Below are 109,604 nucleotides of genomic sequence, written 5' to 3'. Positions count from 1 at the left end.
GGCGCGGCGGCCGGTTTGGCGGCGGCCGCCGGCGCGGGGGCCGCCGCGGCGGGAGTTGGAGCCGGTGCCGCTGGTTCGGCGGGGCTGGGGTTCAGGGCCTGCTGGTCGAGGATTTTGTAAATCAAATCCTGCTTGCTGAGTCGTTTAAAGTTGCCGACGTTCAGTTGCTCGGCAATTTCTTTGAGGTCGGACAGCAGCCGGTCCTTCAACTCGTTGAGGGTGTGCATAAAGGGGATTGGTGGGAAATATCTGGCGGAATGCGAGAGGGGCTAACTGCCCATGCTGGACCGGAAGGGGTGCCAAAAGCCAACTATGGGACGGGGGCGGCAAGGCCGCAGAAATAACATTCGCAGAAGGCGCGGGCTATTGAACAATAGCAGCGCGGCGCGCAATGAACAAACAGGAAAATGAGGTGCAGAATGGGGCCGCTGGAGAATCAGCAAAGACGGGCCGGAGGCGGGCGCTACGGCCCGCTGACCCAGCCACGGCGGCCGGTTGCTAGCGCAATGTTAGCGCATTACGAACAAACTGCCAAATCGGATGCAGGCAGTTTGGGGATTAAACCACGGCGGGCCGGAAATAAGTTGCACCCCGGCGGCGGCGGTCTGGCAGCCGGCCTGTGGTGCCGGTCGGTTTTACTTACGACCTTTGCCCGGCTTACCCCAACTTGCTCCATGCTGCAACTTTCCGTTCTCCGCGACCAGACCGACCTTGTGCTGGCCGGCCTCGCCAAAAAACGCTACGCCACCGCCGAAGCCGACGTGGCCGCCATCCTCGACCTCGACCAGCGCCGCCGCGCCCTCCAAACCAGCCACGACGCCTCCCAGGCCGAAGCCAACGAGTTGGCCCGCCAAATCGGCGGCCTCATGAAATCGGGCGACAAGGCCGGGGCCGAAACCCTGAAGCTACGCACCGCCGAGCTGAAGCAGCACACCCAGGCCGCCGCCGCCGAGCTGGCCCAGGTGGAGCAGGCCCAGCAGCAGCTGCTCTACAAGCTGCCCAACCTGCCCCACGCCAGCGTGCCCGAAGGCCGCTCGGCCGCCGACAACGAGGTGGTGCGCGAGCACGGCGCCAGGCCCGAGCTGGGGCCCAACGCGCAGCCGCACTGGGACCTGATTAAGAAGTACGACATCATCGACTTCGAACTGGGCAATAAAATCACCGGCGCAGGCTTCCCGGTCTACAAAGGCCAGGGGGCCCGCTTGCAGCGCGCGCTCATCAACTTTTTCCTGGATGAGGCCCGGGCGGCCGGCTACACCGAGATGCAGCCCCCGATTCTGGTGAACGAGGCCAGCGGCTACGGCACCGGCCAGCTGCCCGATAAGGAGGGCCAGATGTACCACGACGCCAAGGATGACTTGTACCTGATTCCGACGGCGGAGGTACCGTTGACGAATATTTACCGCGACGAGATTATTCCGACCGATAAGCTGCCCATTCGCATCGCCGGCCACACGCCCTGCTTCCGCCGCGAGGCCGGCTCGTGGGGGGCCGATGTGCGCGGCCTCAACCGCCTGCACCAGTTCGACAAGGTGGAAATCGTGCAGATTACGGAGCCGGAGCACAGCTACGCCGCCCTCGATACCATGGTGGCCCACATCGAAGGCCTGCTCCAAAAGCTGGGCCTCCCCTACCGCGTGCTGCGCCTCTGCGGCGGCGACATGGGCTTCACCAGCGCCCTGACGTATGACCTTGAAGTGTGGAGCGCCGCCCAGGGCCGCTGGCTCGAAGTAAGCTCGGCTTCGAACTTCGAAACCTACCAGGCCAACCGCCTGAAGTGCCGCTACCGCGCCGAGGGCGGCAAAACCCAGCTGCTGCACACACTCAACGGCTCGGCCCTGGCCCTGCCGCGCATCGTGGCCGCGCTGCTCGAAAACAACCAGACCGCCGACGGCATCGCGCTGCCGGAGGTGCTGCACAGCTACTGCGGCTTCAGCAAGATTGGGTAGGCACCTGCCTGCCTGCCTGCCTGCCTGCCTGCCTGCCGCTGCATCGGAATACCCGGCGGAAAATCCAGCCGGGTATTCCGATGCTTTTGTGTTTTACACCTTTCAGACAACGTGCCGTTACCTTTGGCACAACGCACGGGAAACACCTCGCCAACGCGGTTGCCTATAAACGGCGAACCCCCGGCTGCTGGTAACAACCGAGGGTTCAAGAAGCAGGTGCTGACACACCTAATCTTCTTAATCAGATGGAAAAGGAACGTGCAAAATCGGAGGTTAAGTTCAAGCTTGACTTCCGAATACCCGAAGGGCTGGTAAAATGGCTTCTTTGGTTTCTGGTGGGCGGTGGAGCCTTAACAGCCGCCGAACACTGAATTAAGTAGGGTAAGGGGCTGGGCCGTGAGGTTCGGCCCCTTATTTTTTGCTTAGCAAATATACTGTGCTGGAGTTTGAGTTATTACGCCAGCCATTTTCATGGCTTAGTATTCGGCCATTTCCTCGTGCACGTAGCACCAGAGCCACCGCTCGCCGCGCTCGGCGGAGGCGATGACGGGGTGCTGCGTGGCATGGAAGTGCTTGGTGGCGTGCTTGTTCTTGGACTGGTCGCAGCAGCCGACGTGGCCGCAGTCCTGGCACACGCGCAGGTGCACCCAGGTATCGCCGAGGGCCACACACTCGGGGCAAAGGTGTTGAGAATCGGTTTTGAGGCTGGTGAGGGCTCGGAGGTGCTGGCAGGGTTCGGACATGGAGTGAAGGTAGGGAATTGCCGAAAATAATCGACCAACGGCCCGGGGCCGGGTCGGAAAACTCCTATTGCCGCATTCTCCGGCTGAAACGGCTCAACCGTCGATGCAACGCGGGCAACGGCCGACTCGGGGGCATTGGCGGGAATGAACGAGTGCAAATTTGGGTAGTCAGTCTGCAAACTCATTCATTCTTCACCGTCATTCCAACCCGCCCCGTCATGGAAAGAAAATATTTTCTGAAAAGCCTCTTCGTAGGCGCCGCCTCGGTACCGGCCCTGCTTTCGGCCTGCAGCAAAGACGACAGCGTTTCGCCTGCTTCCAGCAGCTCGGGCACCACCGGTACTACCGGCACTACCGGCACCAGCACCGGCTCGGGCAGCTGCACCGTGGCCCCGACGGAAACCGAAGGCCCATTCCCCACGCACACGCCCTCGGCCTACCTGCGCAGCGACATCACCGATGGCAAAACCGGCTACGCGCTGACCATCAACATCACCGTCACGAACAGCAACGCCAGCTGCGCGGCGCTGGCCGGCGCGTTGGTCGATATCTGGCATTGCGATGCCGAAGGCAACTATTCGGAGTACGGCGGCTCGGGCATGCAGGCCACCAACTACACCAGCGTGCACTTCCTGCGCGGCCGGCAGGTGACCAACGCGGCCGGGCAGGTCACCTTCACCAGCATTTTCCCCGGCTGGTATTCGGGCCGCGCCACGCACATCCACGTCCACGTTTATTCGGCCAGCGGCACGTCGCTGAAAGTCACCCAGATTGCCTTTCCCGAAGGCACGGGCACGGCCGTGGCCGCCGTGAACGGCTACGCCAAAGGCCTGAGCGGCTACACCTCCAACGCCTCCGACAACGTATTCAGCGACGGCGTGGCGCTGGAGCTGGCCACCGTGACGGGCAGCACCACGGCGGGCTTCCAGCTGGCCTGGGCGCTGGCGGTACCGGCGTAAACCAACGGGTTTACGTGTCGAAGACTGCGTTTTGAGCGGACGTTCTAACACTGTTTTTGCCCTTAAAACCCAGCCTTCAACACGCAACATTTCCGCCATGCCCGACCGCATCATCACGCTATGCTACCGCAAAATCATCGACGCCACGGCCACCCGGCCCTGGGACAAGCTGGTGTGGAACGACAGCTACCGGGAGTTTCGGATGCAGGCCCAGAATTTCAACCCCGGCAGCCGCTACCAGTCCTTCGGCGAATTGCTGCACTACGTGCCCACGGCCAACCGCCTGCACTTTCTGGTGAGCGGGGCCGTGACGGGCTACCTCCAGCAGCTCAACGAGCGGGTGCCGGACATTCTGGATAACCTGGGGCGGCATTTTCTGCGGTTCAGGCAGTTTCATTTTGAGCTGATTAACTCCGATATCAACGACCAGCGCAAGCACCAAGTCGCCATCAATTTCTTTTCGGAGCCGCTGGTGTGGCACGCTACCGTGGGGCAGTTTCTGCTCGTGTCGGAAGCCGGGGCCGCACCCGGCCCGGCGGGCGAAACGCTCACGCACCTCGTGCCGCTACAGCCTTTCCTCAGCATTCACGCCATTCAAGCGCCTACGTCCGATGATACCGCAAACGCCGGGTAAAATCTTCCTTGCCGCCGAGCGGGGCCTGACCGAATCGGACCGGTTCCGGCGGTACAGCACGTTTAATTTCGGGCCGTGGGCGCACGCGCACAAAGGGCCGTTTGGCCGGCTCTACGGGCTGAATGAGGAAACCCTGGCCGGCAATCACACCTTGCATTTCACGGTGGCTGAGGCGTCGCACGTCCTCATCATGCCGCTGGCCGGGGCCGTGGAGCTGGGCTGCGCCGGGATGCCGGCAACGACCATCGGGGTTGAGGAAACCTTGCTGCTCACGCTGCCCGCCGGCAGCGTGCTGCAGGTCGGCAACCCGTTTGCGACGGAGCTGGTGGGCTTTCTACACATCTGGCTGCTGGCCGATGCGCCGGTTTCGGCAGTGACGGCACAGCAAGCACCTTTTCGCTTTGCCGATTCACCAAGCGCCTTGATGCCCTTATTTCTGGCTGCGCCGGGCCGGCCGCTGGCGGCAAGCATAGGCCAGTTTGCAGGACGCCGAGAGGCCATTTACCGGCCTTCCAGCCCAGCGGCAAGCGTGTATGCTTTTGTGCTGGCCGGCGCGTTTGAGGTTGAAGGCCGCCTGATGCACGAAAAAGATGGCCTGGCGCTGTGGGATACCGCAGAATTTGAATTGGAAGCGTTGAGCAACGATGCCGTGGTTCTGGTATTGGAACTACTGCCGTCTGCAACCTGAATTCTCAACGATTGGCTGGAATGACTGGCCAGCTCAGGTCCAGCACCTGCTCGCGCATGCACCTGAAATGCCCCTGAGGGCACTTCGCAAAGCCAATTTTGGAGCAGGGCCGGCAGCTCAGCCCCTGCACTTCCAGATTTTGGTGCTCGGTGCGAAACGGGTACATGCCGAACTCCGGCACCGTGTTGCCCCACACGCTGAAAACCGGCTTGCCAAAGGCGGCGGCAATGTGCATCAGCCCGGTATCGTGGCTCACCACAAATTGCGCCTGCCGCACCAGCGAGGCCGACTGATGCAGCGAGTAGCGCCCGCAGCCGTTTTCAATGGGTGAATGGGTGGATGGGTGAATGGGTGAATTGTTTTCGGCCATGGCCTTGATGATGGCCTCGGCGGCCGGGGCATCTTCGGGGCCACCCAGTAGCATGATGGGGCGCGGGGCCAGGCGCCGGCACAGCTCCACCAGCTTCTCCGGCGGCAGGCGCTTGGTGGCGTGCTGTGCGCCAATGGCCACGGCCACGTACCCCTGCCGAAACGGCGCGGGCAGCGTGTCTGGCGCGATTTCCTGATTTTCTGGAATGAAATAATCGAGGCCCCGGCCGTCGTCCTTCACGCCCAGCGGCGCAGCGGCGGCCAGGTAGCGCTGCACAATGTGCACGTCGGGCAGGCGGTTGATTTTGAAGTTGACCAGCAGCCACTTCTGCCAGTTCAGCTTGTCGAAGCTGCTCGATTTCACGCCCAGCCGCAGCTTGATGAGGCGGGTACGCAGGTTGTGGTGCAGGTCAACCACGTAGTCGAACCGCTCGGCTTTCAGCTGCGCCACCAGCTCGCCCAGGCTGCCGGTCAGGCAGTGCACTTTGGCGATGTACGGGTTGGGCTCCAGCAGGCTGCGGTAGGCGGGCTTGGTGGCCATGTGCACCTCCGCGCCCGGCACTTGCTGCGCCAGCGCCCGCAGCACGGGCGTGGTGAGCACAATGTCGCCGATGGAGGAAAAGCGGAGAACGAGGATTTTCACGCTATTCGAACAACGACTTCTTGTATTCCAGCGGCGGCTTGATGTTCGCCTTACGCGCCTCAAAATAGGCCGCCACTTCCTGCACCGTCCTGGCGTTGAAAGTCATTTCCTTCGTCAGATGGCCTTTGCGGCCCATCAGCACGCCATAGCGCATGTCTTCGTAGCCGTTGGTGTGGTGGGCATCGGGGTTGATGCTGAGCATCACGCCCTGGTCCAGGGCGTAGCGCACCCAGCGCCAGTCCAGGTCCAGCCGCCAGGGGTTGGCGTTGATTTCGATGATGACCTGGTGCTTGGCGCAGGCATCGATAACCGCCTTGTAATCGATGGGGTAGCCCTGGCGGCGCAGCAGCAGGCGGCCCGTGGGGTGCCCCAGCATGGTGGTGTAGGGGTTTTCGATGGCGCGGAGCAGGCGCTCGGTAGCCTTACGCTCGTCCATTTTCAGGTTGGAATGGACGCTGGCCACGATGAAGTCGAAGCTGGCGAGCACGTCGCCGGGGTAGTCGAGCGCGCCGTCGCTGAGGATGTCGCTCTCAATGCCTTTGAAAATGCGGAACGGGGCCAGCTCGGCATTCAACTGGTCGATTTCGCGGTGCTGCTGGCGCACGCGCTCCGCGCTCAGGCCGTTGGCGTAGTGAGCGGCCTGGCTGTGGTCGCACAGACCGAGGTACTCGTAGCCGTGGTCGCGCAGCCAGGTGGCCATCTCGCGGATGCTGTGGTTGCCGTCGGACCAGGTGCTGTGGTTGTGCAGCGAGCCGCGCAGGTCGCCGTCTTCGAGCAGGCGGGGCAGCTTTTTCTCGGCAGCGAGAGCTATTTCGCCCCGGCCCTCGCGCAGCTCGGGCACAATGAACTGCAGGCCGGCTTTCTCATAAAGCGCCTCTTCCTGCTGGAACTTCTCGCGCCGCGCCCACTGGCGCAAGGTGAATGGCTGAATGGCTGAATGGGTGGATGGCTGAATGGTTTCGTCCAGGTGCCCGGGCGCGGCCGAATTCAGAAATACTTCGGTGGTGAAATCCTCGGGCGCCACCAGCAGCACTTCCACGTGCACCCCCGACTCGGTAGCCGTGCCGCGCCAGGCAAACGGGCCCGAGCGGCGCGGGTCGGGCGTGAGGCCGGCCAGGCCGTTGAGCAGCTGATGCGCTTTTTCGCGCTTGTCCGTTGCCACCACCAGCCGCACGGTTTCCACGGTTTCGAGGCGGCGGCGGATTTCGCCGGCCACGGCCACCTGCCCGGTGTGCAGGGTTTCGCGCAGGTGCCGGGCAAGGTCGTCGGCCAGGGTTTCGGCCTGCGGGTAGAGCAGCTTGCCCTTGCTCTGGCCGGCAAATTCCATGGCTTCGAGAATGCCTTCCTGGGTCTTTTTGCCGAAGCCCTTGAGCTTGCTCACCTGGTCGCTTTCGGCGGCTTCGCGCAGCTGCCCGGTGGTTTCGATGCCCAGCTCCCGCCACAGGGCGCGGATTTTCTTCGGGCCAATGCCCTTGATGCCCAGCATCTCGACCACGCCGGGCGGCGTGACATCGAGCAGGCGCTGCAGGTCCGAAAACGTGCCGGTATCGAGCAGCTCGGCCACTTTGGCGGCGGCGGTCTTGCTCAGGCCGGTGCGGTCGGGCAGGCCGGCGCGCTCCACCTCTGCCACCGGAAAGCTCAGGGCGTCGAGGGCGTTGGCCGTGCCTTCGATGGCGCGGATTTTAAAGGGGTTTTCGTCGTGCAGCTCCATCAGCTGGGCGGCCAGCTTGAAGGCGCGGGTCAGGGCGCGGTTATCCACGGGGTCAGCATTTTTTTGTGGGCACGAATGTAGCTTACCCGAGTGCTTACGTGGCGGAGGCGCGGCCGGCCGCCCCGCGGCCCCGCCACGTAAGCCCGTTGCGGGCTGCCATATCAGCCATTCATTTTACCCAATTCCGATGTTGAAAATTCCTTGTTTCTGGCGGCCGTTGCCGCTCATGCTTGGGCTGCTGGCGGCCTGCCAGCACCACAAGCCGGCCGTGGTCACGTCCTCGCCGGCCTCGATGAAGCAGCTGGAGGGCACCTGGCTGGAATCGCACGAGGAAAACCACGGCGACACGCTGGTGTACCGGCCCAACACCTATAAGTTTCCTCCGGCGCGGGGGCGCACGGGCTTCGCCATCAAGCCGTTCGGCCGGTTCGAGCAGTTCGACATTGCCCCCACCGACGGCCTCACCGGCCGCGAAGGCACCTGGACGGCCGAGGGCGATACCCGCCTCATCATTCACCTCAACGACGGCCAGACGCCCAACTACACGCTCGAAGTTGTTTCGCTTCGGCAAAAGGTGCTGAAGCTGCGGCGGCAGTAGCCTGCAGCCGGGCGGCTTTTCACCGGGTATTCACGAACTGGCAAGACCTTTGAAATAGCAGGCCCGGCTGCTGGCGGCGGCATTTTCAACCTCTGCCACTCGTCCCCGTAGAACTTCCGCCATCACCAGCACCGTTGTCGCGGTGCGTCACTTTTGCTTTTCCTTCAAACCATGCTTTTCATCCCCACCTCCCGCTTGCTGCGCGCGTTTGCGCTGGCCGGCATCGTTGGCGCCAGCCTTGGCACGGCGCAGGCCCAAAAAACCACCGTCAAAGCCAAAAACGACAAGATTAAGACCAAAACCACTGATGCGGCTGGCACCACGGTGGCCAAAAGCAAAACCGTGATTGCGGCACCGGACGCCCCGCAGCCGGTGACGCTGACTGCTTCGGCCCCGCAAGTTGCGGAGGTGACCACGGCCCTGGCGGCGGCCCCGGCGGCCGAAGGCATCACCGGCTGGATTACCGACCTTGGCGCGGCCCAGGCCCAGGCCAAAGCCACCAACCGGCCCATCCTGGCGGTTTTTTCGGGCTCCGACTGGTGCAAGCCCTGCATTATGTATGAGCAGGAAGTATTTGCCAAGCCCGAGTTTGCCGCGTATGCCAAGGACAAGCTGGTGCTGGCCCACTTCGATTTTCCGCGCCTGAAAAAAAACCAGCCCAGCGCCGCCCAGCTCAAGCTCAACGAGGCCGCCGCCGCCCAGCTCAACCGCGAGGGCGACTTCCCGCTGGCCGTCGTCATCGCCCCCGATGGCAAGGTGCTGGCCAAAACCGGCTACATTGCCGGCGGGCCGGCGGCTTTCGAGGCCTATCTGAAAAAGGTAGTACCCTCACTTTAAACGTCTTTTCATAAAAGTTCTGAACCTGCGTAGGGGTAGGCTGCGGCTGCGGTATCTCTTCGTTGTCGCACTGCTCAATTCGCCCCCATGCCACGCTGTAAACCCGGCCCGCTCCTTACGCTGCTGCTTGCCTTGCTGTGGGGGCGCGCCCGGTGTGCCCGGGCCCAAAGCGCCGGCTTTCAGCGCCATACGTTCACGCGCAGCGCCCACCTCATGGGCTCGCACTTCACCTTCACGGTGGTGGCCGAGAATGACTCGGCCGGGCAGCGGGCCCTGCGGGCCGGCCTGGGCGAGGTGAAGCGCATCGACCGGCTGATGTCGTTCTGGGATTCGACCTCCGAAGTGGTGCGCATCAACCGCATGGCCGGGGTGAAACCGGTGGCCGTGTCAGCCGAAACCTTCGATTTGATAACCCGCACGCTGCGCCTGTCCAGGCTCAGCGACGGGGCCTTCGACATCACCTTCGCCAGCGCCGACAAGCTGTATAAGTTCGACCGGCAGGCCCACGCCGCACTGCCCGATTCGGCGGCCATTCGGGCGTCGGTGCGGCGCATTGGCTGGCAGAAAATCAGGCTCGATGCCGCCGCACACACGGTTTTCCTGCCCGAAAAAGGGATGCGCATCAACCTGGCGGGCATTCTGCAGGGCTACGGCCTGCGCCGGGCCAAGCAGGTGCTCGACCAGCTGGGCATCAAAGGCGGGCTGATGAACGGCTCGGGCGACATCTACTGCTGGGGCCGGCAGGCCGACGGCTCGCTCTGGCGCGTGGCCATCGGCGACCCCGACCACCCCAACAGCGTGGCCGCCTGGGTCGATGTGACGGACATGGCCGTGGTGACGGCCGGCAACTACGAGCAATACTTCACAGTAGGCAAGCAGGTGTATGGCCACATCATCAACCCGCACACTGGCTACCCGTCGGTGGGCCTGCGCTCGGTCACCATTCTCTGCCCCGACGTGGAGCTGGCCGATGGCCTGGATGAAGTTGTTTTCGTAAAAGGCCCGACCGCCGGTCTGGCGTTCATCAACAGCCTGAAAGGCGTGGACTGTACGTTGATAACCGACGACAATAAAACCCTGACCTCAAGGGGCATGACGCTGAACTACTACCACGGCGCAGCCCCGGCCACCCATCCCTGATTTTCCGTATCTGATTCGATTGCTGTGAGAAAAACCCTGCCCTCCGTTCGTTTGCGCCTTGTGCTGGCGCTGGTGCTGCTGCCCCTGGCGGCGGCCCTGCCCGGCTGCGTGTCGGTGAAAGCCTACCAGAAAGTGTACCTCAACGACGAGGACATGAAGCTGGCCAGCAAAACCGTGGAAACGCCCGAAACCAATTTTGAGAGCTACCGCGAAGGGGCCGGCGGGGCCAACGGCGGCAAAGTGGGCGGCGGCTGCGGCTGCAACTAGCCGTGAGCACGACGGGCATCATCAGACCAAAAAAATATTCCTACGTGAAACACCCCCTGCTACTCCTGGCCCTGTGCACCCTGGCGGCTCCGGCGCTGGCCCAGACCGGCACCACCCAAAACCCCAACCGCATCGACGGCTACGGGGCCCCCGTGAGCCCATCGGTGCCGGTGAACCGGGCGGCCGATGAGGCCACCATCGACATCATCGGCGGCTACTACCAGCAGACGGGCAGCCACGGCGCGGTGGAAGGCGGGCGCGGCACCCAGCAGCTGACGGATGTGCCGCCGGCCATCATCGTGAACGTGCCGCTGGATACCGTGAGCCGGCTTTCGGTGAACGTGGGGGCCGATTTTTACTCCTCGGCCTCGACCGACCGGATTGACTTTGCATTGAGCACGCCCTCGGCGCACGACGTGCGCTACCACGGCGATTTTGGCTACAGCCGCGAGCAAAAGGCCAGGGGCACCATCTGGGGCGTGGGCGCGGGCGTGTCGAAGGAATATGACTACCTCTCGTTCAACGTAACCGGCTCTTTCGCCAAAACCTCGCAGGACGGCAACCGCCAGCTCAGCCTCGCCGGCCAAGTGTTCTTCGACCAGGTAACGCTGATTACGCCGCTGGAGCTGCGCACGGGCTACACGGCCGGCAGCACGGCCACGCGCGGCGAAAAGAACTACGGCAGCGATACGCGCCAGACCTACAACTTCACGGCCACTTACTCGCAGGTGCTCACCAAGCGGCTGCAGGCGGCCATTAGCACCGAGCTGGTGTCGCAGAACGGGTTGCTGAGTACGCCGTTTCACCGGGTGTATTTCCGGGATAACCCCGACCCGAACCTGGCCCCGGCCGTGGGCGGCGACTTCTCGGCGCGCTTCCCCACGGCGGCGCGCATCGAGGCGCTGCCCCGCTCGCGCTTCAAGTACCCGGTGAGCCTGCGGCTGAACTACTACGCCACCGACCTGCTCCAGATTCGGGGCTTCTACCGGTTCTACAACGACAATTTCGGCATCACGGCCCACACCCTGGAGCTGGAAGTGCCGGTGAAGGTGACGCCGTTTTTCGTGCTCTACCCCTTCTACCGCTACCATACCCAGACGGCCGCCACGTACTTTGCGCCGTTCGCACAGCACTCCGTGAGCGACACGTACTACACGTCGGACTACGACCTGTCAGCTTTTTCGGCCAATAAAGTGGGCCTTGGGCTGCGCTACTCGCCGGTGTATGGCATCGGGCGCTTCCATGTGCCGGGCAAGAATGCGCAGGGCCTGCCCCGCGTGATGCGCTTCAAGTCGCTGGATTTGCGCTACGCCCACTACCAGCAAACGGGCTCGTCCATTTACGCCGCCCAGGACCGCGCCGACCTCCTTGCCAACATCATCAGCTTCGACCTGGGCTTTGCGCTGTAGCGCCCGGCGCGGATAGCTTTCGAATTTATTTCCTTTGCGGTGTGCAAACCAGCGGCCGGCCGGCATCTATGCCAGTGCCGGCCGTTTGTGTGTCGCCGCATTCGTCCATTCCCTCATTCCCTCCCTGCTTTGAAGCACTGGCTCGTTAAATCTGAACCCGAAGCGTATTCCTGGACCACCTTTGTGCAGGAAGACGGCACCGCCTGGACCGGGGTGCGCAACTACCAGGCCCGCAACAACCTGAACCTCATGCAGCCCGGCGACCTCGTGCTGTTTTACCACAGCGTGAGCGAAAAGGCCGTGGTGGGCATTGCCGAAGTGGCCGCCCCGGCCGCCCCCGATGCCACCGCCGAAGCCGGCTCGCCCTGGGTGGCCGTGCACCTGCGCCCGGTGCAGCCCCTGCCCCGCCCCGTGGCGCTGGCCCAGCTCAAGGCCGATGCCCGGCTGGCCGAGCTGGCGCTGCTGCGGCAGTCGCGGCTGTCGGTGCTGCCGGTGCGGCCCGAGGAGTTTGACGCCATTCTGGCGCTGGGGGCAAATTGAGCAGCCGGCCGCCGATACCAAACGCCGCATTTGGCCGTAACTTTCGTGTGTTGCCTGCTCAGCCGGGCTCGGGTATTTCCAGTTGCTTTTCACAGCGTACGGGCATGAAACTCCGCTACTTTCTACTGCTGACATTGCTGGGCCACCTGGCGGGTGCCCCCGGCCTGCACGCCCAGCGGCGGGGTGCGCCGGCCCCGCCTCCCCCGCCCGGTGCGCCCGTCCAGACGGCCCGCACCGAGCTGCCGCTGGTGCCTTCCGAAAGCGAAGTGCACGTGCAGGCCCTGCCCGCCGATAGCACCGTGGTGCTGCTGATAGGCCGCAACAAGCCCCTGTCCAGCAAGAGCACCTACGTGTTTCAGTGCTACGACCAACTGCTGCACCTGCGGCAGGAGTCGGCGCTGGAAGTGCCCGATGAGTTCGATTTCACCCGCATGTGCGCCGAAGAAAACACGGTGTATGCCCTGTTTTCTTCGCGCAGCACGCCCGGCCGCCTGTGGGTGGCCGCCTACAACGGCCGCCTCGCCCAAACCCGCACCCAGCAGTTCGACACCAAGCTGAGCCGCGAGATTGTGGAGCTGAAAGCCCTCGATGGGCGCCTGTTTGCCACGGTGCTGCTCAACGACCAGCAGCACGTCACGGCCATGCTGCTCGACGTAGCCACCGGCCAGATGCAGTACCTGCCCTCGGTGTACGAGCCGCTGCCCACCCAGCTCACCTTCGTGGCCGACGCTGCCACCCGCCGCGCCGAGTACGTGCTGAGCCAGACCAACGGCCGCAAAAGCCGCCTGCTGCTCAAGCAGCTGACGGAAAAAGGCCAGCTCGTCAGCTCCGAATTCGTGCAGGCCGAGAGCGACCGCAGCCTCATCACGGCCCAGGTGACGCCGCCGCAGGACACCACCGCCCGCCTGCTGATGGGCACCTACTCGCTGCGCGACCCCACCTACGCGCAGGGCCTGTTTGCCACCGACCTGGGCGCTGCCGCCAGCGTCGGAACCAAGGCTCCGCTGCGCTTCTACGACTTCCTGCACCTCAAGCATTTTTTCGATTACCTCAAGCCCAGCCGCCAGGCCCGGCTGCGGCGGCGCACCGAGCGGCGCATTGCCCGCGCCGTGCCGCCGCTGCGCTGGCACTATCGGCTGCTGCTGCACGAACTGCTGCCCCAGCCCGACGGCGGCTATGTGCTGGTGGCCGAAGTGTATTACCCGCACTACCGCTACAACAGCTACGGCACCTACATTGGCCCCAGCAACAGCCTTGGCAACCAATACGGGACTTCCCCCTACGCCAATTCCCGCATCTTCGATGGCTACCAGACCACGCACGCGCTGGTGTGTGGCTTCGACCGCACCGGGGCGCTGCTGTGGGACAATATCTTCGTGGTGGAGAACCTGCGCCGGTCCGAGCTGGAAGAAGGCGTGCGCCTGCGCGCCCTGCCCGATGGCCGCCTCGTGCTGGCCTATCTCGACGAAGATAAGCTGCGCTACAAAGTAATAAACCGCGCCGAAGCCGGCCCCAACGACCAGCAGGTGCCCATCCGGACGGGCGTGGCGGCCAACGGCACCGCCCTCCCCGAGCGCACCGCCGACACTTCGCAGGCCGACCTGCTGCCGTGGTTTGGCAGCCGCTTTGTGGCCACCGGCTACCAGCGCGTGCACGTAGACCACGGCCCCGACCGCGAGGTGTTCTTTCTGAACTCGGTGGTGTTTTAGCGCCTCAGCACGGCAGCCGGATAGGGAGCACCAGGCCGAGGGGCGCCGCGGCATGGCGTTTTGCTTTTCATTTGCGTACTGATTCTTTCACCTCATCTTCCTTGCATGCTCAACAAACTCTGTCTTCCCTTCCTCTTCGTGTTTCTGCTGCTGGTGGGCTGCCGCGCCGGCGGTCCCGGCACCCCGGCCAAAACCGTGGCCTCGTTTTTCTCGAAATATGACGGCCGCGAAGGCTTTAAAACCACCGAATGGTCGGCCGACTTACTGCAGCGCCTGGCCCTGGTGAAAGCCGCCAAGCTCCTCGGCGGCTCCGACCTCACCAACGGCATCACCGGCATTCGTTCGGCCCGGGTCATCAGCTTCACGCCTACCACCGCCTCGGCCAAAGAGCTGGCGGCGCAGGGCTTGCGGGCCGAAGCGGCCGGTATCTTACAAAACAACAAGTACGACCCGCTTTCCACGGCCGGCTTCGGCGGCAGCAACTACGCCATTTCTACGCGGGGCTCGGGCAATAGCGTGTCGGAATTCGCCGGCCTCGGCAGCCTGCCCGATGTGGCCGATTCGTTCGTGCTTGTGTCAGTCCAGGGCAATTTCACCAAATCGCAGGTAGAGGCGCTGGCGAAGTACCTCCCGCAGCTGGTGCAGGCAACGGCTAAATAGCGCCTGGCACCCAGACAAAAACGAACGTCCTGCCGGGCGCAGCCGAAGCAGCTCTACCCACGAAAGTAAATGATTACTTCTGCGGGTAGAGCTGCTTCGGCTGCACCCGGCAGGACGTTCTGATTTTCAGCCAGATAAGCCTAGCGGCCCTTCGCCATCAGGTCCTCAATCGTATCGGCTTGCAGCGGAATATCGGCCATCAGGTCCTCGTTGCCGGTGGCGGTGATGAGGATGTCATTCTCCAGGCGAATGCCCAGGCCCTCTTCGGGGATGTAGATGCCCGGCTCCACGGTGTACACCATGCCGGGCTCGAAGGTGCGGTATTTGTAGCCCACGTCGTGAACGTCGAGGCCCAGGTAGTGGCTGGTGCCGTGCATGAAATATTTCTTGTAGAGCGGCGCGGCGGGGTCCTGGTTTTTCACGTCGGCGGCATTCAGCAGGTCCAGCTTAATGAGCTCCTGCTCCATGCACTCGCCCACCTGCTTGTGGTATTCCTCAATTTCGTTGCCGGCCACGAGGCGGGTTTTGGCGAAGGCCATCACGGCCAGCACCGAGTCGTATACCTGGCGCTGGCGGGTGGTGAACTTGCCATTGACGGGAATCGAGCGCGAGAGGTCGGCCGCGTAATTGGCGTATTCGGCCCCGAAGTCGAGCAGAATCACGTCGCCGTCCTGGCACTGGTTGTCGTTGGTGGTGTAGTGCAGCACGTTGGCATTTTTGCCGCTGGCCACAATGCTGCCGTAGGCCGGCCCGCGGCTGCGGTTGCGCATGAACTCGTGCACGATTTCGGCCTCAATCTCAAACTCCCACACGCCCGGCTTCACAAAGCCCAGCAGCCGCCGAAACGCCTTGCCCGTGATGTCGCAGGCCTGGCGCATCACCCGGATTTCCTCGGGGCTCTTGATGGCGCGCAGCTGGTGCAGCAGGCGGGCGGCGCGGCGGTAGTTGTGCAGCGGGTACTGGCTCTGCAGCATTTTGATGAAGCGGGCATCGCGCGTTTCCACCTCCACCACGGCCCGAATGTGCTCATTCGAGTTCAGGTACACGTTTTCGGCCTCGTTCATCAGCGCGGGCAGCACCGATTTGAAGCTCTCGAGCCACATAATGGTCCGGATGCCGGAGTTCTGGCGCGCCTCGTCCTTGGTCAGCTTGTAGCCTTCCCAGATGAGAATGTGCTCCGACGTTTCCTTCAGAAACAGGATTTCGCGGTGCTGCGGCAGGCGGGCATCCGGAAAAATCACGAGAATGCTTTCCTCCTGGTCCACGCCGCTGAGGTAGAACAGGTCGTTGTTCTGCCGGAAGGCCATGGTGCCGTCGGCATTGGTCGGCATGATGTCGTTCGACTGGAAGATGGCCAGCGAGGCCGGCGGCAGCAGCTCGCGAAAACGGCGGCGGTTTTCTACGAAAAGCTCGGGAGCAAGGGGGGCGTAGCGCATAGAGAAACGAGGTTGGGAATGAGGGGCGCAAGTTAGGCAGCCGGCTGCGGCAAAGCTGTGCAACCCATCGGCCCCAGCCCGTCTGAGCAATAAAAAAAGCCCTTGCCAGCTGCAGGCAAGGGCTTGGTGAGAGCTAGCAGCGCGTAGCCCCTACATTTTGGTGGTTGATTTCACCGTCGTTTTATTGGCTTTGTAGCGCATATCGGGTGTGCCGTCGGCTTTCATCGGGCCGGTGGTTTTGGTGGTTTTGTTCTCCTTATAGCGCATGTCGGCGGTACCATCGGCCTTCACGTGCGTGCTGCTGGAGGTCGACGACGTTTTGGTCATGCCCGAGGGCGTGGTCATGGTGCTCGACTTGCTCATCGTGCCCGCGCTTTTGGTCGTGGTCGATGATTTCGACATGCCCGCTGGGTTTTGCATGGTGCTCGACTTCGTGGTCACTTTCGTGCCTGGCTGGGTCGTTTTGGTAGTCGTGGTTTTCGACGAGCTGCTCATCGTAGCAGCCGGGGCCTGGGCCTGGGAAACCGTGCTGCCCAGCAGGCTCAGGGAAAGGAGGAAACCAAAAATGCGTTTCATAATAAGGATGTAATGAAGGGTGAGAGATGGGCCTCCTACGGGGCTTCGGGCTTCGTAGTTGGCTGGTAATGTAGTAATTTTTCCAGCAGCAGCTCCCGGGTCGGAGCTTATTGCCAGCCCGGATTAAACCTCATCCTACGCGCCGCATCCAACCGCCATCTTTCCTCCACTCATTCCCCTTACTTATCCCATGAAAAAATCCCTGTTTTCGCTCGTAGCCGCCCTCGGCCTGCTCACGGTTTCGCACCTGGCCGCCGCCCAAACGGCCACGCTCGGCATCAACGCCCGCCAGCGCAACGAGCGCGCCCGCATCAACCAGGGCGTGGCCAGCGGCGAGCTCACCCGTACCGAAGCAGCCCGGATGCGCGGCCGCGAAGCCGAAATCCGCCAGGACAAGCGCGCGGCCAAATCCGACGGCGTGGTCACCCGCGACGAGCGCCAGGACATCCGGCAGGACGAGCGCCAGGCCAGCCGCGCCATCTACCGCCAAAAGCACGATGCCCAGGTGCGGCCCCGCGTAGTGCGCTAGCTTGCGCCGCCGCCCAGAAGCCAAAAAGCCCCGCGCCAGTCTAGCGCGGGGCTTTTTTATTCCGAAGAGCCGGTGGCCGGTGGTTAGGCCGTTACCTGGGCTTCGAGTTTTTGGGCGAGCACGTGCTTGGGCACTGCGCCTACTTGTTTGTCAACGATTTGGCCGTTTTTGAAAACCAGCAGCGTGGGAATGCTGCGGATACCGAACTTCATGGAAGTCTGGGGGTTGGCATCCACGTCTACTTTGCCTACCACGACTTTGCCTTCGTACTCGCCGGCCAGCTCTTCTACCACGGGGCCTACCATGCGGCAGGGGCCGCACCATTCGGCCCAGAAGTCAACCAATACGGGCTTGTCGCCGCCGATGATTTCTTCGAAGTTGGCGTCGGTTATTTCAATTGCTTTGTGTCCCATTTCAATTTGGGTTGGGGTTTAAAGAATAGTCTGGCGTATACGGCCAACGGGGTCGCAAGGTAGCAGATTGGATGGAAAACAGCGTGGATACTGGAAAGTTCAGAACGGCGGATTCCGCTCGGTGAAAGGCCGGCGAATAGTGCCTTTTTCTATTCGAAAGCACGAAACCCCATGCTGAGCGCAGCCCAGGTCGGGGGCCTTTTTTTTCCTAAATCAGCGTACAAACCTCCATTTCCAACTCCTTCATCTTTTCGATGAAGGCCTTGGGCTCAATCTGGAAGCGGCGCGAGAACATGTCCACGGCCAGGTGCTCGTGGGGCTCCACAAACTGGATTTCGAGGCGCTTGCCGCCGGGGGCGTGCTCGATGGCTTCTTCCAGCCGGTCGAGCATGGGCGCGGTCACGGTGCGCAGGTCGAGGCGCACGCGCACGCCCTTGCTCATCTTCTCGGCAATGTCGGCCAGCGGCTGAATACTGAGGATGCGCAGGTCCCACTGGTCCTGGGAGTGGCGGCGGAGCTCCTGCTTCAGGCGCACGTACATGGGCGGCACCTGCTCGTTGGGGTAGTTGCGCGGGTTGATGAGGGGCGCGAACTTGGTGTAGTCGTCGCGGAACAGGGCCGGGTTGATGCTCGTCTCGTAATCCTCCAGGGTGAAGGTGCAGAAGGGCTGGCCCATCTTGGTTGTCTTAAATAAAACATTGGTAATGAGGCCGGCCACCGCCATTTCCTTGTTCTTGATTTCGTCCACCTTGTCCAGCCCGCAGGTGCAGTAGGCGTCGAGCTCCAGCTTGTAGCTATCCAGCGGGTGGCCGCTCAGGTAGAAGCCCACCACTTCCTTCTCGCGGCGCAGCTGCTCGGTTTTGCTCCAGGGCTCCATCTCGTGGATTTTGGGCATGGGGGCGGCCACCGCGCCGAACGCGCCCGCGCCAAACAGGCTGTGCTGAGCCGATTCCTTGGCCGCGGCATGCTGCTGGCCCACGCGCATGGCCTTTTCGATGAGGTTCTGGTCGCCGGCCGGGGCGTCGAGGTAGAGGCGGCGGTGCTTGTCGAAGCCGTCGAACGCGCCGGCCTGGGCCAAGCTTTCGAAGGTTTTCTTGTTCACGGTGCGCAGGTTCACGCGCTTGGCGAAGTCGAAGATGTCGGAATACGGGCCGGCTTTTTCGCGCTCCTGCACCATGCTTTCCACGGCGAGTTCGCCCGCGCCCTTCACCGCGCCCATGCCGAAGCGGATGGCGCCTTCCTGGTTCACGTTGAATTTCAGGAGGCTTTCGTTCACGTCGGGGCCGAGCACGGGCACGCCCTGCTTGCGGGCTTCCTCGATGAAGAAGGTCACCTTCTTGATGTCGCCCATGTTGTTGGTGAGCACGGCGGCCATGTACTCGGCCGGGTAGTTGGCCTTCAGATAGCCCGTCTGGTAGGCCACTACCGAGTAGGCGGCCGAGTGCGAACGGTTGAAGCCGTACTCGGCAAACTTCTCCATCACGTCGAAGACTTCGTTGGCCTTCTTCGCCGGGATGTTGTGCAGGTTTTTGGCGCCTTCGATGAACTTCTCACGCTCGAGGGCCATCTTTTTCATGTCCTTCTTACCCATTGCGCGGCGCAGCAGGTCGGCGCCGCCGAGCGAGTAGCCGGCCAGAATCTGGGCCGTCTGCATAATCTGCTCCTGATACACCATGATGCCCTGGCTGTACTCCAGGATGGGTTTCAGCAGCTCGTGCGGGTATTCCACCTCCTCGCGGCCGTGCTTGCGGTTGATGAAGTTCGGGATGAACTGCATCGGGCCCGGGCGGTAGAGGGCGTTCATGGCAATCAGGTCCTCAATATTCGTCGGCTTCAGGTCCTTCAAATACTGGCGCATGCCTTCCGACTCGAACTGGAACGTGCCGATAGTATCGCCGCGCTGGTAGAGCGCGTAGGTCTTCTCATCGTCGAGCGGAATTTCGTCGATGTCGATTTTCACGCCGTGGTTGCGCTCAATCAGGTTCATGGCATCCACGATGACGGTCAGGGTTTTAAGTCCCAGAAAGTCCATCTTCAGCATGCCCGCCGATTCAATCACCTTGCCGTCGAACTGCGTGATGAGCAGGTCCGAGTCCTTCGAGGTCGAAACCGGGATGTACTTCGTGATATCATCCGGCGCGATGATGACGCCGGCCGCGTGGATGCCGGTGTTGCGCACCGAGCCTTCGAGCTGCGTGGCGAGGCGCAGAATCTGGCCCTTCAGGTTTTCGGGCGACTCATCGCGCCGAATCATGTCGAGCTCCTGGTTTTCGGCGAAGGCGCCGGCCAGGGTGGTGCCGGGCTTGTCGGGCACCATCTTGGTGAGGTCGTTGGTGTGCGGCAGAGGCAGCTCCATCGCCCGCGCCACATCCTTGATGGACGATTTGGCGGCCATGGTGCCGAAGGTGATAATCTGGGCCACCTGCGTCTTGCCGTACTTATTCACCACGTAGTCGATGACTTTCTGACGGTTCACGTCGTCAAAGTCAATATCGATATCGGGCATCGACACACGCTCGGGGTTCAGAAAACGCTCGAACAGCAGCGAGTACTTGATGGGGTCGATGTTGGTGATGCCCACGCAATAGGCCACCGCCGAGCCGGCGGCCGAGCCCCGGCCCGGGCCCACCGCCACGCCAATGTTGCGGCCGTGGTTGATGAAGTCCTGGGTGATGAGAAAGTAGCCCGCGAAACCCATCGTCTGAATGATGCGCAGCTCATAATCAAGCCGTTCCTCGATTTCGGGCGTGCGCTCGGAGTAGCGCGGCGGCTTGCTCATCGTCACGACGCCCTTGCCGGCGCTGGGGCCGAACGCGCCCACGTAGGTGAGCTCGCGCAGGAACTCGTCGGCGTTGGCGAAGGGCGCGGGAATGGGGAAGTTGGGCAACAGAATGTCGCGCGCCAGCTTCGGGGGCGTGATTTTGTCGACAATCTCGTTGGTGTTGTCCACGCTCTCGGGCAGGTCGGCGAACAGCTCGTTCATCTGGGCCTGCGTCTTGAAGAAGAACTGGTCGTTGGCGAAGCCGAAGCGGGTATGCGGCTTGGGCTTCTGCAGCTCCTCGTCGATGCGGCGGAGCTGGCGCTGGGCTTTTTCGTCGCGGGCGTGGTCGCGGCGCAGGTTGTCGAGCAGGTCGTACTTCACCTCGCCCTGGTTGGTCATCAGGGTGTAGTAGTTGGTGCGGATGTCGCCGACGGGGATGCTGTGCTCCTCGCCGGTGTTCACGCACAGCAGCAGGTCGTGGGCGGCGTAGTCGGTCTGGTCGACGTAGTGCGAGTCGTTGGTGCAGATGACCTTGACGTTGTACTTGCGCGCAAAGCCCAGCAGCACCTGGTTCACGTCTTCCTGGCTTTTGCCGGTGCCGTCGAAGTCCATCAGGCCGTGGCGCTGGATTTCGATGTAGAAATCCTCACCGAACAAGTCGAGCCACCACTTCAGCTTTTCCTCGGCCTGGGCCTCGGTGCCGAAGAGGATGGTCTGCGGAATCTCGGCCCCGATGCAGCACGAAGTGGCAATCAGCCCCTCGTGGTACTGCAGCAGCAGCTCCTTGTCGATGCGCGGGAATTTGGAGTACACGCCCTCGATGAAGCTCAGCGAACAGAGCTTGGCCAGGTTGTGGTAGCCGGCCTGGTCCTTGGCCAGCAGCAGCTGGTGGAAGCGGTTGTCCTTCTCCCCTTTCTCGCGGCTGAAGGTTTTCTTGTGGCGGTCCTCCACGAGGTAGAACTCGCAGCCCACGATGGGCTTCACGTTATACTTGTTGGCCTCGGCCACGAAGTTGAACGCGCCGAACATGTTGCCGTGGTCGGTGAGGGCCACGGCGGGCATGCCGTCCTTCTGGGCCTTCTTCATCAGCGCGCCGATGCTGGCCTGGCCATCGAGCAGCGAGTATTGGGTGTGGCTGTGCAGGTGCGAGAAAACGGGCATTGGACGCGGGGCTTAATGAGGAATGAGGAATGAAGAATGAGGAATGAAGAATTAGAGGACGCTGCGCGGGCAATTCTTCATTCCTCATTCTTCATTCTTCATTCTTCATTCTCAAAGATACCCCCGGCTGGTGAGGTTCCCCAAACCCAATTTTCCTGCGGCCTGATTTCCTGATGCCTGCGTTTTTCCTTATCTGGCCGGGGCCGATACCCGCAGCACCTCGCCGATTTTCACGGCTCCGTCCGGCTTGTTATTCCACGCTTGCAGGTCGGCCGCCTTCACCTGGTAAAGGCGGGCGATGCTATACAACGTTTCGCCCTTCACCACTGTGTGCTGCGTGACCGCACCGGCTGCGGTGGCCGGAGCCGTGGGCGCTACGGCAGCAGGAGTAGTTGGTTTGGCTGCAGCCGGCGTTCCTTTTTTAGGCACGTACAGCAACGCCGGGTTGATGCGGCCGCTCGGGTGAACGGCTGCCGGGGCGGGAGCCTGCGCGGGGCCTGGGGCCTGGGCGGCTTTGGGTGCCGGGGCAGGCATCGGCGTTGGTGTGGCTTTGGCAGCCGGTGGAGCGGGGGCCGCTTCCGCCTCCGGCATTTTCAGGCTCAGCACCTGCCCTGTGACCAGGCCATACGGCGGCTCCAGGTGGTTGATGGCAATGAGCGTGGCGGGCGGAATGCTGTAGAGCCGGCTGACGGAATACACCGTTTCCTTGGCTTCCACCCGATGAGTAGCGGTGCCGGGAATGGCTCTGGGAGTTACAAACGCGGGTTTGGCGGGGGCGACAGGTGCCACAACCGGTGCGGGAGCCGGTGCTGGTTTGGCAGCTACCGCACTGGGATACGCAGCAACTGGTTCCGGCGCTTTTGTCGGGGCCGGTCTGGGCGCGGGAGCGGGCGCAGGCATTGCCGGCTTGAACACCGCCGCCGGACGACCGGGCGCGGGCGCGGGCGCAATGACTGCAGAATCGACCTCGGCCGGCTCATCGGCCAGGGGTGCGGGCGCCGGCGCAGCGGCGGGCGGCGGCAGGTAAGTGACTTTGGCCGCTGAGGGCCGGGTCGGTGCCGATGCTGGCGTTGGGCGCACGGGCGCGGGTAGCGGAGCCGGCCGAGCCGGGGCGGGCGCAGCGGCCGGCGCGCTGGCCACCGTCGAAGCAGCGGTAGCCAGGGTTTCGCCCCAGCCGTCGGCATCCTCGGTTACAATGCGCTTGCTTTTTGTCTTGCCGTCCTCGCTTTTCACCTTGACTTTCACCTTCACCTGGCCGCTTTCGGTGGCCACGTCGCGCCGCATCGACACGGCATCGTTGGCGGTGCTGACCAGGGCATCGGTTTCCTTCTCGGCGGCAATGGCGGCGGCACTGGGCTGCTCAAGAGCCACGCCTTCGGGCTGGGTGCGGTATTCGATGGCCGTTTCGCGGGGGCGGGTGTGCTGCAGCCACAGCACGCGGCCGGGGCGCAGCTCCTCCACGCGGGCCATGCGGTTTTTGGAATAAACGGCCTTCTGGCGCATGCCGTACTTCTGAGCTACGTCGAAAACTGTTTCACCCGGTTGCAGCACGTGGTATTCCACGGCAGCGGCGTCGCGCTTTTTTTCCAGGTAATACGGCCGGCCCACCACCAGCTTGTCGAAGCCCGTCATCTCGTTGTGGCGCAGGAACTCGCCCAGGCGCTGGTGCGCCCGGCGGGCAAGGTCAACCATTGTTTCGCCGGGCAGGGCAATGAGGGCGCGCAGCTTGTTGATGCGGACCTCCGCCGTGTTGCCGGCCACGGTGGGCGCATTCAGCAGCTCTTTGCTGCTTTGCAGGCGCTGGTTGGCCAGGATGCCGGCCGCCTGCGTCACGTCGCCCACGGGCACAATGAGCGTGTAGGATTTATCGGCCGGCACGGCGGCGGCCAGCAGCCAGTAGTTGTGCTTGGCCAGTGCGGCCGGGTCGGTGTGCAGGGTCAGCGCCTGGGCTTGCAGGGTCTGGCCGGCCGTGGCCGGAAACTCGCGGAGCAGCAGCGCCGGCTTGGGGTTCAGCCCGCAGGCGGGCTCGAAGGCCACTTTCTGGGCCAGAAACATCAGCACGTAGGGCGAGGTCGATTCCGTGATGGCCATCTCGGTGGCGTCGAAATCGGTGGGCAGGGTGTAGGGCTTCACCCCGCCCAGGCCGGTGTAGTAGCTCAGCAGGGCGTTCAGCCAGTTGTGCAGGCTGGTGTTGCTGCGGGTGAGGTAGCGGGCGGCGGCGCGGGTGCTGGCCGCGAGGTGCTGGCGCTCGTCCACGGCATCGTTCACGCTGAGGCCCAGGCCAGTAGCCGTTTCCTGCTTGAGCTGCCAGTAGCCCACGGCCTCGTGGTTGCTGCGCGCATTGCCTTGCAGGGCGCTTTCCTGCAGGGCCAGGTAGCGGAAATCGAGCGGCACGCCTTCTTCCCTGAGCACCCGGTCGATGATGGGAAACGAGGCATCGGCCAAATCAACCCGGGCCTGGAAAGATGGCTGGTGGCGGCACAGGCCGTCGGCTTTTTGCTGCACCAGGCGCTGGGCTTCCTCATTCAGCACCAGGTGAATACCGGCCACGTCCATGGCCGCCGGCACGTCGGGGTGGAATGCGCGGGCGGGTGCCACGGGCTGGGCGGCCAGGGGGCCAGCCAGCCCCATTATTAACAGCAGGAAAGCGGTAGGATTTCGCATAGGCTACGCGGGCTGTCCGGCCCGGAAGCTACAAAGAACCTGATTTTTGCGCAAAAAGCATTCACTTGCCTGTCATCCTGAGCGCAGCGAAGGACCTTCGCTGCGCTCAGGATGACAGGCGGACGCGTTATGTTCCACAACCCAACGTCTTTACTGCGGACCGCCGCCGCCGGGAGGGCCTCCCCCACCCGGGCCGCCGCCATCGGGCCGGCCGAAGCCGCCGCGGCCTTCGCCCCGGCCTTCGCGTCCGCCGCCTTCGCCCGGCTGCGGGGCTATCACGTTGCCGCTGCGGATGTTGTAGGTAAACATCAGCATGAAGTAGCGCTGCAGGATGGTGGTCTGCACGTCCTCGTAGTAGGTGCTGTTCACGTTGCGCGAGATGCTGCGGTTCTGGCCCAGAATATCAAACACATACACCTTCACTTCGCCGCGCTGGCCGGGAAACAGCTTCTTGCCCAGGCTGGCATTCCAGAGGGCATAGGGCTGGTTGTAGCCGGCCGAGAGCCCCGCGTAGTACTGGTGCACCACATCGGTAGAGAAGTTGATGCCGGGCCCGATAATCCAGCCCAGGCGCAGGCGCGACACCTGCGAGAAGTAGTTGGTATTGAGCTTGGTTTGGAGGGTATTGATGACGTAGTTCTGGTTCGAGGTGGTTGAGGCCGTGAAGTCCAGCTCGGGGCTGATGTTGGAGCTGAGCGTGAGGCCGGCCCCGAACGAGGGCGAGCGGGCGTAGTTCAGCTCGCCGTTGATGAGGCCCGGCGACTGGCTGTAGCTGGCGTTGGCGCTCAGGTTCACGTTGGTTTTGATGGCCTTGATGGGCCGGCCGTAGCTCACCAGGCTGCGCACCGAAAACTCCTTGTCGAGGTTGACGGGCTGGGTGAGCTGGGCCCCGGCCGGCAGGCGCACGCTGGGCGCGCCTTCGGGCACCACCGTGGTGTCGCGAATGGCGACCTGGGTGCGGTTCGAAATCGGGTTCGAATTATACGAGCCCGACAGCAGCGCGAAAAAGTTGCTCGACACCTCGGGGTTTGAAGCCGAGTAGCGGATGTTGACCGACTGCTGGAACTCCTGCCGCAGCGTGGGGTTGCCGATGGTGAGCTGCAGGGGGTTGGAGTTGTTCACCACGGCCTGCAACTGGCTCACGCTGGGCGCATTGGTATTGGTGCGGTAGAACAGGCGCAGGTTTTTCTGGCGCGTAAAGCGCACGTTCACGTTGGCATTGGGCAGCACGTTCACGAAGTAGTAGCGCCCAATGCCGGGGCGCGGAAACTGCGCGTCGCTGTACAGCTCCGAATACTGGCCCGACAGCCCGATGCCGGCCTGCACCTTGGGCGTTATGTGCCGATACGTCACCCCGCCCGACTGCGTAAAGTAGTAGTTGTCAAATACGTTGCTCAGCGCATCGTTCCGGATGCGGCTGTTGTCGCCCTGCACGTCGTAGGTGTATTTGTCCGAGTTGTTGGGCGCGTAGTTGATGGTGTAGTTGGCCTGCACCTGGTCTTTGCGCGAGATGGCCTCGGTCACGGCCAGGTTGGCGGTGATGTTGCCGCCGTGCTGCTTCAGGTCGCTGGCCTGGTTGAGGTTGTTCAGGGCCGAGCCCGTATCGACGGTGGTCAGCGTGGTTTCGGCTGTTTTCTGGCTGTAGCTGCCGCCAATGCTCAGGCTGGCCGTGCGGCCCACCTTGCGGAAGCGGTGGCGCAGCAGCAGGTCGCCGCCGGTGTTCAGGCCGCTGTTATTCGCGTTGTACTTGCTGTTGATGCGGCTCTGCTCTTCGCCGCTGCGGCGCGTTATCCCGTCAACCTGGCTGCTGGCGTCGTTGCTCTGCGAGCTGAAGCGCGGCCGGAACAGAATGGAGTTGGCCGAGTCAATCTTCTGCTCCAGGCGCAGGTTGAAGCGGTTGTTCATGTTGAGGCTGTTGCCGTTAGCCGTCTGGCTGTAGGTAGTGTTGGCCTGCGAGGGCAGCACGTAGTAGCGCTGGGTAGAGCTGTTCAGCGCATTGTTGGCGCGGTTGAAGAAGTAGCTGCCCGACAGCTCGGTTTTTTTGTTCCAGCTGTTCGAGTAGTTCAGGCCAACGGCGTTGGTGGTCGTGATGCCGCCGTTCTGGTTCACCAGGAAGTCGCCGGCGTTGCCGCCGTTGCCGCCGCCTCCCCCGCCGCGGTTGCCGCCGCCCCCGCGGCCGCCGCCGCCGGTGTTGGAGTTGCCCACCACGCCCAGCAGGTCTTCGGTGCCGAAGTTCTGCTCGTTCACGTTGTTGCTCTGCGCCAGCACCGACATCCGCTGGTCGCCCTTGAACTTGTTGATGTTGCCGCTGGCCTTGTAGCGCTCCGGTCCCGCGCCGCCCACCACGCGCCCGAAGGTGCCGTTGCGAAACTCAATCTTGGTCACGATGTTGATGGTCTTGGTCGTGTTGCCATCATCGAAGCCCGAGAAGCGGCTCTGCTCGCTGCGCTGGTCAAACACCTCTACCTTGTCCACCATTTCGGCGGGCAGGTTTTTGAGCACGGCGTCGGGGTCGGTGCCGAAGAAGGGCTTGCCGTCTACCAGCACCTGGGCCACGGTTTCGCCCTGGGCCTGCACCTTGCCGTCGGCCCCGCGGCTCACGCCGGGCATCTTCTCGATGAGGTCGCCGCTGGTGGCGTCGGGGTTGGTTTTGAAGGCGCGGGCGTTGTATTGGGTGGTATCGCCTTTCTGCACGCTTTGGGCTGCCTGGCCGGTTACTACCACGCCTTTCAGCTGCACGCCACCGGTTTGCAGGGCCAGCGTGCCCACCTGCACGGGCGCGCCGGCCACCGTCACGGCCTGGCTCGTTTTCTGGTAGCCCACAAACGAGGCATCAAGCACGTAGCGCCCGGCGGCCACGTTGTCGAACTGGAATTTGCCGTCCGTGTCCACGGCCGTGCCGCGCTTTACCGAGTCGGGCAGGTGAATGAGCAACACGTTGGCCCCAATCAGTGCCGACTGGTCCTTGCCGTCCGTCACGCGCCCGCTTACGGTAGTGGGAGCCTGCGCGTGGGCCGCAGTCAGCCCCAGCAGCAGGAAAAAAAGCAGGGTAAAATTTCGCATAGAACGGTGGGGAACTCGAAGAAAGGAAGTTGACGGCATTCGGCCCGGCAAGGTTCGCCGGCAAACAAACGATTGTGCAACCGGGGTTATTTCCTGCGCAGCAGCAGCAGGCCGTCGCGCAACGGGAGAAATACCGGTTCCACCCGCGAGTCCCGGGCCATTTTGTCGTTGAAGGCGCGCACCAGTGGCGTGTCTTTGTCGCCGGTTTTCACTTCGTGCGCGGGCAGCACCTTGTTGCCCCACAGCACGTTGTCGACGACAAGCAGCCCACCGGGCCGCACCTGCTCAATAACGGCTTCAAAGTACGCGTCGTTGTTGCGCTTGTCGGCATCAATAAAGACCAAATCCCACACTTCATCGACCAGCCCCGGCAAAACATCGAGCGCCGAACCAATATATAGGCGTACCTGCTCAGTAAGACCGGCCGCCGCCACGTAGCGCCGAATGCGCGCCTCCTTCTCCGGGTCAACTTCAATGGTATGAATCAGGCCGTTATCCGCCAGTCCTTCGGCCAGGCACAAGGTGGCATACCCGCAGAAGGTGCCGATTTCGAGGATTCGCTGCGGACGCAGGAGGTGGCTCAGCAGGCTCAGCAGCCGGCCCTGGGCGTGGCCGCTGCTCATGCGCGGCATCAGCAGTTGCAGGTGCGTTTCGCGGGTGAGCTGAGCCAGCAAAGGCGGCTCGGGGGCCGTGTGCAGGGCCGCGTAGGTGTCAATGGAGTCGTCGGTCATTCGGGATGTAGCGCGAGCGTTGTGGTTCGCGCCCCGCAAGGCTGTTGCTGCCGGGGGCGCGCTACAAAGTTCGCCCTACCGTGGCCGCAGTCGAAAAACGTACACGTTAAATCCCGACTTTCCTGGCCCGTAAGACGACGCTACCACTTGATATAGCCCCTCGTAGCGGTACACATCCGGGCCACCGTCCTCGGCGGGCACTTTGCGCAGCACCCGCACCGGGCGGCTGGCTTCCACGCTTTTCAGCAGTGCCAGATTGGTACCCGAGGCCACCTGGTCGGTCGATTGCCGGCCGGTTTTGGGGTCGCGCCCGCCGTTGCCAGAGTAGCGGATTTCTTCTTCGCCAAACTCGTCGTCCTCGTACTGGCCCGCCAGCACGATGCTTTCGGCCCCGAGCTGCTGCGTGCCGCACACGCCGGCCCGGCGCGGCCGATGCACGCCACTCAGCGCCAGGTCGATACGATTCCGAAAGGTGTCGCCCGGCCGGTAAGTGCCGACGTGGCCAAAAACCGGCTGGCCCATTATTTCCCTTCGGGCACGTACTGCAGCACGCTCAGGTGCTCTTCGGTCAGCACCTCGTTGGCCATGTCGCGCAGTTCCGTTGCCGAAATCCGTTCGATTTTCCCGAAAATCTCGCTCAGCGGCTCCACGCGGCCCAGGTCCAGCGTGCTTTTGCCGAGCAGCTGCATCATGCCGCCGTTGCTCTCCTCACTCATCGCCAGCTGGCCCATGAGCTGGTGCTTGGCAATGTGCAGCTGATTGGTGGTCAGCTCCTTTTCGCGCAACAGCTTCAATTCCTTTTGCACGAGGCCCACCGTGCGGTTGAGCTGCCGGCCCTCGGTGCCGAAGTAAATGCCGAACAGGCCGGTATCCGTGTAGGGCGAGTAGGTGCTGTCGATGGTATAGACCAGGCCGTATTTCTCCCGCACCGCCAGGTTGAGGCGCGAGTTCATGCCGGGCCCGCCGAGGATGTTGTTCAGCATGAAAAACGGGATGCGGCGCGCGTCGTTCAGCGAGTAGGCCGGGCCGCCCACCAGGCAGTGCGCCTGGGTAATGGGCCGGGTTTCGACCTGGGTTTTGCGCTGGTATGCGCCCACCGGGCGACGCGTGCGCGGGCCCAGCCGGGCGGGCAGCGGCGCCAGAAATTTATCGGCCAGCTTTTTCACGGCCTCAAACGGCAGGTTGCTCACCGAGCTGAATACCAGCCGGTCGGTTCGCATCTGCTCCTGCAGGAAGGCATGAAAATCGGCCGTCTGGAAGCGGCTCACGCTTTCGCGGGTGCCCAGAATGTTCACGCCCAGCGGGTGCTCGCCGAACACGACCGTATCGAAATCATCAATAATGGCATCTTCCGGCGCATCCTGGTACATGCTCATTTCCTCCAGAATCACGCCCCGCTCCTTTTCCACCTCGCGGCCGGGAAACACAGAGTTGAACGTCAAATCGGTCAGCAGCTCAAACGCCCGCTCGAAGTGGGTGCTGAGCAGCGAGGCGTAGAAGCAGATTTTTTCCTTGGTCGTGTAGGCGTTCAGCTCGCCGCCCACGGTTTCGAGGCGGTTCAGGATGTGGAACGACTTGCGCTTCTCGGTGCCCTTGAAGGCCATGTGCTCCCAGAAGTGCGCCAGCCCCTGCTGGTGCGGCGCCTCATCGCGCGAGCCAATGTCGAGCAAAAAGCCGCAATGCGCTATTTTAGTGTGCAGTACCTGCTTGTGTAAGAGGCGGATACCATTGGGATATTCGTGAATGTGATAATCGAGCATAAGTGTACAAAGGTACCGTAGCGCGGACGTTGTAGTCCGCGTCTCAGAACGTTGTTATTTTAAATGGGGCGGGACAGAGGACGCGGGACGCGGACTACAAAGTCCGCGCTACATCAACCGGCAGCGTGGCGAGTAGTTGCCTCACCTCAATGCCGTAAGCGCAGCGAAAGTGCCCCAGCGGGCAGGCACCGTGCCCGTGCAGCCCGCACGGCCGGCAATCGAGGGCCTCTTTGGTTTCGACCACGAACGAAACCGGGGCCAGCGGCCCGAACCCGAACGCGGGCACCGTGCTGCAAAAAACAGCCGTAACGGGTGCGCCCACGGCCGAGCACAGGTGCATGGGGGCCGAGTCGTTCACGTAGTTCATCGCCGCGCCGTGCATGAGGGCGGCCGAGGCCAGCAGGCCGATTTTCCCGGCAATGCTCACCACATTCTCCCGGCCGCTGGCGGCCGCCAGTCGCTCGCAGGCGGCTACATCGGGCGGGCCGCCCAGCAGGTACACCGCCACGTTTTGGGGCAATGCGGCCAGCAGCTCCAGCCACTTGGCTTCCGGATACTGCTTGGTGAACCACACCGACGTGGGCGCCATGCATACATAAGGGCCACGCCCGGCGTAGGCAGCTACCGCCGCTTCATCGGCCGCCGAAGGGTAGAGCCTGGGCGGCAGCAGTGGCGTGGGTACGGCATCGGTGAGCAGGCGCAGGTTGCGCGTTACCTCGTGGGTGCCATCGCCGATGTGGTGCGCCACGCGGCGCGTAAAAAACCGGCTGAGCGGGTTTTTGGCGAAGCCGATACGCTCTTTTGCCTTCGAGAAAGCCGTGAGGAAGCCCGTGCTGGCAAAGCGCTGCAAGGTGACCACCCGGCCATAGCCCGCGGCCCGAATCTGGCCCAGCAAGTCCCACAGGGCAGCGTATTTGCGGTGCTTCTTGTCCCAAATCAGCACCTTGCGCACGTGCGGATGGCCGGCCAGCAGGCCTTCGTTGCCGCGCCGCACCAGCACATCCACGGGCGTGGCGGGCTCGGTCTGGTGCAGGTATTCGAGCAGCGCCGTCATCAGAATTACGTCGCCAATGAAAGCGGTCTGGATGAGCAGCGTGGCGGGCGGGGCGGGAGTTGTGGGCACGGGGCAAAATTACGGCAATACGGGCGGCCCATCAGTAGCCCGGCCGAACCGCCTCACTGCCCGCCTCCAACACAAAAAGACGTTTTACCCGGTCAGAGGAAGCAGCCCATTCGGACAGAAGCTTCTTCTGGCTGAGCAAAACGTCTTTTCCGGTGCCCGCGTAATGGGCCCTCTTCAGCCGGTGCAGCTACGTGAGCTGCGTGGGCCGGTTTACTACTTCTTCCAGTGAAATAAGGGTTTCGGTGCGCTCGATGCCATCGATGGGCTGAATCCGGTCGTGCAGCACGTCGCGCAGGTGCTGGGTGTCGCGGCACACCAAACGGGCAAAAACGCCATAGGCGCCGGTGGTGAAGTGAATACTCACTACCTCCGGAATTTCGCGCAGTTGCGTCACCACACTGGTGTAAACCGAGCTTTTCAGCAGGTAGATGCCTAGGAAGGCACTTACCCCATACCCAAGCTTCTGATAGTCAATGCGCAATGTAGCACCCTGCACGATTCCCAGCTCCTCAAGCCGGGCCATGCGGACGTGTACCGTGCCCCCTGAAACGTTGACCTTGCGGGCAATTTCGGTGTACGGCATTTTCGCATCCTGAATGAGCAGGTTCAGAATGTTCCGGTCGGTGTCATCAAGTTCGTAATTTCTAGCCATTTTTTGCCGAAAGAAGTTAAAGAGAATGTTAAATTAAGGTGCAGAAATTAAATTTATTGTAAATTTTAAGTTAAACGAGGGAATTATTTGCATCGACTAACTTGTCATATTACATTTGTCATAATCCAAGGCAGAAGACCACGGCACTAACGTAGCAGGAACCTAGCGGATGACAACCACCGAACCTTTCGGTCTTGTCGTTCCCTAACTTCTTCATGAAAGGATACTTCCTTTCTCTACGGTCGTGGTTGGATACGGAGGAGAAGAGGGGAAAACGAGGCAGCGCATCTGGGTGGGTGCGCGCCTCACACTGGTAAGAGGCGACCTCTGGGTGGGGGTCGCCTCTTCGTGCTTTCAATCGTTTGGGGAAATCACTCACTACGCTCATTCAGCAACCGGCCAGCAAGTTACCTAGCGCACGGCTACGGGATTGTGTCGATTCTGAAATTGTTTCAATCCAGCCTGTAAAAAAGCATCAAACTGCGCTACATCGGGCTCGTAGGCAATGGGCGGCATCAGGGCGTGGGCACGGTCGGCGGGGGCATCGGGGTCCAGCAGGGCGTAGAGCGGCTGGGCGTTGCCCTGGAAATTACTGAGCTGTAAATCAGCATTCTGCTTGCCCAAGGTTTTTTTCACCTGCTGGTCGCGCTTCGAGGTGTACCACTCATTTTCGGGCAGTTCCGTTTTGTCGTCTACGTAGAGGGCTACTACCACGTAATCGTTGCGCAGCTTTTCCAGCACCTGCGGGTCGGCCCATACAGTGGCTTCCATCTTGCGGCAGTTCACGCAGGCATGGCCGGTGAAATCGACAAAAAGGGGCTTGTGCTGCTGCCGGGCCACGCGCCTGGCCTGCTCCAGGTCGAAGTAGCCGTCGAGGTTGTGGGGCAGTTCGAGGAAATCGCCAAAACGTGGAGTTTCGTGCGCAGCTCCGCCCGGCCTGGTCGTGGCCACGGCGGCGCTATTACCATTTTCAGCGGTTGCTACCGAGAAATCGTGCTTGCTCTGGGGCGGGAGGTAGCCGGCCAGCAGGGGCAGCGGGGCCCCGAACAGGCCCGGCACCAAGTACACCATAAAGCTAAACGACAGCACGGCCATCAGCAGACGGCCGACGCTGAGGTGGTCGAGCGCGGAGTCGTGGCTGAGCCGGTATTTGCCCAACAGGTAGAGGCCCAGCAGGCCGGCCAGCACAATCCAGAGCACGAGGTAGAGGTCGCGGGGCAGAATGTGCCAGTGGTAGGCCAGGTCGGCCATGCTCAGGAACTTGAGGGCCAGGCCCAGCTCCACGAAGCCCATCACCACTTTCACGGTGTTCAGCCAGCCGCCTGAGCGGGGCAGGCTTTTCAGCCAGGCCGGGAAAATGGCAAACAGCGTGAAGGGCAGCGCAAACGCCAGCGAGAAACCCAACATGCCGATTACGGGCGTGAGGCGCTGCCCCTGCGACGCCATGGTGAGCAGGCTGGTGACGATGGGCCCCGTGCAGGAAAACGACACCAGCACCAAGGTCAGGGCCATGAAGAACACGCCACCCCAGCCGCCTTTGTCGGCCTGGGCATCGATTTTATTCACGATGCCGCTGGGCAGCGTGATTTCGAACAACCCCAGAAAGGACAGGCCGAACGTGATGAAAACCGCGAAGAAAATCAGGTTGGGCAGCCAGTGCGTGGCCATGAAATTGAGCGCATCGGGGCCCAGAATGATGCTCACTATCATGCCCAGCACCACGTACACGAAGATGATGGAAAGCCCGTACACCACAGCTTTGAGGATGCCGCGCTGCCGGCTATCGGAGCCGCTGGTGAAGAAGGAAACCGTCATCGGAATCAGCGGAAACACGCAGGGCGTCAGCAGCGCCCCCAGCCCGGCCAGAAACGCGCCGAAGGCAAACAGCCACATATTGCCCTCGGTAGTAGTGGTGGCATTTGTGGCGGCGGCGGCAACAGTAGCACCAGCGGCGCTAGCACCGGCAGCGCTGCTGGCAGCGGTGGCTTCCCCGGGCTCAGCCAAGGTCTGGGCAGGAGCGGCGGCGGTGGCCGGTGAATCGGGGGCGACGGTTGCGGGAGAGACAGCGGTGGCGGCAGGCGGCGCGGCGGCAGCGGGCACGCTGGCAACAGCTTTTTCGGGCGCGCTGGCAGCGGCGGGCGGCACGGCCCCGGTGGCTTTGGCGGGAGCGGCGGCCCCGGCCACGGTGAGCGGACCGAATTTCAGGGTTTCGTTGCCGGGCACGCAGCGGCCGTCCACGTCGGTGCAGGTCTGGTAGTCGGCCTCGCCCGAGATGGTGAGCGGGCCGGGCTGCAATACTTTGATTTTCTGGCGCAGCTCGCCGGTTTTTTCCCAAAAGGCCACGTCGCCATTGAATACGTCGTCATGCTCGTGGTGGGCCTTGATGGACTGCAGCTTGCCCACCAGCGCGTAGGCCGGGCTGGGCTTAAACTTCATGGTGAACACCACCGGCCCCACGTCCTCGCTGAAATCGGAGGAGTAGAGGTGCCACTTGTCGTCGATGCGGGCATTGATAATGAGCTCCACTTCCTCGCCCACTTTGGCCGTGGGCTTGCTGAGGGCGGTGCTCAGGTGCGTGGGCACGAGAATCTGGGCGGCGGCCGAGCCCGCGAGGCCCAGCCACAACATCAGCATATTAAGTATCCGAAAATTCTTCATCACACTATTTAATGACGCATTTAGCAGGGCTTCGCCCGGGTTTCGCTAACAGCCGGAACGCCGTTCTCGTTATGGCTACTCCCATTTTAGCAGCCAACTAGTCGCTGTTATGGGCGGTTCCTTACAAGCACTCAGGCCCACAAAATAAACCCCCTTCGATGATAAACTGGTGAGTTGATTGCACATTCGTACCAACCACGTGCGGCAAACTGCGTACTTTTGGGCAACAATGGCCCCCAGACCGACCGCGTCGCGGGGGCCGCCGACATGGGTTTACAATTACTACTGACCGTTTTACTTGTTCTGGTAAACGGATTTTTCGTGGCCGCCGAATTCTCGCTGATTCGCGTGCGGTTCTCGCAGCTGGAGATAAAAGCCAAAGAGGGCAGCCGCCTGGCCGGCCAGGCGCTGGGTGTGCTGCGCAAGCTCTACGACTACCTCTCGGCTACGCAGCTGGGCGTCACCATTGCCTCGCTGCTGCTGGGTGCGGTGGGCGAAGAGCTATTCACCGAGTTTTTTCTGGGGGTGCTGCCGAAGCTGGGGCTGAGCATTTCGCCGGTCACGGCGCACAGCATTGCCATTGCGCTGGGCCTGATTGTGCTCACGTTCCTGCACGTTTTGTTCGGCGAGCTGTTTCCGAAGGCGCTGGCCATTCAGCGGCCCGAGGCGGTGAGCCTGGCGCTGGTGCTGCCGCTGCGCGGCTTCTACTACATCACCCGGCCCCTGACGTGGTTTCTCTCCAAGGCCAGCAACCTGATGCTGGGCGCGGTGGGCATTCAGAACGTGCACGGCACGGAGGCCCACACCTCGGACGAGCTGCGCCTGCTCATCGACCAGAGCAAGGAAAGCGGTGAGATTCAGGACTCGGAGCACGAGCTGATTGAGAACGTGTTCCAGTTCAACGACCGCATGGTGAAGCAGATTATGGTGCCCCGCACCAAGCTCTCGGCCCTGGACGTGAATGCGCCCGCCGAGCAGATTCTGGACATGGTGTTTGCCGAGGGCTTCTCGCGCATGCCGGTGTACGAGGGCAACATCGACAACATCGTGGGCGTGCTCAACGTGAAGGACCTGCTGCCCATCATCCGGCGCGGCGAAACCGTGGAGCTGGCCCGCATCATGCGCCCGCCCTACTTCGTGCCCGAAACCAAGAAAATCAACCGCCTGCTGCGCCAGTTTCAGCGCAAGCACATTGTGATGGCCATTGTGAGCGACGAGTTTGGCGGCGTGTCGGGCATCGTCACCATCGAGGACATCATGGAGGAGCTGGTGGGCGAAATCCAGGACGAGTACGACAACGAGGTGCCCGTGGTGGAGAAAGTGGCCGAGGACGAATACCGCGTGAACCCCGCCACGCCCATTTCCGACGCCAACGAATACCTGCCCTTCCCCCTGCCCGAGGGCGAGGACTACGAAACCGTGGGCGGCCTGCTCAACGTCATCTACGGCAGCATTCCGGAGGTGGGCGACGTGGCCGTGCTCGACCCCTACGAGTTCCGGGTGCTGCAGCGCTCGCGCCGCGCCGTGGAGCTGGTGCAGCTCCGCGTGACCACGCCCACCGAGCGCGAAGCCCCGCGCGGCGAGCTGAGCGACGAGGTGTAGAAAACCAGCGTTGGCCCTAAACAAGCGTTTCCGCCCGGTTCTGAATCAGAGCCCGGCGGAAACGCTTATTTAGGGCCCATTCCAATTCAGAACCAGGCAGCATGGCCCCTTGCTGTCCTACTTCAGCCAGCTGGCGTAGGTCTGGTAGTTGGCGGCGGTGCGGCGCAGGCCCTCGCGCTGGGCTTCCGTCACGGGCTTGATTTTTTTGGCCGGCACGCCGGCGTAGAGAAAGCCGGGCTCACACACGAAATTCTCCAGCACCACGGCCCCGGCCGCGATGATGCAGCCGGTGCCCACCACGGCGTGGTCCATCACAATGGCCCCCATGCCGATGAGCACGTCGTCCTCGACGGTGCAGCCGTGCACCAGCGCCCGGTGCCCGATGCTGACGCGGCTGCCGATGCTGAGCGGGGCCTTCTGGTAGGTGCAGTGCAGCACGGCCCCGTCCTGGATATTGGTTTCGTCGCCGATGCGGATGCGATGCACGTCGCCGCGAATCACGGCCGTGAACCAGACGGTGCAGCCCCGGCCCAGCACCACGTCGCCGATGATGGTGGCATTATCGGCCACGAAGCAGTCGGCCGGAATTTGCGGAAAAATGCCGTGGACGGGTAATACGAGGGCAGGCATGGCGATACACGGGTTGGTTCGGCCGTAAATATGCGGCTGTTTATTGTTCGACGGTTTTTTATCGACTCATGCTGTTTCAGGAACGTCAGGTTTTCATCCGCCGCTGGTGGCCGCTGCTGCTGGCACCGGTCATGGTGGTGAGTACGATGGTCTGGCTGGTGCCGGCCAAACCCTTCCGCGCCGACTGGGCCGCCCTTGTGGCTGGCGTGGCGGTGGCCCTCGGCATCGCCTTGCTGCTCACGCTTCGCCTCGAAACCCGCCTGGATGACACTGGAGTGCGCTACCGCCTTTTTCCGCTGCAATGGCGCTGGCAGCTCCGCCCCTGGGCCGAAATAGCCGAGGCCTACGTGCGCTCCTACGACCCCTTGGGCGAGTACGGCGGCTGGGGCCTGAAAGGACGACGGGCCAACCGCGCCCTCAATATCTCCGGCGACCAGGGCCTGCAGCTGGTGCTGCGCAACGGCACCCGCCTGCTGCTGGGCACCCAGCGCCCCGCCGACATCACCCGAGCGCTGGCGCAGCTGGCCGTGCCCGGCCTGAGCACCACGCCGCCCGTGGGTTAGGCCCCAATCAGCCGCTTCCAGGTGCCTTTTTCCCAGTTATACTTAAGCGTGCTGGGCAGCGCCTGCCAGAAATACTTGCTGGTTTCGACGGCGAAGCTGGGCTGCATGTAGCAGTTGATGGTGCAGCCCTCGCACTGCGGCAGGCGGCCTTCGAGGGCGGCCAGGCGCTGGGTTTCGGGCGCGTTGTAGAGGTCGAACAGCTGGCCGTCGATGGGGAATTTCTGCTCGCCGAGGTGGTAGCAGGGCAGCACCAGCTCGTTCGAGGGCGAGATGACGAGCGTGGTGCTGGCTGCCCGGCACACCGGCGCGGCTACGTGATTGCCGCCATCGCGCCGCAGCTGGATAAAGGCTTCGTTGAGGTACACACCCTTGCGCCGGCCAAAGGCCGAGAGGTAGTCCAGCTCCTCGGGCGTGAGCTGCTCGCCGGTTTCCACATCGCCGTACTCGAAGGCGGGGTTGAGGATGAGGACGAGGCCGTTGGGTTGGGTAATGTCGCGGTACACGGCCTCCAGGTCCGCCAGGTTTTTGCGGAACACGGTGAAGAGAATGTCCGGCCGCTCCCCTAATTCTTTGGCTACGCGGATGCTTTCGAGCACAAAATCGTAGCAGGCCACGCCTCGGCCCAGGTCGTGCGTGTCGCGGTCGGCCGAGTCGAGGGAGAAGTGCAGCATATCGACTTTGCCGCGCAGCTTTTCGGCGTTTTTGGGGTAGAGCAGGCCGTTGGTGGTGACGGTGGTGATGAAGCCCATTTCCCGCGCCAGCCCCAGAAACTCGGGCAGCTGCCGGTGCAGCAGCGGCTCGCCGCCGGTGAAGTCAATCACCGACACGCCCAGCCGCTTGAGGTCGCGCAGGTTCTGCGTTACGTCCGCCAGCGTGATGTAGGGCGAGGGTTTCTCCCAGATGTCGCAAAACGCGCACTTCGCATTGCAGCGGTACGTGACGTAGTAATTGCAGAGGACGGGGTGCTTGACGAGGCGCATGGCGGTAGCGCGGACTTTTAGTCCGTGCGTGAACTGACTTTCAACCGTGAGCTACCTAGCGCACGTCTGAATAGTTTTCAACTCGCGGACTAAAAGTCCGCGCTGCAAAGCTAATGCGGCAGCTTGCCCCAGGCGGCGGCATCCCACTTATCGGGCGTGGCGGCCAGCGCCTCGGCCGTAGCCGGCCCGAAATGCTCCTGGTAGTAACTGCAAAAGCCCTTCAGCGGGCAGCGGGCGCAGTTGGGCTTCAGGAAAAAGCAAATCTGCTGCCCGTGCCAGTAGTTGTGCTTGTGGAAGTTGAACAGCGTTTCGGCATCGGCCGGCAGCAGGGCCAGCAGCACGGCGTGGGCCTTCTCCACCGACACCTTCGGCCCCAGGAAACCCACCCGCTGCGCCACCCGGTGCACGTGCGTATCGACGGGCAGCACGGGCTTGTGATAGTTGAACAGCAACAGCAACGAAGCCGTTTTCAGGCCAATGCCGGGCATATCCGTAAGCCAGGCCATTCCTTTTTCCGTGGGCCAGTCGGCCAGAAAATCCAGGTCGAACGGCCCGCCCGTCTCGGCCCGGATGCGGCGCAGGATTTCCTGAATGCGCGGCGCCTGCGTATCGGGCCAGCGCGTGGTCCGGATGGCGTGGGCCAGCTCCGGCGTAGGCGCCGCCTCCACGCCGGCCCAGTCGCCGAAGGCTTCCAGCATGCGGTCGTAGGCCAACTCTTCGTCGGCGTGGGTGGTGCGGTGCGAGAGGACGGTGGAAATGAGCTCCCGCATGGGCGTGCGGCGCGGCTCGGGCGGCAGGTGGCCATAGAAGTGGTCGAGAATCTGGTGGTCGGCCCAGGCTTTTTCGGCGGCGGGCGAGGCGTAAGTGGCAGCAGGTGCAGGCATGGCCGGTTGTACCGCCCAGCGCCAGGCAAGGTTGCTACCGTTGCGCTTGGCCCCGCCGGACACAAAAAAGCCGGTGGCCACGCGGGCCACCGGCTTTCTCCTGGCTTATCCCGCCGATAAGCGGAATTGCCCGGCCTACAGCTGGCCTTTCTTGGCCGCTTTCTGCATCTTCTCGTTGGCGAAGATGGCCACTTCCACGCGGCGGTTGGCAGCTTTGCCAGCGGCGGTGCTGTTGTCGCCCACGGGCTGGGTCGAGCCGTAGCCTTTGGCCGTGATGCGGGCCGCATCTACGCCCTGCGCCGTGATTTCATTCGACACGGCCTGCGCGCGGCGCTCCGAGAGGGGCTGGTTGATGGCATCCGAGCCCGAGCTGTCGGTGTGGCCTTCAATTACCACGTTCGTGTCAGCATATTTTTTGAGCGTGGCGGCCAGCTGGTCGATGTTGCCGGCAGCTTCCGGGGTCAGGCTCGACGAGTTGGTGCCGAACAGGATGCCCGATGCGAAGGTGATTTTGATGCCTTCGCCCACGCGCTCCACGGTAGCGCCTTCCAGGTCGCGGCGCAGTTCGGCGGCCTGCTTGTCCATCTTGCGGCCGATGAGGGCACCACCGGCACCACCCACCACAGCGCCGATGATGGCACCTTTGGCCGTGCCCGACTTGCCGCCAATCAACCGGCCGGCCACGCCGCCGGCTACCGCGCCGCCCAGGCCGCCAATGATGCCGCCTTTGAGGGTTTTGCTCATGCCTTTCGGCTTATCCGTCGAAACGGTAGTGGTTTGGGCCTGCGCAAAGCTGTGACCCAGCAGCAGCAGTGCAAACAGGAATGCGAGGGACGAACGAAGAAATTTCATGTTTAAAAAAGGGTTTGGATAAAAAAGGCCCGTGTAGAGCTACAAAGGGTTCAATGGGCCGGCAAGTACGCCATTTGCAACCACCTTGCCAAACTCTGGCCATTCAACCATGCCCCCACCCAATTAGCCGGCCCGCCGGCCCGACAAGCCATAAAAAAAGGCCCCGCAACGCTGCGGAGCCTTCTTTAAGTGAGCCTCGTACCGGTCGCCTTATTTCTTGTTGCGGTAGGCATTGTAGCGGGCCGGGTCTTTTTTCTTGTCCTTGTTGCGGCCAATCAGGCCACCGCCTACCACGCCGGCCGCACCGCCAATCAGGGCGCCTTTGCCGCCACCGATTACGGCACCCGTCACGGCACCCGCGCCGCCGCCAATGGCGGCACCTTTGGCCTTATTGCTCCAGCCTTTTTTGGGCGTCTGGGCCTGCGCGGCCGTACCGGCCAGCACGAAGAGCATCAACAGAAAGGCAGCTATCAACCGGGGAAATTTCATGATTCAGGAAGTTTAGAATGGGAATTAGAATGGAGAAAGAATGCGCGGTTTTTAACGAATGCACCGCCGCCAGGGTTGTTCCTGCCGGCGCGAAACCCTTCCCATTTCCCGGTTCCGGCCGTTTCAGAAGCCCAAAAAAGGCTGCCCGTTGGGGCAGCCTTTTCTACGTGGTGCACAGGCAAGGGCTGAAATTACAGCTCGTTCCGCTCGGCAGCTTTCTTCATTTTCTCGTTGGCGTAGATGGCAATTTCCACGCGACGGTTGGCCTGCTTGCCTTCGGGGGTCGAGTTATCGCCCACGGGCTGGGTCGAGCCATAGCCCTGGGTAGTGATGCGGCTCGAAGCCACGCCTTTGGCAATGGTGGAGTTGGCCACGGCCTGGGCCCGGCGCTCCGACAGCGGCTGGTTGATGGCATCGCTGCCGCTGTTGTCGGTGTGGCCTTCAATCAGCACGTTGGTATCGGGGTATTTCTGCAGAATGGCGGCCATCTTGGTGATGTCCGACTCCGAAGCCGGGCGCAGCGTGGCCGAGTTCGTATCGAACAGGATGCCCGAGTCGAAGGTGATTTTGATGCCCTCGCCCACGCGCTCCACCTTGGCGTTTTTCATGTCGTTCTGCAGGTCAGCCGCCTGCTTATCCATCTTCCGGCCGATGATGGCCCCGGTGGTGCCGCCCGCCGCAGCGCCCACAATGGCGCCAATGGCCGTGCCCTTGCCGCCGCCCAGCAGGCCACCTACCACGCCGCCCAGCACCGCACCGCCGCCGGCGCCCAGCAGGCCGCCTTTCGTGGTTTTGCTCATGCCGGTTTTGCGCACGCCAGTGCCGTTGTTCGAAACGTCGGGCTGGGTAGCAGCTTGCTGCGAGGTGGCGCAGGAGCTGAACAGCAGCACGAAGGCCATCAGGACAGAAAGAATCGATTTGGAAGTGTTCATGGGGAAATGAAAAATGAGTGAAGTTGTTTCGGGCCTTATACGGGAAAAACCCGCTCCGGTGTTGGAAGCGGGTTTTTCAAGAAGCATGCCGAAAATAAAAAACAGCCTCAGCGGGGCTTCTAGTGCGCTTTTGTGGCGCGCCGCGCCGGCTGCGATTCGGCCGTAGCCACCGGGGCAGGCTGGAGCATGCCCAGCAAATCGGCCAGCTTCTGCTTCAAGTCGCGGCGGTCCACAATGAAGTCGAGAAAGCCGTGCTCCAGCACAAACTCGGCGCTCTGAAAGCCCTTGGGCAGGTCCTTGCCGATGGTTTCCTTGATGACGCGCGGCCCGGCAAAGCCGATGAGCGCGCCGGGCTCGGCGATGTTGAAATCGCCCAGCATGGCAAACGAGGCCGTGACGCCGCCCGTGGTGGGGTCGGTCAGCAGGCTCACGTAGGGCACGCCGGCTTCGGCGAGCAGGGCCAGCTTGGCCGAGGTTTTGGCCATCTGCATCAGCGAGTAGCCGGCTTCCATCATGCGGGCCCCGCCGGAGCGCGAAATCATCAAAAACGGCGTGCGGTGCTGGCGGGCAAAGTCGATGGCACGGGCAATTTTCTCCCCCACCACCGAGCCCATCGAGCCGCCGATGAACTTGAAGTCCATGGCTGCCACCACCAGCGGCTGGCCGGCGCTCTGGCCGTGGGCCGTGCGCACGGCATCCTTCAGGCCGGTGTTGCGCTCGGTGGCCGCCACGCGCTGCGGGTAGGCTTTGGTATCCACGAAGTGCAGCGGGTCGCCGGAGGTGAGGTCGGCATCGAGCTCGGTGAATGCGCCCTTGTCGAAGAGAATCTCGAAATAGTCGATGGCGTCGATGCGGTCGTGGTGGCCGCAGTTGCCGCACACGTACAGCAGGCGCTTGTGCTCGGCCATGGTGGCTACGGTCTTACACTCCGGACACTTGTACCAGAGCCCGTCGGGAGTTTCTTTTTTCTGCTCGGTAGGGGTCACGATGCCCTTTTCTACGCGCTTGAACCAGGCCATATTGTAGTAGCTGTGAGCTGTTAGCGGATGGCTATTAGCTTTAATTTTTAGGTGGAGAAGCCGCCGGCTTCGGGCTTGCGGCGGCTAATTACGGGGCGTCAAAGATAAGCCATAACTACGGCCTTGTTCTGCAAAATCCTTTGGGGCAGCAAGCTGGCGCCGAGGCACCGCGGTGGACGCGCGCACGCGATGCCGCCACCAGCCTCAAACGGCATCCTGCCCGGCTTCGTTGGCCGTGGCTGGCGGCCGCTGGAACCCGCGCCCAGAGTTCCGGCGCGGGGCCAGATGCGAGCCAGGCGCTACCTTGCTGCGCCAACGCGGCCGGGCAGTCCGGCCGCCGAAGGCCCGGCCCTGCGCCTTGCTGCTTCTGTGAAAACCTCTGTTAAAGCTTTCTCCCCTGCCCTGCTGGCCCTCTCGCTGCTGGCCGCCCCTGCCCTCAACAGCTGCGTAACGGCCAAGAAATACGACGACCTCAGCGCCCGCCAGAAGGCCGATGCCGAGGGCAAGGCCGCCGCCGAGCGCCAGTACCGCGGCGCCACCGCCGAGCTGCAAAAAGCCTCCGACGAGCTGGCCCAGCTGCGCCTCACCCAAAAGCGCCTCGTGACCGACTCGGCCGAAACCGGCGCGGCCTACCGCAAAACCCGCAGCCTCTACAACGAGCTGAACAGCAGCTACGACAAGCTGCTCAAAAACAGCGACCGGGAGCTGGCCAACAAGTCGTCGGACTACAACAAGGTGGCCAAAGACCTGGCCCGCCGCGAAGCCGAGCTGGGCGAGCTGGAAACCAACCTCCAAAAGAGCAAGGCCGACAACGACCGCCTCGCCGCCGACCTCAAAACCCGCGAAGCCCGCCTCACCGAGCTGACCCAGGCCCTGGCCGATAAGGACAAGGCCGTGGCCGACCTGAAAGCCCGCGTGAGCAAAGCCCTGCTCAGCTTCAACAGCAGCGACCTGCAGGTGAAGCTGAAGGACGGCAAAGTCTACGTGTCGCTTTCGGAGCAGCTGCTCTTTAAATCGGGCTCGACCAAAGTGGACCCCAAAGGCCAGGAAGCCCTTAAAAAGCTGGCCACCGTGCTGCAGGAGCAGCAGGACGTGAACGTGGTGGTGGAAGGCCACACCGACAACGTGCCCATTCTGCGCGGCACGGCCGGCATGACCGATAACTGGGACCTGAGCGCCCTGCGCGCCACCGAAATCGCGCGCCTGCTCACCACGGCCGGCGTGGCACCGGAGCGCGTCACGGCTTCGGGCCGCAGCCAGTACGTGCCCGTGGCCGCCAACGACACGCCTCAGAACAAGGCCATGAACCGCCGCACCGAAATCATCCTCACGCCGAAGCTCAACGAGCTGTTTCAGATTCTGGACAGCAATTCGGCCACGCCGGCCCCGGCGGCGGGCAAATAACCGCCGATACCCGTCGGTTTCTGGCTGGTTATGAATATCTTCGCTAAGCGCGGCGGCGCTACCGGCAGCCGCGCTTTGGTTTCACGCCTTTCAAGCTGACGTATGCGCTCATCTTTCCTGTTTCGCATTCTTGCTGCCCTCTTTTGCTGGGGAAGCGCCATCTCCGTTGCCTCGGCCTCCCACGCGTTGGGCTCCGACATCACGTATGAGTACGCGGGCACTGCGACCAGCCCCAGCCAATACCACGTCACGGTGCGGTTGTTTCATGACCTGGGTTCGGTGATTGACGACCCGTCGGTGGTGCTGACCTGTGGCCGCAACGGCTGCGGCACGGCACCAGCGGGCAGCTTTACCGTCTCCCTGCTGCGCACCAACCAGGTAACGGTTTCGGCGAATTGCAACAGTACGCCGGTCGATTACGCGCTTAATACCTACGACGGCCTCGTCCAGCTACCACCCGCCAGCTGGACGCTCAGCGTCGACTTCCAAAACCGGGCCCTGGGGGTTGTAAACGTATTGAACTCCCAGACGCAGAGCATTTTCATCAAAACAGAATTAAATAATACCGGCGGCATTGTCAATTCCTCGCCCCGCTTCCTCGTCGACCGCCTCATGCTGCTGACCGGCTCCCAGGCCCAGCAGCACTACAGCATCGGAGCATTCGACAGCGACGGCGACTCGCTGGTGTACCGGCTGGTACAGCCGCTTGCGAACCCCTCCGCGGCGGCGGCGTGTGGCGCGGCCACTACGGGCGCTATTGCGCCGCACTTTCAGCTTAGCACTGCCACCGGGGAGCTGGTCACCGTGGGCGGCGCTACGCAACAAGGCCGCTACGCCCTGGCCGCGCGCGTGGACGAGTACCGCCGCCTGAATGGCTCCTGGCAGCCAATTGGAAGCATTACACGCGACATGACCTACTTCGTGCTGGCCGGCACCAATCAGGCTCCTGTCTTCACCCGCGTGGCCCTGGCCAGTGCGCCCGGCGGCCAGCTCCTGGGCCAGACCGTTCACGTAATTTCCGGGGAGCTGCTATCGCTCCGGCTCACGGCCGTCGACCCCGATGCCGGCCAGACGCTGACCCTTATCGGCAGCTTGCCCGGCACGGTACCCGGCCTTACGCTTCAGGATTTGGGCGGCGGGCAAGCCCAGCTCAACTGGCAGGTGCCTGCCACGCTAGCTCCCGGCCGCTACCAGCTGGCCGTCACGGCCCTCGACAATTATTGCGCAGCACCGGCTTTTGCCGTTGCAACGGTTCCGGTGCTGGTGACACGGCAGGTCCTGGCCACTCAGCAGCGGCAGCTGCTGGCCCGGCCCCCATATCCGGCGCCTTTTAGCGAGGAAGTCCGGTTCCAGTTTAATGGCGCGGGACTTCAGCCGGTAATTATTACCGATGAACTGGGCCGGACAGTAGCCCGGCTCACCACCGCCCAGGATGGCAGCATGGTGTGGCGGCCCGCCCCCAGCCTGCCCACCGGCTTCTATTTTGCCCGCAATCGAGACGGTAGCCAGGTAGCACGACTATCGTATTGCGGCCATTAGGCAATGGCCTGAAGGTGTTGCTACCGCTCCCACCACTGCGCGTTGAGCGGCCCGGCGGCCACCTCAACGCGCTGCCCCGGGGCGGGTAGCAGCAGCGTCACTTCGGGCGCGGCGGCCTCGAGGAGGCGCTGCACGGGCTGCCGCCAGGCATGAAACGCGAGGTTGAATGTGCCCCAGTGCAGCGGCAGCAGCGGGCCGCCGCCCAGCAGCTGGTGCGCGGCCAGAGCCGCGTCGGGGCCGAGATGAATGTTGGCCCATTCGGGGTCGGAAGCACCGATTTCCAGCATCACCAAATCGAAGGGGCCGTAGGCCGCGCCAATCTGCCGGAAGCCGTCGTCGAAGGGCCCGGAATCGCCGCCGAAGAAGACCTTGTGCTGCGGTCCCAGCAGGCACCACGAGGCCCACAAGGTATTGTTGCGGGTGAGGCCCCGGCCCGAAAAGTGCCGGGCCGGCGTGGCCACCAGCGTGAAATCGGGGGCCAGCGCGGTGCTTTCCCACCAGCTGTGCTCGGTGATGCTGGCGGCGGACACGCCCCAGCGGCGCAGGTGCGCGCCCACGCCCAGCGGACAGAAAAACTGCACGCCGGTCTTGCTTAAGAAGCGGATGGCCGCGGAGTCGAGGTGGTCGTAGTGGTCGTGCGAGAGGATAACGGCATCCAGCCGGGGCAGCTTATCCAGCGGCAGTGGCGGCGCAAAAAACCGCTTTGGTCCCATCAGCTGCGAGGGCGACACCCGCTCACTCCACACGGGGTCGGTGAGAAAGCGGCGACCATCGATTTCGATGAGGGTGGTGCTATGGCCCAGCCAGGTCACGCGCAGGGCATTGGCGGGCACCGGCGCGGCCAGCGCGGCGGCATCGGCCCGGAAAGGGCCGAGCGGTTTTTTGGGCTCTCGCTCGGCTTTCTCAAAGAGGTAGCGTTTCAGCAGCGCCCCGTAGCCGGAAGGCGGGCTAACGGACGTGGGCAGCGTGTTGTGGTAGATTTTACCGTCGAAGCGGGCCTGAACTTGCATGCAATAGCGGTTGAACGGTGCCGTAGGTGGCCTATCCGTGTGCCCGAAGACGCATGAGCGACTCGCATATTTTGCCCGCGGCTGTCATAGCCGGCAGCCGGGGAGCACCGCCCTCCACGCGTTGCCTATCCGGCCCGTCCACTAAAAATCGGCTTTCACGCCCAGCGCCAGGGTCAGGAGCTGGCCGAAGCCCAAGCCGCCGTTGCGGTTGTTGAGGTAGCTGGCCAGGTACAAATCGTTGCTGCCCAGCTCGTAGTACACCGATATTTTGCGCGGCTGGCCGGTGGCCGCAATGGGCGGGGCCAGAAACGTGACCCGGCTGCCTAGCAGCGGCCCGTAGCGCGTATCGGTCGAAAACCAGTAATAGTCGCTCGAATACTGGCCTTTCAACTCGTCGTTGATGGTGCCGTGGGTGTAGCTAAAGTAGGCGCCCACGGTGATGGGCACCACCTGAAACTTCTCCCCCACCGGCAAGTGAAACGGCGAGTACATGAATTTCAGCGAAGCCAGACTAAGTGTGGAGCCGGCGTAATACTTCGGCACGTAGCCGATGAGAATATCTGTTTCGAGGTGGTCTTTTGAGAATTCGTAGCCGGCGCCGGCGGCCACCATGCCCAGGCCGCCGCCGGTTTGTAGGGCCAAATGCCTGGGGCGGTACCAGGGGCGCTCGGGTCGGGAGTTGTCGGCCGGTTTGACGGCGGCAGTATCGGGCGGAGTAGCGGCCTGCGCGCCCAATGAAGCCAGCAGCAGGACGGAAAACAGTAGCTTTTTCATTAGAAGGCAACGCGTTTGATGCGGAACTGCTTGTTGCCCCACACAGTGACTATCATGTAGTGGCGCTCCGAAAACGCGTCGGAGTTGACGTAGGTCACGCCATCGTTGTAAGGCTGGCTGATGCTGTAGGAATGGTTGTGGCCATTCATCTCAAACACCAGGTTGGGGGCCTCGCGCAGGGCCTGCACGTAGGGTGCGCGCAGGGCGGGGTCGAAATCTTCGTTGGTGGGCGGCACGTGGCAGATAACCACCTGCCGCCGCGCCGTGCCCAGGCTGGTGAGCTGCGCGCGCAGCCAGGGCATGTCGGGCGCGGTGCCGTCGAAGTTGTATTCGCGGCCGTTGGTATCCACCATGATGAACCTGGTGTCGCCGTACACGAACGAGTAATTGAGCGCCCCGAAGATGTGCTGGTAGGTAGGCCGGCCATTGCCCACCAGGTCGTGGTTGCCGATGACCGTGACGTAGGGCACCGTGAGGCGGCGCAGCTTCTCGTCCACCCACTTCATTTCGCGGGCCAGGCCGAAGTCGGCAATGTCGCCGGCCAGCACGAAAAAGGAAATGCCCGACAGCTTGTTCACGCTGGCTACCAGGTCCTCGGCCTCGTCGTAGAACTGCTGCGAGTCGCCGGTGAAGATGAAGCGGAGCGTGTCGCCGGCGGGCAGGGGCTTCGCGGCCAGCCTGGCCAGGTTTTTCTCGGTCAGGTTGGTAAACTCTTCGGGGACGCGGTGGTCGTTGGGGCTGAACTCAATCATCTCGCACCCCGCCAGGCCCACCAGCGCGGCCACCGGTACCAGCCACTTCCAGGGCCGGAAAGTAGTATTCATCATCATACCTAACGCGCCGGTTCCGAACCGGCTCAAAAAAAACAGAATCAAGACAGAATCGTCCTTTAACCGTTTTTCTGAATGCAGGGTTAAGGATTAATATGCTTTTAATGCGGCATCGGGCCACATTTTGCGCCAAAGCCGGCCCTCATACTTCCGCCAACTCATTCCGGAGCTGCTGTTGAGCGGCGTAAAAAAGCCGCCCATCCGAGCAACCACCGGCCCGTTTTGCCGGCGCTCAATTCAGCAGCCCGCGCACCACCGGCAGGGCCAGCTGGGCCCACTGTTGCATCTGCAGGCCGGAGTAGTGCAGGCCGTCGCGCACGTACTGGCCGGCGTCGATGCCGGCGGCGCGGGTCTGGGGCGTGATGTTGACGTAGGCCACGCCGGCCTGCCGGCATTCGTCCTGCGCCACGGCATTGAACGCGTCAATCTCCAGGCCAATCTGGTACGCGTCCAGCTGCCGCTGCCGGGCGTAGGGCGACTGGCCCCAGTCGGGGATGGAGAGCACGAAAACGCGGCCGGGCCGCCCGCCGGCCAGGGCCACCGCCGTGCGCAGCAGCTCCCGAAACTCGGTGCGGTACGAGGCCACCGACTGGCCCCGGTATTGGTTGTTCACCCCAATCAGCAGCGAAACCAGGCCGTAAGTCGGAGGCTTATTGGCCGTTGCGATGGCCGCCTGCAGCTCCGAGGTAGTCCAGCCGGTGCGGGCAATGATGTCAGGCGCTTTCACATTCAGGTCCTGCTGCCGGGCCAGCCCCGCCAGCTGCACCGGCCAGCGGTCGGCCTCGTCGGCCCCCTCCCCGATGGTGTAGGAGTCGCCCAGCGCCAGGTAGGCAATTTCGGGGCCCGTCGGCATCGGGCCGGCGGGGCCGGCGGGCGCAACCGCCCCGCCGGCAGGCGCGGGCAGCTGACTGGTGCAGCCATCAGCCAGCAGCATCAGCAAAAACGAAAACAGCAGCGAGAGCAAGCGCATGGCACCAATATTCAGCGGAGAACTGCCATAGGTACGCCAGGCGCCCCGGCACGGATTTTCAGGGCCAAAGCCGCGCGCTACTCCTAGCCCATCACGGCCACCAGCCCAAACAGGGGCGCGGCCAGCTGCTCATCGCCGGTCAGCTGCGCCTGCTGCCGGGCCTGCTCCGCGCTCAGGCCTTTGGTGAAGAGCTTCCAGGCAGTGTCCGGCGCCAGGGCAATGGCGGCGGCCGGAGCCTCCCGTAAGTCCTCGGCCAGCCGCCAGCCTTCGGCGGTGCGCTCCAGCTGCCAGGCACCGCCCACGGCCGGCCCCACGCCAACCTGCACGCGGGTGCCTTCGGGGGCCGTGACGGTCCGGTAGGCGTGGGGCAGGCCGCGCACGAAGGTTTCGATGAGCGGCCGGAACAGCTCCGGGGTCATCAGCGCACCGGGCTGGCCCACGGCCTCGCGGATTTGCTGCTGGTGGTGCCACTTCTCGGTATAGTCGCGGGCAATGTGAAACCAGTTCGCCGACTCGCGCTCGCCGGCCCAGGCCACCGCAAAAGCGGCCGGCGCCCACGGGTCAAGGGTGTGCAGATACGCTGTGTACTCGGCCCCGGACTGCGCCAGCTGCTCGATGAGCACCGCCGGGCTAAGGCGGCGGGCGGCCCGCACCCAGTCGGCATTCAGCCGGTTGAGGTAGGCCACAATGCCGGCGTAGCTGAAGTCGTCGGGGGCTTCGCCCGCGTAGCCGTCGCGCAGCATCGAGAGCGTGCGCAGGTTGCCATCGAGCAGATGGGCGGCAATGTCTTTCACCGTCCATGGCCGGGCCAGCGTGGGGCGCTGCCAGTCCTCGGGCGTGAGGGAGCGCAGCAGCTCCAGCAGCAGGCGGTCCAGCTCGGCAAAAAGCGGCAGGGTGACGATGGGAACAAGTGACTGGCCGGCCATATTATTTGCGCACCGTGGTGTACTTGACCTGAATGGCCAGCGTGTAGGTCACGGCGGGCTCCGTCACGACGGGGTTGATAACCCGGTCGAAACCATCGGCGCTGGGCGGGCTGTAGTAGTAGGTAGTGAGGGCCCGCAGGCCTTTGTAGTTGTAGCCCTGACGGTAATCGTACACAAACGGCGTGGCAATTACCGCCTCGTAGTTCTGGTACTGCCCGCCCGGCACGTAGGACGCAAACTGCTCGGCGTAAGGCTGCGCCGAGGGGCGCAGGCGGGCCGCCGTCAGCTGCAGGTACCTGTCTTTTTTGCGGTTGATGACTTCCGCCGCGGCTTTAAACAGGTTGTCGTACACCTCTTCGGGCTTGTTCACGATGTAATCCACCTTCACAAGGTCGAAAACGCTGTCGGCTGCCGCTGCCACCAGCATGTCGTTGAGCAGGTTGATGCGTCGGAACGACACCACTACGTTGCGCGTCGACTCGAAGCCGCGCACGTATTCCTCGGCGTGGAAATTGACATACGCATTGTTTTCCCGGTCCTTAACGGGCCGTAAGTCCTTGATGCGCTGCTGCGTAATGATGTCCGTGTAAACGTCTTTGCCGTCGATGCCCAGCTGCCGCAAGCGCCCGGTGAAATGCTGCACGCGGGCGGCCAGCCGCTTTTCGGCCGCACCCACCGTCGCGGCCTCCTGCCGCAGCCCAAATACGGCTACGTAGCTATCGGCCCGCACGTGCTGCATCACATTGGCTCCCAGCACAAACGTGCTGTCCGTCAGAAACAGCCGCTCGGGCACCACGGTAGCCCGGCGGCTGTCGGCTGGCTCTTCCTGCTGGTAGCGGTAGCGGCGCGCATTGCCCGTCACCTGATTGCCGGATACCTGAGCGTGCGCGAGCCCGGGCAGCACCAGCAGCCCGAGTCCTAATCTGGTAGCAGATAGCCAGTTCATAGTGTCCTGCAAGGTCTTAGCTGAAGAAGCAAAAGTAGCCGGCGGCGTGCGTACGCGCCGCCGGCACCTCTGCTACCCAATGGCCTGGGCCAAATCCGCAATCAGGTCTTCAGCGTCCTCAATGCCCACGCTCAGGCGGATGAGCGAGTCGCTGAGGCCCGACTTGCGGCGCTGCTCGGCCGGAATGCTGGCGTGCGTCATGGTGGCGGGGTGGCCGCTGAGGCTTTCCACGCCGCCCAGGCTTTCGGCCAGGGTGAAATACTGGAATTTCTCCAGCACCGCAATGGCGTCTTCCTGCCGGTCGCCCTTCAGCACAAAGGAAATCATGCCGCCGAAGTCGCGCATCTGCCTGGCGGCCACGGCATGGTTGGGGTGGTTTTCGAAGCCGGGCCAGTACACTTTTTCCACTTTGGGGTGCTGGCGCAGGTACTCGGCCACGGCGCGGCCGTTTTCGCAGTGCCGCTGCATGCGGATGTGCAGCGTTTTGAGGCCGCGCAGCACCAGGAAGCAGTCCTGCGGCCCGGGCGTGCCGCCGCAGGAATTCTGGTAGAAGCTCAGGCGCTCGTGCAGCTCGTCGTCGTTCACCACCAGCGCGCCCATCACCGTGTCGGAGTGGCCGGCCATGTACTTCGTGAGCGAGTACATCACGATGTCGGCCCCGAGGTCCATCGGCGTTTGCAGGTAGGGCGTGCTGAAGGTATTGTCCACGGCCAGCAGCGCGCCGGCCTCCTTGGCCACGGCGGCGGCGGCGGCAATGTCGATGATGTTGAGCAGCGGATTGGTGGGCGTTTCCACCCAAATCAGCTTGGTTTTGTCGCTCACCACGGCGCGCACGGCAGCCATGTCGTGCATGGGCACAAAATGGAATTTGATGCCGAAGGGCTCGTACACTTTCGTGAACAGGCGGTAGCTGCCGCCGTAGAGGTCGTTGGTCGAAATCACCTCGTCGCCGGGCTTGAGCAGCTTCATCACGCAGTCGATGGCGGCCATGCCCGAGGCGAAGGCGATGCCGTGCCGGCCGTTGTCGAGGGCGGCCACGGCGCTCTGCAGCTGCGAGCGGGTGGGGTTGTGCGTGCGCGAGTACTCGAAGCCCATGTTCTTGCCGGGCGAGGACTGCACGTAGGTCGAAGTCTGATAGATGGGCGTCATGATGGCCCCGGTGGCGGGGTCCGGGTGCACGCCGGCGTGAATGGCTTTGGTGGCGAATTTCATGGGTGGGCGGTGGGATTATGAAGTCGATGAGAACAAACGTGGGGGCAAAGGTCGGGGAATGCGCCCGAAACGAAAGCGGTGGCCGCCGGGCGCTTCGTAATATTGGTCTGGCGGCGGCCCGGCTTCTTTCGGCAGCCCGCAGCCGCCGGGCTGCCTCTTACCACTTCACTTTTTTCTGCATGCTGAAAAACATACTACTGACGGCGCTGGCGCTCTTTTCGCTCGGGGCGCCGGCCCGGGCGCAGCAGGTTGTTCCCGCCAGCCGCTCGCTGGCCCAGCTTCAGGATTCGCTCCGGCACGTAATGGCCCGCGCGCACATTCCAGGGCTGATGCTCACGCTGGTCAGTCACGATTCGGTGCTGTTTGAAGGCGGCCTGGGGCTGGCCGACGTGGCTGCCCAACGGCCCGTAACGGCGCACACGCGCTTCCGCATCGGCTCGGTCACGAAGACGTTTGTGGTGGCCGGCCTGCTCCAGCTCATCGAGCAGGGCAAGCTGAGCCTCAACGATGAGGTGCACAAAATTGCCCCCGAAGTCCCCATCGACAACCCCTGGGAGGCTACCGACCCCGTGCGCGTGGTGCACCTGCTGGAGCACACCGCCGGCTTCGACGACATGCGCCTCAACCACGTGTACAACTCCACGCCCACCGACCCACGGGGCGCGGCCAGCCTGGCCGTGTTTCGGGGCGAGCTGCACTGCCGCTGGCGGCCCGGCGAGCGCATGAGCTATTCCAACCCCGGCTACCTGGTGGCGGGCTACCTGCTCGAAAAATTTGGCGGCCAGCCCTACGAGCAGTACCTCACCCAGCACCTGCTGCGCCCCTTGGGCATGGCCGATGCCAGCCCGGCGCTGCGCATCAGCCCCGGTGCCGGCATGGCTGCAGGCTACGCCTACACCGATGGGAAATACCAGGCCGTGCCGCTGCTGCCCATCTACGCCGGCCCCGCCGGCTCGATGAGCGCCTCGGCAGCCGATATGACGCGGTGGGTACAGTTTTTTTTGCACGACGGCCGGGCCCCCGACGGCACCGTGCTCCTGCGGCCCGCCAGCCTGCGGGAGATGGAAACGGCTCATTCTCCGCTCTCGGACCGCGCCGGCCTGCACAACGGCTACGGCCTGGCCAGCTATCCGCTCAGCCTGAAGGGCAAGGCCCTGTTCCGGGGCCACGGCGGCGGCATCGACGGCTTCATCACCGCCTTCGGCTACTGCCGGGAGCTGGGCGTGGGCTATGCTTTTTCGAACAACGGCGGCGTGCGCGCCCCCAGGCTGGAACGGCTGGTGCAGGCATTTTTGCTGCGGCAGCTGCCCGCCCCTGCCCCGCTGCCGCGCATTCCGCTCGATGCCGCCGCCGTGGCCCCTTATCTCGGCCACTACCGCAGCGCCGCACCGCGCAACCAGATGGCCGGCTTCGTCGATTACCTGAGTGGCGGCATGCACCTGCGCCGCCAGGGCAACTTTCTGCTTAGCGCGCCCCTCATCGGCACGCCCGATACCCTGCTTCCTACCGGCCCGCTCACCTTCCGCCACCCCGCCGAGCGCACGGCCACGGTGGTGCTCGCCCAGGACAAAGAAGGCCGGCGGGTGCTCATAACGGGCTCTGAATATGCCCTGGCGGCGGGTTTCTGGTGGTGGCTGCCTCCGGCGCTGCTGGCCCTATGCGGGCTGCTGGTGCTCAGCAGCAGCCTGGCCGCTCTGGTGGGAATGGTGCAGGTGCTGCGCCGCAAAATTCCGCGCACGCAGGTGCTGCCCCGGCTGCTGCCGGTGCTGGCGGTGGGCGCACTGGTGGCCACGCTGGCCGCCCTGCTCAGCCTCAGCGGCCACCTCTGGACGGCCGGCCGGGTCAACCTCGAATCCGTGGTGCTTTCGCTGGGGCCGCTGGTGTTTGTGGCCTGCACGGTGGCCGGGCTACTGCTTACGGTGCGGTACCTGGGGCACTTCCGCCACCGGGCCGTGGCCTGGTACCTGCTTCTTACGTATGGGGCGCTGGGTTGGCTGGCCACCGTGCTGGCTGCGTATGGATGGATGACCATCCGGGCCTGGACGGTGTAGCGCGCCCCACCGGCACCTGGCTCCTCACCCTATCTTGCTCTATGAAATTTCTGCGCGAGCTTTTCCGGAAAAACTTCTCCACGCTGCTTTCCCTGCTGCTGCTGGTGGCCGTGCCGTTGCTCGGCAGCGCGTCGCTCACGGGCGTGCTTTACAGAAATCAGGCGTTTCTGGATAACCTGACCACCGGCCAAAGCCTGCTGTATTTCGTGGTGGTGGGCGTGGCCATGGCTTTCTCCCTGGTCAACACCACCGCCGTGGTCCTCATCACGGGCTTCTACCTGGGCTGGAGCGGGTTTCCGGGCATGGTGGTGGCCTACGCGCTGGCCGCCCTGGTGGGCTACCAGATAGCCACCCTGCTCGACCACGGCAAGATGCTGGCCTTCCTCAGCCACTTCCCCAAGGCCGATGCCGTGATGAAAGAGCTGAAAACCGACAGCTGGCAGCTCATCTTCCTCACCCGCGTGTCGCCCGTCACGCCCTTTGCCCTCATGACTTTTGTGCTGGCCATCATGCGGGTGCGGCGGGGGCCGTTTCTGTTGGCTTCCATTGCCGGGATGCTGCCGCGCAGCCTGTTCTTCTACTGGCTCGGCACCAAGGCCAAAGACGTTTTTACGCTACTCAAAGACCCCGGCACCGGCACCACCGGCAAGCTGCTGCTGCTGGCGTTGGTGGCCGCGTCGTTTTTCGGCATCTACTACCTCTTCAACCAGGCCCTGAAACGCGCCCTGAGCAAAAGCGCTGCCGAAACACTCAAAAAATCTCCGGCTGATTATTAGCCACTTGCTTCGGCAGCGGCATTTTTCTTCACAAAAAAAGTGCCCCCTGCTTGTAAAGCCGCTTTTTCTCCTCTTACCTTTGTGCTCCCAACACGGGAAAAGGGGAAAAGGGTTGTGTAGCTCAATTGGATAGAGCATCTGACTACGAATCAGAAGGTTTAAGGTTCGACTCCTTACACGACCACCAGAAACCGCCCTCACGCTACTGTGAGGGCGGTTTTTTGCTTTTCGGGGAATGCGGGGGGGACTCAAATGTTTCTTAACGTGGGCTCAGTGCTCATCCCTATGGACTCAAACGATGCCTTTGCGGTTGCCAGCAAGGGTATTTGAGGTGGTCTGGGCAGGGCAGTCAGGCCCAGGTGCCCGTGCATGAAGCGTTTGGCTATTACAGCCAGCGCTACGCCCCCGCCGGGCGCGCCGCGCCCAACCGCCTGCTTGGCCAGCCGGCCCCGTCAGATGCGCGCGGCCAGGTCGGCGGCCACTTCGGCCAGCCGGTTCGAAAAGCCCCACTCGTTGTCGTACCAGGCGGCCACGGACAGCAGGCTGCCCTCTTTTGCCGTGAGCGGCAGGTCGATGATGGAGGAATGCGGGTCGGCCACGATGCGCGAGCTGGCCCACTCGTCTTCCAGCACGTCGAGCACGCCGTGCAGCGGGCCTGCCTGAGCGGCCTGCCGGAAGGCGTCGTTTACCTGCTGCACGGTGCAGTCTTTTTCGGTCACCAGGTTCAGCTCGGCGATGCTGCCGGTGCGGGTGGGCACGCGGTAGGCTTTGCCCGTGATTTTCAGGTCGGGCCAGATGAATTGCAGGGCCCGCGCCGCCCCCGACGACGAGGGAATAATGTTCTCGGCCGCCGCCCAGGAATCGCGCCGGTCCTTCATCGGCTGGTCGGTCAGCGACTGGGTGTTGGTGTAGGAATGCACCGTGGAAAACAGGCCGTACCGGATGCCGAATTTTTCCCGAATGACCTTCACCACCGCGGCCAGGGCGTTGGTGGTGCAGCTGCCCATGCTGATGATGCGGTGCTGCGCCGGGTCGAAGGTTTCGAGGTTGATGCCTTTGAGCAGCACGGCGTCGCAGTCAGCGAGAGTTTTGCTGGGCGCGCTCACCAGCACGTATTTCGCGCCACGGTCAAGGTGGGCCTGGGCGCCGGCGCGGGTGGTGGCGCGGCCGGTGCAGTCCACCACCAGGTCCACGCCCAGGGCGGCCCAGTCGGGGATTTCCGTGGCCGAGTTGAAGTAGGGAATCTCCTGCTCGCCGATGGTCAGCTTCCCCGCGCTTCCCGCCACGGGCTCGGGCCAGCGGCCGTAGTTGGTATCCACGGCAAAGAGGGCGGCCAGGGTGGCCTCGTCGCGGATATCGGAAATGGACACAGGCACAAACAGCTCGTGCTGTAGGCCAATCCGCAGAAACTGCCGTCCGATGCGGCCAAATCCATGCAGGGCAATGGTTTTCATAGCAAATGGTTAAGGGTTGAGAAGGCGATTTAATGCGGCAGCAGCACATACATTAAGCCCACGCCTGGAGGACTCACAAACGTACCTGCCCTCCTGCTCCGGTGAGCAGTAGAAATACCGGATTACTCGGTACTTTATGCTTAATTTAACTAACTGCTTCGTAGTCAACTGAGCACTTGGCGTTTCTTTGCTCTCCTATGCTTAAACGCTGCCTCCTGGGGCTTCTGCTTTTGTTCTGGCTGCTGGTAGCCAGCCGGGCCAGCCGGGCCGAACCGCTGTATCCCCTGCTTCGACTGACAAAGTTCGACAGCTTGCGCACCCAGCTGCGTCAGTCCAGCCCTGATACGAACCGTGTGCGGCTCCTGCTCCAGCTGAGTACCGACATCATGGAACGCAGCGAGCAGCAAATGGCCGATTTTCATTCTGCTCTCCCTTATTGCAACGAGGCACTCGCCCTGAGCAAAACCCTGCACTTTGCAGCCGGCCACATCGGCAGCTTATTTGCGCTGGGCCACTACCACATCCTGCTCCAGGACACCACCGGCCGCCGCCTCCTGCGGCAGGGATTGCGGCTGAGCCAGCAGCAGCAACGGTGGCACCTGGCAGCAGTGGGCTGGTACCAGTTGGGTAATAGCTACCCGTTCTCGGGCCCGTACCTGCCCACTGTGCTGGCTTGCTACCAGCGGGCCAAAGACTTATTCCGACAGGCAGGGGAGCGACGGGAGGCTGCCTACATGCTGAAATCAATGGCTGACCTCCACCTGCAGCAGGGCAAAGCTGTGCAGGTCGAAGGCGAGCTGCTGCAGGTAGTAGCACAGTACCAAGCCATTGGCTACCCCCGCTTGCATTACACCTACGACTTGCTGCAGGTTGTCAACCGCCAGATGGGCAATTATAAGGAGGCATTGCGTTACGGGCGGGCAGCCATTGAGCGGGCACAGGCCACGCACGATACCAGTGCGGTTGAGATATTCTACTCGCGCGTGGCCTCGCTCTATGTGGAAGTAGGCGAACCCGGCAAAGGGCTAGGATATGCCCAAAAAGCCCTGCGCAACTACCAGATTCTGAAAAACCCAGAAGGCATCATTCTGATGGCTGGCGAAACGGCCAAGATTCTGGTAAAGTTGGGTCGGCCGCAACAGGCGCTGGAGTTGTACGTGGGTGCAGCGCACCCGGTGAGCCTGGCAAACCACATGGCCCATGCCCAATACCTGGCCGACTTATACGTGGCGACCAAGCACTACCCACAAGCGGAACAGCAGTATTTGAAAGCCTTGTCGATTTCCAATAAGCTGCACACACACGAGGTATACAAAGGCACCATCAACCTAGCTCTTGGCAAGTTCTACCTGCTCACCCGGCGCTACAATGAGGCCCGTCAATACATACAGCCAGCAAAGGAGCTTTGGCAGCGCATGGGGGCGGTACTAAGCTTGGCCCAAACACACCTGCTCTTGTTCAGAATCGACTCGGCACAGGCGCAGTTCCCAAGCGCCATCGCGCACTACCAGCGCTACAAGCTGCTCACCGATTCGGTGTTTAACGAGCGGAAAACCAAGCAGCTGGCCAGCCTGGAAATTCAATACGACACGAAGAAGAAGGAGCAAAACATTGCCCTGCTCACCAAGCAAGCCCAAGTGCAGCAGGCCAGCCTGCGGGAACGGGAGTTTCAGCGGAATGCGCTGGTAATCGGGGCGCTGCTCCTGGCGGGCCTGCTGGGCCTGGGCTACAACCGCTACCGCCTCAAGCAGCGCAGCAACCAGCTGCTGGAAGCCCAGCAGGCCGAAATCAACCGGCAAAACGCCTCGCTCCAGCACCTGCTGACGGAAAAGGACTGGATGCTGAAGGAAATCCATCACCGCGTCAAAAACAACCTCGAAGTCATCAGCAGCCTGCTCGAAACCCAGTCCGACTACCTGCACGACCCCGCCACCCTCACGGCCCTGCGCGAGGGCCAGAACCGGGTGCACGCCATGGCCCTCATCCACCAGAAGCTCTACCAGTCGCACAGCCTGTCGGTGGTGGACATGGCGGCCTACATCCGCGAAATCGCCGAACACCTGGTCGAATCCTTCGATTGCCAGGATGCCGTGCAGCTGCACCTGAACGTGGCGCCGGTGGAGCTGGACGTGACGCTGGCCACGCCCCTGGGCCTGATTATCAACGAAGCCCTGACCAACGCGCTGAAGTACGCTTTTCCGCGTTCCCGGCCCGGCAACATCAGCATCGCGCTGCTGGCGTTTGACGCCCGGCACTTTCAATTAGTCATCGAAGACGACGGGGCCGGCTTTCCGCCCGGTTTCGACCTGGCAGAGGGCCGCACCATGGGCCTTTCCATCATGCGCGGCCTGAGCGGGCAGCTTGACGGCAAGCTCCGCATCATCCAGACGCCGGGCGTGCGCGTCAGCCTGGACTTTGAGACGGCCACCAGCGCCGTGCCTGCCCGACTAGAGTAAGGCGCCTATCCTACTTTGATTTCCAGCTTTTTCATGCGCGATTCCAGCGTGGTGGGCTTAAGGTTGAGCAGCTCCGCCGCGCCGCCCTGGCCCCGAATGCGGTTGTTGGACTTGGCCAGGGCCGCCAGAATGATTTCGCGGGTGGCTTCCTGCATGGATTTTACCGGGGCCGAAGCGGGTGCCGCCGCCGGCAGCGGGCTGGCCGTCAGGGGCTCGGTGAGTTCGAGCGTGGCGGAGCGCGCCCGGATGGCCGCCCGCTCGATGACGTGCTCCAGCTCCCGGATGTTGCCCGGCCAGGCGTAGTGCAGCAGCTGCTGGCGCATGGCCGGCGCCAGGCCGGTGAGGGGCTTGCCCAGGCTTTTGCTGATTTTCTGCAGGAAGAACGCCGTCAGGGGCAGTATGTCCTCGGGCCGCTCGCGCAGCGGCGGCACCAGAATGGGAAACACGTTGAGCCGGTAGTAGAGGTCGGCGCGAAAGCGGCCGGCGGCCACTTCCGCCTGGAGGTTGCGGTTGGTGGCCGCAATGATGCGCACATCCACCGCAATGGGCCCCTGGCCGCCGATGCGCTCAATCTCGCGCTCCTGCAGCACGCGCAGCAGCTTGGCCTGCACCTCCAGCGGCAGCTCGCCAATCTCATCCAGAAAGATGGTGCCGCCGTGGGCCAGCTCAAACTTGCCGATGCGCTTGTCGGTGGCCCCGGTGTAGCTGCCCCGCTCGTGCCCAAACAGCTCGGATTCGATGAGCTGCGGAGGCAGGGCGGCGCAGTTCACCTTGACCATGGCGCGGCCCTGGCGGCGCGAGCGGTTGTGCACGGCCCGCGCCACCAGCTCTTTGCCGGTGCCGGTTTCGCCGGTCACCAGCACCGTGTAGTCGGTGGGCGCCACCTGCTCGATGGCCTCGAACACGGCCAGCAGGGCCGGGCTCGTGCCCACGATTTCCTCGAAGTTGTGGCTGGTTTTGATTTCCTCGCTCAGGTAGGTTTTTTCCTGCTCCAGCTGCTCGCTCAGCAGTTTGATGCGCTCGAACGCCAGCAGGTTTTCCAGCGCCAGGGCCAGCTCGCCGCTCAGGGCTTGCAGGTTTTGCAGGTCTTTGACGGTGAAGGCATATGCGGCTTTGCTGGCCACGACCAGCGCGGCCACCGGCTCCCCCTTGCTCATAACGGGCACGTGCATATACGATTGCAGGCCCAGCAATTCGCCATAAAGCTGAGCTACCGGACTATGCTCGCGGCCGGCGGCATCCTGGCTGTGGCGGCCTACTTTCAGCGTGGGTTGCAGTAGCCAGGCTTCCATATCTGCCACGCGCTGCTGCCAGCCCAGGGGCGAGATGGCGGCGGGCAGTATCAATTCGTCCGGCCGGAGCGGCGTAAAAACGCCATTCTGCTTCTGCACCGTGGTATCGAACGGCGTGCCGGGCTGCTGCCCCACCTGGTAGATGCTCAGCAAGTCGATGCCCGGCATCCGCTCGTTGATGGCGGCAGCCACTACGGCCGCTATTTCCGACATGGTTTTGCCGTTCTGGAAGGCGCCGGCCACGGCCAGCTCGGCCGTTTTCTGGCGGCGGCGCTCGTCAATCTCCTCGCAGGCCAGCAGGTTGTCCAGGGCCAGGGCAATCTGCGAGATAACCAGGTTGATGGCCTCAAAATCGGCCGGCGCAAACCCTTCCGGGCCCGTGCGGGCCAGCTGCAGGTTGGTGAAGGAGCGCCGCTTGAGCACCACCGGCAGCACCAGCAGCGACTGCACCCCAAACGTATCGCGAATGGCCCGCGCCGTGAGGTACTGCGCGCACAGCGCCTCGAAGGCCGGCCCGGTGAAGATGCCGGGCTGCTCGCCCAGCCGGTCGGGGGTTTCCTGGGTCAGCTTTTCCAGCAGCTCGTCCGAGGCCTCGGGGCCCAGCAGCACCGGCAAGTGAATGCGCTCGAACGTGCCCAGGGCCGTTTTGCGCAGCATCACCCAATAGAAGGACTGTTCCTCGGGCAGGCCGATGCGGAGGTTGAGAAAGGAAAACGGCACCAGCCTATCAATCTGAGCAGCAATGGCCAGGCTGAGCTGGTCGCGGTCGTGCAGGGTGATAATGGCGTTGTTGACGGCTACCTGAATCTGCTGTTGCTGGCGCAGCTTGGCTTCGGTGCTGTGCGCGTGCCGGTAGCGGGCTATTTCCAGGGTCGTGAGCACGTCTTTGGTGCGAAAAGGCTTGTTCAGGAAGCCGAACGGGTGAGTCACTTTCGCCGCCTCCAGCACGCTGTCGGAGAGGTTGGCCGACAGGAACACGAACGGGATGTGCTGCTCATTGAGCCAGTGGGCCAGGTCGATACCGGTTTCCTCGCCTTTCAGGAAAATGTCGAGCAGCACGATGTCGGGCACCGCCTGCGCCAGGAGCCGCCGCGCCTCGGCCACGCTTTTGGCCAGGCCCCTTACCTGGTAGCCGGCTTTGGTCAGAATGCGCTGCAAGTTGTTGGCAATCAGAAACTCATCTTCCACGATGAGGATACTGGCAGCGGGCGAGAGTTCGGGGCGATTTTCCAGCATGGCAGCAGACGCGACCCAACAGTAGGCCGCACAGATGGACGTTCCTGCAAATTACGCAAGCCTCCGACCCGCTCCGAGCGGGCCTCCGATATTTCGGAGTCTACGCATTGTCGGAGGTTATGGAAGCATTATCCGGGGTTCAAAAACCTCTTTAATACACAATATATCAAATAGTTGATTAAGATGCCCATCTTCCTAATCAGGGCTGGCACCCCGTTGGCAAAGGCCGGTCTGGAACACCGTTGTTCGCCATTCTTCTTTTTTGCTATGAAATGCCACATTCAACACGAACCACTGGAAGTCGAGGAATTTGAGGCAGACAACTGGGCGGGGCCACGCCATTTGCGCAATCATTTCGAACTCATCAGCATTCGCGCCGGCAGCGGCGTGGTCGTCATCAACCAGCAGTCGCGCGGCTACCAGCGGGGCAGCCTGTTTGTGCTGGGCCCCGCCGACGACTACTCCTTCATCATCGAGCAGTCGACCAGCTTCGGCGTGCTGCGGTTCACGGAGGCGTACCTGACCGCCCTGACGGCCAGCGGGATTCACCCCGGAGCCTGGCAGCAGTTGCGCGACTACACCTTGCACGCGTCGCTGGGCCTGGCCGGCACCATCGAGCTGGATGCCGCCGGGCAGCAACAGTTTGAGGCCTTGCTCGGCATCCTGTTTGCTGAGTTTGAAAACCGGGGCCAGCCGTTCAACAACACGCTGGCCGAGTCGCTGATGGGGGCCGTGCTGAGCTTTGTGGGCCGGCGGCTCACGGGCCCGGCGGCGGCCACCCCGCCCGCGGTTTCCCACGCCGGAAACTTCGTGCAGCGGCTGCTGGCGCACATTCGGCGGTACATCGCGCAGCCCGATTTTCTGCGGGTGGAGCACCTGGCGGCCGAATTTGCCTATTCGCCCAAGCACCTGAGCGCGCTGTTCAAGCAGGAAACCGGCGAGTCGCTGCGCCAGTACATTCTGCGCTACAAGCTGAAAATGGTGGAAACCCGGCTGCTGCTGAGCACGCTCACCGTTTCGCAGATAGCCGAGGAGCTGGCCTTTACGGACGTGTGCCATTTGAACAAGCTGTTCAAGAAGCATTACGACACCACGCCCACCGATTTCCGTCGCCACCTGGCGGCCTCCTCGTAGCTGATGGTGAAGCTGTTTAGGAAGTCACCAACAATCAGTAAAACGTCGTGCTGATGGACTTTCTAAACAGCTTCGTTGTTTAGCGTTGCGCGGTGCTGGTGCGCAGCTTGGGCGGTTCAACATCCTCGTTCAACGACTAGACGCCAGTAGGCGTCTCTACGCCGTTCTGGCCGTCGAAGTCACTGCCGCAGCTGCTTTGGCAAGCGCCGCCTGACGTACTTTGCGGCAAGCCAACCTCTTCCCGCATCCCCGCATGAATCATTCCTTTGACGCACTGATTATCGGGGCCGGGCAGGCGGGGCCGTCGCTGGCGGGCCGGCTCACGGCGGCGGGCTGGACGGTGGGCCTGGTGGAACGCAAGAATTTCGGCGGCACCTGCGTCAATACCGGCTGCACGCCCACCAAAGCCATGATTGCCAGCGCCAAAGCGGCGCACACCCTGCGCCGGGCCGCCGACTACGGCCTGGAGCCCACGGCGCCATTGGCCGTGGACCTGCGCAAGGTGAAAAGCCGGAAAGACGCCGTGGTGCAGGCCTCGCGCGCCGGCCTGGAAAACTGGCTGCGCCACCTGCCCGGCTGCACCGTTTTCGATGGCACGGCCCGGTTTGTATCGCCCACCACCATGCAGGTGGGCGAAGAAGTGCTGGAAGCCCGGCACATTTTTCTGAACGTGGGGGCCCGCCCCGCCCGCCCGGCGCTGCCCGGCATCGACGCCGTGCCGTACCTGACCAGCAGCACCATTCTGGCGCTGGAAGAACTGCCGACGCACCTCGTCATTGTGGGGGCCGGCGCGGTGGGCCTGGAATTTGCGCAGCTGTTTCGGCGCCTGGGCTCGGAAGTAACCATCGTGGAGCGCAGCCCGCGCCTGCTGCCGCACGACGATGCGGACGTGGCCGCCGCCGTGGCCGATATCCTGGCCAGCGAGGGCATTACGCTGCGGCTGGGGGCCGAGTGCATTAGCCTGGCGCAGGAAAACGGCCGGCCCGTGGTGCACGTCAGATGCGAAGCCGACCCGGCCCCGAGCCAGGGCTCGCACCTGCTGCTGGCCATGGGCCGCCAGCCCAACACCAATGATTTAGACCTGGAAAAAGCCGGTTTGCAAGCCGATAAGCACGGCTACCTTCCGGTGGATGAGCAGCTGCAAACGGCCGTGCCGGGCATTTGGGCGCTGGGCGAGTGCAACGGGCGGGGCGCTTTCACGCACACGGCCTACAACGACTTCGAGATTGTGGCCGCCAACCTGCTCGACCACGGCCAGCGCCGCGTGAGCGACCGGCTGCCCGTTTCGGCCATTTACCTGGACCCGCCCTTTGCCAAAGTGGGCCAGACGGAAGATGAGCTGCGCGCCGCCGGCATCCCCGCGCTGGTGGGCAAGCGGCCCATGACCAAAGTGGGCCGGGCCGTGGAAAAAGGCGAAACCAAGGGCTTCATCAAGGTGCTGGTGCACGCCGAAACCGACCAGATTCTGGGGGCCAGCATCGTGGGCGTGGGCGGCGACGAGGCCATTCACTGCATCATCACGGCCATGTACGCTCGGCAAACCGCCGCCTTCATGCGCGGCAATATGTTCATTCACCCCACGGTGGCGGAGCTGATACCCACGGTATTCGGAGAACTGAAGCCGCTGGCCACCGAGGCAGCGCCAGCCGTGGCGAAGTAGCCCGGCGGCGCGGCCTCACCCGCGAGCGGCGGGGCCTCAGCAAGTGAGAATATCGGCCAGCTCCTGCGGGCGGGCGAAAAACGGGCTGTGGCCGCAATCCAGGGCCGAGACGTGGGCCACGGTGCCGTTGGCGAGCAGCATGCGGCGCTGCAGGTTGGTGCTGATGCCCACGTCGTTCAGCGTTTCGACGTAGCACTTGGGCACTTGGCCGAACCGGGCGTCCGTCAGCGTCACCCTGGCCTGGAAGGGCGCCAGCGGCTCGGGCCGGTGCCGGGCCACCACCAGCTGCTGAATGGCCGCCGGGCAGTCGGCCGCGAAGATGGGCACGATGGCCTCGGGCTTGATGGTGGCCGTGCGCTGGTCGGCGGCCACCACCAGGTTGGGCGGCAGCAGGCTGTCGGGGTCGTTGAAGTCGAAGGCACTCTGGCCGTTTTGCGGCAGGTAGGCGCACACGTACACCAGCTGCCCGATGCGGTCAGGAATGTGCTCGGCCACCTGCGAGATAATCATGCCGGCCATGCTGTGGCCCACCAGCACCACGCGGCCCGGCTCGGCCTCGATGCGGCCGACGGTGGCGGCCACGTAGCGGTCGAGCGTGAGCTGCTCCAGAGGCGTGGCATCGTCGCCGTGCCCCGGCAGGTCGAAGGCCAGCACGCGGTGCCCGGCTTGTTCCAGCAAGGGAGTTATTTCCGACCAGGCATATTGGCCCGACCAGGCGCCGTGGACGAGTACAAACGTTTTGTTCATAGAGGGGAAGAAAATGAAGTATGTAGCGAGGAATAAAGGTGTGTATTAACCTGTTTAGCAAGTTGTTAAACGTCATGCTGAGCTTGTCGAAGCATCTCTACCGCTTCGTATAAGCCGCTTCAACGAATTAGTAGAGATGCTTCGACAAGCTCAGCATGACGTTCCTTTTTAATTCTTCTGACTTCCTAAACGGGTGACTATCAGAAGCGAAACGTGACGCGGGGCGACACATAGGTCTGGTTGCGGCCGGGGCCGGACTGTTCAAGGAAAGCGCCGGCCTGGAAGTAGGTCACGAACAATTCCAGCTCCCAGTGGCGCTGCGCCTGCCAGTCCAGCTCCATGGTCAGCTGGTTGCCGATGTACTTCGACTGGCCGGCGTTGCCGGGCCGGTTCAGCACGTAGGGCACGCTGTAGAGGCCATCGGCCGAGCTGGCGCGCCAGAAAAAGTCCCAGTCGAAGCTCAGGGCGAAATCGTCGGTGCGGGCCGGGTAGAGCGTGAGCACCGGGTGCAGGTCGAACAAGTTGGCCGGTCCGATGAGGGCGGCCTGACCGAAGTACGCACCCTTGGGAAACAGCGGGTTGAAGGTCTGCAAATCGGGATTATCCCGGTTCTGGTCGCCGCTGATGTACTCGGTGCGCAGCTGCAGCAGCGGGCGCAGCGGCAGCGTTTTGAACAGGTAGCCAAACTCGCCGGAAGCCGTCCAGGCGCGGATGTTGCCGGCGCCGAAGCGGCCGAACTGGTACACGGCCTCCGCGTTGTAGCGCCAGGGGCCGGGCGCGCCCCACAGCCGGGTGCCCACCGAGTGCCGGCGCTCGGCGGCCGTGCCCTGCTGGTAGCGGGCCAGCTTATTGTCGAAACCGAGGTAGTACAGGTCGATGCCGCCGCTGAGCGGCTGGAGGTTTTTCACGCCGTACAGGCCCCAGAACCACACGTTGGGGTTGGAGCTGTCGTCGAAAACGCCGGGCTTGGTGGTGGCCGGCCGGGTCACGAAGCCATCGACCTGCAGCTCCTGCAGGTGCCACATCAGCCGGCCGCCGTCGAAGGTCTGGCGCACGTTGGGTGCCTCGCGCCACGAAATCAGGCGCGACGAGCCGTAGGCCATTTCCTGGCGGCCCAGCCGGAGCGTGAGGCTGCGCGCGCCAGCGCCGGTGCTGAGGTCCACGAAAGCCTGGTGCAGGTCGAGCTGGTCTTCCTCGGTCACTTCGGGGGCGTAGGATTTGAAGTGCGCGAGGCCGCTTTTCAATTGCCCGAACAGCCGGACGTGCGGGCCAACATGGACGTCGGCGTGCAGCATGTAGCGTTCCAGCAGGTAGCCGCTGCGGTCCTCTTCGCCCGCGCCCCAGTCGTTGTGGCGCACCAGCACGTACTGCGGCCGGATTTCGCCCCCAAGGCTCAGGTAACTGCTTTTGGAAGCCGTGAGCGGGATGAATTTGATGGGGTCGAACAGGTCGGGGCGCACGGTGCTGGTGTCGCTGGCCAGGTAGCGGTAATCTTCCCGGGCGCGCTCCATGCGGTAGGCGGGCGGGGCCAGCAGGTGCTCCTGGGCGCGGCCTGGCAAGGCCACACCGAGCAGCGCGGCCAGCAGCGCCGGGCGCGGCATTTGTAGCAGACTACGCATGGCGGCAACTGCTACGCGTGCTGCGGGTTGTGCAGGCGCTGCAGAAAATCAGCGGCGGCGGTTTCAATATCGGGGCCGAAGGCGGCTACCAGCACGCCCTTGTGGGCCGGGTTGGGGCGCGACTGCAGGGCGTAGAGCACCATGTTGTCGTCGGGGCTGGAATCGCCCTCGAAGCGGTACACTTCCCTGATGGCCAGCTCCTCCGGGCGCAGGTCTTCCGGCACTTGTTCGCAATGGGCCAGCCCGTTCACCAAGTTGTAGTCGAGGGTGTAGTCGCGCCGGCGCAGGTCGGCAAGGGCTTCGGTGAGGGTGTCGTAGGTGGGCATGCGCGTTGGCGTAAAATGAAGAAAAAGGGCCGCGGGTAGAATGCGCAGCGGCCATTAACTAGCGAGCTGGCTTGGGAAAAGCGCGGAGGTATTGGGCGGGTACTGGCGTTTCGGCGTGCAGCTCGGTGGCGGCACGCAGGGCGAAATAGGGGTCGCGCAGCAGCTCGCGGGCCAGCAGCACGAGGTCGGCCTGGCCGTTGGCAATAAGGTCATTGGCCTGCTTGGGCGTGGTGATGAGGCCCACGGCGCCGGTAAGAATGCCGGTGGTGGCCCGGATTTTTTCGGCGTACGGCACCTGGTAGAGCGGTACCACTTTGGCTTTGTCAGGCATGCCAAACCCGCCAGCCGAGGCCGTGACGACATCCACGCCGTGCTGCTGCAACACGGCCGTTAGCCGCACCGAATCGGGCAGGTGCCAGGCATGTTCTTCATCGGAAAAATCGACGGCCGAGAGGCGCACCAGCAGCGGCATTCCGGCGGGGATGACGGCCCGGATGGCGCCCACCGTTTCAACCAGCAGCCGAATCCGGTTTTCGAAGCTGCCGCCGTACTCATCGTGGCGGTGGTTGGCCAAAGCCGAGTAGAACTGGTGAAACAGGTAGCCGTGGCCCGCGTGCAGCTCAATGGCATCGAAGCCCGCCTGCACGGCCCGGGCGGCGGCCCGGGCAAAGTCCGTTATCAGGGCCTGGATTTCGAGCAGGGTCAGGGCTTCGGACGTGTGCTGATGGTCGAGCGAAACGGCTGAGGCGCTTTTGGTAGTCCAGCCGCCTTCAGCCGGGGGCAGGTAGTGGAAGCCGGCGGTGGGGTGGGCGTGGCTGCCCTTGCCGCCCGTGTGCCACAGCTGCACCGCTATTCTGGCGCCCTGCGCCTGCACAAATTCCACAATGGGCCGCCACGCCGCCACCTGCGCCTCGTTCCACAAGCCGGTATCGAATAGCGTGTTGCGGCCCTTGGGCGCTACGGCCGTGGCTTCCGTAATAATCAGCCCCACGCCACCAACTGCCCGGCTCCCCAAGTGCACCAGGTGCCAGGCATTCACCAGCCCATCGGTGCTCTCGTATTGCTGCATAGGAGACATAACGAGGCGGTTTTTCAGCGTCAGGCTGCGGATTTGAAGCGGTGAAAACAGCGGGATGGACATAAAATGAATTAGTTAAGAAAGAAGGGCTGAACCGCTGACCTCGCGTTGCGCCTGCCGGTGCCAGCCCAGCGCCGCCACCGCCAGCGCGGCCCCCGCGCCCGCCACCACCACCAAGCCCGCCACCCTGGCGGCAATGGCCCCCGCCAGGCAGCCCAGCAGAAAAGCCCCAATCATCAGCAGCTGCTTGCGGAGCCCCGCCACCTGCCCGGCCGCGGGGCCGGGCGTGCGCAGCCAGGCCACCACGTCGAGCGTGGCCTGGGTCACGTTGCCGGTCATGACGGTGGTGGGGCCGTAGGTTTCCTTGGCGAACAGGCGGCCGAAGGCGTTTTGCAGGCCCATGGCAAACACCACCAGCATGGCGGCCAGCTGCATCAGCCCCACGGTGCGGTCGTGCAGGACCAGCAGGGCCAGCACCAGCCCGCCGGCGGCCAGCAGCAGGCCCGCTTCCCAGAGCAGCAGGGCGTAGCGGCTCGGGGCCCGGCCGCCTATCCAGCGCCCCGCCACCACGGCCGCCACAAACACCGGGAAGCTGACCAGCTTGGTCCAGGCGTGGGCATCGACGTGGTGCACCGCGTCGTAGGCAAACACGATGAAGTTGCCGGTGACGTGGGCCGAAAACAGCGAATCGGCCGCCACGAAGGTCACCGTGTCGCAGAAGCCGGCCACCAGCGTGAGCAATATGCTCAGGTGCTTGATTCGGGTTTCAATTTCCAGCGCCATAAGTCGGAGTTAAGGAGTGAGCAGCGTCCACAAATAGTGGTCGACGGAGCGGGTGCCGGGGCCCAGGAACAGCAGCAGCAGAAAGCAGATGGTGTAGATGTAGGGCACGTCGCGCACCGCCACCGAATCGTGGCGGTGCACCACGAAATAGCCAATGGCCGTAACGCCGATGGTGGGCAGCACCGCCAGCCGCGTGCCGATGCCCAGCACCACCAGCACCGGCACCACCGTATCGGAAAACGTAGCCACCAGCTGGTTGAGGGCCGCCGGCAGCCCCAGCGGATTGGGCACTACCTCGGCCGCCTCGCCCGGCTCGTGCTGAAACTTACGCAGCCCGTGCACCCGAAACAGCTCCACGGCCAGCAGCACCCGGAAGCCCAGCAGCGCCCAGTTGTTGAGCGCGCTGCCGGCATCGGAGGAAAGCAGGGTTTTGAGTAGGTCGAGCATGATTATGAAGTAAAAAGTGGCTTAGCCCAACGGAAAACCTCACCCCCGGCCCCTCTCCCGCGGAGAGGGGAGCCTGACGGTTTGGGAAGAAGCTGAACCGGTGCCCCCTCTCCGCGGGAGAGGGGGTCAGGGGGTGAGGTGAACCGGCCGCCCTAAAACGCGAAGCACGAGCACCCCAGCGCGCCCCAGAAAGCCGTGTAGTTCGTCACCGGCACGTTGCTCAGGCGGGCTTTTTCGTGGGCGTGGCCGTGCACGTTGCAGCTGCCGGCGCAGCAGTGCACCTGCGCCAGCAGCTGCTGCTGAGCCATCGGGGCCGCCGCACTGGCAGCCGGCCGGTTGGCCGTGACGCGGTAGGCCGGGTTGGCGGGGTAGTAGCCGTTTTGCAGGGCCGTGGGCGACCAGTCGGGCAGGATGGGCAGCGGCTCGGGGCCGTGGCTGCCGAAACCGCCCTTGGCGTACACGATGTTGCCACCCACGATGGTCAGCTCGGCCTCAATCTCCTTGATAACCGCTTCGTCCACGGTGAAGTAATCCTGGTCCAGCACCGTCAAATCAGCCAGCATGCCCGCTTTGATGCTGCCCTTTCGGTCCTGTTCGTTCGAGAACCAGGCGCTGCCGCGGGTGTAGAGCTCCAGGGCCGTTTCGCGGCTCAGGCGGGTGGCGTCGGAGTAAATCTGCAAGCCGCCCACGGTACGGCCGGTCGTCATCCAGTAGAGCGCCACCCAGGGGTTGTAGCTGCTCACGCGGGTGGCGTCGGTGCCGGCGCCCACGGGCACGCCGGTTTCCAGCATCCGCTTGATGGGCGGGGTGTGCTGGGCGGCTTCGGCCCCGTAGCGCTCCGTGAAATACTCGCCCTGGAAGGCCATGCGGTCCTGCACGGCAATGCCGCCGCCAAGGGCTTTCACGCGGTCGATGTTGCGCTCGTCGATGGTTTCGGCGTGGTCGAAAATCCAGGGCAGGCCGTTGAAGGGCATGTCGCGGTTGACGCGCTCAAACACGTTGAGGAAGCGGGTGATGCTCTCGTTGTAGGTGGCGTGCAGGCGGAAGGGCCAGCGGTTTTCGACCAGCAGGCGCACCACGCGCTCCAACTCGGCTTCCATGTTATCCGGCAAATCGGGGCGGGGCTGGAGGAAGTCCTCGAAGTCGGCGGCCGAAAACACCAGCATTTCGCCGGCCCCGTTGTGGTGGTACATCTCGTCGCCCTGGTACAGCTTCACCGACTTCGTCCAGGCATCAAAGTCCTCGTACTCCTGCTTCGGACGCTGCGTAAACAGGTTGTAGGCAATGCGGACGGTGAGCTGCTTTTTCTCGTGCAGCTCGTTGATAACCTGGTAGTCGTCGGGGAAATTCTGGAAGCCGCCGCCCGCGTCAATCACGCTCGTGATGCCGAAGCGGTTCAGCTCGCGCATGAAATGGCGGCTCGAATTAACCTGGTATTCGTAGCTCAGTTTCGGCCCCTTCGCCAGGGTCGAATACAGAATCATGGCGTTGGGCGTGGCCAGCAGCAGGCCGGTGGGCTCGCCGCGGCTGTCCTTCTGAATCTGGCCGCCGGGCGGCGCGGGCGTGTCGCGGGTGTAGCCCACGGCCCGCAGCGCGGCCCGGTTGAGCAGGGCCCGGTCGTAGAGGTGCAGGATAAACACGGGCGTGTCGGGGGCCACGGCGTTCAGCTCGTCGAGCGTCGGCATGCGCTTCTCGGCAAACTGCTGCTCGGTCCATCCCCCTACCACGCGCACCCACTGCGGCGTGGGCGTGCGGGCCACCTGGGCGGCCAGCAGGCGCAGGGCATCGGCCAGCGAGGGCACGCCGTCCCAGCGCAGCTCCAGGTTGTAGTTCAGCCCGCCCCGAATGAGGTGAATGTGCGAGTCGTTCAGGCCCGGAATGGCGCACTTGCCCTGCAAATCGATGCGCGTCGTGGCCTCATCGGCCAGCTGCAGGATGGCCGCGTCATCGCCCACGGCCAGGAACTTGCCGTCTTCGATGGCCACGGCGGTGGCGGTGGGGTTTTGCGCATCCACGGTGTGAATGCGGCCGTTGTAGAGGATTAGCGTGGCGCTCATGGTTACGGGAGGCTACTGGGTGGGGATTGTGCTCGCGACGGGACCTCACCCCCGGCCCCTCTCCCGCGGAGAGGGGAGCCACGGCGGCCCAGACGTTTGCAGTCGTCAGGCTCCCCTCTCCGCAGGCTTCGCGCATCAAGCGAACCGGGGCCGGGGGTGAGGTTTCCCGCCTAGTGCGTCAGCATCTTATGCGAGTACTGGATGCCCAGCCCATACCCCGCGCCGTACTTTTTCATGAGGTCGGTCACGGCCACGTAGGTTTCCTGGCGGGCCCAGTCGCGCTGCAGCTCCAGCAGGTACTGCACGGCCGTGATGGGGCGCACGCCGGCGTGAATCATGCGCTGCATGGCGCGCTCGTGGGCTTCCGGCGACACGTCGCCGCAGGCATCGGCCACCACGTACACCTCGTAGCCCTCGGCCATGGCCGACAGGGCCGGGCCCACGATGCAGACGCTCGTCCAGAGGCCGGCCAGCACCACCTTTTTCTTGTCTTTGCCCTTGATGGCGTTGTAGGCGGCCTCGTCTTCCCAGGTGTTCATGCTGGTGCGGTCGAGGTAGCCGGAGGTGGCCTGCGGGTAGAACTCCTCAATTTCCGGAAACACCGGGCCGCTGAACGACTCCTCGGCCACCGTGGTCACGACGGTAGGCACGTTGAAGATGCGCGAGGCCCCGGCAATAATGGCCGTGTTGGTGCGCAGCGTGTTGATGCTGATGCTCTGCGTAGCAAAGGCCATCTGGCCTTCGTAGTCGATGAGCACGAGGGCGTGGTTGGTGGGCGTGAGCAGCTGGGGTGAAGGTTTCATAAGTCGGGAATGAATGGTGAAAGCGAGGTAAGGGGGCCCGCCACGGCAAGCGGCGGGCGGCAACGGCAACGGCTGGCGGCTACTTGGCGGGCACCTTGGCGGCAGCTTCGAGGATGACGGCGGCCACCTTGTCGGGCTGGGCCAGCAGCACCATGTGGCTGGCCGACAGCGTGGTGCTGGTGGCCTTCATTTTCCTGGCCAGGCTGCGCTCCAGGTCGGGGTTAATCATGCGGTCGTTGGCGGCCACGATGTACCAGCTGGGCTTGGTTTGCCAGGCCGGGGTGCTCACCTTGTCTTTGAGGGCCGCGAAGGGCTGGGGCGTCTGGGTGGCAATAGCCACCTGCTGGTCCGATTTGGACAGGTCCTGCGCCACGTCTTCCGTGAAGCCCTTGGGCGACATGTGGATGTAGCCGAACTTGTCGGGCTGAATCTGGTCGTTGCCGGGCGTGCCGGGAAAGGTCTGCACCAACTCCAGAAACGACTGGCCGGCATCGGGCGCGGCCGCCGCCACGTACACCAGGCCCGCCACTTTGGGGTCGGTGCCGGCTTCGGTAATGACCACGCCGCCCCAGGAGTGGCCCACCAGCAGCACCGGGCCATCCTGCAGCTCGATGGCGCGCCTGGTGGCGGCCACATCGTCGGCCAGCGAGGTGAGCGGGTTTTGCACCGCCGTCACGTGGTAGCCCTTGGCCGTGAGCAGCGGAATAACCTTGGCCCAGCTGGAGCCGTCGGCCCAGGTGCCGTGCACCAGCACAATGTTTTTGACGCCCGCCGGGGCAGCAGCCCGGGGGGCGGGGGGCGCCGGCGCAGCCGCCAGCAGCGCGCTCGCCAAAGCCCCCGTCAGGAGAACAGATGCATGTTTCATAAAGAAAGGGTTGGTTGATGGCCGGCTGCCAGGAGCCAGAGTGGGCCGAAGCCAGCCGGAATGAGCGAAAGGGTTGCCAGCACCGGCCTCGGCTAAGGCCATCCTGGCGCGGTGCCACTTGCTAAGCCTGTAAAAAGTGGGCCCCGTTACCGCTGCAAACCTAGAGCGGCCGGCCGGCGGCGGCGCGGTAAAAAAGCCGGAACAAACGGTACGTTTCAAGCCGGCCGCCTGCCGGCCGCTCAGCACCTGATGCAATCCGCTGATAATACTGCGAAAGCCGGGCTTTTTACCGTGGCGCCGGCTGGCCGGGCGGGTAGTTTTGCAGGGTCGGGAATGGTCACTGACCCCTTGCCCGCCACAACCACACTGTTTCTTCAACCACTTTCAACCAAACGCGTTATGCCTACAATCACAGTAAAAGACGGCACCGAAATCTACTACAAGGACTGGGGCACGGGCCAGCCGCTGTACTTCCACCACGGCTGGCCGCTCTCGAGCGACGACTGGGATGCCCAGCTGATGTTTTTCCTCCAGAAAGGCTACCGCGTTATCGCCCACGACCGGCGCGGGCACGGCCGCTCCTCGCAGGCCGCCACCGGCCACGACATGGACACCTACATTGCCGACGTGGCCGAGCTTACGGCCCACCTCGACCTGAAAAATGCCGTCCACATCGGCCACTCCACCGGCGGCGGCGAGGCCATCCACTACGCGGCCCACGCCGCGCCCGGCCGCGTGGCCAAGGTGGTGCTGGTGAGCGCCGTGACGCCCCTCATGGCGCAGGGCCCCACCAACCCCGACGGCGTGCCGATGGCCATTTTCGACGAAATCCGGGAGGGTACGGCCACCAACCGTGCCCAGTACTACACCGATTTCAGCCTGCCGTTCTACGGCTTCAATCGCGAGGGCGCCAACGTGAAGCAGGGCCTGCGCGACAACTGGTTCCGCCAGGGCATGGCCGGCGGCGCCAACGCCCACTACTACGGCATCAAGGCCTTCTCGGAAACCGATTTTACCGAGGACCTCAAAAGTGTGGACCTGCCGGTGCTGGTGCTGCACGGCGAGGACGACCAGATTGTGCCCTTCCAGGTGAGCGCCGTCAAGGCCATCAAGCTGCTCAAGCACGGCCAGCTCATCTCCTACCCCGGCTTCCCCCACGGCATGCCCGCCACCGAAGCCGCCACCATCAATGCCGACCTGCTGAAGTTTATTGAAGCCTAAGCGGGAAGTGCCGCTTTGAAATCGGTTAAAAGCAGAACGTCATGCTGAGCCAAGGCGAAGCATGACGTTCTATGTTTAATTCTTGCCGGTTTCGCACCCGGTTCTGCCTCATGCACCAGGAAACCCTCCGCACCGCCGGCCAGCCGCTGGCCACGGCCACCAAAGCCCTCATCATGCTGCACGGCCGGGGCGCCAGTGCCGCCGACATTCTCTCGCTGGCCCCGCACCTCCAGGTGGCCGATTATGCCCTGCTGGCCCCGCAGGCCAGCCAAAGCACCTGGTACCCCAACTCCTTTTTGGCGCCGCCCGCCCAGAACGAGCCCTGGCTGACCGATGCGCTGGCCGCCGTGGGCCGGGCCGTGGCCCTGGCCGAAAGCGCGGGTATTACAAAGCAAAACATCTACTTCATGGGCTTCTCGCAGGGGGCTTGCCTTACGCTGGAGTACGTGGCCCGCCACGCAGCGCGCTACGGCGGGGTGGCGGCCTTCACCGGGGGCCTCATCGGCGACCGGCTTTACCCGGAAAACTACACCGCGGACCTGGCCGGCACGCCCATTTTCATTGGCAGCAGCGACCCCGACCCGCACGTGCCCGTGGGGCGGGTGCAGGCTTCCACGGCCCAGCTTACGCGCCTGGGCGCGGTGGTGACGGAGCAGATTTACCCCAACCTGGGCCATACCATTTCGCAGCAGGAAATAGACGTGGCCAACAAGCTGATTTTCAACTAGACATTCCCTCCTCCCCTCCCCCTCAAACTCATGGAACCCCGCATCCTCGGTCTGCACCACGTCACGGCCATTGCCGGCAACGCCCAGCGCAACCACGATTTTTACACCAAAGTCCTGGGCCTGCGCTTCATCAAGAAGACTGTCAACTTCGACGACCCCGGCACCTACCATTTCTATTTCGGCGATGAGCACGGCTCGGCGGGCACCATTCTCACGTTTTTTCCGTGGGCGCACATCACCGCCGGGCGGCGGGGCACCGGGCAGGCCACCGAAATCGGCTACTCGGTGCCGGCCGGCAGCTTCGACTTCTGGATGAAGCGCTTCGAGGCCCACGGCGTGACGTACAACAAGCCAGCGGAGAAGTTCGGCGAGCAATACCTCACCTTCCTCGACCCCGACGGGCTCAAGCTGGAGCTCATCGTATCGAAAACCGAGGACCCGCGCACCCCCTGGACCACGCCCGAAGTAGGGGCCGACGTGGCCACGAAGGGCTTCCACACCGTCACGCTCACGCTGGCCAGCGTGAAGGCCACGGCCGAAATCCTGACCGACGTGTTCGGCTACACGCTGCTGGAGCAGCACGTGAACCGCTCCCGCTACGTGACCGATACCGTGCAGGGCGCCGCCTACATCGACCTGGTAGAGGTGCCCGGTGAGGTGCGTAGCGTCACGGCCGGCGGCTCGGTGCACCACATTGCCTTCCGGGTGAAGGACGATGAGGCCGAACTCTACATTCGCAAAAAGCTGATTGAGAAAGGCCTGCAGCCCACTCCGCAGATTGACCGCGACTACTTCCACTCGGTATACTTCCGCGAGCCGGGCGGCGTGCTCTTCGAAATTGCCACCGAAAACCCCGGCTTCACCGTGGATGAGCCGCTGGCCGAGCTGGGCACGCACCTGATGCTGCCCAAACAGCACGAGCACCGCCGGGCGCAGCTGGAATCCAGCCTACCGCCCATCAACTAGCGTATGGCCGGGGGTGCTGCTTCTTTCACTTTTTTAATCATTCCTGATGAAAACCCTGGTTCTGTTTTATTCCACCTACGGCCACGTCTTCAAGCTGGCCGAAGCCATTGCCGAAGGTGCCCGCGAAATCGCCGGCAATGAAGTCGTCATCAAGCGCGTGCCCGAAACGCTGCCCCAAGATATACTGGACAAAACCGGCGCTACCGGAGCCCAAAAAGCTTTTGCCCACGTTCCGGTGGCTACACCGGACGAGCTGGCCGAGTACGACGCCATCCTCTTCGGCACGCCCACGCGCTACGGTAATATGTGCGGCCAGATGCAGGCCTACCTCGACAGCACGGGCGGCCTGTGGGCCAAGGGCGCGCTGGTGGGCAAGGTGGGCGGCGCCTTCGTGAGCACCGCCACCCAGCACGGCGGCCAGGAAACCACCATCCGGGCGGTGCACACGGCGCTGCTGCACCACGGCTTTGTGCTGGTGGGCCTGCCCTATGCCTGGCAGGGCCAGATGGGCCACCACGAAGTAACCGGCGGTACGCCCTACGGCGCCAGCACCGTGGCCGGCGGCCAGGGCGAGCGCCAGCCCAGCCCCAACGAGCTGGAAGGCGCCCGCTTCCAGGGCCGCCACACGGCCGAGATTGCCAGCAAGCTGGCCGCTAAATAGCCGGTACTGGTTTCCTGAACTGGAAAGTGCATTTCCCGATACGTCCAGCTACCCAGTGAATATCCCGGGTAGCTGGACGTATTTTTCATTTCCCGCAACGCCTCACTACGGATTGCAGATGCCTCCGGCATAGCTGTCCGGAGTTCCGACGGTGTCGGCCTTGCGGGTGCTGGGGACGGGCTCCGCATCCAGAATCTGCTCCATGAACGAGTGCAGCACCGCCACGGGCTGCACGCCCGAGATGCCGTAGACGCCATTAAAGAGCAGGAAAGGCACGCTGGCAATGCCGGTGGCGCGCGTAGTGGTTTCCAGTTGGCGCACGGCCTCCGCGCCCTGGCTGCTGGCCAGAAAAGCGCCGACAGCCTGCCGGTCCCACCCGCAGAAAGCGGCCAGATTAGCCAGCGAAACGCGGTTGTTCAGGTTCCGACCGCCCACGAAGTAGCCGTGGAAGAGGGTTTCGGCCAGGGCCTGCTGCACCTCCACGCCCTGCGGGGCCACCAGCCCTTGCGCCCCTTCTTCGCCCAGGGCCAGCCAGAGCAGGCGGTGCGTGTCGTGGGTGTTGGGCGTGCGGGCCACCTTGTTGAAATCGAACGCAATGCCCGCTTCGAGCCCGGCCTGCACCACGGCGGCATCCTGCTCCTGCGCCCGGGCCCAGCTGCCCAGCGCCGCGCTGCGGTGGCGCTGGCGGTCGAGGCCTTCGGCGGGGGCCGTGGGGTTCAGCTCGAAGGGGTGCCACTTCACGCGGGGCTGCACGGCGGGCCGCTCGGCGCGCAGCCGGGCCAGGGCGAGCTGCAGGTGCCGCCACCCGATGTAGCACCACGGGCACCCAATGTCCGCCGCCATTTCAATGGTCAGGTTCATCGCGAGTAAAGTTGCAGAAGGGCAAAGGCAAGCCCAGTGGAAGGAAGGGGCCACACGCCCAAGGCATGGCCAACTAACAGCATGCTGCAAACCTATTGGCTCAGCACACTCGCTTTGCGGTATATTCAGCTGATAAAGCGGTACAATCAGCGCTTCAGGGGCCATTACGGGGGCCGATGCGGCAGAATAGCTGGAAATTTAGCCAGCCCATTCCGGCGGTCAGCAGCAGCAGGCTTCTTTGCGGGCCTGGTCCTGGCTCCGCTGCTGGCAGCACGGGCAGACACCTCTTTCGCGCGCTTCCGGGCGTGAACAACTAATGGCCAACCCGCGTACCTTTTTTGTCTTTCTGGCGGCCCTGCTGGGGCTGGCCCTGCCGGCCCGGGCCCAGCCGGTGGCCCCGCCCCTGCCATCCAACGCACAGATGGACAGCGTGCGGCACCGCTTGCGGACTTCGGTAGCCGATACCAATCGGGTCAGCCAATTGCTGCTGCTGGGGCAGTTTTATTTGGCCAGATTCAGAGGGGACGCGGTTAAGGCCGATACCGTGCTGCGGCTCGTGCAACAGGCCCAGACGCTCAGCCGGGCCCTGCATTATCCCAGGGGCGAAGGCATTGGCTACCTGGTGGGTGCCCGGGCGTGGTTGCAGAAGGAGGACGTGCCCCGGGAGCGCGCGGCGGCCCGGCAAGCGATTGACCTATTCACCCGCCTCGGCGATGCGCGGCATACCGCCGAAGCCTATTGGGAGCTGAGCCTCGGGTTTGCGTACCGGATGGAGGAGCAGCCGGAACGGCTTCGGTGCTACGAGCAGTGCTTGGTTGGGTACCGTAAGTCAGGAGACGTTCCGGCCCAAATCAGCATTCTGGTTCACAGAAGCACCATCTACATGCTGCTGGCAAAAGACGATGCGGCCCTGAGCGACCTGCTCGCCGCCCTGCAGCTGGCGCGCACCGCCGACCACGCCCTGCGGATAGCCATCTACAACAAGCTGAGCACCCTCTACGTCCGGCGGGATGACTATAAAAACGGCTTGCACTACGGTTTGCTGGGCATCAAAACGGCCGAATCCGCCGGCGATACCAGCATTGTGGCGGCCATGGCTTACAACCAGGTGGGCATCGTCTACCGGCGGCTGAAGGACAACGACAAAGCGTTGCCTTATTTCCGCAAAGCCCTTGCGCTGGTGCAGCGCAAGCCTTACGATGGCGACGTGGTGACCGTATTTTCCAACACGGTGAGCAGCCTGGAGCAAGGCGGCCAGCCGGCTGCCGCGCTGCGACTACTGACGCGGTTTGTTCAACAGCATCCCCCGCTGGACGATGAGATGCGAAGCCTGCTCACAGCCGTTCAGCTGCTCGGGCTGCATACCACCCTCAAACAATACGCCCAGGCGCAGCAGCATTACAACCAGGTGCAGGCGCTGACCAACACACTGCAAGCGGGCAGCCCACAGTTTGATTTTGTGTACGGCAAAGCCATTGCCTTTTTATTGGCCACCCGGCAGTATGGGGAGGCCCGCGCAACGCTAGCCCGGCAGGAGAGCTACTACCGCTACCAGCGCAACGACTTGTTTAACAAGGGGCAGAATCAATTAAACTGGTTCCGGCTCGACTCCGCGCTGGGCAATTACCACGCGGCCATCCGGCACTACCAGCACTACGTCACCCTGCGGGATTCGCTCTTCACCCAAGCCAAGGCCAAAGAAATTTCCCGGCTGGATATTCAGTACCAAAGCCAGCGGAAAGACCGGGAAATCAAGCTGCAAAAGCAGAACATTCAACTCCTCAACAAGCAGCGCCTCCTGCAGCAAAAGCAGCTGGAGCGGGGGCAGCAGCTGCGCAATGCCCTGCTGGCGGGCGCGGTGCTGCTGGTACTGGTGCTGGGCCTGGGCTACAACCGCTACCGGCTCAAGCAGCGCAGCAACCAGCTGCTGGAAGCCCAGCAGGCCGCCATCAACGCGCAAAACCACTCGCTGGCGCAGCTGCTGGCCGAAAAGGGCATTCTCCTGGAAGAGAAAAACTGGATGCTGAAGGAAATCCACCACCGCGTCAAAAACAACCTCGAAGTCATCAGTAGCCTGCTCAACCTGCAGAGCGATTTCCTGCCGGACCCCGTAGTGCAAGGCGCGTTGCGCGAAAGCCAAAACCGCGTGCACGCCATGGCCCTGCTCCACCAAAAGCTTTACCAGTCCGACAGCCTGGCGCGGGTGAACATGCAGGAATACGTTCAGGACATTGTGGCGCATTTAATTGACAGCTTCGACCGGCAGGCCTCGGTCCGGCCGCACCTCACGGTCGAGGCCATAGAATTGGACGTGGCCATTGCCACCCCACTGGGCCTGATACTCAACGAAGCCGTGACCAACTCCCTCAAATACGCCTTTCCGCACCAGCAGCCCGGCGTCATTACCGTTTCGCTCGCCTGCACCGCCCCCCAACGCTACCAACTCACCATTGCCGACAACGGCGTGGGCATGGCCGAGAGCTTTTACGTGGAGCACGTGCGCACCCTCGGCATCACGATGATAAAGGGGCTGAGCCAGCAGCTCGATGCCGACCTGACCATTGCGCAAGACAGCGGCGTGCAGATTACGCTGCAGTTTGAGGCGGCCAGCAAGCCCGCCGACGTGGCAGCTGCTACGGTCTAACCTTAATCCAGCCAGATGAGCGGGTTGCGCACGGGCAGGTTGCGCACCACCTCGGGCACCCCGGGCGCGTGGTCGAGGCGCTGCCAGGTGCCCAGCCAGGCCGGGCGTTGAAACTGCACCGCGCCCAGCACCAGAAAGGGCTGCGCCACCGGCCAGTCGTTCCAGTACATCACGTCCCTGGGAAAGGGCCAGGCGCTTTTATCCTGCACGAACGGATACAGGAATTCGATGCCTTTCCGGATGCCGCGCCCGTCGAGCGTCTGGTAGGTCCAGAGGTTGTCGGTGGGCGTGCTCAGGATTTGGCAGAGCATGGCCATGGCGTCGAGGTTGAAGAGCGAGTAGCCGTAGGGCTTGGTGCGTTTGGTTTCGAGGGGGAAGCTGCCGTCGGGGGCCATTTGGGTGGGCAGGTGCACGGTTTTGTAGCGGGTGCGGCACCGGGCCAGCAGCTCCTGGTTGGCGGTGAGGCGGGCGAAGGCGGCCACCTGCATGGTCCAGCAGGTGCCGTGGTTGTTGGCGGCATTCATCTCCTCCCGGGCATTGGGATGGGTGGTGAGCCAGGTCAGGTACTGGCTGAACCAGCTTTTGATGCCGGCCAGGTCGTCGTTGCCGAAGCTTTTGGCGGCCTGCAGCACCAGCACGCCCTGGGCCACTTCCATCAGCTGAATGGTGTCGATGATGCCGATGCCGCGCCCGGTGAACTTGCCGGAAATGGCCTGTGCGTAGAGCAGCGAGGGGTTCATCAGCGTTTGCGGGTCAGTGAACCAGGCCCGCAGGTGCAGCAGCGCGTGGCGCACGTACTTTTCGTCGCCCGTCAGCTTATAGGCCGAGGCCAGCGCCCCGATGATGCGGCTGAAGCGAATCATGGCCAGGCGGTGGGCCGTGAAGTTGTCGGGGTTGGTGAGGCCGTCTTTCTGGATGTAAGGGCCGGTGGGGTTTTGCGGGTCGGGCCACCAGTAGTCGCCTTCGGAAAAGAAATCGTGCCGCCCGCCCGCGCTGCGCGGCGAGGTGCTGGCCGTGACCGTGACGGGCGCCTGCTGCAAGGCCCAGGCCGCTTCTTTCAGCACGTAGGGCCGCAGGGTGCGCGTGGCCTCCTGCCGAAGCTTATCGGCCGGCGACGGGGCCGAGCGGCTGGCGGGCGCGGCCGTAAGAAGGGCTATTAGTAAAGCGGTTAGGCGAAGCAGCATATCATTAATTCTTAAAACGTCATGCTGAGCGTAGTCGAAGCATCTCTGCCGCAGTAGTAGCTGATTACTATTGCGGTAGAGATGCTTCGACTACGCTCAGCATGACGGGCTATTATCGTTCAGCTAAGCATTCCGCTTCGCCCCTACCGCACGGTGCCGATGCTGCGGTGCGTGAAGGACGTGAAGCCCAGAAAGGTCTTGTCGCCCGACACGCCGTAGGGGTCCTGGCGGTCGCGCAGCGAGGCCAGTTTGCTGGTGCCGTAGTAGTTGTAGGCGGTTTCGATGCCGGGGAAAATCTGGCTGCCGCTGCAGTTGCGGGAGTAGTTGCCGGCTTCGGCGTCTTCGAACTTGTTCCAGCCGTTTTTGATGAGCTGGCCGTTGGCTTCGTAAAGGGCATTGTTGCCCTGGATGCGGGCCGTTTCGGCGGCGTAGGTCATGGCCGTGAGGGTGTATTGCGGGTGCACGCAGTCGCGGTCGCGCAGCTCCTTGATGGCCCCGTCGGAGTACACCAGCTGCGGCATGATTTGCAGCAGGTAGTCGTAGCCCGAGTCGTACACGGTGGTGCTGTTGAACCACACGCCCAGCGCCATCTTGGCGTAGCAGTACGAGGCCTGCCAGTTGTTGGTGTCGGCAATGGCGCCGGGCACGTTGTTGACGTAGTTGTTCTTCAGATTGTTAAGAAAGTCCGAGAACTTGGCCACGTCCGTGGCCGACCAGCCCGCGCCCGTGCCGTTCACCTGGTAGTAGCGGATGATTTCGCCCGCCGCCACGAAGGTGGGCGCCACCCAGGCGGCCTCCAGGTAGGTCTGGCGGAACTCGGTGGGGCTGCCGTCGGGCTTGGGCGAGGTGGAGTAGCGCTGGAAATTGTAGGCGTAGCCGTTCAGAATCTGCTTGGCCTGGTTGGCGTAGGTGGCGCTGCCGGTTTTCACCCAGCGCAGGGCGCAGGCGTAGGCCAGAATGCAGTCGCGCCGAATCTGGTCTTCGGTGGGGCTGCCGCCGCTGCCCACCACGTACACTACTGATGGAAAGGAGGTTGGCACCGCGTATTGGTTCATGTAGTCGATAACCTTGTTGTAGCCGGCCGTGCGGGTAGCGTCACCGGCGTTGGCCTGGCCGGCCACGAGGTTCAGGCTGGCCGCGCTCACCACCACGCCGGGGTGGCGGAAGGTGGTGATGGTGGAATCGGCGGTGGTGGTAGCGGTGGCATCGGGAGCGGCGGCCTGCTCTTTCTGGCAGCTGCTGAACAGGGCAATGGTGGCGGCCAGGCCCAGGCGGGCAAGGCGGGGCAGCGTGGTAAAATGCGTCATGGTTTACGGTGGGAATTGCAGGATGGAAACGATGATTTTCAGGCAGCTCCGCGACTTAGGCCATCGTCGGGGAGCGGCATAAAAGTAGAATCGTCGAGGTCCGATAAGTACCGTTCAGAAAGGCTTTATTTACGGAATCGTTTGCGAAAAATAACGTATGTTATACACTCATTTTTAGTGAGTTATTTGCAATTTGAGCTGGGAAACCTCACCCCCGGCCCCTCTCCTGCGGAGAGGGGCCGGGGGTGAGGTTTCGCGCGTCAGGCCAACGCCTCACAAATTCAAAAACACCGTTTCCAGCCCCTCCGACGCCACGCTGGCGACGCTGCGCCGCCCGTTGGTGCGGACGCGGATAATGGCGCGGCCGTTGTAGGCCTGCACCTTGCGCGAGCCACTGCTGGTGCCCAGGTCGTCGAGCAAAGTGCCGTCGCCGGTCAGGCCGAACTGCACCCAGCTGGCCGCGTCCAGGCACTGCACGCCCTGGGCGTCGAGCAGCTTCACCTCGATGGTGGCCAGGCCGTTGGCTTCGGCGGTTTTGGTGAGGGTGAGGCGGGAGGGCTTGCCCCATTTGGCGGTTTGGTAGCGCTGGGTTATTTCGTCCTGCACGGTGGCTTTGCCCTGGCGGGCCACGGCGCGCAGGGTGTTTTCGCCCGCGTTCAGCGTCACGAGCCAGCGCAGGCCTGCGGCGGGGAAGTCCTGGCTGTTGCGCTTTTTGATGCCCTGGCTTTTTCCGTTCACAAACAGCTCGACTTCAGCGGCATTGGAGTACACTTTCACCATCTTCGGCTCGCCGGCCGCGCCCCAGCGCACGGGCCAGGAGTGGCCGTAGAGGTGCACCATGGGGGCGGTGGCCCAGTACGACTGGAACACGTAGAAGGCCTCTTTGGGCGTGAGGTCGCGCTCCACCACGCCCTTCTGGTTCAGGTAGGGAATGGGGTTGTCGGGGCGCACAGGCGTGCTGAAATCCTTGAAGGGCCAGTAGGCGGTGCCGCTCAGCCAAGGCATGGTTTCCTGCTCCTTGAGGTGCCAGTCGACGAGGTTGCAGAGGTAGCTCTCGCTCCAGTCGCCGTCCTTCGACACGCGGGCGCTGCCGCCGAACAGGCTGGCGTCGCCGGCGCGCTCGTCGGCGCCCTGGCCGTGGGCGATTTTGGCCAGGGCGTTGTCGGGGTTTTCGGAGTGGCGGCCGGCGTGGCTGTCGCCGCCCCACTCCACGTGCAGGAAGCGCTTCACCGCCCTGAACTCCTGCTCCGTCACTTCCTTGTAATCGGTATAAATCCCCCGGTACCAGCCCGCCCAGATGGAGGGCGAGTACACGTCGGGAATGTCCTTGCAGAAGTCGCAGCGCCGGATGGCGGTGTAGCGGCCGGGGTCGAGCTGGTGGGCCAGGTCGTTGAGCGACTTCATATAGGTGCGGATTTTCTCCTTGTCGAACGCCGGGAAGTCGCCGGGCCAGTCGTTCTCGTTGCCCAGGCCCCAGATGATGACGGCCGGGTGATTGTAGTGCTGCTCAATCATGTGGGTGAGCATGCGGCGGCCCTGCGCCTGGTACACCTCGCCGCCCAGCCCGCCCCGGCACCAGGGAATTTCTTCCCACACCACGATGCCCAGCGAGTCGCACAGGTTCAGCACGATGCGCGACTGCTGGTAGTGGCCCAGGCGGATGAAGTTGACGCCCATGCTCTTCATCAGCCGCATTTCCTGCCGAATCTGGGGCTCGGTCATGGCGGCGGCCACGCCGGCGTGGTCTTCGTGGCGGTGGGTGCCGCGCAGCAGCAGGCGCTGCCCGTTCAGCCGGAACGGGCCGTGCTCTACAAATTCGATGTGGCGAAAACCGACCTTTTCGCGGTGCTCAAACTGCTCGGGGCCGCTGCCCACCGTCACTTCCACGGTGTAGAGCTCCGGGTGTTCCGGCGACCAGCGGCGCGGGGTTTTCAGCCTGAAACCGGCTAAATCCAGCTCGCCGGCTTTCACCGAAACCGTGGCCTGGGATTTCGCCGCCACTTTGCCTTCGGGGTCGAGCAGGCGCACGCTCACCACCGCATTCCCGCTTGCCAGCGGCTCCCGAAAAACGCCTTTTAGCGTCAGCGAGCCGAGTTTTCCGGCGGCGTCCACGTCCGCTTTCGCCGCTATGCGCGCCAGCGAAACGGCCGGTTCGTACACGAGATTCAGATACCGATAGAGGCCGCCGTAGAGGTTGAAATCCGACAGGTCGGAGGGCATCATCTCCAAATCGCGGGAGTTGTCGCAGCGAATGGAGAGCGGAATCTTGCCCTTGAATTGGGTTTTGAAGGCGTCGGTCTGCTGGAAGTCGGCCACGGCCTGGGTGATGTCCACGGTCCACTCGTCGTAGCCGCCGACGTGGCTGCCAACTTCGGTGGTGTAGATGAAGACGCGGGTTTTCTGGCCCGCGCCCTCGAAGTGCAGCAGCGTCCGGCCGTGGGCGTAGGGGTTCGCGATGCTGAGCTGGGTACGGTACCAGCCGGGGCCCTGGTAATAGTTCACGTCGGGGTCCACGGCGTCGCGGGCGTTGAAGCAGTGCGGCAGGGCCACGGCCTCCCACAGCGGCACGCTTTCGGGGTTGCCGGCCGTCACGGGCCGCACGGCTTCCCACACGCCGCCCAGGTCCTGGCGCACAAACTCCCAGCCGGTGTTCAGGCGGGTTTGCTGCTGGGCGAAGACGGGGATATTGCTGCTGAAGCTGAGCAGCAGCAGCAGCAGTATGTAGACGGCGCGGCCGCGCCAAGGAGAACTTGCCTTCATCGCCCGAATCAAACGCCGCCGAAGATGGAAAAGCCCCCATCCACGCAAATCATGGAGCCGGTGACGAAGCGGGAGGCGTCGCTCAGCAGCCAGACGAGGGCGCCTTTCAGCTCGTCGGGCCGGCCGAAGCGCTTGAACGGGGTTTGGCGAATCACCAGCTCGCCGCGCGGCGTGAAGCCGCCGTCGGGATTGGTGAGCAGGCTGCGGTTTTGCTCGGTGAGGAAGAAGCCGGGGGCCAGCGCGTTCATGCGCAGGCGGTCGCCGTAGCGGTTGGCCATTTCCACCGCAAACCACTGGTTGTAGCAGTCCACGGCGGCCTTGCCCATGTTGTAGCCCAGCACTTTGGTAATGGCCCGCTTCGAGTTCATGGAGGAGATGTTGACGATGCTGCCCGCGCCCGCTTCGGCCAGGGCCGGCCCGAACACCTGCGTGGGCAGCAGCGTGCCCCACACGTTGAGGTCCATCACGCGGCGCATGCCGGCCAGGTCCATCTTGAAAACATCCGTATCAGGAGAAAGAACCCCATCGGGGGCGTTGCCGCCGGCCGCGTTCACCAGCCCGTCGATGCGGCCGAAGGTGCTTAGCATCAGGTCGCAGGCCAGGCGCAGCTCGTCTTCGCTCAGCACGTCGGCCACCAGCGCCAGGGCCCGGCCGCCCTGCGCGTTGATGGCGGCGGCGCGGGCCTCGGCCACGGCGGCGTTGCGGCCCAGGATGCCCACGGTGCCGCCCGCTTCCACGATGCCGGCCAGGAAGGCCTCGCCGAGGATGCCGGTGCCGCCTGTCACGACAATCACCTTGTCTTTGAGCGAAAAAGGATTGGTGGCGGACGCTAGTTGAGCGTCAGCTGGGTGTAGTTCTGATAGCGCCATAGGGCTTCGAGGAAGTAGTAGTCGGCGTACACCAGCGGCACGTCGATTTCGGAGTTGGCCGGCTTGTTGCCGGTGCTGTGCTTCAGCAGAAAGTAGTTGTTGGTGCCGGCCGCCGCCAGGTATTGGGGCGAACTCAGGCTGGCCAGCATGGCCGTGGCGGCGGCGTAATAGGTGTTTTTCGGGGGAGCGTACTTGCTCAGTTCCAGCAGGCCGGCGGCGGCGGCGGCGGCGGCCGAGGCATCGCGCGGGGCCCGGGGGATGTCGGGCGCGTTGAAGTCCCAGTAGGGAATGCGGTCGGGGATTCTGGCCGTCTGGGTCAGGAAGTAGTCGGCCGCGTGCATGGCGGCGGCCAGGAATTTCGGGTCTTTGGTTTCCCGATAAACCATGGTGTAGCCGTAGATGGCCCAGGCCTGCCCGCGCGCCCAGCAGGAGTTATCGGCAAAGCCCTGGTGTGTGACGGCGGTGAGCAGCTTGCCGGTGGCGGGGTCGAAATTCAGGACGTGGTAGGTGCTGAAGTCGGGCCGGAAGCGGTACTTCAAATCGGTGGCGGCGTGGGTTTTGGCGATGTGCGCGTAGGTGGTGTCGCCGCTGAGGCGGGAGGCGGCAAAAAGCAGCTCCAGGTTCAGCAGGTTGTCCACGATGACGGGGTAGCTCCACACCTCGGCGTGGTGGTCCCAGGAGCGGATGGCGCCCACTCTGGGGTTGAAGCGCCGGGCCAGCGTGGCGGCGGCCTGCAGCAGCACGGCCCGGTACTGCGGGTTTTTGGTCAGGGCGTAGCCCTGGCCGTAGCTGTTGTTGAGGATGAAGCCCAGGTCGTGGGTGGTCGTCACGTTCTTCTCCGCGTCCAGGGTTTCGGTGAAGGCCGCCGCGCGGCGCGGCCACTGCGGCTGCCCGCTCAGGCGCGCCAGGTACCAGAGGTTGCCGGCGAAGAAGCCGCTGGTCCAGTTGCGCGAGGTGGTACGCACGAGGCGGCCGTCATTCTCGGTGCTGCGCGGGTGCTGGGTGCTGTCGGGGTAGCGGCGCAGGTAGGCCGTGTACTGGGCTTCGGCGCGGGCCACCACGGCGGCCACGGGCACGGCCAGCGGCCGGGCGGCGGGCCGTTTGGCAGGCAGCCTTTTTTGGGCCTGCAGCGGCCCCAACGCCAGCCCGAGCAGCGCGGCCATGACGGGGAGAATTTTCTTCATCATCAGTAGGCCCACGGCACGGGCTTGAAATCGGGGTGTTTGGCGAATACTTCGGCGGCTTTTAGGTCGGGGTAGGCGCGGCTGGCCTGCGCGTACACGTCCAGGGCGAGGTTGTCGGAGGTGCCGGCGGCATCGGCTTTTTCCATCTTTTTACGGCCCAGCAGGTAGGGCCGGAACCACTCCACGCCGGTGCGCAGGCCGCGGCCGTCGGGCGTGGCGTAGTGCCAGAGGTCGAGGCCGACGTGCGGGGCCATGAGGGCCAGGCGCACCCAGCCCTGCATGTTCATGCCGGTGTAGTTCCAGGGGCGGGTGCGGGCCAGTTCCAGCGGCTGCGCGCCGTCGGGCTCGAACTGCACGGCCACGCGGGGCCAGGTTTGCTGTTGCAGGGTGGTCTTGGCCAGGGCCGGGTTGCCGGTGAAGAGGGCAAAATCCACCACCTGCGTGTCGTAGAAGGTGCCGTGGTTGTTCTTCGCCGCGCCTTCGGGCAGGGCCACCGGGCTGGTGGTGAGCCAGGTGGTGAAGTCCCTAAACCACGCTTTTACCCCTCCTACCACGGCCGCGTCCACGCTCGGGCTGCCGCTCAGCAAGGCCAGCGCCTCCGGAATATTCACCAAATGGCGCGTTTCGATGATGCCGAAATTCCGCCCGTTGTTGATGCCCGGAATGCCCTGCCCGAAGTTCAGGTTGGGGTTCATGCGGGTGGCGGGGTCCAGGAAAAACACCTGCAGCAGGCGCGTGGCCCGGCGGGCGTAGTCCTCGTTGCCCGCGAAGTAGTAGGCCAGGCCCAGCTTCTGCACGTCGGCGCACAGCTTGCCCAGCGTCTCGCTGTCCTTCATGGCCTCCGACTCCGGGTTGCGCAGGCCGTCCTTCTGGATGTAGGGCTTGCCGTCGGGCCTGGCGGGGTCGGGCCACCAGTACGGCGCCTGCGAGATGTAGTCGTGCTTGTCGCCGCTGGGGGGCGTCTGGGGCTTGGTGGTGATGGTGTAGGGCCCGCGCCTGAGGGCGGCGCTGGCCTCGCGCAGCAGCTCCTGCACGCGGGCGGCCTCGGGCTGGTGGCCGGCCTGGTAGGCCGTTTTATAGGCGGCCAGGGCGGCAGGGTCGAGCAGAATGAACGCGGCCGGCGCGGCGGTTGCAGCCGCCAGCGCCGGCGCGCTCATTGCCCACCACACCAGAAAAAGAAGGACTAGGCGCATTACTGAGTTGATTATTTAAAGTAGCTGGACCGGCGCAACCTCACGGTTTCCCCGTTAGTTATACCCCGGGTTCTGCGTCAGATTGGGGTTGAGCTGCAGCTCGGGCTGCGGAATGGGGAACAGCAGGTACCTGGGGTCCACGGTGCGGTTGAAGATGGCGCGCTCGCGCTCGAACAGCCGGCCCAGGCGCACCAGGTCGAACCAGCGGTGGCCTTCCTGCACCAGCTCCCAGCCGCGCTCGCGCACCAGCATGTCCACGAAGGCGTCTTTGGTGGTGGTGCGGGTGCTGGCCCACTGCGGCAGGCCGGCGCGGGCGCGCACGCGGTTGTAGCCGTCGTATTTCAGCGGGTCGTTGGGGTTGAGGTTGTTGCGGGCTTCCGACTGCAGCAGCAGCACGTCGGCGTAGCGGGTGATGAGGTAGTTGGCGCGCGAGTCGTTGATGATGCGCTTGTCGTCGCGGAACTTGTTGAAGAAGTAGCGGGCCAGCGTGGTGGTGCCGGCCTGGTTGCTGATGTTCCAGGCCCGGCGCACGTCGGTGGTGCGGTAAGAGCGCACGAGGCTGTCTTCCACCGTGAAGGTGCCCAGCCCCTGCAGCTGCGAGGGCAGGAACTGCCGCACGATGATGCTGCCCGTGTTCGGCGGCAGGTCGAACTGGATGCTGAAGATGTGCTCCGCCCCGTTCTCCTTGTCGGGGTTGAACACGTCGCCGTACACCGGCAGCAGGCTGTACTGGTTCGAGCCGATGACGCGGTTGCAGGCATCGAGGCCGCTCTGGTTGTCGGTGGGCTGGGCGGCGCTGGAAACGGCGCGGGTCAGGTACACCTTGGCCAGCACGGCGGCGGCGGCGCCCTTCGACACCCGCCCTTTCTCGCCGGCCGGAATCTGGTTTTCCGAATAGCAGTTGGCCTCGGCGTATTGCAGGTCCTCAATAATCTGCTGGTACACCTGGGCCAGGGGCGTGCGCGGCGGGCGCAGGTCGTCGGCCGGGCCCTTCACCGTGGCGGTGATGAGCGGCACGTCGCCGAAGCAGCGCACCAAATCGAAATAGCCCTGGGCGCGCAGAAAGCGGGCATTGCCGACGATGTTGGCCTTGCGCCCGGCGTCCATGTTGATGGCCGGCACCTTCTCAATCACGTCGTTGGCCCGGTTTATCATCCGGTACGAGTTGGTCCACCAGCTGTTGATTTCGGTGTTGGTGGGCGTGTAGGTGAAGCGCGAGAGCTGGGCCCGCTCGTCGGTGCTGGAGCCCACCCGAATCAGCTCGCCGGGCAGCTCCGTGATTTGCCAGCCCGTGCGGCCGTAGTACGTCTGGGGCAGCAGCGCATTGAACACGCCGTTGAGCCCGGCAACGGCGTCGCTCTCGTTCTGGTAAAAGTTTTCGGCCGCCAGAAAGTCGGCCGGCTCTTCCTGGAGGAATTTCTCGCAGGAGCTCAGGCCCAGGGCCAGGATGCCGAGCAGGAGGATATTTTTTTTCATCGGGAATGGATGGGAAAGTCGGAATGGGAATGAGCGCGGGCGGGGGACCTCACCCCCGGCCCCGGTTCGCTTGATGCGCGAAGCCCGCGGAGAGGGGAGCCTGACGATTGAAGGCGACTGCCTACGTCTGCGCCGCCGTGGCTCCCCTCTCCACAGGAGAGGGGCCGGGGGTGAGGTCCCGGCGTTAGAACCCCAGCCGCACCCCGGCAATGAACGTGCGGGTGCTGGGGTAGGCGTTGTAGTCGGTGTTCAGGCTCAGGTTGTCGCTGCCGAAGGAGTTTACCTCGGGGTCGTAGCCGGTGTACTTCGTGAAGGTCAGCACGTTCTGGGCCGTCACGTACACGCTGGCCGACTTGATGACCTTGCTGAACTTGGGCAGCGTGTAGCCCAGCGTCACGGTTTTCACGCGCAGGAAGGAGCCGTCCTCCACCACGTCGCTCACGATGCCGGTGCTGCGGCGCAGCGTGCTGCCGGCCCGCGGAATGGTGGTGTTGGTGTTGGTGGGCGTCCAGCGGTTGGTCACGGTTTCGAGCTTGTTGGTGGTCGTAATGCCCGACTCCAGCTCGTAGCGGTTCAGGTTGAGCACATTAGAACCCTGCACGCCCTGCAGGAAAATGCTCAGGTTGAAGCCGCCGTACTTGAAGCCGTTCGTGACGCCGTAGATGAACTTGGGCTGGGCCCGGCCGATGATGACGCGGTCGGCCGCCGTGATGACGCCGTCGCCGTTCTGGTCCACGTAGCGGGGGTCGCCGGGGCGCACCACGGTTTTGGTGCCGCTGGCCGTAATCTCGTCCTGGCTCTGCCACAGCCCATCAAACTGGTAGCCGAAGAACGTGCCGATGGGCTCGCCCACGCGCAGCAGGCTGGTGTTGCCCAGCCCCGAGCCCACAAACAGGCTGGAGCTGGAGCTGCCCACGTAGCGCTCGTACTCGCCGTTGAGGTCGAGCACCTTGTTGCGGTTCAGCGAGAGGTTGAGGTTGGTGTTCCACGAAAACTTCTTCGTGTCGATGTTCGTCGTGTTCAGCGCCAGTTCCACGCCCTTGTTTTCCACGCTGCCCGCGTTCAGCAGAATGCTGTTGTAGCCGCTGGTGCGGGGCGTCGATACCTGCAGGAGCAGGTCGGTGGTTTTCTTGTAGTAGGCATCGGCCGTGATGACGATGCGGTTTTGCAGAAACGCCACGTCCACGCCCGCGTTGGCCGCCGCCGTCGATTCCCATTTCAGGTTGGGGTTCGGGATGTTCAGCGGCACCAGGCCCACCAGGCGGGTGCTGCCCGAGGCGTAGGAGCCGGCGTCGTAGCGGGCCAGCGACTGGTAGTTCGGGATTTCCTGGTTGCCGGTCACGCCGTAGCCCAGGCGGATTTTCAGGTCGCTCAGCGCCGTGAAGCCCGACATGAATTTCTCGTCAATCAGCCGGTAGGCAAAGGCCGCCGAGGGGAAGTAGCCCCACTTATTATTGGCCCCGAAGCGCGACGAGCCGTCGGCCCGCAGCGTGGCCGTGAACAGGAACCGCTCGAAAAGCCGGTAGTTCACCCGCCCGAAAAACGAGGCCAGCGTGTTCGAGGGCCGGCCCGAGTTGGGGGTGAGCACCACGGCGGCCAGCGCCAGGTTGTCGGAGCCCAGGGTGTTGGTGAAGAAGTTGGTGGCCGAGGTGCCGAAGTTGTCGCCGAAGAACTGCTGCTCGGTCACGCCCACCACCACGTTCAGGAAGTTGTTCTCGTTCAGCTTCTTGTCGTAGGTCAGCGTGTTCTCGTTCAGCCAGCTGTAGCGGTAGGTGGTGCTGCGCGTGGCCGAGCCGTTGGTGAGGCGGCCCTGGAAGATGTCGGACGGCCGGTACTGGTTCACCTGGTTGTTGTTGTAGTCGAAGCCGCCGGTCACGCGGGCCGTCAGGCCGGGAATGATTTCGTAGTTGGCCGCCACGTTGAACAGGCCGCGGGCCACCGTGCGCTGGTCCTTCACCTCCTCGGCGTAGGCAATGGGGTTGCCCACGTCTTCCACGTAGGGCAGCGGGCCGTTGGAGTAGGTGTAGTTGCCGAAGGCATCGCGCACCGGCACCACCGGGCTAATGCGCAGCGCATCAAGCAGTACGCCGCCGTTGCTGCCGCCCGAGGAGTTCACAAACGCCCGGTTCTCGAAGGTGCCGGCCACCTGGCTCGAAAAGTTGAAGCTCAGCTTGGGGCTGATTTTCTTGTCGAGGTTCAGGCGCACCGTGGCCCGCTTGAAGCCCGAGTTCAGCACAATGCCCTGCTGGTCGAAATAGTTGAAGCTGAGGTTGTAGCGGGTTTCCTCGGTACCGCCGTTGAAGCCCAGCTGGTAGTTGCTCATCGGGGCGGGCCGAAACAGCTCGTCCTGCCAGTCGGTGCCCTCGCCCAGCGAGTCAATCTGGCTCTGGCGGTAGGGCGGCGGCAGGGTGGTCGAGCCGGCGTTCACGTCGTTCAAATACTGGGCAAACTGCCTGGCGTTCATCAAATCGAACTTGTGGCGCACCAGCTGAATGCCCGTGTAGCCTTCTGCGCTGATGGTGCCCTTGCCCACCTTGCCCTTCTTGGTGGTGATGAGGATAACGCCATTCGCGCCCCGCGAGCCGTAGATGGCCGTGGCCGAGGCGTCTTTCAGCACCTCAATGCTTTCGATGTCGCTGGGGTTGATGGAGTTCAGGTCGCCCGCGCCGGGGAAGCCGTCCACCACAAACAGCGGCTCGTTGCCGGTATTGATGGAGTTGGTGCCGCGAATGCGGATGGACACGTTGCCGCCCGGCTCCGAGTTGGTTTGCGTCACCTGCACGCCGGCGGCGCGGCCCTGCAAAATCTGGTCGGCCCGCGCAATGGGCGTTTCGGCCACCTGCTCGGCCGAAATCGACACCACCGAGCCGGTAATGTCGCGCTTGCGCTGGGTGCCGTAGCCCACCACCACAATTTCGTTGAGGTCCTGGGCCTGCTCTTTCAGCTGCACATTGATGGAAGTGGAGGTGCCGATGGACTGCTCGAAGGATTCGAAGCCCACGAACGAGAACACCAGCGTACCACCATTGGCCGGCACGCTCAGCTCGAATTCGCCGGCGGCGTTGGTGCTGCTGCCCGTGGTCGTGCCTTTCAGCAGTACCGACACGCCGGGCAGGGGCGTTTTATCCGTCGAATTGAGAACCCGCCCGGACACTTGCCGGGTCTGGGCTTGGGCTGCAAACGTTCCCAGGAACGCCAGCAGCCCAATAAGGAGTCGAAGTTTTTGCATAATTGGTGGGATTAGTTGGGTGAGTGAGGGCTCATTTATTCAGTAAATAAAGAGGTCTGATTCCCCCACATGGCTCCAAAAAAACGTTTTTTTACGGAATCGTTTACGTAAAACAAACATCCAAAACACTGTTAATCAATTTATTGCTTCCAATCTTCGGGCAAACCATAGTCAGCACCGCGGCTCCTTGGCTATGGGCGCAAAAGCCTGGCGCGGGCCAGCCGAAGCCGCCCTGATGCAGCACGGACCGGCACGCCCGCGGCACGCCGTATATTTGGGTAGGCCGGGTGCTCCGTTTCACCCCGGCATTTCCAGAATTACCCCGTGACTAGTAGGATTGGCTTTCGAGTATGGGCGTGGCTGTGGCCGCTGGTGGCGCTGCTCAGCAGCTGCGCCGAGCCAGCCCGGCCGCGTGCCTACCGCATTGGTTTTTCGCAGTGCAGCACGCAGGGCATCTGGCGGCAGGCGGTGCTGGATGGCATGAAGCGCGAGCTGAGCTTTCACCCCGAAGTGCAGCTGCGCATGCTGGATGCCAGGGACAACAGCCAGCGTCAGGCCCGGCAAATCAGGGAGTTGCTGCGCGATGGCATCGACCTGCTGATTGTGTCGCCCTACGAGCCCGGCCCCGTGACGCCCGCCGTGGAAGCGGCCTACGAAACGGGCATTCCGGTGCTGTTGCTCGACCGCCGCATTACCTCGCAGGAGTTTACGGCTTATGTGGGGGGCGACAACGTGGAAGTGGGCCAGACGGCGGCGCGCTACGCCGCCAGCCTGCTGCACGAGCACGGCAGCGTGATTGAGCTGACCGGGGCGCGGAAGTCGTCGGCCACCGCGGGGCGGCACCAGGGCTTTGCCCGGGGCATGGCGGCCTACCCCACCATGCACGTGGCGGCCGAGGTGACCGGCAACTGGAACATCACGACCTTGAAAGCGCCGCTGAAAGCCGCGCTGCTCGCGCATCCGGAGGCCACGCTCATCTTCGCCCACAACGACAACATGGGCCGCAGCGCCGCCGAGGTGCTGCAGCAGCTGGGCCTCAGCCAGAAGGTGGGCATCATTGGCGTCGATGGGCTGGCGCTGGATTTGGTCGATAAAGGCGTATTCAGGGCTTCGCTGCTGTATTCGCCGGCCGGCGAGGACGCCATTCGCACGGCCCTGCACATCCTGAACCACCAGCCCTTCAAGCGCGAGAACAAGCTGAGCACGGTCGTCATCGACTCAACCAATGTGCAGATGATGATGCAGCAGCGGGAGAAAATCCTCACCCAGCAAAAGGACATCGAACAGCAGCACGGCTTGCTGCAGGGCCTGCGCGCCACCTACGCCAGCCAGCGCACCGTGCTCTACGGCCTGCTGGCCACCCTGCTCGGGGCCCTGGCGCTGGGCGCGGTGGCCTGGCGCTCGGCCCGCAAAAACCGCCTCATCAACCACCAGCTGGTGCTGCAAAACGCTGAGAACGACAAAATCAACCGCCAGCTGCTGGCCCAGAACGAGGAAATCAGCCAGCAGCGCAACCAGATTCAGGCCCTGGCCGAGCAGGCCCGCGCCGACACCGAGGCCAAGCTGCGCTTCTTCACCAACTTCTCGCACGAACTGCGCACCCCGCTCACCCTCATCATGGGGCCGGTGGAGGAATTGCTGGGCAGCAGCCCGGAGCTGAGCGGGGCGCAGCGGCAAGACCTGGCGCTGGTGCAGCGCAACACCCAGCGGCTGCTGCAGCTGGTGAACCAGCTGCTGGACTTCCGCAGGATTGAAGTAGGCAAGATGGCCGTGCGCGCCACCGAAAGCGACCTGGTGGCCTTCGTGCGCGAAATTGTGGAGGCCTTCGAGAAGCCGGCCCGGCGGCGCGGCGTGCAGCTGCGCTTCGTGGCCGCCGAGCCGGCGCTCTACGCCTGGTTCGACGCCAACCTGCTGGACAAGGTTTTTCTCAACCTGCTGTCCAACGCCCTGAAATTCACCCCCGAGCAGGGCCAGATTACCGTGAGCCTGCAGGCTACCGAAGATGGCCGCGCCTGGCGCGTGAGCGTGGCCGACACCGGCCCCGGCATCAGCGCGCAGGACCGGGCGCACGTGTTCGAGTGGTTTTACCAGGGCGAGCAGGGCGCCGTGGCCAAGGGCTCGGGCATGGGCCTGGCGCTGGCCCACGGGCTGGTGCGCCTGCACCACGGGCAGCTCACGCTCAGCAGCCTGCCGGGCCAGGGCAGCACGTTCACGGTGGCGGTGCCCTGCGAGCTGCCGGCAGAGCTGCGCATGAGCAATGCGGCCGGCCGGCCGGCGCTGGCCCTGGACGAGCCGGAGCTGCTGCCCGATGAGTTCGGCCCCGGCGGGTCATTGGCCCTGCCCGAAACAACCAGCGACACGCTGGTGCTGGTGATTGAGGACAACGCCGAGGTAAACGACTTCCTGGCCCGCAAGCTGCGCGGCGACTTCCGGGTGCAAACGGCTACCGACGGCCACAGCGGCTTCCGGCTGGCCACGGAGCTGATTCCGGACCTGATAGTGTGCGACGTGATGATGCCCGGCCTGGGCGGGCTGGAGGTGGTGACGCAGCTGCGGGCCGACTGGCGCACCTCGCACATCCCGGTGGTGCTGCTCACGGCCCGCTCGGCGGCCGAGCAGCAGCTGGAAGGCGTGCAGGCCGGCGCCGACCTCTACCTGACCAAGCCCTTCAACCCCGCCTTTCTGCTGGAGAGCGTACGCACGCTGCTGGCCAACCGCGCCCGCCAGCGCGCCCACTTCCGCCGCGAGCTGAGCCTGGACACCGCCACGGTAGCGCCCGCCAGCCCCGACCAGAAATTCCTCCTCGACCTCACGGCCGTGGTGGAGGCCCACCTCACCAAAACCGACCTGAGCGTGGAGGACGTGGCCCGCGCCCTGGGCATCTCGCGCATGCAGCTCTACCGCAAGGTGAAGGCCGTGCTGGGCACCGGCGTCACCGATTTCATTCAGAGTCTGCGCCTGACCAAAGCCCGCGAGCTGCTGCTCGATGAGCAGCGCACCGTGTCGGATGTGGCCTATGAGCTGGGCTTCTCCTCCCCTTCTTATTTCTCCACCAGCTTCCGGGCGCGCTACCAATTGTCGCCGTCCGAATTCCGGGCGCTGCACGTATCGGCCCTATCCTGAAACAAACTCGAAAGCCCTGTTATAAAAACGAAACCGAGCTGTGATGCAGCCCGGTTTTTTTTATTTATAACAAATTAAAAATTAATTGATTAAATAAAAATTGCCTTATGAACAGCCTGTGTAATAAATGAGCAGGATAGTGGCCCGTGGCGCGTGGAATTTTGCAGGAGTTGGCTATTGATGCCGGCGGGGGAAAAGCGACGGGTCCGCCAGCTTCTCCCTCTACTTCTGATGCAAAATCCCACCCGTCCCATGAGCTTTGTCAATCTAAAACAGCTGGCCGGCGAGCTGGGCCTGTCGTCGTCCACGGTGTCGCGGGCCATGCGCGACAGCTACGAAATCAGCACCGCCACCCGCGAGCGGGTGCAGACCGTGGCCCGCCAGCTCAACTACCAGCCCAACCCGTTTGCCGGCAGTCTGCGCAACAACGTCACCAAAACCATTGGCGTGGTGCTGCCCCAGGTCGATAACCATTTCTTTTCGCTGGCCATCAACGGCATCGAGGAAGTGGCCCAGCAAAACGGCTACCACGTGCTCATCTACCTCACCCACGACAGCGGCGAGCAGGAAAAAGCCGTGGCCCGGTACCTCACCGGCGGCCGCGTCGATGGGGTGCTCATGGCCCTGGCCAGCGGCACCCGCAGCGTGGCCCACCTCGAAAAGCTGCGGCAGCGGGGCCTGCCCCTGGTGCTCTTCGACCGGGTGAGCGACAGCCTGAGCACGGCCACCGTCACCACCGACGACTACACCAGCAGCTACCAGGCCACCGAGCACCTGTTGCGGGCCGGCTGCCGCACCATCGCGCATTTACAGGTGTCGGGCACGCTGTCCATCGGCAACAAGCGCCTGCACGGCTACATGGCCGCCCTGCACGACCACCGCATTGCGTACGACGCGGGCCTGGTGCTCAACGGCAGCGGCTCGAACGCCGACAGCCTGCGCAAAATCAAGAACCTGCTCCAGCAGCGGCCCGGTATCGACGGCATCTTTGCCTCCGTCGAGCGCCTGGCGCTGAGCAGCTACCAGGCCTGCCAGCAACTGGGCCGCGCCATTCCGCAGGACATTAAAATCGTGGGGTTTTCCAACATGGAAACCGCTTCCCTGCTGGCGCCCAGCCTCACCACCATCACCCAGCCGGCCTACGCCATCGGCAAAGAGGCGGCGCGCATTCTGTTCCAATCTATTCTCAAGCACAAGCCCGTGCTACCCGCCCACAGCATGGTGCTGAAATCGGAGCTGGTGGCGCGGGCATCTACGGCCACTCGCTAGATAGCCCAAAGTCGGGGCCCCGCCAAGGGGGCCTGTGGCCATTCTTGGCTATTAGCGAGCGACGTAAAACCAGATAGTGGCCTACACAACAGCTGGCCAGGGAAACCCGAGAAGCTGGTTTTTAGCTGTTCTTATCCAAGCCAACAAGTCATTTCCGGGCCTTACGCGGCCGCAAACAAGGCCCCCACGGAAGCGTGAGGGCCTTGTTTGTTGACACGGCCTGCATGTGCGGCGGCGGGAAGTTGCTCAGCAGGGCCGTCCTTTTCACACAGACGGCCCTGCGAATGAAAGACGCTTCCGCTTGCTCAGAGCTTCCCCGGCCCCGAACGAAATCCAAGGCCCATCATCAGGCTGGCGCATTGCCTACCTGGCCGGCCGCTTTGGCTTGGCGGCGGGCCTGGCAGCCGGTTTGGCGGCCGGCGCCCGCTCGGCGGCGGGGGCCAGGAAGGCGTTGAGGGCGGCGGTGGGCTTGCCGTCGGCACCCCAGGCGCTGAGCTCGTAGTGGCTCCAGCTGCGGGCGCCTTCGGGCTCCCAGTAGAACACGCCCAGGCCCTTGCCACCGGGCACAGCGCGCACGGCCTGCTGCACGGCCACCAGCAGGTCGTAGGTGTCCTGCACTTCGGTGTCCACGCCACCTACTTCGGCCACCACCACTTCTTTGCGGTAGCGACTGGCCATGTCGGCGAGGTTGGCCTGCAGGTTGCCGATGGACTCTTTGTAGTGCTGCTTCAGCCAGAACGGGTAGTACGACATGCCAATCACGTCGTATTTGCCACCGTTTTTGGTGAGCTCATCGAAGAACCAGCGGTAGAGCTCACCGTTGTTGCCCCGGTCCAGGTGCACGATGACTTTGGAGGAAGGGCTCACCGCCTTCACCGCTTCGTAGCCCTTGTTGATGAGCTGGGTGAGCTGGGGAAAATTCTTGGTGCTGCCTTCGGGCCAGAGCATGCCGCCGGGAATCTCGTTGCCCACCTGCACCCACTCGGGCGTGATGCCGGCCGCTTTCAGCATGGTCATGGTGCTGAAGGTGTGGTCGTACACATCGGTGAGCAGCTGCGGGAAGGGGTGGCTGGCCCAGGCGGCGGGCTTGTTCTGCTTGGCGGGGTCGGCCCAGCTGTCGCTGTAGTGAAAGTCAATCATGAGGCGAAAGCCCAGGGCCTGGGCGCGCTTGGCCATGGCCGTCACCTCGGCAGGACTGCAATGGCCGCTGGCTTTGTCGGCGGAAGGGTTGACGAACACCCGCAGCCGGATGGAATTGATGCCCTTGCTTTTGAGAATCTGAAAGCAGTCCTGGGCCACGCCCTGCTCGTTGTAGAACGTGTAGCCGGTGGCTTCCATCTGCTGGAGCCAGCCCACGTCGGCTCCCTTGGCAAACGTTTGGGCAGTGGCGGGCACGGCCACCAGAAAAGCCGAGCACCAGGCGATGCCAAGCAGGAGGACTGCGCGAAAGGCAGCCGGGGAAATAACTTTCATTGCGAAGATTGGATGGAGGATGAGTGCCGAAGGACGGGCCGAACCGGCGATGCGGCCCCACGACGGGAGCAAAACTAGCGGGCCGTCAGCGGAAAAGCGGGATGCCCCGGCGCAGCGCCAGCGCCCCTTGTGGTAATGCAGCGCTTTGGCGCGCCCTCGGGCATGGATGGCGGCCCGGCCGCCTTTCTTATCCTGGGTCAATGCCGGGGCCGGGCGCGGCCCCGACCTTTGCGGCATTCCCCGGAACCTGTTTCCCGCGCTTGCCATGCACCGCCGCTCTTTGTTCAAAAACCTGGCGCTGATGCCTTTACTCCCTCTTGCCATGAACCTGAAATCCTTGTTTGCCGCCGCCGCCAGCTACCCCCCGACGCCCCTTATGCCGGTGCTGTTTGTGGGCCACGGCTCGCCCATGAACGGCCTGGAAGACAACGCCTTTACCCGCAGCCTGCACCAGCTGCGGGCCCGCCTCACGCCCCCGAAGGCCATTGTGGTGGTTTCGGCCCACTGGCAAACGCGGGGCACGTTTGTGACCAATAACCAGCGCCCGAAAACCATTCACGACTTCGGCGGCTTTCCGCAGGCGCTGTTCGACATGCAGTACCCCGCGCCGGGCGCGCCCGACCTGGCCCAGGCCCTTGTGGAGCACGTGCACGAGGTGCACGGCTCGGCCGACTGGGGCCTCGACCACGGCACCTGGACCATTCTGCACCACCTCTACCCGCAGGCCAACATTCCGGTGGTGCAGCTCAGCCTCGACTACACCAAGCCGCTGGCCTGGCACTTTGCGTTTGCCCGGCAGCTGCAGTTTTTGCGGGAGCGGGGCGTGCTCATCATTGGCAGCGGCAACGTGGTGCACAACCTGCAGCTGAGCATGCCCAAGCTCATGGCCGGCGATGCCTCGGCCTACGACTGGGCCACGGAGTTTGACCTGTGGGTGAAGCACAAGCTCGACCAGGGCGACCTGGCCGGCCTGGTGCACTACCAGCAGGCGGGCCGGGCCGGGGCGCTGGCGGTGCCCTCGCTCGAGCATTACCTGCCCCTGCTCTACAGCGTGGGCCTGGCCCGGCCCGCCGAGGCCATCACGCACACGCACGAAGACGTGACGTATGGCGGCCTCAGTATGCGCACCTTCCAGGTGGGCTAGCGGCCGGGCGCAAGTGCCGGGCGGCAAACCGGCGCCCGGCACTTGCCGCTTCTACGGCGGGTTGTGCGTAAGTTTCGGCCCACGCAACCTGCCGAGTGATGAAAGTTTTACTTGTTGAAGACGAAGTGGCCCTGCGCACGGCCCTGCTGGGCTCGCTGAAGCAGGCCGGCTACCTGGTGGAAACCGCCGCCGACTTTGCTCAGGCCCAGGAGAAGATAATGCTCTACCAGTACGACTGCGTGCTGCTCGACCTGACGCTGCCCGACGGCTCGGGCCTGGACCTGCTGCGCGCCCTGAAGGCCGGCAATTCGGCGGCCGGGGTGCTCATCATCACGGCCCGCGACGCGCTGGATGACAAGATTGCGGGCCTCGACCTCGGGGCCGACGACTACCTCATCAAGCCTTTTCACCTCTCGGAGCTCAACGCCCGGCTGCGAGCCATCATTCGGCGGCGGCAGTTTCAGGGGCAGCCGCAGCTGGTGTTTCGCGACCTGACCGTGCTGCCCCACCTGGCCGAGGTGCAGGTGCACGGCGAGGCCCTCGCCCTCACCCGCAAGGAGTACGACCTGCTGCTCTACCTGCTGGCCAACCCCGACCGCGTGCTCACCAAAGAGGCCATTGCCGAGCACCTCTGCGGCGACCAGGTGGACACGGCCGACTCGTTCGACTTCATTTACACCCACCTCAAGAACCTGCGCCGCAAGCTGCAGGAAAAAGGGGCCGACAACTACATCCGGACCATGTATGGCGTGGGCTACAAGCTGAGCCCGCAATAATGCCCACTGACAATAACGGGCGGGCGCGACGCGGCGTATAGGTGCTGGCGTACGCTCTTTCCCGTTCGTTTTCTGCATGAAGCTGCTTGCTGCTACCACACGCTACTACCTGGTTCTGAATGTGCTGCTGTTCAGCCTGGGAAGCTTTGCGCTTTATCAGGGCATCAACTGGGCGCTGCGCACCGAAGTCAGCGAGCAGCTGTCCATTCGGCGGCAGGAGCTTCAGCAAAAGGCCCGCGCCAACCAGCTGCCCCCGGTGGCGGCCCTCGAAAAGCTGCTTTTCGTGAGCCGCCAGCCCCGGCCGGAGGGCTTCCGCGACACGATTCTGCCCGACAACATTGAGCACGAGATGGTGCCACACCGGCTGCTCACGTTTCCGCTCGCGCTGCGCAGCGAGGGCCGGGTGTGGGTGACGCTGCACAAGTCGCTGGTCGAAACCGAGGAGCTGCTGGGCGTGGTGCTGGCCGTGATGCTGGGCGCGCTGGCCCTGCTGGTGGCGGGCCTGGTGGTGCTGAACCGCTGGCTCACGGGCCGCCTGTGGGCCCCGTTCCGGCACACGCTGGCGGCCCTGCGCGGCTACGATTTGCAGCAGCACCAGCCCCTGAAGCTGGGCACGCCCGCCATTGCCGAGTTTGCCGAGCTGAACCAGGCCCTCACCACGCTCAGCCAGCGCCTGGCCGCCGACTACGACAGCCTGCGCGAGTTCACGGCCAACGCGGCCCACGAAACCCAGACGCCGCTGGCCATCATGCAGGCCCAGCTGGAGCAGCTGCTCCAGCTGCCCTCGCTGGCCCAGGACCCGGCCGCCGCGCCCCTCGTGGCCGACCTCTACGGGGCCACGCTGCGCCTCTCGCGCCTGCACCAGGCCCTGGGCCTGCTCAGCAAGATTGAGAACCGGCAGTTTGGCCAGGCCGTGGCCGTGCGCCTCGACCAGCTGGTGGCCGAAAAAGTGGCCAGGTTTGAGCCCCTGCTCACGGCCCGCGAGCTGCGCTACGGCCTCAACATCAGCACCGAGCCCGTCATCGTGACCATGCACCCCGGCCTGGCCGATTCGCTGGTGCACAACCTGTTGCAGAACGCCGTGAAGCACAACGTGCCCGGCGGCGAGCTGGCCATCAGGCTCACGCCGCAGCACCTCAAAATCAGCAACACCGGCCCGGCCGTGCAGGGCGACCCGGCCCGGTTTTTTGAGCGTTTCCGCAAGCACAACGCCGCATCCGACTCGCCGGGCCTGGGCCTGAGCATTGTGCAGCAAATCTGCGCCTACTACGGTTTCGGGGTAGAATACACGGTGAGCCAGGCGGGCACCCGGCACACGCTGCGGGTGCAGCTGGCCGGCCCGGCCCAGGTGCCGCCCACGCCGGCCGCCGCCCATGTAGCAGCCGGCTCCGGCCCGGCCTAGCGCTTCTGCTTAAACACCCTGTCCAGAAAATCCGCCGTGTAGTTCAGGGTCGGCTCGAACCAGGGATTGAACAGCGGAAACGGGTGCGGCGCGGCCGGAAACGAATGCGTTTCGTGGTAGATGTGAAAGCCCTCAAGCTGCCGGGCCATGTCGTCGCGGCCGGCGTGCATGCGGTCCACCGAGCTGTTGATGAACAGGATGGGCGGCGTTTGGGCCGTGACGTGGCTTAGTGCGCCGGCCTGCTGCCACAGTTCCGGCTTCTCGGTTTTAGAAGCGCCGAGCCAGTACGTGGCGGCCGACTTGCCTTTGCTGTCGTCGCCCTCGCCCGACTCGGGATGGATGAAGGCCAGCGTGCCGTCCACGTCCACAATGGCCTGCACGCGGCTGGAATGGCCCGGCTGGCAGCCAGTGCCCTCAAACTGCGGGTCGCCGTTGGTGGTGCCCACCAGCGCCGCCAGCTGCCCGCCCGCCGAGAAGCCCCAGATGGCCATGCGCATGGTGTCAATCTGGTACGCCCCGGCGTTGGCGCGCAGCCAGCGAATGGCCGCCTTCAAATCGAACACCGCAGCCGGGTACAGGGCTTCGGTCGAGAGCCGGTACTCGGCCGTGACGGTCACGTAGCCCCGCGCCGCCAGCTGCTGGGCCATGGGCACGTGCTGCGCCCGGCTGCCCGAGCGCCAGCCGCCGCCGTGCACCAGCAGCACGGCCGGGTAGCCCGGCCGCCGTTTCGCCACCGGCCCAAACACGTCGAGCTTCAGCTGCCGGCTGCCGATGGCGCAATACGTCACGTCCCGGGCCTCGCGAATGGTGCGCGGCACCGCCGGCGCGGCAATGCTGATGCCGGGGTCCTTCTTGCGGGCTTTGAGAAACGCGCTGTGCGTGCTGAACGAAGTATCGGGGGGCACGGGGAGCTGCTGGGCTCCGGCGGATAGCACCAGCCCCGAAAGCAAGCAGGCCGCCAGCCACCAGCGCCGCAAAAGGGAGGAAGAAACGGTCATGAGCGTTGAGGTCGGGCCAGGTTCCGGAGGCAGTCGCCGAAGAAGAGTTAGCCGCCCCGAATAACGCTCATTTCAGGCAATTCGCTCCGCCTCCACCCCATCAAACGGCCACCGGCAGCGTGAAGCGGAACGTGCTGCCGCTGCCCAGCTCGCTTTCCACCCACAGCCGGCCGCCCTGCGTGGTGATGAACTCGCGGGCAATGCTCAGGCCCAGGCCGGAGCCGCCCCGGTAGCCGGTTTTGTCGGGCAGCTGGGCGAAGCGCTGGAAGATTTTTTCGTGGTGCTCGGCCGCGATGCCGGGGCCGTGGTCCTGCACGCTCACCTGCACGAAGGCGCCGGCCACGGCCGCGCGCACCGTCAGCACTTCGCCCACCGGCGAGTAGCGGATGGCGTTGGCCAGCAGGTTGATGAGCACCCAGGTGGCTTTTTCCACGTCGGCGCGGGCTTCGGGCAGGTTGGCGGGCAGCTGCAAATCCAGGCGCAGCTGCTTGTCGGTGAGCTGGGGCTGCACGGTGGCGGTGGCAAAGCGCACCACGTCGGCAATGTCGGTGGGGCGCACGTCGAGCTGGATGCCGGCCCCGGCGTCGAGGCGCGACACGTCGAGCAGCTCGGCCACCATGCGCTGGAGGCGCTGGGTTTCCTGGCGGATGTAGCCGGTCACGCGCTGGCGCTCGTCGGCGGGCAGGCGCTCGTCCTGCAGCAGCTTGGTGTTGAGGTTGATGCTGGACAGCGGCGTTTTCAGCTCGTGCGACACCGTGGCCAGGAAGTTCGACTTCACCTGGTCGAGCTTCTTGAAGTCGGACACGTTGCGCAGGGTCAGAATCTGGCCCACAAACTCCGTCTTCTCGGTGGCTTCGTTGAAGGAAACCAAATCCTGCACCGCCAGGCGGTAGAAGGCCTCCTCGCCGCGCTGGCTGATGTGCAGCAGCGGCGCTTCGGCCACGGCCGCCTCGCGGTTGGGCGCATCGAGGGGCCGGAGCATGGCCTGAAACAGGTCGTTTTCGAGGCGCACGGTGGCGGCGGGGCGGCCCACCAGCTTTTCGGCAGGCATGCCCAGCAGCTCGCACAGCACGGGGTTGGCCAGCAGAATGTGACGGTTTTCATCGAGCAGCAGCAGGCCCTCGTCCAGGGTGTTCACGATGCTGGCGGCGCGGTTGCGCTCGGTGATGAGCTCGGCGGCGGTGGAGGTGCGGTACTCGCGCAGCTGGCTCAGCATGCGGTTGAAGGCGCGGGCCACCTGGCCGAACTCGTCGTGGCTTTCCTGCGGAATGCTGGCCGCGAAGTTGCGCTCGGTGGCGTGGTCCAGGGCGGCGGTGAGCTTGCGCAGGGGCTGCACGGCCGCTTCGGGCACGCTGCCCACCAGGGCCAGGGCCAGCAGCACCGCCAGCGTCACGAAAATGAGCAGGTTGCGGTTGGCCTGGTCGGCGCGCTGGTTGGCGGCTTCGGTTTTGCGGTTCAGGGCGTCGGTGTTCAGCGCCATCATCTGGTAGGTGAGGCCGCCCAGCCGGTAGGGCTCGGCGCTGATGCCCAGCGGGCCGGCCGGCCCGGCAGTGGCAACGCGCAGCGCCTGCTGCTGGTGCTGCCGCAACTGCCGGGTAAGGCGCTGGAGGTCATCGACGACCTGCTGCTCGCCGGGCTCGGTCACGTTGCGGGCCTCTTCGCGCAGGGCCGCGGCGAAGGCCGCCGTGCCCGCCGTATCGGCCAGGGGCTGCCGGCTCAGCTGGTCGAGGCTTCGGAGCATTTGCAGGCCCAGGTTCACTGAATACAGGTTGGCCTTGAGCACATCGCGCGAGCTGCGGTCGAGCTGCCGCAGCGAATAGTACGCGTAGCCGCCGATGCTGAGCACCAGCAGCAGCATGGCCAAAAAGCCGGTGGTGATTTTGGTTTTGAGGTTCATGATTTTGATTGGTTTTCAGCGGCCAGTTGACCGTCATGCTGAGCCTGTCGAAGCATCTCTACCGCTTCGTTAAATCGGATTGATTACCTGCGCAGTAGAGATGCTTCGGCTGCGCTCAGCATGACGGGCTTCTTTGGTAATACTTCACAGTCAATACGTCACCAAATACACATCCACGTCGCGCCCATCGTCGGCCACGGCGCGCAGTAGGTCGGCCGTCACGCCGCGCCGCGAAAGCTGCTCCCACAAGCCCTTTTCGCGGGTGATGCCGCAAATCAGCAGGGTCGCGCTTTTCTCGGCGGCCACCCGCCGGATGGCCCCCACAATGTCGTCGTCCTTCACCCGCAGAATCTGGGCGCCCAGCTCGGTGGCCAGCTGCAGGTTGTTGAGCAGGTGCCGCTGCGTGGCCAGGCCGATGCGGTCGGCGGTTTCGCGGCCGGTCTGCACGTAGAGCACGTACCAGGCGGCGGCCGAAAATCGGTCGGCCAGCCGCGAGGTCTTGCGGATGATTTCCCTGGCCGCCGCGCTGTTGGAGTTGATGCAGGCCAGCAGGCGGTCGTCGTTGCGGCGCTGCGGGGCCACGGCGGGCGCGCCGCCGGCGTCGGACTCCACCTGCCGGCCCAGCAGTTGGGCCACTTCGCGCACGGCCAGCCGCCGCAGCTGCAGCAGGTTTTCGGCCTGGAAGAAATTGGCCAGCGCGGTGGGCACCTTGGCCGGGTCGTAGATTTTGCCTTCCTCGAGGCGGGTGCGCAGCTCGCCCACGGTCAGGTCCACGTTCACCACCTCGTCGGCCTGCTTCAGCAGCTGGTCGGGGATGCGCTCGGTCACGTCGGTGCCCGTGATGCGCAGCACCTGGTCGTGCAGGCTTTCGAGGTGCTGCACGTTCACGGCCGTAATCACCGAAATGCCCTGATTAACGAGAAACTCCACGTCCTGCCAGCGCTTTTCGTGGCGCGAGCCAGGCACGTTGGAGTGCGCCAGCTCGTCCACCACCACCACCTGCGGCCGGCGCTGAACGATGCCCTCCAGGTCCATTTCCTCCAGCTCCCGGCCTTTGTAGAAAATGCGCTTGCGCGGCAGCAGGGGCACGTTTTTCAGCTCGGCCACGGTGCCGGCGCGGCCGTGGGTTTCCACGTAGCCCAGCAGCACATCCACGCCGTGCTGGTGCAGGTCGTGGGCTTCCTGCAGCAGGCGAAAGGTCTTGCCCACGCCGGCCGCCAGCCCCAGGTACACCTTGAGCGTGCCGCGCCGCCGGGCCTGCACCAGGCGCAGAAACCGCTCGGCAGATTGGTCGCGAAGGTCGGCGGTGGGGTTCATGGGAGAAGTTGATGGTCAGGAAAAATAGAGCAGTCATGCTTCCGCTCCGCTCAGCAGGACTGCTCTGATTTATGAGCTCCTAGTCAGGCCTATGCGCCATTCAATTGCGCGTGAGCTTCAGCTCCGGCCGCGGGGGCATGTGCAGGGGCACGTTTTCGACGGTGAAGGTGCTGTTGTCCAGCCCGAAGCTTTCGGTTTCGGACGCGCCCAGCCACTTCAGCCAGCCGTGCAGGCGCAGGGCGGTGCGCTGCCAGCCGCGCAGCAGGTACTGGTAGGGCAGGGTTTTGTTGAGAATCACGAACTGGAAATCGCCGGTCACTTCCTGCCCGCGCAGCGACTCGTAGCGCGAGGTGATGTCGACTTCGTGGTTTTTCACGAGGTCGGCCACCACCTGGCGGTACATGTAGTTCAGGGCCTGGTCGACGCGGAAGCCGAGGTAGAAGTCGATGCGCACCAGCTCGTTGGGCAGCATGTGCGTGACGTGGTAGTGGCGGGTGTAGGGCTCGTCGGTGGTGGTCACGTGCACCAGGTAGTACACGTCGGCCCGCTTGGGGCGCTTCTTGAAAATGCTGTGGACGATGGCGTTTTCCACCTGCCGCCCGTCTTCGGCCTTGGTGAGGTACACGAGGTGGGTGGCGTATTTGGGCACGGTTTCGTCGTTGCTCAGGCGCTGGAGCAGCGGCAGCCAGTCGGCCAGCGGCACAAACTCGGTGAGCTCGTTGCGGATGCGCTGGCCGGCAATCCAGCTCAGCATCACCAGCAGCAGCAGGCCCGCCAGCAGCACCGACAGCCAGCCCCCGTGGCTGAACTTGGCCAGGTTGGCCACCAGAAACGAGCCTTCGATGCTGCCGTAGAGGCCCAGGAGCAGCGCAATGCCGGCCCAGTGCGTGCGGCGCAGGCGCAGGTAGTAGCCCAGCAGCACGGTGGTCATGAGCATGGTGATGGTGACGGCCAGCCCGAAGGCGGCCTCCATGCGGCCGCTCTCGCGGAAGTAGAGCACCACGCCCACGCAGCCGGCGCACAGCAGCCAGTTCAGGCTGGGCACGTAGGCCTGGCCGCGCAGCTCGGTGGGGTAGTTCACCCGCACTTTGGGCCAGAAGCGCAGCCGCAGCGCCTCCACCACCAGCGTGAACGAGCCCGAAATGAGGGCCTGCGAGGCAATGATGGTGGCCAGCGTGCACAGGGCAATGCCCGGCAGCAGCGCCCACTTCGGCATCATCAGAAAAAACAGATTCTGCTCGCCCAGCGGCCCGCCCAGGTGGCGCAGCAGCCACGCGCCCTGGCCCAGGTAGTTGAGCACCAGGCAGGTTTTCACGAACGTCCAGGAGCCGTAGATGTTGTGCCGCCCCACGTGGCCCATGTCGGCGTACAGGGCTTCGGCCCCGGTGCTGCACAGGAAAATGCTGCCCAGCAGCCAGAACGCGCCCGGCACCTGCGTCACCATCGCCAGGGCGTAGTGGGGGCTCAGCGCCCGCAGAATGCCGGGCTCCTGCACCAGCTGCACCACCCCAAGCACGGCCAGCATCGAGAAAAACACCGTCATCACCGGCCCGAACAGCTTGCCAATTACCTGCGTGCCAAACTGCTGAAACGCAAACAGCCCCACGATAATGGCCACCACAATGGGCACCGTTTGGAGGTCGGGCTTCAGAATCCGCAGCCCTTCGATGGCCGACGCCACCGAGATGGGCGGCGTGATGATGCCATCGGCCAGCAAAGCCGCCGCCCCGACGACGGCCGGCAGGTACAGCCGCCGCACCGGCAGCCGCCGCAGCCGCGCGTACAGCGCCAGAATGCCGCCCTCGCCGTGGTTGTCGGCCCGGAGCGCCAGCACCACGTACTTCACCGTGGTGAGCAGCGTGAGCGTCCAGATGATGCAGGAAATCGTGCCCAGCACCACCGCCTCGGTCACGGGCTGCGTCACAAACACGCCCCGCACCGTGTAGAGCGGCGAGGTGCCGATGTCGCCGTACACGATGCCCAGCGCCACCAGCAGGCCCGCCGCCGTGGCCCGGCTGTGGGCGGTGGGCAGCGGGGCTTGCGGAACGAGGGGGGCGGTGGTGCTCATGGGGTTTAAACAGGTAATTGACAATGGCTGAAAGCACGTCCGGCTTCGACTGCGCTGCGCTCAGCAGGACGTGCTTTAGCCTTTGGTCGCTTTTAGAACGACAGCGCGATGCTCGTCGTCACGTTGCCGTAGCTGCGGTTGTCGGCGTTGTCGCTCCGCGCAAACACGCCCTTCATGCCGTTCAGGTAGCGGCCTTCCACCCGAAAGGCCACGTTGCTGGTGGGCAGGTAGTCGAGGTTGAGCGAGCCGCCGGCGACGCGGAAATTCTGGTCTAGCGCCCGGGGCATGATGCTGCGGATGATGACGCCGCGCTCGGCGTAGTAGTACTCGCCGCGCAGCGTGGCCGAGAGCTTGTCGGCCAGCTTGTGCTTGATGAAAACGGCTCCGGTGTGCCAGGTATCATATTTTTCGCTGCCCACGCCGCGCTGCTTGCCCACGTCGAACACCACGGCCAGGTTGGTATGCTCGGAGGCGGCGTAGGTGATATAGAAATCGTGGAAAAAGCGGCGGCGCACCAGCGAGTCCTGCGGCTGCTCGTTGCCGTAGAAGGTGCTGCTGTTGATGAGGATTTTATCCGACGGCTTCCACTGAATCTGGGTGCCGAGGGCCTTGGCCTGGTTGGTTTCGCGGATGTTCTGCCAGCCGTTCAGCACCAGCCCGGTCAAAGTCAGCTTGGGGCCGACTTCGTAGGTGAAGCGCGCGCCCGACTCGTAGTAGGGCGAGTTTTCGGCCATAATGGAGCGGGTCAGCGTCCAGTTATCCTTCGAAATAGCCGACTCGAACCCGATGTGCGAGCCGAAGATGCCCACGTCGAGCCAGGCCTTGGCGAAGGGCCGGAAGCCCGCGTAGGCTTCGTACACGTGCTTGAGCACGGGGTCCTCGGCCGCGTAGTTGGCGCTCACGTAGGTGCCGGCGTGCAGGCCAAGGGCGCCGCGCACTTTGCCGTCATCATAGCGCAGGCCGATGAGGGCCTGGTTGATGGTGAACTCGTTCTGGCGGCCGTGCGAGTAGAGGAAGGGCTGCCGGTCGTTGCCGTTGGCGTGGTTGAAATCGTAGCCGTAGTAGGCATCCACGAAGCCGTAGGTGGTGAGCGGGCCGGGCGCGGGGGCCGGCGGCGCCGGGGCG

General features: G+C 63.8%; 89 protein-coding genes and 1 tRNA gene. 34 read left to right on the top strand and 56 right to left on the bottom strand.

Annotated features, from left to right (window positions below):
• Window positions 1-227, bottom strand: a 227-nt coding sequence (locus tag ACYVHT_RS16330) for a Rho termination factor N-terminal domain-containing protein (protein WP_460554122.1), incomplete at its 3' end; no start/stop codon positions are given.
• Between the two features lie 447 nt (window positions 228-674).
• Here ACYVHT_RS16330 and serS point away from each other — a divergent pair.
• Both serS and ACYVHT_RS16320 read left to right on the top strand, forming a co-directional pair.
• Window positions 675-1,949, top strand: coding sequence for a serine--tRNA ligase (gene serS, locus ACYVHT_RS16325; RefSeq protein WP_460554119.1), 1,275 nt, complete (start codon window positions 675-677; stop codon window positions 1,947-1,949).
• Window positions 1,950-2,194: 245 nt separating this feature from the next.
• The gene (locus tag ACYVHT_RS16320) at window positions 2,195-2,320 is read left to right on the top strand and encodes a hypothetical protein (RefSeq protein ID WP_460554116.1); all 126 of its coding nucleotides are present in this window, start codon (window positions 2,195-2,197) and stop codon (window positions 2,318-2,320) included.
• Between the two features lie 105 nt (window positions 2,321-2,425).
• Here ACYVHT_RS16320 and ACYVHT_RS16315 read toward each other — a convergent pair whose 3' ends face one another.
• The gene (locus tag ACYVHT_RS16315; RefSeq protein WP_460554113.1) at window positions 2,426-2,692 is read right to left on the bottom strand and encodes a UBP-type zinc finger domain-containing protein; all 267 of its coding nucleotides are present in this window, start codon (window positions 2,690-2,692) and stop codon (window positions 2,426-2,428) included.
• 218 nt (window positions 2,693-2,910) lie between these two features.
• On the opposite strand from ACYVHT_RS16315, the gene ACYVHT_RS16310 reads away from it, so the two are divergent.
• The 3 genes from ACYVHT_RS16310 (at window position 2,911) to ACYVHT_RS16300 (ending at window position 4,973) form a co-directional block, all read left to right on the top strand.
• Entirely contained in the window at window positions 2,911-3,651 is a 741-nt protein-coding gene (locus tag ACYVHT_RS16310) for a peptidase associated/transthyretin-like domain-containing protein (RefSeq protein ID WP_460554110.1), read from the top strand.
• A 97-nt stretch (window positions 3,652-3,748) separates the two neighbouring features.
• A complete protein-coding gene (locus ACYVHT_RS16305; protein WP_460554107.1) occupies window positions 3,749-4,285 on the top strand; it encodes a hypothetical protein in 537 nt (178 codons plus the stop codon).
• Window positions 4,263-4,973 carry a pirin family protein gene (locus tag ACYVHT_RS16300; RefSeq protein WP_460554104.1) on the top strand — a complete coding sequence of 237 codons (711 nt, stop codon included), beginning with the start codon at window positions 4,263-4,265 and terminating at the stop codon, window positions 4,971-4,973. The genes ACYVHT_RS16305 and ACYVHT_RS16300 overlap by 23 nt, the downstream gene beginning before the upstream one ends.
• 4 nt (window positions 4,974-4,977) lie before the next feature.
• Here ACYVHT_RS16300 and ACYVHT_RS16295 read toward each other — a convergent pair whose 3' ends face one another.
• A complete protein-coding gene (locus ACYVHT_RS16295; RefSeq protein ID WP_460554101.1) occupies window positions 4,978-5,985 on the bottom strand; it encodes a glycosyltransferase family 9 protein in 1,008 nt (335 codons plus the stop codon).
• 1 nt (window position 5,986) lies between these two features.
• Window positions 5,987-7,744 carry a DNA polymerase/3'-5' exonuclease PolX gene (gene polX, locus ACYVHT_RS16290; protein WP_460554098.1) on the bottom strand — a complete coding sequence of 586 codons (1,758 nt, stop codon included), beginning with the start codon at window positions 7,742-7,744 and terminating at the stop codon, window positions 5,987-5,989.
• A 139-nt stretch (window positions 7,745-7,883) separates the two neighbouring features.
• Between polX and ACYVHT_RS16285 the strand changes: the two genes are divergently transcribed.
• The 8 genes from ACYVHT_RS16285 (at window position 7,884) to ACYVHT_RS16250 (ending at window position 14,856) form a co-directional block, all read left to right on the top strand.
• Entirely contained in the window at window positions 7,884-8,294 is a 411-nt protein-coding gene (locus tag ACYVHT_RS16285) for a lipocalin-like domain-containing protein (RefSeq protein WP_460554095.1), read from the top strand.
• A 171-nt stretch (window positions 8,295-8,465) separates the two neighbouring features.
• The gene (locus ACYVHT_RS16280; RefSeq protein WP_460554093.1) at window positions 8,466-9,131 is read left to right on the top strand and encodes a thioredoxin family protein; all 666 of its coding nucleotides are present in this window, start codon (window positions 8,466-8,468) and stop codon (window positions 9,129-9,131) included.
• An 87-nt stretch (window positions 9,132-9,218) separates the two neighbouring features.
• On the top strand, window positions 9,219-10,271 hold the full coding sequence (locus ACYVHT_RS16275) for an FAD:protein FMN transferase (RefSeq protein WP_460554090.1): 1,053 nt from the start codon (window positions 9,219-9,221) through the stop codon (window positions 10,269-10,271).
• Window positions 10,272-10,340: 69 nt separating this feature from the next.
• Window positions 10,341-10,538, top strand: coding sequence for a DUF4266 domain-containing protein (locus tag ACYVHT_RS16270; protein WP_460554125.1), 198 nt, complete (start codon window positions 10,341-10,343; stop codon window positions 10,536-10,538).
• A gap of 44 nt (window positions 10,539-10,582) precedes the next feature.
• Complete coding sequence (locus tag ACYVHT_RS16265; RefSeq protein WP_460554087.1) at window positions 10,583-11,947, top strand: DUF3570 domain-containing protein; 1,365 nt, start codon at window positions 10,583-10,585, stop codon at window positions 11,945-11,947.
• 129 nt (window positions 11,948-12,076) lie between these two features.
• Window positions 12,077-12,487 carry an EVE domain-containing protein gene (locus tag ACYVHT_RS16260; protein WP_460554084.1) on the top strand — a complete coding sequence of 137 codons (411 nt, stop codon included), beginning with the start codon at window positions 12,077-12,079 and terminating at the stop codon, window positions 12,485-12,487.
• Window positions 12,488-12,591: 104 nt separating this feature from the next.
• Window positions 12,592-14,196: a hypothetical protein gene (locus ACYVHT_RS16255; RefSeq protein WP_460554082.1), complete on the top strand. Its 1,605-nt coding sequence runs from the start codon at window positions 12,592-12,594 to the stop codon at window positions 14,194-14,196.
• Window positions 14,197-14,301: 105 nt separating this feature from the next.
• Window positions 14,302-14,856 carry a DUF4252 domain-containing protein gene (locus ACYVHT_RS16250; RefSeq protein ID WP_460554079.1) on the top strand — a complete coding sequence of 185 codons (555 nt, stop codon included), beginning with the start codon at window positions 14,302-14,304 and terminating at the stop codon, window positions 14,854-14,856.
• 140 nt (window positions 14,857-14,996) lie between these two features.
• Here ACYVHT_RS16250 and ACYVHT_RS16245 read toward each other — a convergent pair whose 3' ends face one another.
• Together ACYVHT_RS16245 and ACYVHT_RS16240 are read right to left on the bottom strand one after the other, a co-directional pair.
• Entirely contained in the window at window positions 14,997-16,292 is a 1,296-nt protein-coding gene (locus ACYVHT_RS16245; protein WP_460554076.1) for a Xaa-Pro aminopeptidase, read from the bottom strand.
• A 150-nt stretch (window positions 16,293-16,442) separates the two neighbouring features.
• Window positions 16,443-16,868: a hypothetical protein gene (locus tag ACYVHT_RS16240; protein WP_460554073.1), complete on the bottom strand. Its 426-nt coding sequence runs from the start codon at window positions 16,866-16,868 to the stop codon at window positions 16,443-16,445.
• A 190-nt stretch (window positions 16,869-17,058) separates the two neighbouring features.
• Here ACYVHT_RS16240 and ACYVHT_RS16235 point away from each other — a divergent pair, with 190 nt between their 5' ends.
• Complete coding sequence (locus tag ACYVHT_RS16235; RefSeq protein ID WP_460554070.1) at window positions 17,059-17,397, top strand: hypothetical protein; 339 nt, start codon at window positions 17,059-17,061, stop codon at window positions 17,395-17,397.
• Window positions 17,398-17,480: 83 nt separating this feature from the next.
• Here ACYVHT_RS16235 and trxA read toward each other — a convergent pair whose 3' ends face one another.
• From trxA to ACYVHT_RS16185, 10 genes are all read right to left on the bottom strand, one after another.
• The gene (gene trxA, locus ACYVHT_RS16230) at window positions 17,481-17,810 is read right to left on the bottom strand and encodes a thioredoxin (RefSeq protein ID WP_196286315.1); all 330 of its coding nucleotides are present in this window, start codon (window positions 17,808-17,810) and stop codon (window positions 17,481-17,483) included.
• A 208-nt stretch (window positions 17,811-18,018) separates the two neighbouring features.
• Complete coding sequence (gene dnaE, locus ACYVHT_RS16225; RefSeq protein ID WP_460554066.1) at window positions 18,019-21,732, bottom strand: DNA polymerase III subunit alpha; 3,714 nt, start codon at window positions 21,730-21,732, stop codon at window positions 18,019-18,021.
• 189 nt (window positions 21,733-21,921) lie between these two features.
• Window positions 21,922-24,396 carry a LysM peptidoglycan-binding domain-containing protein gene (locus ACYVHT_RS16220; RefSeq protein WP_460554063.1) on the bottom strand — a complete coding sequence of 825 codons (2,475 nt, stop codon included), beginning with the start codon at window positions 24,394-24,396 and terminating at the stop codon, window positions 21,922-21,924.
• Window positions 24,397-24,546: 150 nt separating this feature from the next.
• Entirely contained in the window at window positions 24,547-27,459 is a 2,913-nt protein-coding gene (locus tag ACYVHT_RS16215) for a TonB-dependent receptor (protein ID WP_460554060.1), read from the bottom strand.
• 86 nt (window positions 27,460-27,545) lie between these two features.
• Window positions 27,546-28,190 (bottom strand): O-methyltransferase, encoded by a 645-nt coding sequence (locus ACYVHT_RS16210; protein ID WP_460554057.1) that lies wholly within the window; start codon window positions 28,188-28,190, stop codon window positions 27,546-27,548.
• Between the two features lie 75 nt (window positions 28,191-28,265).
• A complete protein-coding gene (locus tag ACYVHT_RS16205; RefSeq protein ID WP_460554054.1) occupies window positions 28,266-28,712 on the bottom strand; it encodes a YDG/SRA domain-containing protein in 447 nt (148 codons plus the stop codon).
• A complete protein-coding gene (locus ACYVHT_RS16200; protein WP_460554051.1) occupies window positions 28,712-29,950 on the bottom strand; it encodes a M16 family metallopeptidase in 1,239 nt (412 codons plus the stop codon). The genes ACYVHT_RS16205 and ACYVHT_RS16200 overlap by 1 nt, the downstream gene beginning before the upstream one ends.
• Window positions 29,951-30,044: 94 nt before the next feature.
• A complete protein-coding gene (locus ACYVHT_RS16195) occupies window positions 30,045-31,073 on the bottom strand; it encodes a glycosyltransferase family 9 protein (RefSeq protein WP_460554048.1) in 1,029 nt (342 codons plus the stop codon).
• Window positions 31,074-31,260: 187 nt separating this feature from the next.
• Window positions 31,261-31,725: an Lrp/AsnC ligand binding domain-containing protein gene (locus ACYVHT_RS16190; protein ID WP_208177058.1), complete on the bottom strand. Its 465-nt coding sequence runs from the start codon at window positions 31,723-31,725 to the stop codon at window positions 31,261-31,263.
• 411 nt (window positions 31,726-32,136) lie between these two features.
• Window positions 32,137-34,359, bottom strand: a complete 2,223-nt coding sequence (locus ACYVHT_RS16185) for a protein-disulfide reductase DsbD family protein (RefSeq protein WP_460554045.1) — start codon at window positions 34,357-34,359, stop codon at window positions 32,137-32,139.
• A 243-nt stretch (window positions 34,360-34,602) separates the two neighbouring features.
• On the opposite strand from ACYVHT_RS16185, the gene ACYVHT_RS16180 reads away from it, so the two are divergent.
• A complete protein-coding gene (locus ACYVHT_RS16180; protein ID WP_460554042.1) occupies window positions 34,603-35,985 on the top strand; it encodes a hemolysin family protein in 1,383 nt (460 codons plus the stop codon).
• A gap of 117 nt (window positions 35,986-36,102) precedes the next feature.
• Here the strand turns inward: ACYVHT_RS16180 and ACYVHT_RS16175 are convergent, their stop codons facing one another.
• Window positions 36,103-36,615, bottom strand: a complete 513-nt coding sequence (locus tag ACYVHT_RS16175) for a gamma carbonic anhydrase family protein (protein WP_460554039.1) — start codon at window positions 36,613-36,615, stop codon at window positions 36,103-36,105.
• 68 nt (window positions 36,616-36,683) lie between these two features.
• On the opposite strand from ACYVHT_RS16175, the gene ACYVHT_RS16170 reads away from it, so the two are divergent.
• Window positions 36,684-37,178 (top strand): hypothetical protein, encoded by a 495-nt coding sequence (locus tag ACYVHT_RS16170; protein ID WP_460554036.1) that lies wholly within the window; start codon window positions 36,684-36,686, stop codon window positions 37,176-37,178.
• On the opposite strand, the gene ACYVHT_RS16165 is transcribed toward ACYVHT_RS16170, so the two are convergent.
• From ACYVHT_RS16165 to accD, 6 genes are all read right to left on the bottom strand, one after another.
• Window positions 37,175-38,158, bottom strand: a complete 984-nt coding sequence (locus tag ACYVHT_RS16165; RefSeq protein WP_460554033.1) for a radical SAM protein — start codon at window positions 38,156-38,158, stop codon at window positions 37,175-37,177. The genes ACYVHT_RS16170 and ACYVHT_RS16165 overlap by 4 nt on opposite strands.
• 110 nt (window positions 38,159-38,268) lie before the next feature.
• Window positions 38,269-39,042: an endonuclease III domain-containing protein gene (locus tag ACYVHT_RS16160; RefSeq protein WP_460554030.1), complete on the bottom strand. Its 774-nt coding sequence runs from the start codon at window positions 39,040-39,042 to the stop codon at window positions 38,269-38,271.
• A 135-nt stretch (window positions 39,043-39,177) separates the two neighbouring features.
• Window positions 39,178-39,894: an OmpA family protein gene (locus ACYVHT_RS16155; RefSeq protein WP_460554027.1), complete on the bottom strand. Its 717-nt coding sequence runs from the start codon at window positions 39,892-39,894 to the stop codon at window positions 39,178-39,180.
• 210 nt (window positions 39,895-40,104) lie between these two features.
• The gene (locus ACYVHT_RS16150; RefSeq protein WP_460554025.1) at window positions 40,105-40,383 is read right to left on the bottom strand and encodes a YMGG-like glycine zipper-containing protein; all 279 of its coding nucleotides are present in this window, start codon (window positions 40,381-40,383) and stop codon (window positions 40,105-40,107) included.
• A 191-nt stretch (window positions 40,384-40,574) separates the two neighbouring features.
• A complete protein-coding gene (locus tag ACYVHT_RS16145; protein ID WP_460554022.1) occupies window positions 40,575-41,315 on the bottom strand; it encodes an OmpA family protein in 741 nt (246 codons plus the stop codon).
• Window positions 41,316-41,434: 119 nt separating this feature from the next.
• The gene (accD, locus tag ACYVHT_RS16140) at window positions 41,435-42,334 is read right to left on the bottom strand and encodes an acetyl-CoA carboxylase carboxyltransferase subunit beta (RefSeq protein ID WP_460554019.1); all 900 of its coding nucleotides are present in this window, start codon (window positions 42,332-42,334) and stop codon (window positions 41,435-41,437) included.
• 369 nt (window positions 42,335-42,703) lie between these two features.
• Here accD and ACYVHT_RS16135 point away from each other — a divergent pair, with 369 nt between their 5' ends.
• Entirely contained in the window at window positions 42,704-43,738 is a 1,035-nt protein-coding gene (locus ACYVHT_RS16135; RefSeq protein WP_460554016.1) for an OmpA/MotB family protein, read from the top strand.
• A 102-nt stretch (window positions 43,739-43,840) separates the two neighbouring features.
• A complete protein-coding gene (locus tag ACYVHT_RS16130; protein ID WP_460554013.1) occupies window positions 43,841-45,277 on the top strand; it encodes a hypothetical protein in 1,437 nt (478 codons plus the stop codon).
• Window positions 45,278-45,297: 20 nt separating this feature from the next.
• On the opposite strand, the gene ACYVHT_RS16125 is transcribed toward ACYVHT_RS16130, so the two are convergent.
• The 7 genes from ACYVHT_RS16125 to ACYVHT_RS16095 all read right to left on the bottom strand — a co-directional run bounded on the left by ACYVHT_RS16125 (window position 45,298) and on the right by ACYVHT_RS16095 (window position 51,945).
• Complete coding sequence (locus ACYVHT_RS16125; protein ID WP_460554010.1) at window positions 45,298-46,287, bottom strand: MBL fold metallo-hydrolase; 990 nt, start codon at window positions 46,285-46,287, stop codon at window positions 45,298-45,300.
• A gap of 141 nt (window positions 46,288-46,428) precedes the next feature.
• A complete protein-coding gene (locus ACYVHT_RS16120; RefSeq protein WP_460554007.1) occupies window positions 46,429-47,061 on the bottom strand; it encodes a hypothetical protein in 633 nt (210 codons plus the stop codon).
• Window positions 47,061-47,885 carry a metallophosphoesterase family protein gene (locus tag ACYVHT_RS16115; protein WP_460554004.1) on the bottom strand — a complete coding sequence of 275 codons (825 nt, stop codon included), beginning with the start codon at window positions 47,883-47,885 and terminating at the stop codon, window positions 47,061-47,063. The genes ACYVHT_RS16120 and ACYVHT_RS16115 overlap by 1 nt, the downstream gene beginning before the upstream one ends.
• Before the next feature lie 238 nt (window positions 47,886-48,123).
• Entirely contained in the window at window positions 48,124-48,861 is a 738-nt protein-coding gene (locus ACYVHT_RS16110) for an SGNH/GDSL hydrolase family protein (protein ID WP_460554001.1), read from the bottom strand.
• An 83-nt stretch (window positions 48,862-48,944) separates the two neighbouring features.
• A complete protein-coding gene (locus ACYVHT_RS16105; protein WP_460553998.1) occupies window positions 48,945-49,787 on the bottom strand; it encodes a maleylpyruvate isomerase N-terminal domain-containing protein in 843 nt (280 codons plus the stop codon).
• A 1-nt stretch (window position 49,788) separates the two neighbouring features.
• The gene (locus tag ACYVHT_RS16100; RefSeq protein WP_460553995.1) at window positions 49,789-50,733 is read right to left on the bottom strand and encodes an SIMPL domain-containing protein; all 945 of its coding nucleotides are present in this window, start codon (window positions 50,731-50,733) and stop codon (window positions 49,789-49,791) included.
• Between the two features lie 72 nt (window positions 50,734-50,805).
• On the bottom strand, window positions 50,806-51,945 hold the full coding sequence (locus ACYVHT_RS16095) for a trans-sulfuration enzyme family protein (protein WP_460553992.1): 1,140 nt from the start codon (window positions 51,943-51,945) through the stop codon (window positions 50,806-50,808).
• Between the two features lie 179 nt (window positions 51,946-52,124).
• On the opposite strand from ACYVHT_RS16095, the gene ACYVHT_RS16090 reads away from it, so the two are divergent.
• The 3 genes from ACYVHT_RS16090 to ACYVHT_RS16080 all read left to right on the top strand — a co-directional run bounded on the left by ACYVHT_RS16090 (window position 52,125) and on the right by ACYVHT_RS16080 (window position 54,959).
• Window positions 52,125-53,996 carry a serine hydrolase domain-containing protein gene (locus tag ACYVHT_RS16090; protein ID WP_460553989.1) on the top strand — a complete coding sequence of 624 codons (1,872 nt, stop codon included), beginning with the start codon at window positions 52,125-52,127 and terminating at the stop codon, window positions 53,994-53,996.
• Window positions 53,997-54,037: 41 nt separating this feature from the next.
• Entirely contained in the window at window positions 54,038-54,772 is a 735-nt protein-coding gene (locus ACYVHT_RS16085) for a TVP38/TMEM64 family protein (RefSeq protein ID WP_460553986.1), read from the top strand.
• Between the two features lie 110 nt (window positions 54,773-54,882).
• Window positions 54,883-54,959 (top strand) — tRNA-Arg (locus ACYVHT_RS16080).
• A 265-nt stretch (window positions 54,960-55,224) separates the two neighbouring features.
• Here the strand turns inward: ACYVHT_RS16080 and ACYVHT_RS16075 are convergent.
• Complete coding sequence (locus tag ACYVHT_RS16075; RefSeq protein ID WP_460553983.1) at window positions 55,225-56,226, bottom strand: type I glyceraldehyde-3-phosphate dehydrogenase; 1,002 nt, start codon at window positions 56,224-56,226, stop codon at window positions 55,225-55,227.
• A 197-nt stretch (window positions 56,227-56,423) separates the two neighbouring features.
• On the opposite strand from ACYVHT_RS16075, the gene ACYVHT_RS16070 reads away from it, so the two are divergent.
• A complete protein-coding gene (locus tag ACYVHT_RS16070; RefSeq protein WP_460553980.1) occupies window positions 56,424-58,682 on the top strand; it encodes a tetratricopeptide repeat-containing sensor histidine kinase in 2,259 nt (752 codons plus the stop codon).
• A gap of 5 nt (window positions 58,683-58,687) precedes the next feature.
• Here the strand turns inward: ACYVHT_RS16070 and ACYVHT_RS16065 are convergent, their stop codons facing one another.
• Window positions 58,688-61,210 (bottom strand): sigma 54-interacting transcriptional regulator, encoded by a 2,523-nt coding sequence (locus ACYVHT_RS16065; protein WP_460553977.1) that lies wholly within the window; start codon window positions 61,208-61,210, stop codon window positions 58,688-58,690.
• 267 nt (window positions 61,211-61,477) lie between these two features.
• Between ACYVHT_RS16065 and ACYVHT_RS16060 the strand changes: the two genes are divergently transcribed.
• A complete protein-coding gene (locus ACYVHT_RS16060) occupies window positions 61,478-62,344 on the top strand; it encodes a helix-turn-helix domain-containing protein (RefSeq protein ID WP_460553974.1) in 867 nt (288 codons plus the stop codon).
• A 253-nt stretch (window positions 62,345-62,597) separates the two neighbouring features.
• A complete protein-coding gene (locus ACYVHT_RS16055; protein WP_460553972.1) occupies window positions 62,598-64,004 on the top strand; it encodes an FAD-containing oxidoreductase in 1,407 nt (468 codons plus the stop codon).
• A gap of 36 nt (window positions 64,005-64,040) precedes the next feature.
• Here the strand turns inward: ACYVHT_RS16055 and ACYVHT_RS16050 are convergent, their stop codons facing one another.
• From ACYVHT_RS16050 to ACYVHT_RS16010, 9 genes are all read right to left on the bottom strand, one after another.
• Window positions 64,041-64,751, bottom strand: coding sequence for an alpha/beta fold hydrolase (locus ACYVHT_RS16050; RefSeq protein ID WP_460553969.1), 711 nt, complete (start codon window positions 64,749-64,751; stop codon window positions 64,041-64,043).
• A gap of 200 nt (window positions 64,752-64,951) precedes the next feature.
• Window positions 64,952-66,370 (bottom strand): alginate export family protein, encoded by a 1,419-nt coding sequence (locus tag ACYVHT_RS16045; RefSeq protein WP_460553966.1) that lies wholly within the window; start codon window positions 66,368-66,370, stop codon window positions 64,952-64,954.
• An 11-nt stretch (window positions 66,371-66,381) separates the two neighbouring features.
• Window positions 66,382-66,696: a phosphoribosylpyrophosphate synthetase gene (locus ACYVHT_RS16040; protein WP_460553963.1), complete on the bottom strand. Its 315-nt coding sequence runs from the start codon at window positions 66,694-66,696 to the stop codon at window positions 66,382-66,384.
• Between the two features lie 58 nt (window positions 66,697-66,754).
• The gene (locus ACYVHT_RS16035; RefSeq protein WP_460553960.1) at window positions 66,755-67,837 is read right to left on the bottom strand and encodes an NADH:flavin oxidoreductase/NADH oxidase; all 1,083 of its coding nucleotides are present in this window, start codon (window positions 67,835-67,837) and stop codon (window positions 66,755-66,757) included.
• A 12-nt stretch (window positions 67,838-67,849) separates the two neighbouring features.
• Window positions 67,850-68,557 carry a YoaK family protein gene (locus tag ACYVHT_RS16030; RefSeq protein ID WP_460553958.1) on the bottom strand — a complete coding sequence of 236 codons (708 nt, stop codon included), beginning with the start codon at window positions 68,555-68,557 and terminating at the stop codon, window positions 67,850-67,852.
• Between the two features lie 9 nt (window positions 68,558-68,566).
• Window positions 68,567-69,004: a DoxX family protein gene (locus tag ACYVHT_RS16025; RefSeq protein WP_460553955.1), complete on the bottom strand. Its 438-nt coding sequence runs from the start codon at window positions 69,002-69,004 to the stop codon at window positions 68,567-68,569.
• A 152-nt stretch (window positions 69,005-69,156) separates the two neighbouring features.
• Window positions 69,157-71,061: an amidohydrolase gene (locus ACYVHT_RS16020; protein ID WP_460553952.1), complete on the bottom strand. Its 1,905-nt coding sequence runs from the start codon at window positions 71,059-71,061 to the stop codon at window positions 69,157-69,159.
• A gap of 170 nt (window positions 71,062-71,231) precedes the next feature.
• Window positions 71,232-71,864 carry a hydrolase gene (locus ACYVHT_RS16015; protein WP_460553949.1) on the bottom strand — a complete coding sequence of 211 codons (633 nt, stop codon included), beginning with the start codon at window positions 71,862-71,864 and terminating at the stop codon, window positions 71,232-71,234.
• Window positions 71,865-71,943: 79 nt separating this feature from the next.
• Window positions 71,944-72,729: an alpha/beta fold hydrolase gene (locus tag ACYVHT_RS16010; protein ID WP_460553947.1), complete on the bottom strand. Its 786-nt coding sequence runs from the start codon at window positions 72,727-72,729 to the stop codon at window positions 71,944-71,946.
• Window positions 72,730-73,128: 399 nt separating this feature from the next.
• Here ACYVHT_RS16010 and ACYVHT_RS16005 point away from each other — a divergent pair, with 399 nt between their 5' ends.
• From ACYVHT_RS16005 to wrbA, 4 genes are all read left to right on the top strand, one after another.
• Window positions 73,129-73,950, top strand: coding sequence for an alpha/beta fold hydrolase (locus ACYVHT_RS16005; protein WP_460553944.1), 822 nt, complete (start codon window positions 73,129-73,131; stop codon window positions 73,948-73,950).
• A gap of 110 nt (window positions 73,951-74,060) precedes the next feature.
• Window positions 74,061-74,678 (top strand): alpha/beta hydrolase, encoded by a 618-nt coding sequence (locus ACYVHT_RS16000; protein ID WP_460553941.1) that lies wholly within the window; start codon window positions 74,061-74,063, stop codon window positions 74,676-74,678.
• 30 nt (window positions 74,679-74,708) lie between these two features.
• Window positions 74,709-75,644 carry a ring-cleaving dioxygenase gene (locus tag ACYVHT_RS15995; RefSeq protein WP_460553938.1) on the top strand — a complete coding sequence of 312 codons (936 nt, stop codon included), beginning with the start codon at window positions 74,709-74,711 and terminating at the stop codon, window positions 75,642-75,644.
• Between the two features lie 46 nt (window positions 75,645-75,690).
• Window positions 75,691-76,305 carry an NAD(P)H:quinone oxidoreductase gene (gene wrbA / locus ACYVHT_RS15990; protein ID WP_460553935.1) on the top strand — a complete coding sequence of 205 codons (615 nt, stop codon included), beginning with the start codon at window positions 75,691-75,693 and terminating at the stop codon, window positions 76,303-76,305.
• Between the two features lie 105 nt (window positions 76,306-76,410).
• Here wrbA and ACYVHT_RS15985 read toward each other — a convergent pair whose 3' ends face one another.
• On the bottom strand, window positions 76,411-77,166 hold the full coding sequence (locus ACYVHT_RS15985) for a DsbA family oxidoreductase (protein ID WP_460553932.1): 756 nt from the start codon (window positions 77,164-77,166) through the stop codon (window positions 76,411-76,413).
• A gap of 316 nt (window positions 77,167-77,482) precedes the next feature.
• Here ACYVHT_RS15985 and ACYVHT_RS15980 point away from each other — a divergent pair, with 316 nt between their 5' ends.
• On the top strand, window positions 77,483-79,810 hold the full coding sequence (locus ACYVHT_RS15980) for a histidine kinase dimerization/phosphoacceptor domain -containing protein (RefSeq protein ID WP_460553929.1): 2,328 nt from the start codon (window positions 77,483-77,485) through the stop codon (window positions 79,808-79,810).
• A gap of 2 nt (window positions 79,811-79,812) precedes the next feature.
• On the opposite strand, the gene ACYVHT_RS15975 is transcribed toward ACYVHT_RS15980, so the two are convergent.
• The 8 genes from ACYVHT_RS15975 to ACYVHT_RS15940 form a co-directional block, all read right to left on the bottom strand.
• Window positions 79,813-80,994 carry an alginate lyase family protein gene (locus ACYVHT_RS15975; protein ID WP_460553926.1) on the bottom strand — a complete coding sequence of 394 codons (1,182 nt, stop codon included), beginning with the start codon at window positions 80,992-80,994 and terminating at the stop codon, window positions 79,813-79,815.
• 143 nt (window positions 80,995-81,137) lie between these two features.
• Window positions 81,138-82,301 (bottom strand): alginate lyase family protein, encoded by a 1,164-nt coding sequence (locus tag ACYVHT_RS15970; RefSeq protein ID WP_460553923.1) that lies wholly within the window; start codon window positions 82,299-82,301, stop codon window positions 81,138-81,140.
• Window positions 82,302-82,574: 273 nt separating this feature from the next.
• Window positions 82,575-85,061: a glycoside hydrolase family 2 protein gene (locus ACYVHT_RS15965; protein ID WP_460553920.1), complete on the bottom strand. Its 2,487-nt coding sequence runs from the start codon at window positions 85,059-85,061 to the stop codon at window positions 82,575-82,577.
• An 8-nt stretch (window positions 85,062-85,069) separates the two neighbouring features.
• Window positions 85,070-85,930, bottom strand: coding sequence for an SDR family oxidoreductase (locus ACYVHT_RS15960; protein WP_460553917.1), 861 nt, complete (start codon window positions 85,928-85,930; stop codon window positions 85,070-85,072).
• Window positions 85,891-87,114 (bottom strand): hypothetical protein, encoded by a 1,224-nt coding sequence (locus tag ACYVHT_RS15955; protein ID WP_460553914.1) that lies wholly within the window; start codon window positions 87,112-87,114, stop codon window positions 85,891-85,893. Before ACYVHT_RS15955 ends, ACYVHT_RS15960 begins: the two co-directional genes overlap by 40 nt.
• Window positions 87,115-87,116: 2 nt before the next feature.
• Window positions 87,117-88,307 carry an alginate lyase family protein gene (locus tag ACYVHT_RS15950; RefSeq protein ID WP_460553911.1) on the bottom strand — a complete coding sequence of 397 codons (1,191 nt, stop codon included), beginning with the start codon at window positions 88,305-88,307 and terminating at the stop codon, window positions 87,117-87,119.
• A 54-nt stretch (window positions 88,308-88,361) separates the two neighbouring features.
• The gene (locus ACYVHT_RS15945) at window positions 88,362-89,783 is read right to left on the bottom strand and encodes a RagB/SusD family nutrient uptake outer membrane protein (protein ID WP_460553908.1); all 1,422 of its coding nucleotides are present in this window, start codon (window positions 89,781-89,783) and stop codon (window positions 88,362-88,364) included.
• A 184-nt stretch (window positions 89,784-89,967) separates the two neighbouring features.
• The gene (locus ACYVHT_RS15940) at window positions 89,968-93,012 is read right to left on the bottom strand and encodes a SusC/RagA family TonB-linked outer membrane protein (protein WP_460553906.1); all 3,045 of its coding nucleotides are present in this window, start codon (window positions 93,010-93,012) and stop codon (window positions 89,968-89,970) included.
• A 324-nt stretch (window positions 93,013-93,336) separates the two neighbouring features.
• Here ACYVHT_RS15940 and ACYVHT_RS15935 point away from each other — a divergent pair, with 324 nt between their 5' ends.
• Entirely contained in the window at window positions 93,337-96,135 is a 2,799-nt protein-coding gene (locus tag ACYVHT_RS15935; RefSeq protein WP_460553903.1) for a substrate-binding domain-containing protein, read from the top strand.
• Window positions 96,136-96,366: 231 nt separating this feature from the next.
• On the top strand, window positions 96,367-97,404 hold the full coding sequence (locus tag ACYVHT_RS15930) for a LacI family DNA-binding transcriptional regulator (protein ID WP_460553901.1): 1,038 nt from the start codon (window positions 96,367-96,369) through the stop codon (window positions 97,402-97,404).
• Window positions 97,405-97,767: 363 nt separating this feature from the next.
• On the opposite strand, the gene ACYVHT_RS15925 is transcribed toward ACYVHT_RS15930, so the two are convergent.
• Complete coding sequence (locus ACYVHT_RS15925; protein WP_460553898.1) at window positions 97,768-98,877, bottom strand: glycoside hydrolase family 53 protein; 1,110 nt, start codon at window positions 98,875-98,877, stop codon at window positions 97,768-97,770.
• Window positions 98,878-99,199: 322 nt separating this feature from the next.
• Between ACYVHT_RS15925 and ygiD the strand changes: the two genes are divergently transcribed.
• The 3 genes from ygiD (at window position 99,200) to ACYVHT_RS15910 (ending at window position 102,199) form a co-directional block, all read left to right on the top strand.
• Window positions 99,200-100,021 carry a 4,5-DOPA-extradiol-dioxygenase gene (ygiD, locus tag ACYVHT_RS15920; RefSeq protein WP_460553895.1) on the top strand — a complete coding sequence of 274 codons (822 nt, stop codon included), beginning with the start codon at window positions 99,200-99,202 and terminating at the stop codon, window positions 100,019-100,021.
• Window positions 100,022-100,119: 98 nt separating this feature from the next.
• A complete protein-coding gene (locus ACYVHT_RS15915) occupies window positions 100,120-100,797 on the top strand; it encodes a response regulator transcription factor (RefSeq protein ID WP_460553892.1) in 678 nt (225 codons plus the stop codon).
• A 76-nt stretch (window positions 100,798-100,873) separates the two neighbouring features.
• Complete coding sequence (locus ACYVHT_RS15910) at window positions 100,874-102,199, top strand: sensor histidine kinase (protein WP_460553889.1); 1,326 nt, start codon at window positions 100,874-100,876, stop codon at window positions 102,197-102,199.
• On the opposite strand, the gene ACYVHT_RS15905 is transcribed toward ACYVHT_RS15910, so the two are convergent.
• The 5 genes from ACYVHT_RS15905 to ACYVHT_RS15885 form a co-directional block, all read right to left on the bottom strand.
• Window positions 102,196-103,197 carry an alpha/beta hydrolase fold domain-containing protein gene (locus tag ACYVHT_RS15905; protein ID WP_460553886.1) on the bottom strand — a complete coding sequence of 334 codons (1,002 nt, stop codon included), beginning with the start codon at window positions 103,195-103,197 and terminating at the stop codon, window positions 102,196-102,198. The genes ACYVHT_RS15910 and ACYVHT_RS15905 overlap by 4 nt on opposite strands.
• 100 nt (window positions 103,198-103,297) lie before the next feature.
• Window positions 103,298-105,094 (bottom strand): HAMP domain-containing sensor histidine kinase, encoded by a 1,797-nt coding sequence (locus tag ACYVHT_RS15900; RefSeq protein ID WP_460553883.1) that lies wholly within the window; start codon window positions 105,092-105,094, stop codon window positions 103,298-103,300.
• Between the two features lie 150 nt (window positions 105,095-105,244).
• On the bottom strand, window positions 105,245-106,411 hold the full coding sequence (locus ACYVHT_RS15895) for a sensor protein KdpD (protein WP_460553880.1): 1,167 nt from the start codon (window positions 106,409-106,411) through the stop codon (window positions 105,245-105,247).
• Window positions 106,412-106,511: 100 nt separating this feature from the next.
• The gene (locus ACYVHT_RS15890; RefSeq protein WP_460553878.1) at window positions 106,512-108,479 is read right to left on the bottom strand and encodes a KUP/HAK/KT family potassium transporter; all 1,968 of its coding nucleotides are present in this window, start codon (window positions 108,477-108,479) and stop codon (window positions 106,512-106,514) included.
• 92 nt (window positions 108,480-108,571) lie between these two features.
• Window positions 108,572-109,604 (bottom strand): porin (locus ACYVHT_RS15885; protein WP_460553874.1); only part of this gene is annotated, 1,033 nt, incomplete at its 5' end.

The sequence above is a fragment of the Hymenobacter daeguensis genome (genome assembly GCF_054780555.1).
This window is presented reverse-complemented; position numbering and strand designations above follow the sequence as displayed.

Excerpts from the sequence above, each read along its gene's own strand:
- serS (WP_460554119.1), top strand. The coding sequence starts at position 675 with ATGCTGCAACTTTCCGTTCTCCGCGACCAGACCGACCTTGTGCTGGCC.
- ACYVHT_RS16320 (WP_460554116.1), top strand. The coding sequence starts at position 2,195 with ATGGAAAAGGAACGTGCAAAATCGGAGGTTAAGTTCAAGCTTGACTTC.
- ACYVHT_RS16315 (WP_460554113.1), bottom strand. The coding sequence starts at position 2,692 with ATGTCCGAACCCTGCCAGCACCTCCGAGCCCTCACCAGCCTCAAAACC.
- ACYVHT_RS16310 (WP_460554110.1), top strand. The coding sequence starts at position 2,911 with ATGGAAAGAAAATATTTTCTGAAAAGCCTCTTCGTAGGCGCCGCCTCG.
- ACYVHT_RS16305 (WP_460554107.1), top strand. The coding sequence starts at position 3,749 with ATGCCCGACCGCATCATCACGCTATGCTACCGCAAAATCATCGACGCC.
- ACYVHT_RS16300 (WP_460554104.1), top strand. The coding sequence starts at position 4,263 with ATGATACCGCAAACGCCGGGTAAAATCTTCCTTGCCGCCGAGCGGGGC.
- ACYVHT_RS16285 (WP_460554095.1), top strand. The coding sequence starts at position 7,884 with ATGTTGAAAATTCCTTGTTTCTGGCGGCCGTTGCCGCTCATGCTTGGG.
- ACYVHT_RS16280 (WP_460554093.1), top strand. The coding sequence starts at position 8,466 with ATGCTTTTCATCCCCACCTCCCGCTTGCTGCGCGCGTTTGCGCTGGCC.
- ACYVHT_RS16275 (WP_460554090.1), top strand. The coding sequence starts at position 9,219 with ATGCCACGCTGTAAACCCGGCCCGCTCCTTACGCTGCTGCTTGCCTTG.
- ACYVHT_RS16255 (WP_460554082.1), top strand. The coding sequence starts at position 12,592 with ATGAAACTCCGCTACTTTCTACTGCTGACATTGCTGGGCCACCTGGCG.
- ACYVHT_RS16250 (WP_460554079.1), top strand. The coding sequence starts at position 14,302 with ATGCTCAACAAACTCTGTCTTCCCTTCCTCTTCGTGTTTCTGCTGCTG.
- ACYVHT_RS16245 (WP_460554076.1), bottom strand. The coding sequence starts at position 16,292 with ATGCGCTACGCCCCCCTTGCTCCCGAGCTTTTCGTAGAAAACCGCCGC.
- ACYVHT_RS16240 (WP_460554073.1), bottom strand. The coding sequence starts at position 16,868 with ATGAAACGCATTTTTGGTTTCCTCCTTTCCCTGAGCCTGCTGGGCAGC.
- ACYVHT_RS16235 (WP_460554070.1), top strand. The coding sequence starts at position 17,059 with ATGAAAAAATCCCTGTTTTCGCTCGTAGCCGCCCTCGGCCTGCTCACG.
- trxA (WP_196286315.1), bottom strand. The coding sequence starts at position 17,810 with ATGGGACACAAAGCAATTGAAATAACCGACGCCAACTTCGAAGAAATC.
- dnaE (WP_460554066.1), bottom strand. The coding sequence starts at position 21,732 with ATGCCCGTTTTCTCGCACCTGCACAGCCACACCCAATACTCGCTGCTC.
- ACYVHT_RS16220 (WP_460554063.1), bottom strand. The coding sequence starts at position 24,396 with ATGCGAAATCCTACCGCTTTCCTGCTGTTAATAATGGGGCTGGCTGGC.
- ACYVHT_RS16215 (WP_460554060.1), bottom strand. The coding sequence starts at position 27,459 with ATGCGAAATTTTACCCTGCTTTTTTTCCTGCTGCTGGGGCTGACTGCG.
- ACYVHT_RS16210 (WP_460554057.1), bottom strand. The coding sequence starts at position 28,190 with ATGACCGACGACTCCATTGACACCTACGCGGCCCTGCACACGGCCCCC.
- ACYVHT_RS16205 (WP_460554054.1), bottom strand. The coding sequence starts at position 28,712 with ATGGGCCAGCCGGTTTTTGGCCACGTCGGCACTTACCGGCCGGGCGAC.
- ACYVHT_RS16200 (WP_460554051.1), bottom strand. The coding sequence starts at position 29,950 with ATGCTCGATTATCACATTCACGAATATCCCAATGGTATCCGCCTCTTA.
- ACYVHT_RS16190 (WP_208177058.1), bottom strand. The coding sequence starts at position 31,725 with ATGGCTAGAAATTACGAACTTGATGACACCGACCGGAACATTCTGAAC.
- ACYVHT_RS16185 (WP_460554045.1), bottom strand. The coding sequence starts at position 34,359 with ATGCTGATGTTGTGGCTGGGCCTCGCGGGCTCGGCCGCCGCCCAGATT.
- ACYVHT_RS16175 (WP_460554039.1), bottom strand. The coding sequence starts at position 36,615 with ATGCCTGCCCTCGTATTACCCGTCCACGGCATTTTTCCGCAAATTCCG.
- ACYVHT_RS16170 (WP_460554036.1), top strand. The coding sequence starts at position 36,684 with ATGCTGTTTCAGGAACGTCAGGTTTTCATCCGCCGCTGGTGGCCGCTG.
- ACYVHT_RS16165 (WP_460554033.1), bottom strand. The coding sequence starts at position 38,158 with ATGCGCCTCGTCAAGCACCCCGTCCTCTGCAATTACTACGTCACGTAC.
- ACYVHT_RS16160 (WP_460554030.1), bottom strand. The coding sequence starts at position 39,042 with ATGCCTGCACCTGCTGCCACTTACGCCTCGCCCGCCGCCGAAAAAGCC.
- ACYVHT_RS16155 (WP_460554027.1), bottom strand. The coding sequence starts at position 39,894 with ATGAAATTTCTTCGTTCGTCCCTCGCATTCCTGTTTGCACTGCTGCTG.
- ACYVHT_RS16150 (WP_460554025.1), bottom strand. The coding sequence starts at position 40,383 with ATGAAATTTCCCCGGTTGATAGCTGCCTTTCTGTTGATGCTCTTCGTG.
- ACYVHT_RS16145 (WP_460554022.1), bottom strand. The coding sequence starts at position 41,315 with ATGAACACTTCCAAATCGATTCTTTCTGTCCTGATGGCCTTCGTGCTG.
- accD (WP_460554019.1), bottom strand. The coding sequence starts at position 42,334 with ATGGCCTGGTTCAAGCGCGTAGAAAAGGGCATCGTGACCCCTACCGAG.
- ACYVHT_RS16130 (WP_460554013.1), top strand. The coding sequence starts at position 43,841 with ATGCGCTCATCTTTCCTGTTTCGCATTCTTGCTGCCCTCTTTTGCTGG.
- ACYVHT_RS16125 (WP_460554010.1), bottom strand. The coding sequence starts at position 46,287 with ATGCAAGTTCAGGCCCGCTTCGACGGTAAAATCTACCACAACACGCTG.
- ACYVHT_RS16120 (WP_460554007.1), bottom strand. The coding sequence starts at position 47,061 with ATGAAAAAGCTACTGTTTTCCGTCCTGCTGCTGGCTTCATTGGGCGCG.
- ACYVHT_RS16115 (WP_460554004.1), bottom strand. The coding sequence starts at position 47,885 with ATGAATACTACTTTCCGGCCCTGGAAGTGGCTGGTACCGGTGGCCGCG.
- ACYVHT_RS16110 (WP_460554001.1), bottom strand. The coding sequence starts at position 48,861 with ATGCGCTTGCTCTCGCTGCTGTTTTCGTTTTTGCTGATGCTGCTGGCT.
- ACYVHT_RS16105 (WP_460553998.1), bottom strand. The coding sequence starts at position 49,787 with ATGGCCGGCCAGTCACTTGTTCCCATCGTCACCCTGCCGCTTTTTGCC.
- ACYVHT_RS16100 (WP_460553995.1), bottom strand. The coding sequence starts at position 50,733 with ATGAACTGGCTATCTGCTACCAGATTAGGACTCGGGCTGCTGGTGCTG.
- ACYVHT_RS16095 (WP_460553992.1), bottom strand. The coding sequence starts at position 51,945 with ATGAAATTCGCCACCAAAGCCATTCACGCCGGCGTGCACCCGGACCCC.
- ACYVHT_RS16090 (WP_460553989.1), top strand. The coding sequence starts at position 52,125 with ATGCTGAAAAACATACTACTGACGGCGCTGGCGCTCTTTTCGCTCGGG.
- ACYVHT_RS16085 (WP_460553986.1), top strand. The coding sequence starts at position 54,038 with ATGAAATTTCTGCGCGAGCTTTTCCGGAAAAACTTCTCCACGCTGCTT.
- ACYVHT_RS16075 (WP_460553983.1), bottom strand. The coding sequence starts at position 56,226 with ATGAAAACCATTGCCCTGCATGGATTTGGCCGCATCGGACGGCAGTTT.
- ACYVHT_RS16070 (WP_460553980.1), top strand. The coding sequence starts at position 56,424 with ATGCTTAAACGCTGCCTCCTGGGGCTTCTGCTTTTGTTCTGGCTGCTG.
- ACYVHT_RS16065 (WP_460553977.1), bottom strand. The coding sequence starts at position 61,210 with ATGCTGGAAAATCGCCCCGAACTCTCGCCCGCTGCCAGTATCCTCATC.
- ACYVHT_RS16060 (WP_460553974.1), top strand. The coding sequence starts at position 61,478 with ATGAAATGCCACATTCAACACGAACCACTGGAAGTCGAGGAATTTGAG.
- ACYVHT_RS16055 (WP_460553972.1), top strand. The coding sequence starts at position 62,598 with ATGAATCATTCCTTTGACGCACTGATTATCGGGGCCGGGCAGGCGGGG.
- ACYVHT_RS16050 (WP_460553969.1), bottom strand. The coding sequence starts at position 64,751 with ATGAACAAAACGTTTGTACTCGTCCACGGCGCCTGGTCGGGCCAATAT.
- ACYVHT_RS16045 (WP_460553966.1), bottom strand. The coding sequence starts at position 66,370 with ATGCGTAGTCTGCTACAAATGCCGCGCCCGGCGCTGCTGGCCGCGCTG.
- ACYVHT_RS16040 (WP_460553963.1), bottom strand. The coding sequence starts at position 66,696 with ATGCCCACCTACGACACCCTCACCGAAGCCCTTGCCGACCTGCGCCGG.
- ACYVHT_RS16035 (WP_460553960.1), bottom strand. The coding sequence starts at position 67,837 with ATGTCCATCCCGCTGTTTTCACCGCTTCAAATCCGCAGCCTGACGCTG.
- ACYVHT_RS16030 (WP_460553958.1), bottom strand. The coding sequence starts at position 68,557 with ATGGCGCTGGAAATTGAAACCCGAATCAAGCACCTGAGCATATTGCTC.
- ACYVHT_RS16025 (WP_460553955.1), bottom strand. The coding sequence starts at position 69,004 with ATGCTCGACCTACTCAAAACCCTGCTTTCCTCCGATGCCGGCAGCGCG.
- ACYVHT_RS16020 (WP_460553952.1), bottom strand. The coding sequence starts at position 71,061 with ATGAGCGCCACGCTAATCCTCTACAACGGCCGCATTCACACCGTGGAT.
- ACYVHT_RS16015 (WP_460553949.1), bottom strand. The coding sequence starts at position 71,864 with ATGAAACCTTCACCCCAGCTGCTCACGCCCACCAACCACGCCCTCGTG.
- ACYVHT_RS16010 (WP_460553947.1), bottom strand. The coding sequence starts at position 72,729 with ATGAAACATGCATCTGTTCTCCTGACGGGGGCTTTGGCGAGCGCGCTG.
- ACYVHT_RS16005 (WP_460553944.1), top strand. The coding sequence starts at position 73,129 with ATGCCTACAATCACAGTAAAAGACGGCACCGAAATCTACTACAAGGAC.
- ACYVHT_RS16000 (WP_460553941.1), top strand. The coding sequence starts at position 74,061 with ATGCACCAGGAAACCCTCCGCACCGCCGGCCAGCCGCTGGCCACGGCC.
- ACYVHT_RS15995 (WP_460553938.1), top strand. The coding sequence starts at position 74,709 with ATGGAACCCCGCATCCTCGGTCTGCACCACGTCACGGCCATTGCCGGC.
- wrbA (WP_460553935.1), top strand. The coding sequence starts at position 75,691 with ATGAAAACCCTGGTTCTGTTTTATTCCACCTACGGCCACGTCTTCAAG.
- ACYVHT_RS15985 (WP_460553932.1), bottom strand. The coding sequence starts at position 77,166 with ATGAACCTGACCATTGAAATGGCGGCGGACATTGGGTGCCCGTGGTGC.
- ACYVHT_RS15980 (WP_460553929.1), top strand. The coding sequence starts at position 77,483 with ATGGCCAACCCGCGTACCTTTTTTGTCTTTCTGGCGGCCCTGCTGGGG.
- ACYVHT_RS15975 (WP_460553926.1), bottom strand. The coding sequence starts at position 80,994 with ATGCTGCTTCGCCTAACCGCTTTACTAATAGCCCTTCTTACGGCCGCG.
- ACYVHT_RS15970 (WP_460553923.1), bottom strand. The coding sequence starts at position 82,301 with ATGACGCATTTTACCACGCTGCCCCGCCTTGCCCGCCTGGGCCTGGCC.
- ACYVHT_RS15965 (WP_460553920.1), bottom strand. The coding sequence starts at position 85,061 with ATGAAGGCAAGTTCTCCTTGGCGCGGCCGCGCCGTCTACATACTGCTG.
- ACYVHT_RS15960 (WP_460553917.1), bottom strand. The coding sequence starts at position 85,930 with ATGGCGCTATCAGAACTACACCCAGCTGACGCTCAACTAGCGTCCGCC.
- ACYVHT_RS15955 (WP_460553914.1), bottom strand. The coding sequence starts at position 87,114 with ATGAAGAAAATTCTCCCCGTCATGGCCGCGCTGCTCGGGCTGGCGTTG.
- ACYVHT_RS15950 (WP_460553911.1), bottom strand. The coding sequence starts at position 88,307 with ATGCGCCTAGTCCTTCTTTTTCTGGTGTGGTGGGCAATGAGCGCGCCG.
- ACYVHT_RS15945 (WP_460553908.1), bottom strand. The coding sequence starts at position 89,783 with ATGAAAAAAAATATCCTCCTGCTCGGCATCCTGGCCCTGGGCCTGAGC.
- ACYVHT_RS15940 (WP_460553906.1), bottom strand. The coding sequence starts at position 93,012 with ATGCAAAAACTTCGACTCCTTATTGGGCTGCTGGCGTTCCTGGGAACG.
- ACYVHT_RS15930 (WP_460553901.1), top strand. The coding sequence starts at position 96,367 with ATGCAAAATCCCACCCGTCCCATGAGCTTTGTCAATCTAAAACAGCTG.
- ACYVHT_RS15925 (WP_460553898.1), bottom strand. The coding sequence starts at position 98,877 with ATGAAAGTTATTTCCCCGGCTGCCTTTCGCGCAGTCCTCCTGCTTGGC.
- ygiD (WP_460553895.1), top strand. The coding sequence starts at position 99,200 with ATGAACCTGAAATCCTTGTTTGCCGCCGCCGCCAGCTACCCCCCGACG.
- ACYVHT_RS15915 (WP_460553892.1), top strand. The coding sequence starts at position 100,120 with ATGAAAGTTTTACTTGTTGAAGACGAAGTGGCCCTGCGCACGGCCCTG.
- ACYVHT_RS15910 (WP_460553889.1), top strand. The coding sequence starts at position 100,874 with ATGAAGCTGCTTGCTGCTACCACACGCTACTACCTGGTTCTGAATGTG.
- ACYVHT_RS15905 (WP_460553886.1), bottom strand. The coding sequence starts at position 103,197 with ATGACCGTTTCTTCCTCCCTTTTGCGGCGCTGGTGGCTGGCGGCCTGC.
- ACYVHT_RS15900 (WP_460553883.1), bottom strand. The coding sequence starts at position 105,094 with ATGAACCTCAAAACCAAAATCACCACCGGCTTTTTGGCCATGCTGCTG.
- ACYVHT_RS15895 (WP_460553880.1), bottom strand. The coding sequence starts at position 106,411 with ATGAACCCCACCGCCGACCTTCGCGACCAATCTGCCGAGCGGTTTCTG.
- ACYVHT_RS15890 (WP_460553878.1), bottom strand. The coding sequence starts at position 108,479 with ATGAGCACCACCGCCCCCCTCGTTCCGCAAGCCCCGCTGCCCACCGCC.